The following is a 93,650-nucleotide window of genomic DNA, read 5'->3' as shown; positions in this document are numbered from 1 at the left end:
TAGCCGGGCTGCTGCTGGTAGCCCTGGTCGTACGCGGGCTGCTGGTAGTTCTGCTGGCCGTAGTTCTGGTCGTACGCCGGCTGCTGGTAGCCCTGGTCGTAGCCCTGCTGGCCGTAGCCCTGGTCGTAGCCGGGCTGCTGCTGGTAGCCCTGGTCGTACGCGGGCTGCTGGTAGTTCTGCTGGCCGTAGTTCTGGTCGTACGCCGGCTGCTGGTAGCCCTGGTCGTAGCCCTGCTGGCCGTAGCCCTGGTCGTACGCGGGCTGCTGGTAGTTCTGCTGGCCGTAGTTCTGGTCGTACGCCGGCTGCTGCTGACCGTAGTTCTGGTCGTACCCCGGCTGCTGCTGCGGCTGGTAGCCGCCCTGGTCGTACTGGCCGCCGTGCCGTCCCTGGTCGTATCCGGGGTTCTTGCTCATCGAATCGGCTCCTGATTCTGCAGGTGGTCGCTGGGGTACAAGGATCTGTGGGACTGCATCCGGATCCACGGTGCCGCGGGCCCGGAACTGGCCCGTGTGCAGGCCTGGTGACTGCTCGAAGTGCACGACCACGTCACCATAAGTCTGCCAGCCGTTGTCATGGATGTATTCGTCGAGGTGCTTCGAGAACGCACGGATCGCGAGATCGCGATCCGCCTCGAAGGTCTCCTGATCGGTGGGGGACACGGCGATGACGTACTTGTTCGGTACCAGGTACGCCCCGTCTCCGAGGGTTTGCAGCTGATCCTCAGCCTCGCGTTGGAGAGCGGCCTCCACTTCCTGGGGGACCACCTTGCCGCCGAAGACGCGGGCGAAGCCGTCGCCCACGGCGCCCTCGAGCTTGCGCTCGAACCGCTGCAGGATTCCCATAGAACTGACTTCCCCCTTCCTCAGCGTGTCGTGATGCATGTTCTGACCAATGATGATAGCCGCCAATCGGGGCTCAGCGAAGCCAGCGTAACCCCATTGGTCCCAACTGTACCTTTGGTAGCACGAACGACCAGGGCCCGGCAAGGGAGGAGCCCCAGGTCGCGAGACGATTTCGCGGCCCGCGTCGTCTCGTGTTAATCTTCTCCGGTCGCTCGGGCGAGTGGCGGAATGGCAGACGCGCTGGCTTCAGGTGCCAGTGTCCTTCGGGACGTGGGGGTTCAAGTCCCCCTTCGCCCACAACGAGCAGTTCCACGAACTGCTCTACCCGAGGTCACGAACTCGAAAGAGTCTGTGACCTCGGGTTTTCTCATTTTCGGACCCGGTTGTTGTCGCCGCCCGCCGGATCGGTCGCTGTTGTGACGAGTGGTGGCCGCTGTGGCGACCCTTGCGCGCACAGGGGCTCAATCGGTGTGCGCCGATTGCCTGCGTAGATTGAGTCGGGGGATTGCGGTCCATCTGGAGTCGGCTCGGAAGCATGACACCGATCTTCACGCCTTCGTCGGACTACGTCCGGAGCAAACTTGCGGCCTCGTAGGATTCACACCGGCAGCCGACCCGGAGTAGCACTGGCCGGCGTGAGAGGTTCACGTTCGTGAAGGAGGTCTGTCGTGGTGAGACTCAATCTGAAGGCTGTCGAGGAGCGAGTCGCTCCTCTCGGTGGGCGCGAGTCGTACGACCGCGAACTTATCTTTGACCTGCTGCTCGCCTACGGGAAGCCGCGGGGCAATGTCACGCGCCTGCGGAACGGCTCGCTCAATGTCGCCGACGACAAGACCACCGAAGTCGCCCAGAAGAACGTCGTCTACTTCAAGGAGACGACCGGCGTCCCGCTCGCCGTCATCGACGAGCTGAAGACCTCGCCGTCGGTCGTCCGGTACCGCACACGATTCGTGGTGGTCACCGACTACACCGAGCTCCTCGCCGTCGATACGAAAACCGGTGAGAACCTGATGATTCCAATACGAGAGATCGATCAGCACTTCACCTTCTTCCTGCCGTGGGCCGGGATGGAGAAGGCACAGTACGTCGCAGAGGCCCACGCGGACGTCAAGGCCGCCGAACGCATGGGCAAGCTGTTCGACGAGCTGCTCGCGGCCAACCCCGGGTTGATCGACGCAGCTCAAAGCCGTCACGGCTTGAACGTGTTCTTCGCCCGACTGCTGTTCTGCTTCTTCGCCGAGGACACAGGGATCTTTGCCGACGGCCAATTCACCATCGCGGTCAGCTCGCACACGCAGCCCGACGGATCGGGCGTAAGCGAGTTCCTGGCCGCGCTGTTTAGCGCCTTGGATACCGAGGACGCATGCGAGAAGCCCACGTACTTGGCAGCGTTCCCGTACGTCAACGGTCGGCTCTTCACCATGGATGGGGCGCAGGTGGTGCCGACGTTCACCAAGACTGCCCGGCGACTGCTGATCGACGTGGGTAACCTCAACTGGAGCGAGATCAACCCCGACATCTTCGGCTCGATGTTCCAAGCGGTCGTGAACCCGCATGAGCGCAGTAACCTCGGGCAGCATTACACCTCGGTCCCGAACATTCTCAAGACGATCGAGCCGCTCTTTCTTGACGGCCTCCGCGAGCAGCTCGATTCGGGTTTCGATTCGGTGCGCAAGCTCGAGGCGCTCCTGGAGCGGATCAGCGCGATCAAGGTCTTCGACCCAGCTTGCGGCTCGGGTAATTTCCTCGTCATCGCCTACAAGGAACTGCGCAAGCTCGAGCACGCGGTTCTTGAGCGGCTTGCTGAATTGGATGCCAAGCACCAAGTGCTCTTCGCCGAGTCGAAGATCAGCATCGAGAACTTCTACGGCATCGAGCTCGCGGACTTCGCGACGGAGGTCGCGATTTTGTCCCTCTGGATCGCCAAGCACCAGATGAACACTGAGTTCAAAGAGAAATTCAACCTCTCGATTCCGCTGATCCCGCTCAATGAAACCGGCAAGATTTATAAAGGAAACGCTGCCCGCGTTGACTGGAACACTGTGTGCCCCAATGACGCCGGAGAGATTTATCTGATTGGCAATCCGCCGTATGCAGGTTCAAGCATGCAGTCGGCGGACCAAAAGGGCGACTTTCCATACGCGCTCGGCGGAAGGGAATATTCGAAAAAGCTGAACTACATAGCACTGTGGTTTATTAAGGGAGCCGCCTACCTAGCGAACTCGCAGGCCGAGCTTGCATTTGTGACAACAAAAACTGTTGCGCAAGGCGAGCATGTCAACTTGATGTTTCCAACAATATTCGACATGGGCGTAGAGATTGGGTTTGCCAACACAGGTTTCCAATGGGACAACAACGCCAAGGCAAACGCCGACGTCACCGTTGCGGTCATCTCACTTAGGGCAATCGTAGGTGAGCCAAAGTATCTCTATTCGAACGACCTCCGGATAGCCGCAAACAATATCAATGGCTATCTTGCAGACGGTGACAACATATTCGTGACAGCCCGGTCGAAGCCGCTTAGTCCTCAACTCCCACCTATGGTCTACGGTTCGAAACTTACGGACGGCGGAAATCTCACGATGGGAGCGGATGAGTGCGACCGTCTCATATCGGATTCACCTGGAGTCGCGCGATACATCAGACGATTGCTCGGATCAGAAGAGTTCATCAGAGGTACTGACCGATACTGCATCTGGGTGCCGCTCGATGAGCTCGAATCCGCGTCAGAATATGAGGGGCTTCGTGAGCGGTTCGAGCGCACGGCCGCTATGAGACTTGCAAGCTCGAAGGTACCGACCCAGATATTGGCTGGCACCTCGGCGTGCGCCCGACGCAGGTCATCCGGCATCAGATCCGGGTCGTACAGCTCGGCGAGCGTCTGCTCGCAGTGAGCGGGTCTTCGCCAAGCGCGACGCCCAGCACCTGCTGGTGAAGGCCCCGCCGGCTTCGGGCAAGTCGCGCGCGTTGATGTTCGTGGGGCTCGACAAGCTCTACAACCAGGGTCGCAAGAAGGTCATCGTCGCCGTGCCGGAGCGGTCGATCGGGGCGTCGTTCGCGTCGACCAAACTGAGCGCGCACGGCTTCTTCGCCGACTGGGAGGTCAAGCCCGAGCACAACCTCTGTGACCCCGGCTCGTCGCAGGGCAAGGTCGGGGCGTTCATCGACTTCTTGAAGGGGCCCGACGCGGTCCTGGTCTGCACCCACGCGACGCTGCGGTTCGCGTTCGAGAAGCTCTCTCCGGACGCGTTCGATGGGACAGTCCTGGCGATCGACGAGTTCCACCACGTGTCCGCCGATACCGAGGCAAGCAGGCTCGGGGCGCTGCTGCGCGACGTGATGAACGGTTCGGATGTGCACATCGTTGCGATGACGGGCTCGTACTTCCGTGGCGACTCGGTGCCGGTGCTCTCGGCCGATGACGAGGCGAAGTTCACCCCGGTCACGTTCAACTACTACGACCAGCTCAACGGCTACCAGTACCTGCGCTCGCTCGGTATCGGGCACCACTTCTACCAGGGCCGATATACAGAAGCCATCGGCGAGGTCTTCGACCTGGATAAGAAGACGATTATCCACATTCCGAACGTGAACTCGGGCGAGTCCACCAAAGACAAGATCGAGGAGGTCGGCTTCATCATCGACTCGATCGGGCACGTCGAGGAAGTCGATCCCGACACCGGGATCATCAGCGTCCGCCGTTCCGACACTGGGGCGATTGTGCGGGTGGCCGACTTGGTCGACGACACCGATCAGAAGAAGCGCGCGGACACCCTGCACTACCTCACGACGGTCGCGTCGAAGGACCGCGACGCGGTGGACGTCATCATCGCGCTCGGGATGGCTAAGGAAGGGTTCGACTGGCCCTTCGCTGAACACGCACTTACGGTCGCCTACCGCGCGTCGCTCACTGAGGTCATCCAGATCATCGGTCGCGTCACCCGGGACTCTCCGGGCAAGGACCATGCCCAGTTCACCAATCTGATCGCTGAGCCGGACGCGTCACAGGGCGAGGTGAAGGTGTCCGTGAATAACATGCTTAAGGCGATCACCGCCTCTCTGTTGATGGAGCAGGTGCTGGCGCAGAACTTCACCTTCAAGACCAAGCGGCCAGGTGAGGGCGGGGCTCCGCCGCCGGGGACCATCACGATCTCGGGCTTCAAGGAGCCCTCGACCGACAGGGTGAAGCAGATCGTCGAGACCGACCTCAACGATCTCAAGGCGACCATCCTGCAGGACGATACGTTCGCGAAGGCTGCGGCCGGCTCAGTGGATCCCGAGACCACGAACAAGGTTCTGATCCCGAAGATCATCCGGGAGCGCTACCCCGATCTGGACGAGTCCCAGGTCGAGGAGCTGCGTCAGCAGGTCGTCGTGGACTCGGTGATCAAGAACGGAGAGGTTCGCGACGTCGGAGACAAGCGGTTCATCAAGATGTCCGAGAAGTTCGTCAACATCGAGCACATCAACATCAACCTCATCGACTCGGTCAACCCCTTCCAGCGCGCGTTCGAGGTGATGTCCAAGTCCGTCACGCCATCCGTGCTCCGGATCATCTCCGACGCCATCACCGCGACACGCGTCGAGATCACTGAAGAAGAGGCGCTGGCCGCATGGCCGAAGATCCAACAGTGGGTCAAGGTCAGCGGCCGCAAACCCAACGTCCGTTCCGAGGAGCCGACCGAGAAGCGCTACGCCGAGGTGCTGCTGTTCCTGCAGCGCAAGAAGCAGCAACGCGATGCCGCTGCCCGGGAAGCGCAGGCTGAGCAGTCATGACCGCCGACGACAGCACCAACGCAGTTGATGTCACGCTCCCCTCGAGCTTCGACGCCATCTTCGACTCCGATGTCGAAGGGCTACTGAACGCTCCCGAGAAGCCAGCGAAGATCACGTCCGCTGACCGTTTAGAACGTGCGTTTCTCGAGGTCGTGGAGTTCCGGCGGACCTATAACCGAATTCCGAGCTCGACCACGCGGGAGATCGCCGAACGCAAGTTAGGGGCGCGGCTCGACGGAATCCTCGCTGACGACGACAAGATCGCGGCACTCAAAGCCCTCGACGAGTTCGGCCTGTTGGACACGCCCGATGCCCCAGCCTCGATCGACGACCTCCTGGGATCCGACGACATCGACCTCCTCGCCGACGAGTCCGGACTGCTGGACGTCTCGGACCTGCCAGTGCGGCGACAGGTGTATGAAGGCGGAAACGTCGCGCGGCGTGAAAAGGCCCAGGACTTCGACCAGTTCGAGCCGCTGTTCAAGCAGAAGCACGCCGAACTCCAGGCCGGCACCAGCACCCTTCGGAATTACCCCGGCATGGCCAACATCGTTGAGGGCGCGTTCTTCGTCCTCAACGGCATCATGCTGTTCGTCGCCGAAGTCGGCGAGACCGAGTACAAGAAGTCAACCGTCCGGGAGAACAAGCGGGAGCGACTGCGGTGCGTGTTCGAGAACGGCACGGAGTCGTCGATGTACCGCCAGTCGCTCGCAATCAGGCTCAGCGACGAAGACGGCCAGATCGTCGTGCCCACCGACGTGCCGGACATTCTCAGCGACGACGAGGTGAGCGGGTACATCTACGTCCTTCGGTCCCTCAGTAACGATCCGCAGATCGCCGGCATCAAGGACTTGCACAAGGTCGGCTTCACGCGAGGGTCGGTCGAGAAGCGCATCAAGAACGCTGCGAAGTCGCCGACCTACCTGATGGCCCCGGTGGAAGTGGTCGCCAGTTACCGCACCTACAACCTCCGGACGTCAGCGCTGGAGAACCTGCTGCACCGACTTTTCGCCGAGGTTCGGCTGAACCTCACCCAGACGGATCAGAAGGGGCGCGATTACGACCCGGCGGAGTGGTTCGTTGTCCCGCGCGATGTGATCGACCGGGCAATCGACCTGATTCAGTCCGGCGACATCGTCGGCTGGGTCTACGACGCCGAGGCTCAGAGGCTCACCGAACGTGGACGATAGGCGCGGTTTCCACGCGCCGCATGAGCGCAGCCGGAGGTCACCGGCCCCGTAGCCAATCGATGAGACGACGCCACGCTGATACCGGCGCGACAGGTGGCGGTTCGACGGGACGATGCAGAACCGGAACTCTTGGTGGCGCACCATGAGGTGCTGGCGGGACTGAGACGGACGGCTCTGCTGGTCGTTCTGGCTGCGGCGGCCGGGGAATCTCGGCGACGGAGCGGGCCCGTTGCTCGTGCAGTTGTCGTTGAGCTTGTCGGCGAGCTTCGAGCGCCGCTTCTCTGGCGGCGGCAGCGCGCTCCCGCCGAGCCTGCACCCACGCCCGCCGCACCTCGAGATCGCTGTCCCGAGCCCAGCTCGCGAACTTGTAGACCGTCCGGTCGTTGACCCACCTTCGCTCGCCCGACCACACTTCGCGGAGGAATGTACGCAGCGGCATCTCGCCGGTTTCGAAGAAGTCTCGCGGAGAGTTGGGGTTTTCGGTGCGGCGAAGGACTGTGGCGAAGACACGGATCTCGAACGCCGCATCGGGGTCGTCCCAGGGATGAACCGGACGCCGACCCGCGCCGAAAATACTGACTCGGACACAGGGGTTAGTGAACAGATATGTGTTCATGTCCTTGTTGTTACGTGAGGTTTCACGTAGCAACCACAGGACGTCGGCGTCTCGCTCGGTGCGAGCAGGTATGTCGGTGCGCACACGCTGCACCTCGACGCGCCGGCGCGATACCGCGTCGTCGATCCACACGTCAGCCACAAGACCGGACTTCAACGGTCTCTCCAATTCGGCCTCATATCCCAGTTCACGTGCTGCTTCCAGCACGTACCGCTTGAGCCATCGATGCTCTGCAGTCTCTCTGCCGCCGATGAGTACCGCGTCTGCCACCGCGTGTTGGCAGCGGTCGTTCGCGGCGGTGTTCTTGGTGAAACGGAACGAGCGCAGATGTCCACCGTCGGCGCGGACCCGGTTCTCAACCGCCACCAGCTGATTGGCGCAGCCAGCGGACGACTCGGGGCAGTGCAAGATTGGGCGGTCCGGATCTCCGGGGCGGTGCACGTATGCCCAGTCCTCATCGTTCTCGGCATATACCAACCGACGGGTCTCGGCGAGCCGTGCAGTGATCTTCGTTGGTCTTCTCGTCATGGTTCGACTGAATATCAAACGTGTCTGACAGGTTGTCCGCTATTGGGCAGTGCGGCCACCTGTCAGCGATGAGGTGATGTATCCGGGATGCATCACCTGAACCGCCGCTTACGGGTGCGAGCTGTGGGCGGTTGCCCTGTGAGGATCAGCGGTGCGGGAGAGGAGTTGGCGAAGTGCGTCGCATCATCAGACTCCACCGCTGGCGGGCCCGAAACACGAAGGTCTCCGGACTCGCTACGGTGATTCGCATCACCGAGACTGAGATCGAGACCATCTCGAAGCACAACCCAATACCGCGCTGCTCAGTGGCGTAGGTGTCGAACAGCTCGAGTCTTCGTTCATCGCGGCCCGGCCGGGAGGGATTCAATCCGCCGAAGGCGGTCACGCGGCGGGCGAGTCGGGCTCTAACTAAGTCCTGGCGCTGTGCAAGTCCACGATGAATGTGCCTTCCTCCAGGTGGCGCGATCGGGACGAGGTAAGCGTTCACTCTACGTCGAGTAGACGGTGTATCCGCAGTTCAGCCGGAGTACTGTGAGGATCAACACTGGGCTCGGCTGTCCATTCGGGGGGTAGCCGAGTGGCTACGTGCTGGTGATCAGGTCTGCGATCGTGAGTGCTTCTGGCAGGGTCCACGTGGCACCTTCCTCGCGGAGAAGCGCTGCCCATGAGGGGCTGCCGGTAGCTTCGCGGTCGAGGGCATCTGATCTGACTTGCAGAGCGAGTCTTCCGATTCGCATGAGAACTGGCACATTCAGGTGGCGGACGGCGAGCGCTGTTTCACTCGTGACCGCGGTGACGGCAGTCTTGGAGACGCTCACCGCGCCGGCGGCTGCGTGGGCTGCGAGGAGCATCTCGTTCCGCTTGGCCTTGTTGGCGGGGGCTAGGCGCGGATCGCCGGTGGCGAGGTATGCGTCTAGGTGAGTGTGCGTTCGTATGAACACTTCGGTGGCAAGCATTCCTAGGCCTGGAGTCAGTAGTCCGGTGCGGAGGTTGAGGCCGTCTCCAGTGTTGGTGCCGGCGTAGGCCTTGTGCGCGAAGGTCCGCAGTTGTCGGTTGGGTATGTCACGGAGGTGCGTCCATCCTGGCAGGGGCAGGCTCATCGTGGTCACGACATCTGTTGCGAGGTGCTTCATGAGTAGCGCGATCGCGGTGTAGGGGTCGTCCGCGCGCGCGAACGGTATTCCCGAACGGGGCTCGGACAGCGACATGGTGTATCGAACCCCGTTCTCCCAGTAGGTTCCGCTGAAGGTTCCGCTGCGGATTTGGTTGAGCGCGCTGAATAGTCGCCCGATGTCGTGTCCCGGGGACAGCCCTCGGTGCGCGGGGCCACCGAACTTGAAGCCGGTGTGGTCGATGGGAAGGCGCGCGGTGTCCTTTTTCCATTGGCGAATGAGAGGAGTCTTCTCCAACTGCGACAGACCCTTCAGGACGGTTGCGTCCAACTGAGTGTCGAAGAGGCTGGCCAGTGCCCCGAACAGTCCTGCGAACCCGACGACTATCAGGTCGCTACGGTCCCAGGGAATGCGTTGTGCTGACCGCCATTGGTCGAGTTGCTCAAGCGCGGCTGCGTCCAGTAGGTCGGTGAGGTCTGGTGCGCCCCAACCTTCGCCCTCGCGCCGTTGCTGGTTGTATTCAGTGAGCTCAAGGTAGGAAAGGCCGGTCGGGGTATCGGCGAGTCGACCGCGCACTGTCGGATCGCTCGGTTCGTCGTTGAGCGTTGCGGCAGCGAGGGCTTCGATGTCGTCGAGGTCCCGGCCGAGGGCATCGAGGTTGCTGAGCAGGTCGGCATCGAGAGCTTTCCGGCGATCGCCGTCTTGGGCGGTCACGCGACGGCCTCGAGGTCGTCGGCGAGGCTTGCGACTCCATCGGCGACTGCTCGGGTCGCCTTCCGCTCGTCGGCGAGAAGGCTGAGCTGGTTCGAGAGGGTCTCGAGCTCGGCTTCGTCTGGGCCTGAGATGCGCTCCTTCACCTTTTCGCTGAGGGATTCGAACCACGCGAGTTTCGACTCCGCCTCGAGCCGACGTGCGCGCTCGTCCTCGACTTCCTGCTGCTTGGCGGCGAGCTGTGCTCGTAGCGCGTCGTACCGTTCGGTCAGTGTCGCGAAAGCAACCGTGAGATTGGCGACGCGTTCACGCATGCTGACGATGACTGCCTTAGCGGCTTCTTCGTCACCCTCGATGTCACGAAGCACGAGTTGGGTGACCACGTGCAGGCGGATAGCGTCTGCAGCGACGCGCGGTGCAGTGAAACCTCTGAGCTTGCCGCCGAGAGCTGCAGCGCCGGCGACTGCCGGCACTGCAAGAGCGCCGAGAGCGACCCCCGCTCCCGCGAGCAGCGCGTACTTCTTCCAAGAGCCTGGCCCGGCAAGTTTCTTGAAGGCATCGGTGTAGGCGGCCGCTACGGCATGGAGGTCTTCGGGTCGCAGCGGCGCCATCGCCTGATGTGCTTCGGAAAGGGTGGCTGTGCGAGCGTCTTTGTCCCATCTGGTCTCGCCCCATGGCTCGAACCCGTAGAGATCGATCATCACGAGCAGCGCACGGGATCGCCGTGCAATCGTCGAGGTGACCGCTGGTCCGGCCTCTTCAAGGACTTCGAAGTTCGGGGCCGTGCTCATGGGGTCGAGTCGGCGCACCTCGTGTGCGATCTCGGCACCGTACTGCTCGGGCCCACGCTGACCGAGAACCTCGACGGTGGCATTGCGGAACTCGTCGCGGACAGCACGTTTGGACGGCAGGTGCTTGCCCTTGGCTGCGGCGATGTCGCGTTGCAGCATCCGATACTGCCAGGCGGTGAGGACGAAATCCTCATCGGCAGACATCTGCAGCCTCGCCTGTACTTGCTCTACGTCCATGCCCAGACGCTATCGCGTTCCACCGACATATGACACGCGATCACGCACGCGTTATGCACGCCCAGGTCTTTTGAGCAACAGTTTTCAGGCTGAGGGACATTCCCTTTGCGTCACTTAGGAACATGTTCATGTCGCCACCTCACAGGGCCCTTAGGCTGAAGGTGAGGGCGGCGCCGGACGCGAGTGCAGCGGCGTCGTGACCTGCGCTCCCGGACGGGACACCGGCCGCTCAGTAGTCGGTCGGGCTGGTCGCGCTGGCACACGCCGGTTGTGCGGGCCTGGTTCATAAACACCGAATTCTCGTACAATCACCGCTGGCACCTCAACTACATAGACATCGTCGAGAGCAAATGAATCGGGCTGCCAAAGATCACCAAATCCAGCGCGTAGCGCTACCTTCTGGCTCACCAAATAGTATCGACCGAAGGCGTGACTCGTCGAGTTCTGTACGATCAACGCCTGGCTTTCATGGTCTAACCACAAAGGCTGCATCATTGTTTCGTCGGCGATCGGCGTGAATCGCTCATCAACTTCCGTCAAAATGTCCTCGAGTGCGGGTGTGTCCCAATCGGTGGCGTCGGTTCGATCGATGACGTAAGCCGATGGAAATCCTATGAACTCCGCCAGCGCGGCCCCGACGTTCGGGTCGTTGAAGCACTGAGAATTCGAGATAAACTTGTCCATAAGTAGCAAGGTGAATGCCAGTTCAGCGCGGACAAATAGGTGTCGTGGCATTACCGAGACGCCAACTTGAATGAATGGCCGTCCGTCACCGATGTATCCGCGCTCACCGCGGAAAGTCATGCTCGGGTCGGCGTCGTAGGCGGCCACCTCGAGGTGCCAATCGCCCCGAAGAAGAGGGGCCAGGAGCGCGGTCGGCCTGTCATCCACCGAATCCAGGAAATCGCGGGTCTCGTCGTCCAGCATGAGACTGATCTACCGTATACCGGGCGTGAGGTCAACAGGTCTGACGTCGTGGGGTCTCTTTCCGGATTGGCGGGGGGTCATGGCGGTCATGGCAGTCATGGCTACCTCCACTCAACGTCGTCCATGTGGTAGCCGACCCACCGTGCCGCTGGGGAGATTAGCCGGCGTGCCTCGTCATCGAGTGAATGATCGATACGTTCGGGTCCGCGAATCCACATCGCGTCGAGGACGCGCGTCAATGCTTGCGCTTCATCGGAGGTGAGGCGGACGCCCTTCAGTCGTGTGGCGATGACGTTGAGGGTGTCCGCGGTGGTATGGATGGGGAACAATGCGTCCTGCAGTCCGTAAGGGTCGCCGGTGGCCTTATACAGCTCGGATGCTGAGCAATGCTTGTCGTTGAGAATATGTATCGTGACGTGATGGCGGTGCCAGTAATTGAGAACTTGGGGGATCACGTGTTGCAGATGGCCGTGCTCATGTCCGCGATTCTTCGAACGTTTACTGAAGTAGTAAACTGGGTCGGGCGCCTCAATCGCGGCCAGGTCGTTCGTCGTGAACGTTTTCTGGTCGAGGACGTGGCGATACGGATTTAGCGTCGACTGGTAGTTCGCGAGGTTGCGTATTGCTTGGCCAGCTCGTTCGTCGTAGAAGGCAGCGGTTGACGCTCTCGACCATTGCGCGGGCGCATGCATGGGTTTGTGCTCGCACGCTGCGACAACTTGACCGTTCTCCAGGTGGTCGAAGATGAGCCAATCGGCATCGTCGCCGCGCTCTTTGATCCACAGTTCGTCCGTTGGCCATTCGTCGACGTCTGTCGTGGGGACGATCGCGGCGACGATCGCACGCCGGAGGTATGGGTTGGAGGACCGGCCCAGTGCAGCAAGACTGCTGTTGACCTGCGCCTCGTGTGGACGTGCGCTGACACCAGTGACCGAAGTCCATCCTCCCTGCACTGGGGTGTCGTATGGAGCGGGTACATGTTGTTTACCGTGGAGATGGAAGTCGTTGTCTGAGAGCATCGTTGGCCCTTCTGTCGGCGTCGTGCAGCTAGGCTACAGCCTATATGACAGAACCGTCAAGAGTGTCATGATGGTAAAAGATGCTAGAGTGATGATGGAGGTGCTAGGTGGACTTCGATGAACTGGTCGATCAGCCCGATGTGTTGCACACGATCCCTGAGGTCGCGAGTGTCCTCGGCATGTCGAGGCCGAGCGCGGCGTTGCTTGCGGTCTCGGGAGCTGGTGGGCCGGTGTTCCGAAAGGGCGCGCGGACAGACATCAACTCTGTCCTAGTACCAGACTCCACCTTGGGCAGCCTTCGTATGCGCCCGTTTGTGGCCGACCATCCCGAAGCTCTGGTGGTTCGGGTGCGCCCAGCTCGCGTGGACCCGAACGATCCGGATCGGGAGTTCATGGGGTGGCGCCCTGACGCCGCAGCGGCCGACCTAGCGGCAGCCATTGGACGGTGGTGGAGGATCGCGGACCCGTCGTACTGGCACGGAAAGACGTTTGTCGCAACGATAGTTGGGTTCGTTGTCCATATCGCGACAGTCGAATCGCACTCCACTCATCCTGCCGGACTTGTGGCGTTCACGCTCACCGTACCCACGCCGGAAGCGCTCGATTCGTTCGAGGGCAAGCGCTTGGAGATCACACAGGGCGGAGTCACGGTGCACCTGAAAAACACCCGGGAGCGGTAGCTCAGCTCAGGTATGGAATCGGGACGTAGGCGACGCAGGTCGAGGAGTCGCAGTCTTGGTCCCGCCGCGAGTACGACGTTGGGGCGAACCTTCACGGGACTTCCTCGACTCGCGCAGCACCGCCGTTACCGGCAGTCGCTTGTGCTGAGATCACGGTGCTATCGACTGCATCATCGTCCGGTGCCTCCAGACCTGGATGCAGTCGGAGGCGGCGGTGGTGTTGACCTCATCGCCGCGTCAGGGCTGGGTGCCGACGTGCCCGAGCGAGCGTTCACGTAGCTAGTCCCGTCGGTCAGCGTCACCCCGAGGGGCCACAGTCTGATCGTGCCGCCGAGTGTCGACAGCTGGCGTGCCCGTCGTGGGAGCGTCCCACATCGCTGCGACACGCCCGGGGGGGCGATACCGGATGTGTGAAAGACATAGTCAGCGCGGATAACAGACGGCAATCGTCGGGCGCCCGGGTTCATCAGCCGAGGTCAGGCAGGTCGCGGCGGCTATGCATAGCTCAACTTCCCGGTGGTGATAAATCATATTGTTACGCAAGGTGTTTCAAGCGCCATTTCCGGCGATCTTTTGGCAGTGACCGTGTTGCAGTCGCGCTAGGGTGCTGTCTACCGGCCGATGCCGGTCGATCCCGACGTCAGAAGGAGCAGTGATGAGCGCGCGGCCTCAACTTCCACGAGTGAGGCGCGTACGTGTCGAACTGCGACTTGACGAGGATCTCGCTGAGCGTCTCTACAAGCTTGCCGGCGAGCAGCGATCGCACCTGTCTGTTGTCAGGAACCGCGTGATCGAGGCAGGACTGAACATCCTCGACTCGGATGGGAGCGCCTAGCTAATCACGAATAGCAGAATAGCACTTGGGCGGACGTCATTCAGGCGACGGTGCACGAGTTCCGCGTAGAGCAGGTGGTGCGGGCCGTGCCAGATCGATTAGCCGCACGATGACCTGGTAGGGCGTGGTACCCCCAACGGCGCCGACGTCACCAATCTGTCGGTGGCCGGTGGCACCATCTGGTTCATGATGAAGAAGTCGCCAGCGAAGCGGGTGAGGGACCGCTGGGTCGTCGACCGGAGCTGCTTCGAGGGCTCAGTGGTGATGCGGCCGACGGGACCCAGTAAGGCCTCTCGGCCGGCGGTCACTGAGGTCCATTTCCCGGACATGACGAGTCCGTGCATTGTGGTTCTTCCACTGCCCGTTCGGTACCGGCGCCGCCGCACGGTAGAAGGTAACGTCGTGTTCGGCGCGGATAACTGGTGGTCGGTGCTCGGGTCCTCGTTCGCGTTCGCCAAGTATTCAGGCAATGCGAACGCGCAGTGGTTCGGCATCAAGTTTCTGAAAAACTACTACGACTGGTGGGACGGCGTCACTACAGATTTCGACCGCCTCGAGAGCCGTGATATCGCCACGGAGATTGAGGCCTGGCTCGAGTTGACGTACCCCGACGCGACTGGCCCGATCCTGGCGATCGACCAACGACCGGAGCCTGGCCGGTAAGCGCTCAGTGGATACGCACCCCGCATTCGACGGATTCAGGGTTGCCTAGTCCCCGATCGACGAGGAAATCGACGCTGCCGTCCTCGTCGAGGAACGGAGTCCGTCTTGCAGCGATCGACGACGAGATCGCCGAATAGACGCTCGCACGTTGGACATCGCTACCGCGCTGTAGCTGTGCGTACCAGGCCACCACCGCTCGGCCAGGTCCCCAGCAAGCCTGGCGTCGATGTAGTGGTCCGATCGGGCACGGGTGGCTGACGCCTGGCCTGCGCTGGCTGGAGACATCGGTGCGTCCATCGCGACACGCCGAGCCTGTTTCCAATGCGCTCAATCTTAGCTACCAGGCGTCACGGACCGCGGCTTGTCTGAGTTCGGTCCGTCGCCGCAGGTCGGAGGGTATGCATTCTCTTGCCTTCCCATGGTAGTGAGTCTTGTTGTTACGCGCGATTGATTTGAAAAATGGCGACAGGATTCATCGTGATCGCACACCGTAGTCGCTTCGTCAACGCGTACTTACGCCATCACGTCCCCGCCGGCGCTGTTGACACCGCGGTCCTCACGCGCATCGTTGGCGCACGCGGTCAAGGAAGGCGGAGCACGCTGCGCGGACCGATCTCGACTACGTTCGCAGGCCCTCGAGACTGGGCGCCTCCCACCGTCCGCTGGTGAGGTTTCCGTAGCATTCGGAATGCGCGTTCGTCGACGCGACGGCCAGGACGACACGCCGGACCGCAGGGCTAGATATGTGATGTGCATCACGTTTTCATGTCGTGGTCTGAAAGGGCATCTTGCGTCGGGGTGCGACCCCCTCTACCTCGGGTTTGGTAAAGGAGTGGCTGGATTATTCCCACCCATGGGAACTATTCGCCCGATACTTATCTCAGCTGCCAACAATCGGTATGTGGGAGCGCCGATCTGCTGGCAAACGGGCGGCGCTAGTTCCAGTTCGGGGCCTTATGGTGAATCGTGCCGGTGGCCGCCGGTGAGAACCAAAGGAGAGCCTCGTGTCAGATCAGTCTGATCGACGTGCGACGAAGGTTCGTCTCGAGTTGAGGCTGGATCCGCCTGTGGCAGAGCAGCTACAGGAACTTGCTGCTGAGGAACAGCGGACGGTGTCCGCGGTCGCGCAGCGATTGCTTGTCGGAGGCATGACTGCAGAAGTGAAGGAGGAACAGCAGAGCTAGCAGGAGCAATGAGACGGCGGCTTCGGTTGTCGCGATTCATGCTGCGCGTAGCGCGCTAAACGTCGAAAGCCCCGGGCGGCAACCCAGGGCTTTCGGAGCGGACCTGATCCGCAGTTTTGAATTTGAGTGGTCCCTTTGAAGGAGGACTGTGTCTATTTCAACGTACCCATGTGCGGGTGTCAAGTGTGTCTTTCGGCGTGTCGGCGAGGTGGTGGCCTGATGGTTCGCTACGGCCGCCAGCTCTCGGCACAGATCTCGCCGCAGCTGCCGTTGCCGATTCCGGAACTGGAGCCAGCGGATGAAGCCGAGGTTTCAGCTTCCGTCGTGGGACCTCGCTTGCTTGGCAGGTTCGTTGGCGATCCTCGGGGCTGGGTGCCCGCCGGTGAGGAGGAGCGGTTCGAGCGCTTGTGTCAGCGCACGACGACCATGGGCCGACCGGAGCTGCGGGAGCCGGCCGCGCGGATCGGTGCGGCGCTCCAGTGTCAGATTCCTGGGCGCTCTGAACACACGGACCGCAGTGCGGTAGGGCATGTGATGCGGCTGATTGCGGGCTTCCTGGAGCCGGCGTTGCCGATCGATGTGTCCGAGGTGTTCCGGAGGTCAGTGGTCGACGGGTACATCAATCACCTCGCCGCGACGGGACGTGGGGATGGTGCCCGTCAGACACGTGTGGTGCTGTACGCGTTGGGCCGGCTCGTGCATCCTCGGGAATATCCGATCTCCCGGGCAGCCGACAGTCTGCCCCAGAAGAGGGCGAAGAAGCCGGCCACGGACGCGATCATCGCCGACTGGTACAGCACCGCGGCCTCCCTGCCCGGAGAGCCCGGCCGCCGCGCGTACGTCAGCCTCGACCTCGCCCTCGGAGCAGGGATCCGGCAGGGTGAGTTGCTGCGCGTGCGTGGAACATCCGTGGCAGCAACGAAATACCAGGGCCGCGAGTACGCCGTGGTCACGCTGCCGAACCGTGCAGGCGGTGTACGCCACGTCCCGGTCGCCGATATCGATAGGTCTCGCCGGATCTTGCAGCGGGCCAATGAGGTCGGCGACGCAAGCATGCTCGAGCCCGGATGCGCGACCCCAGAACGCAACATGGGCAATCGCCTCAACGAGATGCTCAAGATGAGAGGGCAGCGACCGATCGACATCCTGGCCGCCCGGGAACGATGGATCTTCGACCTGGCATTGACGGTGCCAGCGTGTCTGCTGGTTCAACTCTCGGACATCAAGGACTTCGACGCGATACGCCACTATCGAAAGCAGTTTCCTACCTACGGGATCCGGGCAACGATGGCGGCGCTCGAGCCTGAGGGGCGTGCAAGTTGATCTCAACGATCAGGCCCACGCTGACAGTGTCGAGCGACCTGTTCGACGAAGCGGTCGGCGTGATCAACCGCTCGGGCGCCGACGTGCTCCTTGAGGGCATCTACCACAATTGGGCGGGCGTTGGTGGGCGCCGTGCAAGCGGCATCCGATACTCAGTCCGAGGATTCTTCACCGCTGCACTGCTGTGCGTGAGTCTCAAACGCCCGCCGACACTCGCCGGGATCCTCCAGATGCTCGCCGACTTCACTGTCGACCAACTGGCCGCAGTCGGCATGGATGGACAGGACTTGTCCGCGGTACGGACACACTCGACGGCCGAGTACAAGAAGTTCCACGCGTGGGTCAGCCGCCGTCTTGAGCCAATTGATCCCGATCGCGATCTGCCTGCCCGCAGGATCACCAACGCTGAGAATCAGCGCATCATCGACAAGCGCAGCGAAGCCGACCGGGAGGCGTCTCAGCGATCTCGCGACTTGCTGAGCGAGGTGATCAACCGTCTCGTCATGGGATCGGTCTGGGAGCAAGCCCCGACAGGATGCGTCGGAGACCTCGTCGTGGACGAATCCATCTACGACCTCGCCCGACACACCTACGGCTTGGGAGTAGCACCGGATCGTCAGCGCGGAGCGGCACCAGGAAGCCGCACGTATGGGCGCGACCACAAGCACAACCTCGGAACCGGCGACGGCAAGAAGTCACTTCGCAAGAGCGGCATCGGAATTGGCCTGACCGCACTGACCAGAGTCGGCGAACCCCACCGACTGACCGCGGTAGCACCGGTCATCATCGGTATCGATGTCCATGCCCCGACATCCGGCGATCCCGGCGCCGTGCTGCGCGCATTGGGACGCGCTCGCGAGAACAATCTCACGGCGCGCAGTGCGACTCCCCGAGCGCGATGGCCCTATCTCACAGTCGACATGGGGTACAACTCGAAGAAGGGCTTCGCCGACGCGATGATCCGGCAACGGTACGCCTACGTCGGCCGATACCCCCAGAAGTGGGGCACCGTTCACGCGTCCGCACCGACGAAGCTCGGCGAGCAACAGCCAGGCCCGGTAATGGTCGCAGGAGATCTGTACTGCCCAGCGGTTACGAAGATCGCGTCGACTATCACCGTCCCACCAGCCCGCGAGCTTCTGAACGCCAGTCCCGCAGGCTTCGCCGATCACGATCGTAGGTTGCAGCGGATTCTTCCGCTGTTGATGGGGCGGAACTCAAGGCCAGTGCACGGTAGCGTGCAACGTGGGCCAAAAGACCCGGAGCGCCCATCAGACCCCGACACGGTGAAGGTCCGTGTGGTGTGTCCTGCGGCTTTTGAAAGGGTTCGGTGCCCGCTCAGGCCGACCACGATGTCACTGTCAGGGGACCTTCCGACACTCGAGCCGACATGGACCCCGCAGCAGTACGCGTGCTGCGAAAAGGGCACGATCACAGTCGGTCTGACGCCAGATCAGGTGCGCATGGGTCAGTTCGGATTCACCCCGGGGTCGTGGGAGCACATGCTCTACTACGAAGCGGCGCGGTCACTGACGGAGCGGCAGTTCAGCGTCCTCAAATCCAGGACCGTGACAGGTCTCGCGGACTTGACGGTCGGACCACGACGGCAGCCCATGATCGCGATCAGTTTGGCGATGGCCGTCGCGGTCACAAATCTAGCCACGCAACGGGCGCATGAGGAACGCCGACCGCGGGGCGGATCGATCCGCCGACGCGTGAGGCTCCTCGAAGCAGACCTCGGTTACCCACCGACGATGACCCCCGCTCGAACGTAAGCAGTCACGAATCGTGGCCGGCCCAGCATCCTGGGCCGGCCACTTTTCGTATCCCGGCCCACCCATTTCTGTGGAAAATCGCATGTCCAAACCGCGCCCACATAGCGCCGAGGCTGAGACGCTCACCAACACTGCACCCCTCACTCGTTTGCATCTCGACGCCGAGGGTCCGTCCTCGAGGCGCCCAAACCCAGCGTGCCGCCGCCCAGCGCGCGTCGAGCACGCGGTGGATTCTGTGGAGAATCACGAACAATTCTGTGGAGACCGCGACCATGGACGACCGGTGACATGCGATCGCGAACCGCTCACAACGAGCAGTTCTATGAACTGTCGAACCCCAGGTCACGAACTCGAGAAGTCGTTTGACCTGGGGTTCTTGTTTCTGGAACGGCTATTTCCAATGCAGTGAGCGCACGATCGCGGCGATGTTCGCCCTCGTGGGGACCACGGTCCGGCTCGCGCTCAGGTCGCACGGTGCCCGAATCACCCACCCCGTAGCGTGGTGCCGGTGAATCCACTCGCATCGCTCCTCGCTGCTGACGGACTGGCTGCGGGAGCACTCGGATGATCGGCGTTCGGTGCGATGAGTGCGTGGGCGCCGCGGCTTCGTCGCGGTGGGCCGACGATCACCTATCGGCGCAGCCGCCGCATCCTCATGTCGTCTCCGAGGTCGCCGAGGGCCTGGCCGCTCCGGGCTACGCGGAGCCGCTGTGGTTGGCTGCAACCTCCTTGGCTGCCTCGATCCACCGCGTCACTTCGGCGCCGGTTGCATTGAGTGGAAGCCGCGCCAGACGGAGGGTTAACGTTGTGGCGTCGGAATGGTCACGCATCGGGACGACGATGGACGCAACGTTGTACGTGCCGTCGGCCTCGACGGCTTTCGGCGTGTAGTCGATCCCGGCGCTGGTGATCGCTTCCCTGACCCGCCGCTCGTGGGCGGGCGTGACGTTCGGCGAATCATATCTGCGGGTAGCAGCATTCACGGCCTCGTACGCTTGTGCGGCATCTACCGCACCGTCGGGCAGGAAGGCGAGGACCCATCCGTGTTCCCGGAGGAAGTCGAGCCGCGCTCGGCAGCGGTCCACGACCTCGTGGTCCACCTTTCCCAGGCGGCGCAACCACCGGTCCTGGGCGTCGGCGCCGCGATCGAAGACGACGGAGTCGCCGAGTGGCGGGACCAAGGGAATTCGGTTGGCGAGGTTGGTGCTGTGGCTCTCTCCCGGCGCAGCCGCGGAGATGACGGCCGCCATCTCGTCCTGACCCACTTCCGTGAAGACGGTTACTTCACAGCCGATCTCGTGTGCAAGGCGTTCGACGTCCGGCCGCAGGCCCGCGAGTGCCTCCGCGATCGGCGCCATGGAGTGGTCCAGGCGTGCCACAAGAGAACTGCAGACGAACGTCCCTTATCCGCCCTGGAGAAAGATCAGTGGCGGGACGGGATCGTTGACCTCCACCTCGTGGACCTCGCACAGGACGATCCAGTGGTCGCCAGCCTCGATGATCTGGGACATCGATGCTTCCAGCCAGGCGATTGAGGCGTCGAGAACGGGTGCCCCGGACGGCGCCGGCTTCCATCCGATGCCGTCCAGCTTGTTCTCCCAGCGCCGAGCGATCGTCGCGACGACTTCCTCCTCACCGCCACCCATGACGTTGATGCACAGCGTCTCGCACTCTCGAAGTCGGTCGAAGGTGCGTGACGTGCGCATCGGCATGAAGGACACGAGCGGCGGATCGAGGGAGACGGAACTGAAGGTCCCGACAACCATGGCGAGGATCTCTCCGTCAGCTGTGAGCCCGGTGACGACCACGACCCCGGTCGGATAGTGCCCCATCACCTCCCGCAGCCGGAGACCGTCGAGAACGTCGGCCGCGCAGGTGTTTTCACGTGTCGAGTCGATGGCCATGCGTCACTCCTTCGTTTCGGTCCTGGGTTCGGTGAGCGCCTGCAGTTTCGCCCCGAACCGTTCGGGCCGGAGGAAGGCGATGCAGAGCGCTCCGCCGAGGATGAGTAGAACGCCGGTGAGAGTGAATGCCTGGTTCACTCCCGTGGCCATCGCCTCCGCCATTGCGGACGACGGTGCGCTGCCCTTGGGAGGCGCGGTGTATCCGGCTCGGTCCATGAGCCAGCCGACCAAAGTCGGCGAGATGACCGCGCCCACCGAGGCGATTCCTCCCAGGGTCGCCAGGACCAACGGCCGCTGCCGCGCGCCAACGGCGTAGGCCAGTGCCGAGGCGACCATCGGGTAGACGATGCTGCACCCGGCTGCGGCCGAGAGGAACGCCACAGCGACGGGACCCGCGGTCGCGGGGACGAGGAGGAACGCCGTGCCGGCGAAGAGTGCTGCGATCCCGAATGGCACCGCGATGGCGGTGTGTGCGGTGGCGCCGCGCGCCATCAGGCGCTGCCCGAGGGCACCGAGGCCCACCAACAGCGCCGCGCCGACGACCCACGGGGCGACGGTGACGATGCCGACGGCCTCGGTGCTGAGTCCGATCACGGTGCCGAGGTACTGCGGCAGCCAGGTGGTGAGGAAACCCTGCACGAAGAAGTTCGAGCCGCCGCCGATGACCGCCGCTAGAAATGTCAGGCTCAGGAAGATGCGGAGCGTGGGTACTGGTCGCTGAGTGTCGATCGTGTCCCCGCCGCCGGCTTCGGAGGAAGGCGCAGCAGCGCCGGCGACATCGGCTTCGCTTCCGTGTCGCGGCGCGCGCTTCTGCCCGAAGGGGCCGTCGCCGCCGAGCAGGAACCAGCCGATGGTCCACACCAGGCCCACGATGCCGAGGACGCCGAACGCCCAGCGCCATCCCCAGGCCACGATGACCACTGTCAGGAGTGGTGCCGCTATGACGGGTCCCAGCGCGGAGCCGGCAGCCACCAGGTTCGACGGGAGCGCGCGGCGGTTCGGGGCGAACCACGAGTGGGCCGAGGTCAGTGACATCGCGGTGGCCGGCCCTTCGGCGCCGCCGAGCACGATGCGCGTCACGAGCAGAACGGCGGCGCCGCCGCCGAGCAGCATGGGGAACTGCAGGACGGCCCAGATCAGTCCGAGTGTCAGGAGTACCCAGCTCACGGCAACACGTGTCGCGATCATGCCGGTGAGGATCGACACGATCGAGTAGAGAAAGAAGAATGCGCTCCCGATGAAACCGAACTCGACGGAGGTGATTCCGAGGTCCGGGATGGCGCGCGACGCCACGAGTCCGAGGACTGCCTTGTCCGCGAAGGCGATGACCTGAAACAACACCAGCATCGCGACCACGACCCAGGCGGACCGGGTACCGGTTGTCGGCGACAATCTCGAGAATGCGGGTGTGGACGTGACGGATTGACTCATGATTTCTGCGGGCCTTCCGGGTGGAAACGGCGCCGCTGGGCTGGAGCTGCGCCGATCGTCTCTGTGGAGAGCCGATGGCACCAAAATATGACCGGGATCACTTAACGAGATAGGAGGGAAACCCTTACTGGTAATCCATGTCACATCGGGTAAGACTTGGAGGGGTGACCAGTCCGCAGCCCAACCCCATCGCGCGACCCGTGCACAGCCGCTCGGTCCGGGCGCAGGTCAACGCCGTCCGCTCACGCATCGTTTCGGCCCAGGATTCGGCGGGCGCCGTGCGCACCCTGATCGAGGACAGGGAGGTGGAACTCCGTGCGTGGGTAGGGTTTTCGCCCGCGATCGAGACTGATGCGCGCGAAGTCGACCGCCGTATTTCCGACGCTGGCGACTCTTTGCCGCTCGCCGGGCTCTCGGTGGGCGTCAAGGACCTGATCGACGTCGCCGGGATGCCAACGCGTGCGGGATCAGACATCACATCGGACGAGCCGGCCGCCCTTGATGCCCCGTGCGTCGATCGCCTGCGCACTCTCGGTGCGGTGATCCAAGGGAAGACGGTGACCACCGAGTTCGGCTACTTCCGCCCGGGGGCCACCCGCAACCCCCACGCCGTCGACCACACCCCGGGTGGGTCGTCGAGCGGCTCGGCGGCCGCGGTCGGTTCGGGCACCCTTCCCTTCGCGCTGGGGACGCAGACCGCGGGGTCGTTGACGCGCCCGGCGTCGTTCTGCGGTGCGGCGGCAATGGTTCTGGCCCACGGGAGCACGGATACCTCAGGGATCACCGGCTTGAGCCCTTCGCTGGACTCCCTCGGACTCCTGACGAGAACGATCACCGACCTTCAGTACGTGTACGAAGCCTTCACGGGCAAGCCGCTCGCCGTCCCCGCCGTCGCGGGCGTGGAGGTACGTCTCTGGTCCGGAAGTTCGCTCGACACCTTGTCGGCCCACATGCGTCATCTGCTCGACACGCTGCCTGTGGTGCTCGGTGAGGTGGGAGTCACCACCACGGCTCTGCAGCGGGACGACCACATCCGAACCCTGACGGACGATCAGGTGGCCGTGATGGCCTACGAGGCATCCCGGACGCGCGCCGCGGAGGCCCGGGATCACGCGGATCGGTTGAGCACATCTCTGCTGGAACTGCTCCGCACCGGAGCGGGGGTGTCGACGGACTCGTATCGAGCGGCTCTGGTCCGGCGGGACCGGTCGCGGACGATGGTCGCGGACTCGCTCGGCGACCACGCGGTGATAGTCGGCCCCGCGGCGCTTGGGCCCGCACCGAAGGGGCTCGGGGCCACGGGTTCCCCCGTGTTGAGCCGCGCCTGGCAACTCCTCGGATGCCCAGTGATCACCGTGCCCGGGGCGCGCACAGACGACGGTATGCCGCTCGGATTGCAGGTGATCGGGGTCGGGGGCGGCGAGGGCGCGATCTTCGCCGTTGCCCGGGCCCTCGAGCAGCGACTCGGATCGACCGTCGTCTGACGGATTCCCGCAGGCCCACCGGACTCACCGCGAAAGGATCGCCATCATGTTGCTCACACCGCGACCGATCGAACATCATCGCATGTTCCTCACCTGCTACGAGGACACGTTCAACTACGGATGGCACCATGTTGATCTCTTCGTTCACGACCGTCACGGCCGCGAAGTGAACTGGGTCCATTGGACCGTCGAGGCCGATGGGCCGGATGCGGCGGACGAGTCGGTTCGCCGGGAGGAGCCGCAATTGCGGCGGCTATCGGATTGGACTCATTGCGTGAGCGCGGCCGGCCAGGATTACTGGACGGCCGACGCGGGGTGGGAAGACGCGTCGGCGACAGGCGCGCGATGATCCCCTCCGAACCTGCGAACGCCACGGACGTCACGGTCTACGTCGTGGACGACGACCCCGCGCTGTGCGATTCGGTCGACTGGCTCCTCGGCAGCATCGGCATCCGGCCCGTCATCTGCCACAGCGCCGACGAGTTGTTGGAGCAGTACGACGGCACGACCCCGGCTTGCATTGTGCTGGACGTGCGGATGCCGAAGACGAGCGGGACGCGGCTGCAGGAGACTCTCAACGACATCGCCCCGCACGCGGCAATCATCTTCGTCTCCGCGCACGGCGATATCCGGATGTCGGTATCCGTCCTGCAGGCGGGCGCTATCGACTTCCTCGAGAAGCCGTACGACCCGCAGCGGTTATTGGATACGGTCCAGTCCGGAATGCAGAAGGCCGCGGAGAGTTTCACGGAGTTCTCCAGCCAGCGGGCGGTACAGCGGCGGGTCGCGCTGCTGACGCGCCGCGAGCGGGAGATCCTCGCGCTGGTCGTCGAAGGGCTGCCGAGCCAGAACATCGCACGGCGTCTCGAGATGAGTGTCAAGACGGTCGATGTGCACCGCGCGCGGATCAAGGCGAAGACGGAAGCGGAGTCCATCAGCACGTTGGTCCGGGATATCCTTCGATTCGACGTCGTGATACCCGGCGATAACGTCGAAGAGTAGGCGATCGAGTCGGCACCGGGCGCGAATCACCGCGCTGCCGGTCATCGGTAGCGGTCGGCTGTGCGATCTCCGAGACCTCAGTAGTAGTCGAGAACGATTCGGTCGGACTTGGTCCGCGACACGCACACCGCGATGGTCTCACCGGCGTCCTTCTCGGACGCTGTGAGAACGTTGTCGCGGTGCTCCGGTGTTCCGGAGAGGACCTGCATGATGCAGGTTCCGCAGATGCCCTCCTGGCAGGAGGTGTCGACGTCGCAGCCGTTCTCCTGCAGCACCTCCACAATGCTGCGATCGGCCGGCACGGTGTATACCTCGCCCTCGAGCTCGACCTCGAACTCGCGGTTGTCGGAGTCGTCGACCTCGGCAGCATGGAACCGTTCGGAGTGGATCGCGGTCGCGGGAAACCACTTCTCCGCCGCGGCCATGACCTTGTCCATGAAGCCATCGGGGCCGCACATGTAGATGTGCGAGCCTCTCGGGGCTGCCGCTACGAGGGCGGCGAGCGCGGTGTCCTGCGCGTCTCGGCTGATCCCCAGGTTCGCGTGCAGCTTCTCCGGGCACCGCTCCTGCAGCAAGGGCAGGAAGGCCGCCTGCTCTGCCGTGCGGGCGAAATAGTGAAGTTCGAACGGGATGTCGTGCACGTCCATGTACCGGGCCATGCTCAGCATCGGGGTGATCCCGATCCCCGCCGCGATGAGAATGTGGTACGCGGCGTCGTCCTCGATGCGGAGAACGTTACGCGGCTCACTGATCTGGAGCCTGTCACCCACCCTCAGCTCGTGCAGAGCGGAGGAGCCGCCCCGCGAATCGTCCTCACGTTTGACGGCCACCGTGAAGGAATCCGGCGCCTCGGGGGTGCTGCACAGCGAGTACTGACGCGTGATCGACGTCGGCCCGACCACGTCGATGTGGGCGCCCGGGATGTAGGACCCCAGCGGAGTCCCGTCGGATCGCACCAGTCGGAAGGACTTGATCGTCGGGGTCTCTTCAACGATCTCGGCGACGGTGACGTCGATCAAAGTCATGGCGTACTCCTGGAGCTGAGGGTTGGATATTTGCGTTCGATCCGCTCGCCCCCCGGAGGACTCGGGAGCGGGCGGTGCGCGCTGTCACCGCGCGTACAAGCCCCCGTTGACGTCCCAACAGGCGCCGGTCACGAAGCCCGCGTCGGGGGCTGCCAGCAACTCGACCATCTTCGCGACGAAGCCCGGATCCCCCAGCTGTGCGACGGGGATCCCCGCGATCACGTCGTCCAGCTTCTCCGCCGGGACTGTTCGATGCACGATCGGAAGATCGTGCGGGCCGGGCGATATCGCGTTCACAGTGACCCCGCGGGCGGCGAGTTCACGGGCGAAGATCTTGGTCACCGTCAAGATCGCGCCCTTGGAGGCGGCGTAGTGGCCGCCGGTCGCAGTGCCGCCGTTCTGGCCTGCGAGGGAGGCCATGTTCACAATCCGCCCGTAGCCCTTGTCCGCCATTGCGCCGCCGATCACCTGGCACCCGAAGAAGACGCTGTTCACGTTCGTGGTGAGCACCCGCTCGAAGGCATCCTGCGGAAGGGTCATCAGATCGGCGGCCTGGGTGACCGCGGCATTGTTGACCAGCACAGTGGGGGTGCCCCAGTGCCGTCGAGTCTCCGCGAGCGCGTTCTCGAACCCGGCCCTCTCGGACACGTCGAGTCGGAACCCGCGGGCCGTTGCGCCAGATGGGTCGAGCTCCGCAGCCAGACCTTCCGCGGCGGCCTGGTCGATGTCCGTCACCAGGACCCGGTGGTTGCCGGCGTGCAGCCGTCGAACGATGCGCTCTCCCATGCCGCCGGCGGCACCGGTGACCACGGCGATCCCCGAGACGGTGTTCTCGTCAGTCATCGTCTCCCCTACACCAGATACCCGGAGGCGCGCGTCGCGTCCTCGCTGTCGAGCAGGCGGACCACCTTGCGTTCGATCCGGTCACCATGGGAGCGCAGGGCGATGATGTATTCCACGTCCGCGCCGATCGTGATGAACTCGTTCCGCTTGAAGGCGCTGAGGAGCTGTGCTCCGCGGAGCACCACCCGATGGTCGTCCACGGACGTGACAGAGAACCGGGAGACGATGCGCGCGGTCCGCGCAGCGGCCACCGCGGCCGGTGAGTATCCCTGGATCATCCGCTGGACACGCAGCGCGCGCATCCGCTTGTCGTCGTAGATCATGTTCAACGTTCCGGCGAAGTCATCCGTCTCGGGATCGATCGGGACGATGTAGAGCCCCTCATCGGTGAATAGCTCCTGCCACGCCTCGTAGTTCTTGTCGTCGAGGAGTTTCGCCTCGTGCCAGGCCAGCTCGATCGCCCGGAGCACTCGCGGGTCTGCGAACATCAGGTCGCTCATCGCTTCTCGCCTCCGTCCGCAGCCGGCAGCGGCTGTTCCATCATTCGCTTCCACATCGCGTACGACTCGCGCATCCCGGTCTCGTCGGTGACGTGCGACGTGGGCCAGCCCTCGTCCGAAGGCTTCTCGCGTCCTTCGCCGCGGTTGACCAGGATCGGCATTCGCGGATCGCCGCCGGCACCGATCTGGACGCGGTCCCAGCCCTCGGCGTCGTCGGGGCTGCCGAATCCGAACGGACCCTGGAAGTGCTCGTGGATCCGCAGGCGCTCCTGGTTGATCGACTCGGGGCCACCGTCCATGCCGATCGCCATGTGCCAGACCTCGGTTACGTTCACGTCGATCGGGATCAACACCCGGAAGAACGAGGACGACATGGCGATGTTCGGGAACATGTTGAGGTTGAAGCCACTACCGTGCATGGACCGCATGTATCGCCGGATCCGAGCGGGCTCCTCTCCGGCGGCCTCCAGCTCGTCCACGAGATGCTGGAATCGCGGCTGTACCTCCTCTTCGCCGTCGTCCACATCGAGGTCGGCGTGGGCCGCCGCCATGATGGCGACGCTGTGCCCGTTGCCGAGGGCGTGGGTCACGGCCTCGGGATCGTCCATGAACGACATCATGTTCGCCGTCTCCGCGTCGACCGAGGTCATCCACGACTTGTGCACCATTGGGAAGTGGTAGCCGTCGGTGGTGTTCTCGAGCTGGATCTTCCAGTTGCCGTTGAACCGGAACTTGTGAGTCCCGATCACCTTGGTCGGGAAGCCGTTGGACTGCTTGAGGAAACGTTCCATCCAGATCTTCGCATCGCCGAGAAAGTCGGTGAGGGGCTCGGCGTCGTGATTGAACGTCGCCCAGATCATCCCCAGGAAGCTCTCGGTCCGCAGCGACTTGAGCGGGTAGTCCTTCTTGTCCACCACGCCCTCGTAGCCGTCGGGGTACGGAATGCCGCGCAGCCGGCCGTCGAGTGCGTACGACCAGTTGTGGTACGGGCAAGTGAACCCGTTCGCCTTGCCGCTGCGCTGGTCGCACACGGTGGCGCCGCGGTGCCGACAGCGGTTGAGCAGCGTGTGGAACTGCCCTTTGCGGTCCCTGCTCACGATGACCGGCTGGTCACCGACCCACGTCGTCTTGAACGAGCCCGACTCGGGGATCTCGCTCTCGTGCGCCACCCACACCCAGGTGCGGTCGAAGATCCGGCGCAACTCCTCGGCGTAGATCTCGGGATCGGTGTACAGCTGTCCTGCGACGCGGTCCTCCTGGACCAGGTCGGCGTACGCCGAAGCCTCGCGCTTCTCGGTGCTGGTCATTGGCCTACTCTCCTTACGCTTCTCGATCCTCAGACTTCGACGTCGTCACGGATGGTGAGCTCGCGCCCCATCCGCGCCTCCACCTTGAGGTAGCGCCACAAGGCGTATTCTCCGATCATGGTGGTGCGCAGAAGATTACATACATCGCGCACAGTCTCCTGGTCGCGGACGTCCGCGAGCACGTAGCAGGTCCAGGGCCAGCCGTCGGAGGGGCCGACCATGTGCGCGTCGTCGTCGAAGGTGCCGATCACCTCGACCCCGTCCATGTTCTTGAGGTTCGTGAGCATCGTCGAGACACCGACCCACACGGGGCCGATATCGGCTTTCGGCAGGTCGAAGAAGTTCTGGTTGTTTCCGAAACAGAACAGGGTTCGAAGTGGTGACACGGGATCTCTCTCTCGTCGGTACGGAAGGGCTGAGGCTCAGGGGAAGCTGGGGATCCCGGCTGGCATGCCGAGAAGGACGGCGCCGGCCGCCTCGTACGTCGCGGTGGCGAGCATGGCGTGCTGGGCGGGAACGATTCCGTCCTGCAGGAACCGCTGCATGGGGTGTTTCACGTAGATCGCGCCGGTGCCGGCGAGGTCGAAGGCGTCCATGATCACTCGACGGCCGACGTGTGCCGCCGTGGTCGCGCCCAGTCGCAGCAGGGTCCTATGCCGCTCCGTGATCTCCTCGTCGCGGACCGCGAGGTCCCAGACCTCGTCGGTGATCTCGTAAAAGAACGCGCGGGCCGAGCGCAGCGACGCCTCGGCCCGTGCGAAGCCGATCTGATAGGTCGGTCGCGCACCCTTGCCCCCGCCACCGGTGATGGAGGTCTTGGCTGCTCCTGCCTTCTCCGCGTATTGCAGCGCACCACGGGCAGCACCGAGGGTGACGACGGCGAGGACCTGAGCCGCGTAGGCGAGCATCGGGTATCGCGTCAGCGGCTCCGAGATTGTCGGCGTGCCGCCTCGGACGAAGGTCATCTCCGCGGGGATGAAGACGCGCTCGGCCCGAACGATGTGCGAGCCGGTGGCGCGCATCCCTGCCACGTCCCAGTTCTCCACGATCTCCACGTCGTCGGGGGACACCAAGGCGGTCAGCGGCTTTCCCTCGGTCTCGGGGCCGCCGGCGAGGCCCATGCCGAGCAGGTCCGCCCCCTTGCAACCGCTGGCGAACTGCCACTCACCCGACACCAGGTAACCACCCGGGACGGACTCCGCCGTCTGCATCGGGAACATCCCGGCCGCGAACGCGACGTCTGGGCCGTCGGCGTAGACCCGCTCCTGCGACTCCACGGGCAGGGCCGAGAAGTAGCTCGTGGCGGAGCCGAAGCTGGCGACCCACCCCGTCGCGGGGTCCACCTCCGACACCCGCTCGACGAGGCGCATGAAGGCGGAGGGCGACAGGGGCTCACCGCCGAATCGCTGCGGCGTCGCCGCCCGGAACAGGCCCGTGCGCTTGAGCAGATCGATGTAGTCGCCGGGTACGTAGTGCTGGGCTGCGAACTCGTCGCGCCGCTCGGCCAGCACCTCCAGGGCGTACTCGAACGCGCGGTCGCGTTCGGCGCCGGCAGGGGCGGCGCTGACGCGGACCCGGGCCTGGTTGGTAGCCATGGGCATCTCCGATTCCTGTGTGGACTGTCCGCGGGGCTGGACGTGATGTGGACCACGTTAAGGACGCCGGCAGGGGAGCGGTATCCGCATTTCCTGCGGGCGGACTAAGGCAATCACCTATCGTCGCGGCAGGATCTCCGTGATTACGGTGGTCCGCGCCCGTCTTTGCACGGTCGGGATCCGGAGGAGAGACGATGTTTCCCACGCAGCACGATGCCCTCGAAATGGTCGTGCGGACGTCCACCGGGATCCTCATCCACGATGCGGCGACCAAGGAGATCCTCTGGGCGAACCCCGCTGCGCAGCGGATGTTCGGCTTCACGCTGGAGGAACTGACGCCGCTCAAGGCCCACCACATGAGCAGCCAGGAGCGGCAGTTCCGCCGTTAGGTCGGCGTGGGCTGGCTGCACGACGCCGTGCTCCACGGGACGAGCCGCCGGCAGTGGAAGTACCGCACCAAGTCGGGCCAGGATTTCCTCACCGATGCGAGTGCCACCCTGGTCCGGTTCGAGGCGCGGCCAGTGATCATGGTCGAGTTCCGCCTTGCAGCGGCGATGGAGCTGCAGCAGGAGCTCGACCGCGTCTCCGACTCTCTCCAGCGCCTGATGACCTACACGGCCGCGGGCATCGTCGTCCTCGATACCAACGGTGTGATCGAGGACATCTCGCCCGCTGCCGCGAGGCTCTTCGGCCGCTCCGCCGACGAACTCATGGGCGTGGGCATCGAGGAACTCGGCGACTGCGAACCGCGCCCCTCATCACCCACCGTCACCGCCCGGCTGGTCGCTGGCACCGGGTCGGTGAACGTCACACAACGTGTGGTCTCGCCGTCCGGCGCGATCACCTGGCTGGCGGGCGAACTCGAACGCGTCGCGCACGACGGGATCACGTCGCTGGTCCTCACCGTGCGCAACGTCACTGACCGCGTCGAGCTGGAGCGCTCGCACGCCTACCAGCAAGCGAACCTGCAATACCTGAGCCGGTACAACGCCATGGGAGACATGGCGATGATCCTGGCGCACGAACTGGGACAGCCGCTGGCGGCCGGAATGAACTTCCTCCGCGGCCTGCAGGCCCGGACCGTCGACGGCGCCCTGCCACCCGATGCCCTGTCGTACGGCCTGGACGCCATCGCCAAGCAGCTGTCGCGGGCGGGCGAGATCGTCGCGTCTGTCAAACGCTACGTCCGCCGGATCGAGAGCACGAAAGCGACCATCGACCTCAGGACGACCGTCGACGAGAGCCTCTACTTCGTCCGCCTCCGGGCGGCAGAGCGGGGAGTCGAACTGGAGGTGCAATCCCACCCCGACGAGTTGCCCATCGAGGGCGAGAGCGTACTGATCGGCCAGGTAATCATCAACCTCTGCTTCAACGCCATCGACGAGATCGTTCAGCCGTCGGTGGCTGACAAGAGACTGACCGTTCGAGTGTTCGCCGAGGATCGGACCGCGTGCGTGTCCGTGATCGACCGCGGCAGCGGCATGCCGGGCGCCGTGGCCGCCTCCGAAGGGGACCGTCTCGCGACCGGCGCTTTCGGCACCAAACGCGACGGTGCCGGCATCGGGCTGATCCTTTCCGAGCACATCGTCGAGCGGCACAGCGGGGAGCTGCGCTACGAGCAGAACTCGCCGACGGGGACCGTCGCGACGATCCGGTTACCCCTGCTCGACCCCGATCAGGGGCGAAGCAGCACGGACGCAGACGGGTAGTCGCTCGCGAATCGGTCGGGCAGGGGAGCGATGAACACATTCTCGGTCCGCGTCCGCGAGATGTACCAGCGTCCGTCGATCCGCCGGAAGGCGTTGTTGAGTCGGCTCGAGCGCAGAAGCCCCGTGCCGTCGGAGAACAACCACGGCTGCATGTGTATCCACTGCCCGTCCGCTTCGTCGTCGCGCACGTGGATCTGCTCAGAGGTCAGGTAGTGCGCGTTGAGCACGAGAGTGGGGTCGCTCTTCTCGCCCCAGAACCGCTCGAAGTGTCGCCGGATCGCGCCGGCACCCTCGGCCCGGCCGAACTGCCCGTCGTAGTACTCCCCGACGCCCTCCCACACGGCGTCGGGCGTGTACAGCGCCAGGATCGCGTCGATCCGGGCCGCGTCATCGGTGATGCCGAACTCGGGGCACGGCGTGTCGCAAAGGAACATGTAGCGCGCCTGGAGCCGGCGGATCTCCGCCTCCGATTCCAGCCGCTCCACGCGCCGTCGTAGTTCTTCGATGGCCTCCGCGTCGCTCACGGGCCCTCCTCGTCGTAGGCGGATGTCGGCGGCCGACGACCGCCGCGCCTCCACGCTACGTCCGTGGTGACCCGAATCGACCCCTTCCAGATTATTGCCTGTTGACACTCAATCCAGACCAAATAGGTCCTGGTGCATCTCAATCCGTCGCTCTACTGTGTGAAGTGAGATACGGATCACACTGAGGAGGGCGCCATGGAGCTGCGGCATCTACGGCAGTTCCTCGCTGTCGCGGAGACCGAGCATTTCGGCCGGGCGGCGGATGGGCTGCACATCGCGGGTCCGGCCCTGTCGCGCACGGTCCGCCAGCTCGAGGATCACATCGGCACTCCGCTGTTCGAGCGAACCACCCGGCAGGTGCAGCTCACGGAGGCCGGGCGCGTGTTCGCCGGTGAGGTGCGAAGTCTGCTCGCCGAGCTCGAAGACGCGGTCGGCCGCGCTCGGCTCATCGGCGAGGGCGCGAGCGGGGTGCTTCGGGTGGGTGTCACCGGCTCGGCCTCGTACGGAGTGCTGCCCCGCGTGGTGCGGCGGCTGAAGGCAGAGCTGCCCGACGTAGAGCTCGCGATCGAGACGGAGCTCCTCACCCCGATCCAGGCGGCGGCACTCACCGACGGCCGGCTCGACCTGGCGCTGCTGCGTACCCCGGTCGCGGTCGCCGGCATCGACCACCGGGTGTTGTTCAGCGAGCCACTGATTCTCGCCCTCCCGGACGGACACCGGTTCATCGGCGACCGAAACGTCACCGTGGCCGATCTACACGACGAGTCCTTCGTCACCTACCCGGCCGACACCGGATCCGTGGTCGACGGGGCGGTGGTTCGCACCTGCGCCGCGGCGGGGTTCACGCCGCGTCGGACGCATCAGGTCGCTCAGACGTCGACTCTGCTCGCTCTCGTCGCGGCCGGCCTCGGCATCGCGCTCGTCCCGCGCAGCGCGAGCTCGGTGCGGCTGACCGGTGTCCGCTTCGAATCCGTGCCTGACACCGAGCGGGTGGAGCTCGCGATCGCGTGGCGGGCCGGCGACGACTCTCCGCTCCTGGCCCGAGTCCTGCAGGCCCTTGGGTCCGCCGATCTCACCGAAGAAGAGGCAGCGGCATGAGCCCCGGCGCGACCGACCTGCAGATCACTGCGATCGAGGCGATCCCTTACCGGATCCCCTACGTCAAGCCACTGAAGTTCGCTTCCGGCCAGGTGACTCATGCGGACCACGTGCTCGTGCGCGTACAGACCGCCGGTGGGCTCGTCGGCTACGCGGATGCTCCTCCGCGCCCGTTCACCTACGGTGAGACCCAGGCCGGGATCGTCGCCGTCATCGACGGGGTCTTCGCGCCCGCACTCGTAGGGCTCGACGCCGGTGAACGCGAGATCGCGAAGCAGCGGATGCATCGGACCGTTGGCAACCCCGCGGCGAAGTCCGCGATCGACATGGCGGTCTGGGACGTGCTCGGACAGGCCTGGGGCGTCTCGGTGAGCCGCGCGCTGGGCGGTTTCACCGACCGGATGCGCGTCTGCCACATGCTGGGCTTCGATGAACCCGCCGCGATGGCTCGCGAGGCACGCGAGATCACCGACCGGTACGGCATCAGCACGTTCAAGGTCAAAGTCGGCCGCCGCCCCGTCGAACTGGATGTCGAGGTGGTGCGCGCGCTACGGAAAACACTGGGCGACAAGGCAGAACTGTATATGGACGGGAACCGGGGGTGGACCGCGTCGGAAGCGCAGTATGCGCTCGACCTGCTCAGCGATACGGGCCTCACCCTGGCTGAGGAGCTGTGTCCGGCCGACGATGTGCTGGGACGGCGCCGGCTGGTCGCGAACTGTCGCATGCCGTTCGTCGGTGACGAGTCCGTAACCACCCCCGCGGAGGTGACCCGTGAGCTCCTCGGTGGCAGCGCGACCGCGATCTCCATCAAGACCGCGCGCAGCGGCTTCACCAGCTCCCAGGAGATCCTGCACCTCGCCACCGGTCTCGGTGTCGAGGTCGTCATGGGCAACCAGATCGACGGGCAGCTCGGCACGGCCTGCACCCTGGCGTTCGGTGCGGCCCACGAGGCGACCAGCGCCCGCGCCGGGGAACTGTCCAACTTCCTCGACATGGCCGACGACCTGCTCACCGAGCCGCTGCGCATCGTTGACGGTGAGCTCGCCGTGCCCGCCGGAACCGGGCTCGGCGTCTCGGTTGACCCCGACAAACTGGCGCACTACCGGCTCGCCTGACGGCGGCCCACCCACCCTTCATTCAGGAAACATCAGCCCGCAGAGCAAGGAGAACATCATGACCACTTCCGAATTCGACGCGAAGGCCGCCGAGTCCGGCGCCGGTGCCACTGCCGCCTTCCTAAGCAAGCAGGCTCCCGTGGCGGATACGCCGCCGGAGCGTGTCTCGCAGCTCGCGACCGAGGTGATCACCGCGGTGCACGATGTGGTCCGCCGTCACAAGCTGACCTACGAGGAGTACGACGCCCTCAAGGCGTGGCTGATCAATGTGGGCCAGGACGGTGAATGGCCGTTGTTCCTGGACGTCTGGGTCGAGCACGTGGTCGAAGAGGTCAACAACGCGCACCACAAGGGCAACAAGGGCACTATCGAGGGCCCGTACTACGTGCCCGGCGCGCCCGACCTGGGCTCGCGCGGAACCCTTCCCATGCGCGCCGACGAGGCCGGCACCCCGCTGGTGTTCTCCGGTCGGGTCAGCGACCTCGACGGGAATGCGCTTCCCGGTGCGAAGGTGGAGATCTGGCACGCCGACGCCCACGGCTTCTACTCCCAGTATGCTCCCGGGCTGCCCGAGTGGAACCTGCGCGGCGTCGTGACAGCGGACGACAACGGCGATTTCGAGATCACCACGGTGCGGCCCGCCCCGTACCAAATCCCCACCGACGGCGCATGCGGCAAGTTGATCGCGGCTGCCGGCTGGCACGCGTGGCGCCCAGCGCACCTGCACCTCAAAGTCTCTGCTCCCGGCAAGGACCTCCTCACGGCGCAACTGTATTTCCCCGGCGACCCACACATCGGGGACGACATCGCCTCGGCGGTCAAGCCCGAGCTGATGCTCGACCCGAAGCCCGCCGAGGACGGCGTGGGGGAGACCGTGGTGTACGACTTCGCCCTGGACCCGGAGACCGTCTGATGCCTTTGTACGCCGTCCGGATGGACGTCGCGATCCCGGATGACATCGATCCCGAGCTGCGAGCGGAGACGATCGCGCGGGAGAAGGCGTACAGCCAAGAGCTGCAACGCGGCGGCGAGTGGCCGTACATCTGGCGGATCGTCGGCCAGTACTCGAACATTTCGGTCTTCGACGTGGCCGACAACGAACGTCTGCACGAGATCCTCTGGGGCCTACCTCTGTTCCAGTGGATGACCGTGGAGGTGACGCCGCTGGCGACGCACCCCTCGGATGTTGCGCTCGCCGACGGCGGCGAGTCGTGACCAGCCGGATCGTGGGCACCCCGGCGGAGGCCGTCGCGGGGGTGGCCGACGGCGCCACGATTCTGGTGGGCGGTTTCGGTCTCGCGGGCATGCCCTTCGACCTGATCGAGGCGTTGATCGACAACGGAGCGACCGACCTCACGGTGGTGAGCAACAACGCCGGCAACGGCGACCAGGGGCTGGCGGCGCTGCTCGCGGCACGGCGCGTGCGCAAGATGATCTGCTCGTTTCCCCGGCAGTCCGATTCGTGGGTCTTCGACGGCTTGTACGCGGCGGGCGAGATCGAGCTCGAGGTGGTGCCGCAGGGCACCCTCGCCGAACGGATCCGCGCCGCTGGCGCGGGCATCGGGGGCTTCTACTGTCCCACGGCAGTCGGAACGCCGCTCGCCGCGGGGAAGGAGGTGCGTGAGCTCGATGGGCGCACCTACGTCCTCGAGCTCCCCATCCGTGCCGACCTCGCGCTCATCGCCGCGCATCGGGCAGATCAGGCGGGGAACCTGGTGTACCGCAAAACGGCTCGGAACTTCGGTCCTGTAATGGCAACGGCAGCCGAGCTTGTCGCGGTCCAGGTCGAGGAGATCGTCGAGGTAGGCGGTCTGGATCCCGAGAGTGTCATCACTCCGGGCATCTACCCCGACCGGATCGTCGCGGTGCCCGCACGCCGCCTGGCCGTGGCGGGCGCACGATGACCGCCGCGGTGGCCGACGATGTCATCGAGCACACCGATCCGATGGGTAAGGCTGCGTTGGCGGCGCGGGTCGCCGCAGACATTCCCGCCGGCTCTTTCGTCAATCTGGGCATCGGGCAGCCCACCACGGTCGCGGACCACCTCGACCCCGCGCGTGGTGTGGTGTTGCACACGGAGAACGGCATGCTCGGCATGGGGCCCGCGGCCGAAGGCGACGATATCGACCTGGACCTCACCAACGCGGGCAAGGTGCCCGTGACTGAGCTCCCCGGTGCCGCGTACTTCCACCACGCCGATTCGTTCGCAATGATGCGCGGAGGTCATCTGGACTACGCGGTAATGGGCGCATTCCAGGTCTCGTACGGCGGCGATCTCGCCAACTGGAGCACCGGCGCACCCGGCTCCATCCCTGCTGTTGGCGGCGCCATGGATCTGGCCACCGGCGCCCGGCAAGTCCTGGTGATGATGACGTTGTTCGCGAAGGATGGCAGCCCCAAGCTGGTCCCGTCCTGCACCTACCCGCTCACCGGCGTCGGCTGTGTGAACCGGGTGTACACGCCGGAGGCGATCATCGAGTGCGGCCCTGCGGGGGCCGTGATCGCCGAGACCTTCGGCGTGCCGGCCCGGGAACTGCTCGCGAGGCTCACGCGTGGCTGATCCGATCGTCGCCACCCGGCACGGTCCCGTCGGTGCCTCCACGGCTTCCGACGGCGATCAGGCGCCCACGGTCGTGTTGCTGCACGGGTTCCTGTTCTCCCGGCGGATGTGGGAGCCGCAGCTGCGCTCGCTCGCCGCTGCGGGATACCGCGCCGTGGCGGTCGACCTCCTGGGGTTCGGCGACACTGCACCGGTGGGCCGCACGATCCCCCTCGAGCACCACGCGCAGGCCGCTCTGGACGTTCTCGACGCGCTCGGCGCGCGCACCTTCGCCGCGGTCGGTTACTCGATGGGCGGACAGGTCGCCCTCGAGCTCGCCGACGTGGCCGGGCCCCGGCTGACCCGCATGCTGCTCAGTGACACGTTCGCCTGGCTCGACACTGACGAGGTTCGGAAGGGGCGGCATGCCCTCGCCGACCGGCTGGAGGCCGAGGGCACCGCCGCGTACGGCGAGGAGTTCCTCCCCGTCGTCCTCGGGCCGACCTCCGTCGCTTCGCGCCCCGAGGCGTGTGCGTCGGCGCGCGCCATGATCGCCGCGGCGCCCGCCGCGGGTGCCGCCGCGGCTCTCCGGGGGCGCGCGGACCGCCGGGATCTGACCGTCGTCGCGGAGCGTTTCACCCGCCCCGCCGCGGTCGTTGTGGGCGCGGAGGACGCCTTCGATCGGGGCGTCCTGGGGGTCGGCCTGGCCGAGGCCCTGGGCGCTGGCGATCCGCACGTGATCGGCGGCGCCGGCCACACGCCGAGCCTCGAGACGCCGGACCGATTCGACGCGGTCCTGCTCCCCTTCCTCTCTCCCGAAAGGTCCTGAACGCACCATGACCGACATCGTCCTCTGCGCGGTGCTCCGCACCCCCGTCGCGCGGTTCACCGGCGCGCTCCGCGAGGTCCCGCCGGAGACCCTGGCTGCCGGCGTGATCCGCGAGCTGATTTCGCGGACGAGTGTCGATCCCGAGGTGATCGACGACGTCGTACTCGGGCAGGCCGGTCCCAACGGCGAGGCGCCCGCGATCGGCCGCATTGCGGCGCTCGACGCGGGTCTCGGCATCGGCGTCCCGGGGCAGCAGGTTGACCGCCGGTGCGGGTCCGGCCTCCAGGCCGTGATCGCGGCGTCCGGCCAGATCGCCACGGGCGGAGCGGAGATCGCGATCGCCGGCGGCGTCGAATCAATGAGCAGGTCCGAGTTCTACACCCTCACGCCCCGTTGGGAGAAGGATGCACCGCCCGGCGAATCTCTCGACCGCCTCGCCCGCGCGCGCGTCACAGCCGGCGGGCACCGGCACCGCGTGCCGGGTGGGATGATCGAGACCGCCGAGAATCTGCGGCGCCGCTACGGGATCTCCCGCGAGGCGCAGGACGACCTGGCCTTCGCCTCGCACCGCAAGGCTGTGGCGGCCCAACGAGAGGGTCGGTTCTCCGCCGAGATCGTCCCCGTCGCCACCGGCGGCGGGCTGGTGGACACCGACGAGCATCCACGGCCGAACGTCGACCGCGCGAAGCTCGGCACCCTGACACCGCTGCGACGGGCCGTCGATCCCGAGGCCACCGTCACCGCCGGGAACGCGAGCGGGCAGAACGACGGCGCGGCTGCGGCGCTCGTCGCCTCGACTAGCGCGGCGCAGCGCCGCGGCCTGCGGCCTGTCGCCCGCCTCGTCTCTTGGGCTGTCGCCGGCGTCGCACCCGAGGAGATGGGCATCGGACCCGTTCCTGCGACCGCCAGTGCGCTCGCGCGGGCCGGTCTGACCCTGACCGACATGGACGTGATCGAACTCAATGAGGCCTTTGCCGCCCAGACGCTGGCCGTTCTCGCGGAATGGGGCCTGCCGGTTGATGATCCGCGGCTCAACCCCAACGGCTCCGGGATCTCCCTCGGACACCCCGTGGGCGCCACCGGTGCTCGTATCCTTGCCACTGGTGTGTGTGAGCTGCAGCGCCGGGAAGGCCGCTACCTCCTAGAGACTATGTGCATCGGTGGCGGGCAGGGCATCGCCGCGATCTTCGAACGGCTCGACTGAACACGCAGTCCGGGTGCGCCGGTCCCCCCTCCGGACGGACCGGCGCACCCGGACCGTGGCGCCCAGCGGCGACGGACCAGGCCGCTCGATCCGGCTGCGTGTCCTATTCCGTTGGCCAGCTCCGCCCGCGCTGGGGGCGGAGCTCGGTGAGCAGGATCCGCGCGGTTGAGATCCCGGACTCGATAGCACCGTCGACCACGACGCCGTTCCAGCCCTTCGCGTAGTCGGCTCCCGCGAAACGCAGCCGGGTGTCAGTGGTGTGAAATCTGCTCCAGCCGTTGAAGAACTGGCCCGAACGCAATGTCGCCCAGGTCTGGCCGGACCACTTATCGGCAACCCAGTCGTGGCCGCCGCAGTCGAGCACGGTCAGGTCCGCGTCCCAGACGTCCAGCGCACGCTGCGCCGAGGCGATGTCGTCGAGCACGATGGCCTCGTGATTCGATCCGAAGCCCACCATGATGGTGGCGTCCTCGTCGCTCAGCATCTTCTCGCTGCGAAGTAGCGAGATCGGGTTGTCACCGGGGGCGCCGGCGATCACGGACCGATGCCCCGCCACCTTGATCCAGATCTTGAAGCCGGTTGAGTTGGTGCCATCCGAGATCACCTCCTGCTGCTCCTCCGGCAGCGGCGGATGGAACTCGATGTGCTGCAAGGCCCCGATCGGCGCAGTCACGATGACCGCATCCGCCCGCTCGACGGTGCCGTCCACGAGCGTGACCTCCGCACCGTCGGCAGTGTGCACGATCCGCTGCACTGGCGTGTTCAGCGAGATGTCGGCGCGCACGTCGTCGGCGATCGCCTGGTACAGCCCGCGCATTCCGTTGGTGAGCTTGAACCGTAGGGTCTGCTCGTCCATGAGCGAGCTGCGGTGGTCGCTGAGTGCGCCCCAGTGTTTGGCCATCAGCGGCGAGGCTGTGGCGGTGTTGCCCTGGTAGCCGGCGGACCAGTAGGAGTCGGCGAGATCGATGTCCTCGTCGCTGTATTCGCCGTTGCGCAGGCAGTCGAGGACGCTACCTTCGTCCGCCGCCAGAAAGCGGGCGACCAGGTCGGGATCGGTGACCGGGTCATTGAGGATGGCCATAGGATCGTGCGGGAAAGGGAAGAACTCGCGGGAGTCCTCGAGAATCTTCGCCTGCAGCCGGCTCAGGGCGGTGTCGAGATCATGTTCGGTACCCCGATGCACCGTACCGCGGCTGTACCAGTAGGCGTCGTCGATGTCGGGACTCGGGAAGATGCCCTGGTTGTACCGCGTGATCTCGGTCCAGACGAAGGGTTGCATCCAGTGCACCCAGGTGGCGCCCATCTCGAGAGTGTGTCCGCCCAAGCATTCGGCGGTCCATGCCCGGCCGCCGATGCGGTCGCGGGCCTCGAAGATCCGCACGTCCACACCGATGCCTTCGAGCTCCCGGGCAGCGGTCAGGCCGGCGAAGCCGGCCCCGACGACGATGACGGAGGGGTGAGAAGTGTTATCGGGCATGAGTTGTCCTAACGATCTGAGGTGAGGCGTCCGTACGCGATTGCCGCCAGGAAGGTGGTCGCGATCAGGGTGAGGAGGATTCCCGCCAGTGTGGGCGAGCCATCGATCAGGGTGGTGAAGTTGCTGATCACCAGGGCTGTGATGCCGAGCAGGCCGAGAGTACCCAGCACCGGGGCGATGCGGGTCTGCCAGAGCCGGGTATCGGAGCCGTCGCGGCGGAAGTAGACGATGATCGCCACCGACGTCAGCACCATCAGCAGCAGGATCGACACGATGGACACTCCGGCCATCCAGGTGAACAGCTGGAGCACCGGGTCGCTGCCGGCGAGGGCGAACGCCCCCACCAACACCGCCGCCCCTGCGGTCTGGACCAATGAGCCGACGTGTGGCGAGCTGTGCCGCGGATGCACGGTCGCCAGGGCCGCAGGGGCGTGCCCGGACCGCGACAGCGCGAACAGATAGCGGACGATGGCATTGTGAAAGGCAAGAAGTGCCGCGAAGAGGCTGGTCACCAGCATCACAAGCATCACGTCCGCGGCCACCGGGCCGAGGAAGCGGGTGGCCGCGGTGATGGTGAGGCCGGCTGCGTCCTGGCGTGCCGTGTCGGCCACCCGGTCGCTGCCGAAGGCGAGGACCACGGCCCAGCTGGCCAGCGCGTACAGGACGCCGACTGTGATCACTGAGACGTAGGTGGCCCTCGGGACGGTGCGCCGCGGGTCACGCGACTCCTCGCCGTAGAGGGCGGTGGCCTCGAAGCCGACGAACGAGCCGATGGCGAACATCAGAGCGATCCCGGGAGATCCGGAGAAGAAGGCCGAGGGCGTGAACGAGACCGTGTCCACGCCGTGCGCTCCACCCCGGAACAGCACGGCGGCCGAGAGCGCCACGATCAGGGCGATCTCGGCGGCCAACAGCACGCCGAGGACCTTGACCCCCAGGTCGATGCTGCGATAGCCGAGCACGCCGACCAGCGCCATCAGCACGAACGCCCACAACCACCAGGGCAGGTCAGGCCCGCCGAACTTCGCCACCACGTCGCGCAGCGTGCTCGCCGCGAGGCCGTAGATCGCCGCCTGGATGGTGGTGTAGGCCAGTAGCGCCACCCCTGCGGCGCCGAGCCCCGGGTCGCGCCCCAGCCCCTTGGTGACGTAGGCGTAGAAGGCGCCGGCGTCGGTGACCGCACCGCTCATGGTGGCGTAGCCGACGCTGAACACCAGCAGGACCACGGCGGCGCAGATGTACGCGAGCGGGGCGCCCGCCCCGTTCCCCGTGGCGATCATCACCGGGAGCGAGCCGGCCACCGCGGTCAACGGCGCGGCCCCGGCGATCACCAGGAAGACGATCCCGCCGACTCCGATGGAGCCGCGTAGTGCGGTGGATCCCCCGGTGGGCTCTGTGGTGCGGGTTCCCTTGCCGAACCGGCCCTCCTCCGTCATCTGCACACCTACAGAACTACGGTGACGGTCTTGGGTTCGGTGTACGAGAGGATTCCCTCGTACCCCAGCTCGCGGCCGACGCCGCTGGCCTTGACGCCGCCCCAGGGCAGCTGCGGCGCCAGCGGCGACCAGCCGTTGACCCCGATCGCGCCGGCGTGCACGCGGGCCGCGATGCGGTGCGCGCGAGACAGGTCGGTGGTCCAGACCGTGGCAGACAGGCCGTACTGGTTGTCGTTGGCCAGCGACACGGCGTCGTCGTCGGAGTCGAACGGCGTGACCAGGCCTACCGGTCCGAAGATCTCCTCGCGAGCGACCACCATGTCGTTGGTGCCGGCCAGTACGGTGGGCTCGACGTAGAATCCAGGGCGGTCCGGGGCCGTGCCGCCGGCCACCACGTCGGCGCCCTCGGCCCGGCCCTGCTGGACCAGGCCGATCACCTTGTCGCGCTGCGCGGCGTTGACCAGCGGCCCCATGGTGGATTCGGGGTCGAAGGGGTCGCCGAGCACCTGCCCGCGGGCCGCACCTGAGAGGCCGTCGAGCACCGCGTCGTACACCGAGCGATGCGCGAGGATCCGGGTGCCGGCGGCGCATACCTGCCCCTGGTTGAAGAACATGCCCATGGCGCAACCTTCGATCGCGGCGTCGAGATCGGCGTCACCGAAGACGATCTGCGGAGCCTTTCCGCCGAGCTCGAGCGCAGTGCGCTTGAAGTTGGTCGCGGAGTTCTGCAGGATCGTGCGGCCGACGGCGGTGGATCCGGTGAACGAGATCTTCGCGATGCCGGGGTGCAGTGCGAGCGCCTCACCGGCCACCTTCCCGATGCCGGGGAGCACGTTGACGGTGCCGGGTGGGAAGCCGGCCTCCGTGATCAGTTCGCCGAGTCGCAGGATGGAGAGCGAGGCGTCCTCGGCGGGCTTGATGATGATGGCGTTGCCACAGGCCAACGCCGGGGCCAGTTTCCACCCCAGGATCATCAGTGGAGCGTTCCACGGCACGATCGCCGCGATCACTCCCATCGCCTCGCGGCGGGTATAGGCGTGCTGTGGCACGGCTGCGCCGAGGTATCCGTCTGTGGCGATCGCCTCACCGTTGATCTTGTCGGCCCACCCTGCGTAGTAACGCAGTGTTGCAATGAAATTCGGAAGCATGAGTGCTGAGCTCATGCCGAGGGGACGACCCATGTCCAGCGACTCGAGCCTCGCGAGCTGCTCGCTGTCGCGCTCGACCAGATCGGCCAGTCGGTGGAGCAGTATCCCTCGCTGCGAAGGGGCGGTGGCGCCCCAGTCGCCCTGGAAGGCGGCGGTCGCGGCGTCCACGGCGTCGTCGACGTCGGATGTCGACGCCGCCGACAGCGTGATGAGCTCCTCGCCGGTCGCCGGATTGGGGGTGCTGAACCGGTCCTGTGCCGGTCGCCACTCGCCCCCGACGAGAAGGTCAGTGGGAAGGTTCGAGACGTCGATCACGAGGACTCCTAGCGGATGATGGTCGGGGCGGTGGCGATGATCGGTGAGCCTGGCCGTGGATGCTGGCGCCGGCTCGCATCGCCAGTGTGACCAAGTTAACTTCGCGGAGCGTGCCGCGGTACTTGGGTGTTGCCTACCGTCTGCTGCGGGAACCTTTACTCGTGAATCTTCATCAATCCCGATCCGCAGCTCACCACCTGATCTGACCAGGTTGACTCGTGCCCCAGGTCGTCAGATGACCTGCTCCGGCCGAGGGATCACGGCAGTCCGTTTCGTCCGATCCCATCCGGATCGACTTCTGCGTCGAATACTTCGTGTCTAGGTAATTCGACGAGGGAGTTGAAATGATTGACACGAAGTTCCGTAGGGGTTCGGCAGCGATCGCAGCGGCGGGTCTGGTCGTCGGTCTCGTCGCCGGGTGTAGCAGCGACAGCAGCGGCGATAGCGCTTCGGCCACGACCGGCATGACGTCCGCGACGTCGACCCAGCCCATGTCGGGCGCGATGTCCAGCCCGATGACGAGCGCGCCTGCGGCGGGTGCCTCGGCGCTGTTCGGCGCCGGCTGCGCGGACTACGCCGCGCAGAACCCCTCCGGCCCCGGTTCGGTCGCAGGGATGGGAGCAGCTCCGGTGGCGACTGCGGCCTCGAACAATCCGCTGTTGACCACCCTCACCTCGGCGATCTCGGGCAAGCTCAATCCCAAGGTGAACCTGGTCGACACTCTCAACGGCGGGCAGTTCACGGTGTTCGCGCCCACGGACGCGGCGTTCGCCAAGATCCCGGCGGAGACCATCGAGAAGCTCAAGGTCGACGATGCGCTGCTGACGAAGATCCTGACGTACCACGTCGTTCCGGGTCAGCTTGCTCCTGAGCAGGTGGCGGGCACGCACAAGACCGTCGAGGGCGGCGAGGTCACCGTGACCGGCACTCCGCAGTCCACCGTGAAGGTCGGCGACGCGACGGTGGTGTGTGGCGGCGTCAAGACCGCGAACGCGACGGTCTACCTCATCGACACCGTCTTGATGCCCAACTAGATCAGCGCCTACGAGCGTTGGACGCCGGGGCGGCCGCATCCGCGGCCGCCCCGGCCCTGCGGTAGACCCGAGTGAGAAGAGAGAAGGGCCTCGAGAATGAGTCTGTTGGATTCGGCGCTGGATCGGTCGATCGCGTTCGGCTACTCGAACATCGGCTTCGCACTGCGAAGGATGCGGTGGGACGGTGGCGATCCGCGTCCCGAATCGCTGGCCGGGCGCACCGTCGTCGTCACCGGCGCCACGTCGGGCATCGGAGCCGCCATCGCCGAGCAGGTCGTGGCCCTGGGTGCGACGGTCGTCATCGTCGGGCGCGACAGTGCGCGCGCCACCGAGGTGCGGGGCGGGATCCTCCGTCGCCATCCGGACGCCACCGTCCTCGTCGAGCTCGGTGACGTCTCCGACCTCGAGGGGCTCCCCGGCCTGGCCGCCCGCCTCGCGCCGCACGGCGTGGACGTGATCGTGCACAACGCCGGTGTGATGCCGCCGGAGTGGACGGCCGCCGGCAACGGCCACGAACTGTCGCTCGCGACGCACGTGCTGGGGCCGGTGCTCCTGACCGACCTGCTCCTGCCGCAGTTGGCCGCCAGTGCCGACGCCCGCGTGATCTTCATGTCGTCGGGCGGTATGTACACCGCGGAGCTCCCCGTCGACGATCTCGACTACCGCACCGGTGAGTACAAGGCAGCCACCGCGTACGCACGGAGCAAGCGCGTCCAAGTGGCGATGGTGCCCCTCCTGGCGCGGCGGTGGGAGTCGGCGGAGGTGACCGTGGCGGGGATGCACCCCGGGTGGGTGTCCACCCCCGGTATCGCCGACTCGCTGCCCGGCTTCACGAAACTGGCGGGCGCTCTGCTGCGGAACGCCGACCAGGGCGCGGATACGGCGGTGTGGCTGGCGGCGACGAAGCCGAAGCCGAGCAACGGCAGATTCTGGCATGACCGTGCCGAGCGACCCGAGCACTACCTGCGCCGCACCGAGTTCAGCGACGACGATCGCCGCGCCGTGTGGCGCCAGGTGTGCTCCTTCGCCGGCATCACCCCCTGATCCGCGCCTCGCTCGACCCGATCCGTCTCGCACACCTCTGGAAGGACAGCTCATGATCACCAAGCAGCAGACCGTGCACACCTCGGCACCCGCGGACGCCGTCTTCGCGTACCTGGCCGACTTCACCCACGCGCAGCAGTGGGATCCCAATGCGATCGCGGTCACGCGCCTCGCCGGCGACGGCGGGGTGGGCTCGGTCTACCGGGTGACGAGCAGGTTCGCCGGCGCCCGCACCGACCTCGACTACGAACTCACCGATCTCGAGCCCACCTCGCTGATCCGGCTCCGCGGGCACAAGAGCTCGTTGACCGCGGTCGACACCATCACCATCGCCCCCGAGGGGGCGGGGAGCGCCGTCACCTACGCGGTGGAGTTCACCTTCCACGGCGCGTTCCGCTTCCTCGAGCCCGTCTTCACCCTCGCCGTGAACAAGCTGTTCACCGACGGGGCCAAGGGGCTCTCGGCGCACTTGGACGCGCTCGGCTGAGGCCCGCGGGGGAGCCGATCGAAGGGCCCGTCCCATCCGCGGCGACCTCGGCTTCGAATAGAGGAGAGCAGGTATTCCCGACAGGAGGCGCCGCACCGTATGGATACGACGATCCGCCAAGGCAGACCACCCCGGATGAGCAGGGACAAGATCGTCGCGACGGCGACCGAGATCATGGCGGAGGAGGGATACGCCGGGCTGTCGATGCGCCGGCTCGCCGACCGGCTGGGTACGAGCCCCATGGGGATCTACTACTACTTCGCGTCGAAGAGCGAGCTGCTCGGCTACCTGTTCAGTAGGCACGACGGTGTCGCCGACTACCGGCGCGATCGACTGCCGGAGGATCCGTGCGAGCGCGTCGTTCAGGCGTCGGAGGCGGTGGTGCGGTTCCTCGAGGCGCAGCCCTGGGCGCTCGCCGGCATCCTGGACGGCTACATCGGGTTCGAGGAGTTCACGCGGAACCATCTGTCGGACCTGACCGACGGCGTCCGCGACCTCGGGCTCGACGGCGAGGAGGCCGCCGCGACGGTCCGCGGGATCTGGAGCATCGTGATCGGCGAGGCGGTGCTCCGCTCGTCCGCGCCCCGGCCCCGTTCGGCCCCGCGGCCGTCCGCCTCGTGCACGGCGACGATGGAGAGCTACCTGGCCGGACGTCTGAACCGGGTGCACTCCCACGCGGAGGCGCAGTGATAGGAACCTTTGCTTGACATATCATCCGAGGCGTACCAGACTTCGGAATCAGTTCCTACACCACTGTACGAATGGATCCGACCAGGGCTGGAGTCGAGCATGGTGTCCCTCAGCAGCAAGGCCGAGACCGAGGTCTGCGCCGCGGAACCCGTCGGCGTGGAGATCCACGCCCGCAACGTCGAGTTCGACTGGGACGCCGTTCCGTTGGAGTGGATCCCGGGCGAGCCTGTAGCCAGCGACATCGTCAGTAGCGTCCTGCACGCCATCCTCCCCGAGGGCGAGCGCTGGTTCTGCGAGGTGTACGTCGAGGCTCTCCCGTACGTGAAGGACGAGGACCTCGCCCGCACCATGCGCGGCTTCATCGGGCAGGAGGCGATGCACGCCGAATCGCACGACCGGGCCCTCGCCGAGTACCTGGAGCGCTGCGGCATCGACACTGCTCCGCTCGCGCGGCAGGCCGAGTACATCTTCCGCAAGATCCTCGCGCCGCGTCGCTACCGGTCGGACCGTGCCCGGTACAACGACATGGTGCAGCGACTCTGGCTGATCGCCGGCATCGAGCACTACACCGCGATCCTCGGCGTCTTCGCGCTCAACAACGCGTGGGACGACTACGACGTGAACCCCGTGATGGCGGACATCTGCCGTTGGCACGGCGCCGAGGAGGTCGAGCACCGGTCCGTCGCGCACGACGTGGCGACGTACTTCGACCCCAGCTACCTGCACCGCGTGCGGGCGATGCTGACGATCGTCTTCTTCCTCGGGCTGACCCTGCACCGCACAACCGGCTACATGCTCCGCACGAACCCGAACTTCAGCTACTCCTATCCGCGACTGTGGTGGGAGTACCTCAAGGCCTCGCATAAGAACCTGCTGCCGAAGATCCGCTCCGTCATCAAGTTCACGCTCATCTACTTCAAGCCGAACTTCGACCCGGCGTCGATCGGCTCCACCGCGCAGGCCGTCGCGTACCTCGCCACGTCGCCCGCGGCCCGCGCCGCGGAGGCCTGACCGCTCCCGGGCTCCGACCCGCCGCCGTGTGACGAGCTATCGCGTGGTCACCGGCGCGGGAGTGGAGGCCTCGGATTCCCGGCGCAAGCTGTACACGACGCCCGCGAGTGCCACGAAGAGCCAGGTCAAGTACCAGATCTGGATGAAGCCGGCAGTATCGAGGATCAGGGAGATGACCAGCATCGCGGCGATGCAGCCCGCGATCCCTCCGCCGAGCTCCGCGATGGCCTGATCCTTCGCCGCCGACGCGCGGCACGCCAACACGAGGGCGATGACCAGCGCGGCGACGAACGTCGCGAGCCCGATGACGCCCGCCTCCATGAGGCGGGAGATGTACTGGTTGTCGAGCACGGGCTGCTTGAGCGCCGGGTACGCGCCGACGCCCTGCCCGAGCCAGGGATGCTCCCAGAAGTTCTCCCGCGCGTAGTCGATTCCGCGCTGGCGGGAATGGAGCGAGTCGTCACCGAGGGCCCCGGCGAACACCGTGACCATCGACGAGACGAATTTCATCTGGAACAGCAGGCCCAGGCCGAACGCGGCCCCGCCGGCCACCAATCCGACGGCGACGCGGGTGATCGGCCAGCGCCAGCACATGACGATGAGGGCTGCCACCGTGCCGACGACCGCGGACCGGGACAGCGTCACCAGCGCCCCGCCCGCGAGGATCGCCGCACAGCTGATCCAGATCCAGAAGGTCGCGGTCTGTCGTGCGCGGGCGTCGAAGGCCAGCGCGAGCGCCAGCGGTGTGATGACCGTGAGCACGGCGCTGAGCTCGAGGGGATGGCCGGCACTCCCCTGGGGACGGGCCACACCCTCGCGCATGAGATTCGTGACGATCTGGTAATCGCTGAAGTTGAGTCCGGGCAGCGTGAAATAGACCGCGAGGTCGATGCCGGTCCCCACCTTGACCAGGCCGAACCAGGCGGACAGGGTCGCGCCGAGAACGAGCCCGCCGAGCACGATGCGGAGGCCACCCACGGATCGGATCACGGTGAGCAGGAACAGCACGGTGCCGAGGATGTACAGGTCGCCCAGCACGTAGCGGTCGAGCGCGATCTGGGCGACGTGCGGCACGCCGCGCATCATGCTGGCACCGAAGGACAGGAACGAGGTGGTCACGTACAGCAGCACCGTGACGAGGGTGATGCGCTCGCGGATCGGGCCCGAGAACCCCGTGATGTTCAAGCACACCCACGTGATGCCGGCGGCGGCGAACATCGCCTGCCCCACGCTCAGCCCGAACGTCCCGGGCACGGTGAAGGTCTGCTGCATCCCGAGGAGGAAGAAGCAGGCGGTGCCGACGAAGAGTGCGAACGCGAGGTCGGGCGGCCTGTCCTGCGTTCCTTCGGTGTTCCGCACCGCCTGCCGGGTCTCCGTCGCCGACAGCGCACCGCGGTCGGTGACGAGCGTCATCGCGCGCTCTGCGCCCGCGGGAGCTCGAGGTCGTCCGCGGTCTCGTCGGCCCGCGCCGTCCCGCCCGGCGGCGCGTCGGCGGCGGTTCCCGGCGCACCCGTGGCCGGCTGATCCGCGACCTCGCTGGTCGTGGCGCCCGGCGCCGGGGGAGCGGTTTCGTCGAGTTCGGGCAGGGGGATCTCGTCGGCCTCCGGGACCTCCTCGACGCGGTCGCGCCACCGGGTCATGGCGCGCCGGGCCGCATCGCCGGGGGGCCGGATCGGGATCGCTGCGGGCACCGTGCGCGACGGTGCGTCCTCCGCCGCCGGGACGACCCCTGACAGCGCGGGCGACTCCGCCGCCGGAGCCGCGGCGACGACGGGGAACTGCTCCGTCGGTGCATCGGCGGCCGGGGTGCTGGCGGCGGCCGTGCTGCGCCGCCGCTTGAGTGCCTCCATCGCGGCTGCGGCGACGAGGCACAGCGCCAGCATCGCGAGGGCGGCGCCCATCGCGAGCCCCAGGGCCGCCCGCATCGCGTTGCCGCCCACCTCGGTGCCGGGGGTGGGCGCGACGGGGACGCGCAGGTCGGCGAAGGTGTTGCCGACGACGCCCGCATCGACCTGCATCCGCCGGAACTCGGCGCGCCAGAAGTCGATGAGCGCCTTCGCGCCGGCCTCGGCCTGTTGAGGCTGGGGCGCGGACACGGTGTAGGTGATGAGCGGGGAGATCTGCTTCGGGTTGCCCTCACCCACCGAGGCGACCATGACGACGTCGGGCGATGCGCCTGCCGCCGCGAGTGCTGCGCGGCCACGGGGGCCCTGCGCGACGACGGTGAGCACCTGCGCGATCTGGGCCGAGCCGTAGTCGAGGTCGGTGAAGGGGTTGTCCTTGGCGTTGGTGCTGCCGGCGCCGGGGGGAATCACGAGGACCGCGGCGGTGCTCTCGAAGTGGGACGTGGTCGACTTCCACCCGATCGCGCCGCCGGCGAGCCCGGCGGCGATCACCAGAACGATGATCAGGGGTTTGGTCAGCACCCAGCGCAGGAAGCCGGCGACGTTCATTGCGGAGTATCCCCTAGCGCAGTTGCAATTGCATCGTACGAGCGTTGACTCTACTACGCGGATTCACAAAAGTGCACATCGCGGGGGTGGTTCGCCTCACACCTCGTCGGCACCGCCGCCGCGTGCCGCGCCCATCAGGGCGCGCAATCGGATCGGGCCGACGAGCGCGCTGGTGGTCACGTACGCGACGGCGGACGCGACGAGGGGGATCAGCACGAATTCGTGACGGAGGACGATCGCGACGCCGGCGGCGACGGCGAGCGGAACGGACAGGCGCAGCAGGTAGCCCCACGGGGGCTGGAAGGGCGCGCGTGTCCGCAGGCGCCAGCCGGCGACGACCATCCCGATGACCTCGCTCACGATCAGGGCCGAGGCCGCCCCGACCGCGCCGAACTGCGGGATCAGGATCACATTCAGGACGATGTTGCCGATCAGGTTCAGCACGTTCAGGCGCAGGAGGAAGACCTGGTCGTGCGCGGCGAAGAGGGCCTGACTCAGGACCGCGGTGATGAAGGTGATGGCGAGGGCGATGAACAGGAGCGCGAGGGTCGGGCCGCCCACGGCGACGAACTCCTGGGTCGCGAGCAGCCCGATCAGACTGGGAGAGAGCACGAGACCCACCACCGCGACGGGCGCGCCCACGAAGATCAGGATCTCCGCACTGCGTTGGACGAACCGGGCGAACCGCGCCCGATCCGTGGCGAACAGGTTTGTCATCGTGGATAGCGATGAGGCCAGGAAGACGGCGGAGATCACAGTGGCGTTGGAGGTGATCTGGTAGGCCAGCCCGTAGGCGCCGGTCTGCGCGGGGGTGCTGAGCACGCTGAGCAGGAAGGCGTCGGCGCGCCAGTACAGTGCCGCCACGATGAGGACGCCGGTCTGGGGGAGGCTTTCACGGACCAGGTCCCAGCTCTCCCTGGCGGAGAAGACCGGGCGGACGCCCACCGCGCGGTGCGCCACGACCCCCTGAATCAGCAGCATCACCAGCGGCGGGATCAGCTGCACGGCCGCGAACCACACTACGTCGGCGTCGATCCGCACCAGCACGATGGTGCCGATCAGCGAGAGCGCGCGACCGGCGACGTCGGACGCCGCGACCGCGCCGAACCGCACGTTCGTCATGAACAGAGGTTGGAAACACGAGGCCAGCGTGGTCAGCGCGAGACTCCCGGCGATGATCGCGATCATCACCGGGACCTCGGCGGTGTCCCGGTAGATGAGCCATCCGGTCACCACCGCCGCCCCCGACAGCGGCACGCAGTACGCGAGCGACAAACCGACGTTGACGCGGATGAGGTGCCGCAGGTCCCCCGTGCCGGAGGTGACGCGGCGCACGATGACGGCGCCGATACCGAGCTCGGTGAGGCTGGTCCACAGGCCGATGAAGACGATCGCCGCGGTCAGGTGTCCGTAGGAGTCCAGGCCGAGGTGGTTCGTGGTGATCGCCATCGTCGCGAGCGAGGCGACGAGACCGACCACGCGGGCCACCAGTTGCAAGCTGAACGCCTTGGCGATCCGTGCCGGTGTCGCGCGCCCGCGGTGAACATCCGTCTGGGACTCGATACCCTCATCCTCGGACGGTGCCGGGGCGTGGGTCCCCGGGGATGAGGGAGCCGTCGGTTCGAAGGGGTGATTCGGTGCGGGTGACGGTGCCTCTTGCCGGGGGATTGACGGCTCCGGCGTGGGCGCGCCGGTATGCGGCGGGCGAGGTTCCCGATCGCTCACCGTACGGACTCCATCGCCTCGAGAATCACGGCGTGCGCGTCGAATTCGCCTCGGCGCAGCCCGCCGGCGGCGTTCGGGGGAGGATCGAGCAGCGCGTCGCGCAGTCGGTGCGCCACCGCACCGGCGGCTACGAGTTCATCGAGCGGGCCCTCGGTGCCGGTGCGCGTGGGGGCGACGCGATCCTCTCCTACGACGAACGCACCGGCGTCCCCGCGTTGCTGACGGGGCGGACGCCGGTCGCCGCGGGAATCGGCTGGTTGACCACTCGGGCGGGGTCCAGCCGCGTGCACCGCGAGCTGGCCGCGCGGGCTTTGCCGCGCGCCGCCGCGGTGTGGGCGCAGTGCTCGGCCGTGCTCCCGGTGCTCCAGCGGGAGTGGGGACTGGCCGCTTCCCGTATGCACTTCATCCCCCTGGGAATCGATACCGAATTCTATGTCGAGCAACCTGTTCCGGAAACCACGGGCCTCGTCGTGAGCGCCGGTGAGGACCGCTTCCGCGACCACGCGACGTTGATCCGCGCGATGCAGCGGGTTCGTGCCACGCGGCCCGGGGCTCACCTCGAACTGGCGTCCGGACTGCCCTTCGAAGCCCCGGAGGGCCTGGTCACGGTGCACGCCGAACGATTGGACGGACGGATCCGTGATCTTTACGCCCGAGCGGACCTGGTTGCGATTGCACTTCATCGTACAGTCACCGGATCCGGGCTGACGGTCGTGCTGGAGGCGATGGCCAGTGGCCGCCCGGTCGTGGTCACGAACAATCCGGGAGTGGACGACTACGTGGAGCACGGCGTGACCGGCCTGCTCGTGCCGCCGGAGGACCCCGACGCGATGGCCGCGGCCATCTCCCAATTGCTCGTCGACGATGGGGCGCGAGTCGCCATGGGCCGTGCCGCCGCGTCCCGCGCGCGGGAACGATTCAGGAGCGACGCCATGGCCGCGCACCTTGCCGGGATGCTGACGGCGATGTGACGCGCCCCGGACCGGCGCGGCCCGTCGAGCCCTCCTCCGCTGCGCCGCCGGGGGCCGATCATCGTCGTCACGGTCCATCCCTTCATCGTCGTGCCGCGGCCGATTCCGCTGTGCAATGTCGAATCGTGCCACTCTGCCGTTACGTATAGTATGTCGAAGCTGACAGCCCAGACGACAGAGGAGAAGTTCGTGCCGAGCGAGCTCGACCGTGCCTACCTCCCCGGCGGCCTCCGCGCCGCCCCGCCGCCCCTCGCGTCGCGCATGCACCCACTCGCGGTGCTCATCGTTGCGTATCGCAATCCGGAAGACCTGCGGGCGTGTCTCGTTTCCGTGGCGGAGCACCTTTCCGATACACGGACGTTGATCTGGGACAATTCGGGAATCGACTGGCCGGGAATGGCGGAGGTGCGGGCGGAGTTCCCTGACGTCGCCTGGTACGGCGACGGCGTCAACGCGGGTTTCGCAGCGGCGGTGAACCGCCTTGCCGCGAAGGCGCCGGATGCCGATCTACTGCTCCTCAATCCCGACGCGGTGGTACGTGGTGACCTGGCGGTCACGCGGTCCGCGCTGCGCACCCCGGGGGTCGCCGCAGCGGCGCCGAGAGTTCACGATCCTGCACTTCAGGGCTCGCACGAGCGGGACTGGGACGTCGCGCATCGCCGCCGCGGCCCGATCCGCGCCCTGGTCTCCTACGCCGGATACGCGCCGCGGTTGCGCCGCACTCCGCTCTCGGACCTGTACGCGGAAGCCCCGACCGCCGTCGAGGGCTACCTGACCGGCGCATGCCTGGCGATACAGCGCGATGCCTGGGACGCGGTCGGACCGTTCGACGAGGAGTTCTTCCTCTACGGGGAGGAGGCGGACTGGCAGGAACGGGCTCGGCGCGCGGGCTGGCGGCTGGTCCTCACCGACGAGGAGGGGATCACCCACACCAGCGGCGGCACCGTCGCCGACGACGCGCGGGCCAGCCGACGTTCGGGAGACCTGCTGCGCGCCAACATCGCGCTCAACCTCGAGCACAACGGCCGGGCGGCCGGCGGGGACCTGTACCTCGCGGGAACGTCGATCCTCGACCGGCTGCAGCGGTCCACCCGCCGTGCGCACGCCCGCGCGGCGCGGCCCACGGATCGTCCGGCGATCGTCATCACCACGAATCGCCTGGTCTACGGGGGCGCCGAGCGCCAGCACGTGCTGCTGGCGGGCGAACTCGACCGGCGCGGCTACCCCGTCACCATCGCCTGCATGCAGCGGCTGGGGCCGATGGTCGCCGAGGTCCCGCACTCGGTGCGCGTCGTCCGGCAGCCCTGGTTCGCGCCGGTGCTCGATCCCGTCGCGGGCCCGCAGATCCTCATCAGCGCGACCACGAACACCGAGACCGGATTCGCCACGCTGTGGCGTGCCGGTGGTCGTGACCGCAGGTGGTTGGTCGCGGCGCACTCGTGGTTCGACGCGGAAGAGCCGACCTTCTCCGCACCCCTCGCCCGGGCGATGCGCCGCGCCGACGGCTTCATCGGCCTCGCGGACGGCCACTGGGACGTCGGCCCGCAGTTCCAGGACCTGGACGCACCCGTCTTCACCGCGCCCAACGGCATCGACCGCGTGGCCTCCCGGGGCGACGTGCCGCCGCGGCCGCCGCTCGGCCGCCCGCGACGCCTCGTGATGCTCGCCCGCGCCGTCGAGTTCAAGAACCCGCACCTCCTCGCGGCCGCGCTCGCCGGCGTCCCCGATCCCGACTGGGAGCTCTCCATCTACGGCGACGGTCCCGATCGGGAGCGGCTCGAGGCCATGACGCCGGACGCCGTCCGGGACCGCGTGCACTGGCGCGGGTGGGCGCCCGGGCCCGAGGCGGCCCTCGCCGACGCCGACCTGCTCTGCGTGCCGAGCCGGGACGAGGCCTTCCCCCTCGTGATCCTCGAGGCGATGGCCCGGCGATTGCCGGTGATCGCCTCCGCCGTCGGCGCGATCCCGGAGATCCTCGCCCACGGTCAGGCGGGACGCCTCGTCGAGGACGTCACCGTCGACGGCTGGCGCACGGCCCTGACGGACATGTTCGCGGACCCGCAGGTGTGGCCCGCCCTGGGCGACCGCGGTTTCGAGCGGATGCGGGCGAACTACTCCGTCGAGGCCATGGCCGACGCCTACGAGGCGGCCTTCGCCGGCGTCCTGCCATGACGGGCAAGGTGCTCTGGCTCTCGCCGTGGATGCGACCGCTCGCCCGGGTGTACTGCGAGCAGCTCATCGACGCGGGCTGGGACGTAGTGCTGGTGACCACCGATCAACATCCGGAGTCCGACGGCGTGCGGCCCTACGAGTGGGTGCTCGACGCTCGCCCGCGTACCGCGTCGACCTGGCCCGGTTTCGCGCGCGCCCTCCGCGCGGCGCGGGCCTACGCGGCCGACGTGGTCGTCACCGAGCTGGTGCGGGATCCCCGGTGGATGCTGCTGGCGGGTGGCGCGCCCCGGGTGAACCTCATCCACGACGACCGCCCGCACGGCGCCGCCGAGGTCTTCCCCGCCTGGGAGCGGGCGCTGTTCGGGCGATGGGGGCGGAACGCGGCCGCGACGGTCGGCTTCAGCGAGTACGTCGGCAGCCGGGTCGGAGCCACGGCGGTGGCGCCGCTGACGAGCGACCTCGAGGAGCGGCTCGTGCCGGCGGCGGTGCCCGCCGCGGACCGGCGGGACTTCGTGGCCGTCGGACGGCTCGAGGAGTACAAGAATCTGGCGGTGACACTCGCGGCCTGGGAGAAGCACGTCGCCGGTCCGGGCTGGCGCGGCGACGAACTCGTCCTGATCGGCGACGGTGAGCTCCCACCCGGCCGGTTCCCGGCGGTGCGGTGGCACCGGGGACGGTACTCGTACGCGGACGTGCTGGAGCCGATGGCCCGCGCGAAGGGTTCGGTGGTGCACTACCGCCGCGCGACGCAGAGCGGAGTCCAGGTGCTGGCGATGCAGTTGGGGGTGACGCCGATCGTCTCCCCCGAAGGAGCGCTCCCCGAGTTCCAGCCCCCCGGTGAGGAGCCGATCGGCGTCGACGACGTCGTGGGTCTGGCCCGGGCATTCGACGCGCTGGCCGAGCCCGCCGCCGCGGAACGCCGGGGCGCCGCTGCCCGCCGCCACTACGACCGCGGGTACGCGGCCCCCGCGTCGGCGGCCGCGCTCGGAGCCGAGCTGCGGCGGGTCGTGCGCCGATCGGGCCGGGACGCCGGCCGGACCTGACGGCGCGCCCGTGCCGGGCGGTCGGAGCGCAGTTCGGCGGAGCGGGCGCGAATCGACCGGACCAGGAAGGCGGGATTGCCCAGGAGGTACCGTCGTGCCTTGTGCGGCTCGCGCAGCAGGATGTCCACCCACTCCACGCCCATGCGGCGGGCGATGCCCGGTGCGCGGGTGCGGGTTCCGGCCCAGAATCCGAACAGCCCGCCCACTGCCGCGGTGAGCGGTACCGACAGGGCGGTGCGATGGCGCGCGATCCACTCCTCCTGCAGGGGATTGCCGAAGCCTACGAGGAGCACGTCGGGGGATGCGGCCGCGATGGCGGCCAGGACGTCCGGGCAGTCGTCATGGTCGAAGAAGCCGTGGTGACGGCCCACGACCTCGACGGGGAAGCGTTGCGCGACGGCGCTGGCGGCAGCCGCGTTCACCTCCTCGGTGGAGCCGAGCAGATACACCCGAAGTCCGGGCGTCGCCTCCAGAAGATCGGGGACGACGTCGGTGCCGTTGAGATTCGCGCGGAGCCGCACCCCGCGCATCCGCGCCCCCCAGCGCACTCCCGTGCCGTCCCCGAAGACGAACGTCGACGCGTTCAGCACCTCCCGGTAGGACGGGGATTCGGAGGCCAGGTTGAGCGTCGCGGCGTTCGGGAAGACGACAGTGCGCGGCTGGTTCCCGCGCGCGGCGTCCCGCAGGCGGGCCACCGCGGTGTCGAAGGAGAGATCGTCGAATCGGACCCCGAGGATGTGGACGTCGTGCAGCACGGGTCCAGGATACCGGCAATTGTTGCAATTGCAGTAGGCTGCGAGTCGCTGAGTCCCGGCTGCGCCGTGGACCGTCGATGACCGCTGCGGGGGTGCAATGACTTCGATCCGGCGCGGAGCGCTGATCGCACTGCTCGTCGTCGCTCTCGCCCTCACCTCGATCGCGGTCGTCCGGCCACCGGAGCCGACGAGATCGTGGATGCGCGGCATCAACGTGGCCACGTTGCTCACGCAGGCGGTCACGATCTACGACCACCCCGACGACACCCGAACGGGCGAGCCCCCGTCGTCGTACGAACGACTCCGGCAACGGGGGCACAGGCTGATCAGGCTGCCCGTGGACTGGAGCTTCCTCCAACCGGGCCTCGGCTCGGGCGACGAGAGCTTCCATCCGGCGTACTGGTCCGCGATCCGGGCGGAGGTCGGCAAGATCAAGGCGGCGGGCATGAGCGTCGTACTCGGGCTGCACAACGGTTGCGAGTGGCGCGCGCCGAGGGCGCAGACGGAGCCGCTGGTGTGCGGTGCCGGACTCACCGTCGAGCAGACCAACCAGGTGTGGCGCCGGATCTCCGAGGGCTTCCGCGATGAACCCGCCGTGGTCGCCTACGACCTGTTCAACGAGCCGACCCGGTTCAGCCACCCCACCCGGGCCGACCTGCAGTCCCCGGACAAGCCCGGCTACGCGGTGTACCAGCGCCACGTCAATGAGGTCGTGCGCACCCTACGAGCCGCCGGCGATCGCACGGTGGTGTGGGTGGAGTCGCTGTGCTGCTCGAGGTTCTCGGACTTCGCGTACACGGATCCGACCGGCGGTTGGGTCGAGGATCCCCTGCGCCGGATCGTCTACTCCCAGCACATGTACCCGGTCCGCAACAGTGGCGAGGGCGAGGTCTTCGATCCGGCCAAGCTCGACGACGGTTACGTCCGGGATGCGGGGCGGTCGTGGGTGGACCTCGGGTACGAGCGGGGCTTCCTCGGCAGGCTGCGGACCTTCGGCGACTGGTGCGTCCGCAGCGGGGTGGAATGCTCCGTCGGCGAGGTCGGCTGGTACGGGCCGGGCCAATCCGCGGAGAGCGCGGAGCAGTGGAATCGCCTGGGCGACCGGTGGTACGCGCTCGCCAACAGGTACGGCATGGCCGTCACCTACTTCGGGACGTCGTCCGCGTTCCACAGCCCCCTGTGGGCGTACGACGCCCCCGGTCCCGACGTGTGGTTCCCGGCGGCGGGTCTGTCGCAGGCGCAGTCCCAGGCCGCGGTCATCGAGAAGCCCGAGCACCTCTCCCGGGGCTGACCCGCGGCCCGCCGCGGCCGCGTGCCCAAGGAGCTCAGCCCGCGAGCTCCCTCCACAATGCGGCCAGGCGCGCGTGCCAGGGCTCGATGGCGAAGTCCCGCGCGCGGCGCCGGGCGCCGGCGGCGATGCGCTCGCGCAGGTCCCGGTCGTCGACCAGCCGGGCGAGCGCGGCGCTGAGCGCGGGAACGTCGCCGGGTGGCACCAGGAGCCCGTCCGCGCCGTCCGTGATCGCCTCGGGAATCGCGCCGACGGGCGTCGTCAGCGGCGCCAGCCCCGAGGCCATCGCCTCCAGCAGCGCCATCGGCAGCCCCTCGTCGTAGCTGGGAAGGGCGAAGACCTGCGCGGTGGCGAGCAGCGCGTCGCGCCCGGCCGGGTCCACCCAGCCGCGGACCGACACCGACTCCTCCACGCCGGCCGCGGCAGCCGCGGCGCGCACCTCATCGACCTCGCCGTCGCCCGCCAGCGTCAGGTGCAGCCGTGCGCGAATCTCCGGCGGGAGGAGCGCGACCGCCGCGATCAGGTCGTAGCTTCCCTTCCGGACCCCGAGCCGGCCGAGCGCGACCGCGTGGACCACGTCGCCCGTCGTGGCGAGACCGGCCGGAACCGGGACCTCGGGCACGGGGTTGTAGAGCACTTCGACCGTGCTCGGTGCGAGGTGCAAGGCCGCCGCGTACTGGGCGGCGAGCCCCGTCCCGAGCACCAGCCACCGGTCCGCGGGGAGGGCGGCGCGGACGAGCGGTCGCGCGGGGGCGGGCAGCCCGGCCACCCAGCCGCCGAAGTCGAAACTGTGGCCGTGGATCACCGCGGGGACGCCGCGCAGGCGCGCCGCCCAGAGCACCGGTGACTTCCGCACGACGCTGCCGCCGTGCGAGAGGTGCACGTGCACCACGTCGACGTCGCCGCGCAGCACGCTCAGGGTGCCGCGTGCCATGCCGCCGAGGCCGGCCCGGAGGCGCTGTCCGACGGTGCCGTCGACGTAGGTCGTCCGGAGTTGCACGTCGATCGACGGATCCGGTTGCGCCGCCATGTGACCGACCACGGTGGCCATGCCACCCCGGCTCGTCGGACCGGGCGGCGCGGGACCCACGACGAGCACGCGGACGGGCGCGGTCACGACGCCGCCCCGCCGTCGAGGCGCCGCGGCGCCGCGGTCCGGCGCAGGGCGGGAGCCACCGGGCGGCCCGCCAGGAGGCCGTCGACGGTGCCCGCCTCGAGCGCCCGCCGGTAGACCACCAACGCCTGGGACACCGCGTCGATCGTGTGGTCCACGTCGGCATCGGTGTGTGCGGCGGAGATGACGAAGGACTGCCCGAGCACCTTCCGTCGCAGCAGCTCCTGCAGGAACAGGGTCCGGAAGGCCTGCGAGGGTGCGCCGTCGGCGTCGCGGGTGGTGAAGACCAGACACGACGGCCGACCGATCGCGCGGACGGCGTCGCCGACTCCGGCTGCGTCGGCGGCCGCGTTCACCCCGTCGGCGAGGCGGCGTCCGGCCCGCTCCATGGCACCCACGGGGTCCCCGTCGCGGTAGGCACGGGCCACGGCGCGGAACGCGGTGAGCGAGACCGATTCCGGCCCGTGGGTGGTGGACAGCAGGAAGACCCGGTCGGCGTCGGTGTTGAGGCCGCCGAGCTCCATGAACTCGCGTTTCCCGGCGAGCGCGGCCAGGGGGAAGCCGTTACCCATGGCCTTGCCCCAGCACGAGAGGTCCGGCGTGACGCCGTAGACGGCCTGCGCTCCGTGCGGCGACCAGCGGAAGCCGGTGATCATCTCGTCGAAGATCAGCAGCGCGCCGTGTTCGTCGCACAGGGCGCGCACGGTCTCCAGGAAGCCGGGCGCGGGCTCGGCGAGCGCGGTCGCCGCCTCGAGGAAGACGGCGGCGATGCGCCCGGGGTGCTCGGCGAAGCGGGCTCGCAGCGTGTCCGCGTCGTTGTAGGCGAAGCGCACGGTGAGATCGCTGGTGACCGTGGGGATCCCGGCCGCCATGTCGGTGGTGCCGATGAACCAGTCGTCCACGGAGAAGAAGGGCTGGTCGCACACCGCCACCAGGTCGCGGCCCGTGGCGGCGCGCGCGAGGCGCAGGGCGGCGGTGGTGGCATCGGAGCCGTTCTTGCCGAACTTGACCATGTCGGCGGTCGACACCAGGTCGAGGAAGTCCTCGGCGGCGGCGAGTTCTGTCGTCGTCGGGCGGCTGAAGCTGAGGCCGTCGTCGAGGCAGGCGCGCACGGCCTCCACCACCGGCGGGTAGGCATGGCCCAGCGTGACCGAGCGCAGCCCCATGCCGTACTCGACGTACTCGTTGCCGTCCGCGTCCCAGACTCGAGCGCCGCGGCCGCGGGTGAGCACGGGGGGCATGAACTCGGGGTACTGGTCCGCGCCGCGGGCGTAGGTGTGCGCGCCGCCGGGCACCAGGCGGTGGAGGCGGTCCTGCAGCGCGCGGGAGCGGCGGAGGTCGGGTTCGGTCATGGCTGGTTCACCAGTCTTCCGCGGAGGGCGGGCCAGGCCTCGAGCACCTCGTCGTACAGGTCGGGCAGGGTCAGGAGGACGGGACCGTCGAAGGCGAGGAGGCGCTCCGGCGCGACGATCGGGATGTCGGTACCGGGCATGCGGCGCCCCTGCTTCGACGGTGACGCGTCTGCCACGCAGGAGACGAGGCCGGTGTCGAGCCCGGCGAGCGCGAACAGGGCGACGGCCCGCGAGGCGGCGCCGTAGGCGGCGACGGTGCGCCCGGCGGCCGCGTGCTCCTGCGCCCAGGCCCGGAGGTCCCTCGCCTGATCACCCGGGGCCGCGCTGAGAGCCCGCAGGCCCGCGGGGGTGGCGAGCCCGGCGCCCGCCTCGGTGGCCAGGATCCGCCGGATCGTGGGATCGGCGGCGCCCGCGCCGGGGACCACGTCGGCCGCGCCGCGGTGCCGGACGGCGAGCAGCACCGTGCCGCCGTAGAGGTCGAACTCGAAGGCGCGCACCGGTTCCAGGCCGGCCGCGGCGAGCAGAGGCAGCAACGCGGTGAGCGTGTAGTAGCCGAAGTGCCCGTGCCGCAGGGCGGTCCACTGCAACTGGTCGACGATGCCCCCCAGCGGCTGGTACTGCAGGAGCAGTACGCCGCCGGGCGCGACGGCAGCGGCCCGCGCCGCGAAGGCCGTGCGCTGGTCCGGTTCGTGCATGATCCCGAAGCTGTCGAGGACGACGTCGGCCGGACCGTCGGCCTCGTGGAATCCCCGCTCGGCGAGGAGCGGCAGCCACGTGCCGCCGTGCGGGCTGCCGAACTCGCGCACCGTCGTGCCGCGCAGGAGGCCGGCGCCGGCGACCCGGGCCACCGCGTCCGCGGCCTGCTCGCGCAGGGCACGGGGTTCTACTCCGCGGGGTTCGTCCGCGATGGTGTCGTCATCGGCGAGCTGCGCGAGGCCGCACGCCGCGCACAGGTCCATCGCGAGCGGATGGGCGGACTCGCCCGGGTCCACCGGGGACTCGGAGGGCGGGAAGCGATCCGCCGCGGGGACGCGGCCCAGGTCCAGCACCCGGGTGAGCTTGACGGAGCCGCAGCCGCGGCACGCACGTGCGTGTCTCATGGCAGCATGTCCCCATGCGCATCGAGCAGACCGATCTGGCGGACGTCCTGCTGCTGGTTCCCACCCCGCACGCGGACGACCGGGGCCTGTTCACCCGGACCTTCGACGCGGAGATCTTCGACGATCACCTCGGGGAGCCCGGCGCCGCAGCGCGATTCGTGCAGGATTCGCAGTCCCGTTCGGCGCGGGGCGTGCTCCGCGGCATGCACGGCCGTTCCGGCCGCGGGGAGGCGAAGCTGGTGCGCTGCGCCCACGGCGCGGTGCACGACGTGCTCGTGGACGCACGGCCGTACTCGTCCACCTTCGGCCGGAGCCAGGCCTTCCGCCTGGACGACGAGGCATTCCGCACGCTGTACGTGCCGCCGGGCTTCCTGCACGGCTTCCAGGCGCTGACCGAGGTGGCGGACGTCTGCTACCGGATCGATCGTCCGCACGACCCGTCGGAGGATCTCGCAGTGCACCACGCCGATCCGGAGCTGGCGCTGCAGTGGCCGCTGGCCGCGTCGATCGTCTCGCCGCGGGACAGCGCGGCCGGCTCCTGGGCCGATCTGCGTGCCCGCCTGGGCTGAGCCGGTCATGGCCGGCGCATCGAGGCGTCGATGGCGCCCCCGGCCTGCAGCTGCTTGAGCACGGCGAGCCGGGTGAAGTCGTCGTGGAAGGAGCGCTCGGTGAGCCCGTACTCGGTGTAGGACCGGTGCAGCTCCGCCGCGCCGTCCGCGACGGTCCACTGCGCCTCGAAGCCCAGTTCGTCGCGGGCACGGGAGAAGTCGACCCGGTAGGACCGCGGATCGTTCCCGGCTTCCCCGGTGATCCGGACGGCGGCGCCGGGCACCACGTCGACCACGGCCTGCGCGATCTCGGCGACGGTCACGTTGTTGCGCTCGGTGCCGATGTTGTAGGCGCGCGCCGAGACCGTCTCCTTCGGCGCGGTCAGGCAGGTCGCGAAGGCCCGCGCGATGTCCTGCGCGTGCACCAGCGGTCGCCACGGCGTCCCGTCGGAGAGCACCAGCACCTCGCCCGTCAGGACGGCGTACCCCATCAGGTTGTTCAGCACGATGTCCGCCCGCAGGCGCGGAGAGAAGCCGAAGGCCGTGGCGTTGCGCAGGAAGACGGGCGTGAAGTCGGCGTCCGCGAGCGCCGCGGCGTCGTCCTCCACCCGCACCTTGCTGATCGCGTAGGGCGTGATGGGGTTGAGCGGCGCCGCCTCGTCGACGAGGCCGTCGCCCGCCGCGCCGTACACGGAGCACGTCGAGGCGTACAGGAACCGGGAGACCCCGGCCTCCTTCGCCAGGCGCGCGAGCCGGCTCGACGCGGCGTGGTTGATGTCGTAGGTGATCTGGGGTGCCAGCGAGCCCAGGGGATCGTTGGACAGTGCCGCGAGGTGGATCACCGCGTCGAAGCCCTGCAGTTCCTCGACCGTCACGTCACGCAGGTCGGTGGTGAGCGTGGGCGGGTCGGACACCGCCGGCCCGAGCACGCGGTCGGCGAAGAGGCCGGAATCGAGACCGGTGACCTCGTGGCCGGCCGCGCGGAGGACCGGCGTCATCACCGTTCCGAGGTATCCCTGGCTGCCTGTGAGCAGGACCTTCATCGATTGCCTCCGAGATCTACGATCGCCTTTTCCAGCATGAAACCCTCGGCGTACGCTGAGCGGCACTGGATGCCGCGCAGCCGCGCCAGGCCGAGGAAGGACTCGTCGTCGAACCAGTCGTGGCCGACCTGCGAGGGGTAGTGCTCCGTGAGCAGCCGCGCCTTCGTCATGGCGGCGTACGCCGACAGCGGGTTGAAGACGGTGGGCCGCGGGGTGTCGGCCTCCCACTTGAGGATCTCGTAGCCGAGGATCAGGTGGTCCCGGAACTCCTGTGGCACGAGTTCCGCGAGCTGACGGTGGTCCTGGTGGGCATCGCCGCGGTGCGGCGCGAAGACGATGTCGGGCGAGGCCGACCGCCGGAACTCGGCCACCAGGGACTTCTCGCGCAGCCAGTGCGCGGGGGTCCGCCCGTCGGGTAGGTCCAGCACCGTGATGTCCAGCTCCGCCTCGGGGGCGAAGGCGGCGAGCGCCGCCCGCTCCTCGGCCTCCCGCGGGGTGTCCGCGCCGGTGGCCACGAAGGCCCGCACTCGCAGGCCGGGATTGGCCTCCGCCAGCTGCAGCAGGGTTCCGCCCATGCCGATCGCGATGTCGTCGCAGTGCGCGCCGAGGACCGCGATCTCGGAGATCCGGCCGGCGGAGAGGCCGATCATCCGACCGGTTCCTTCCACACCATCCAGGGGCGGTCGCCGCGGGCGTAGCCGGCGTCCAACTCGGCCCGCTCCTTGAACGTGTCGGCGGGCTTCCAGAAGCCACGGTGCTTGTAGCCCAGCAGCCTCCCCTCCTTCGCCAGCGCGGTGCACGAGTCCGCCACCAGGTCGCCGCCGGGAGGCAGGTGGTCGAAGACCTCCTGGGTGAGCACGAAGTAGCCGCCGTTCTCCCAGATCGGGAACTCGGAGACCGGCGTGATGTCGGTGACCTTGTCGTCGCCGTTCACGTCCACGCAGTGGAAGGACGACTGCGGCGGTACCAGGAGCATCGAGGCGGCGGAGCCGGTCTCCTTGACCCGGTCGACGATGCTGTTCATCGGGGCGTCGCTGAGGACGTCGGCGTAGTTGGCGAGGAAGTACTCGTCGCCGTCGAGGTGCGGCCGCGCGCGCCGGAGGCGCTCGCCGATGGCCGATTCGAGGCCCGTGTCGACGAAGCTGATCGTCCAGTCGCGCATGTCGGCGCCGAGCAGCTCCACCTCGCCGCCGCGGATCACGAAGTCGTTCGACTCCGTCTCGCGGTAGTTGAGGAAGTAGTTCTTGATGTGCTGAGCGCCGTAGCCCAGGCACAGGATGAACTCCGTGTGCCCGAAATGCGCGTAGTAGCGCATCACGTGCCAGATCAGTGGCCGCGGGCCGACGAGCTGCATGGGCTTGGGCACCATGTCGTCGGCAGCGTTGCGCATGCGCATGCCGTAGCCGCCGCAGAACAGGACAACCTTCATCGCTCAGACCTCCGTGGTAGCGGCGACCGGCCGCGCGGTGTGCAATCGGGGCATGGGGTAGACCACCTCGGTGCCCTGGTCGATCAGGGGGCGCAGTTGCTCGGTGATCTCGGTCTCGAGGTTCCACGGCAGCACGACGACCACGTCCGGCCGGTCGGCGTCGAGGCGCTCGGGCGCGTGGATCGGGATGCGTGTCCCGGGGGTGAACCGGCCGTGCTTGTACGGATTGCGGTCCACCGTGTATTCGAGCAGGTCGGGCCGGATGCCGCAGTAATTGAGCAGCGTATTGCCCTTACCCGGTGCGCCGTAGCCGGCCACCCGCTTGCCGGCGGCGCGGCAGTCGAGCAGGAAGCGCAGCAGGTCCTGCCGGGCGCGGTCGGCCAGCGCCTGCATGCCGGCGTAGCCGGCGAGGGCGTGCAGCCCGGCCTCCTCCTCGATCAGCAAGACCTCCCGCACGCGGTCCGACGGTGCCTGCGCGGCCCCGTCGGGCCGGGCCCAGAGTCGGATGGAGCCGCCGTGGGTGGGGACGAGTTCGACGTCGACCACGGTGAGCCCGGCGGTCGCGAGGGCCCGCTGGGCGCTGAGCACCGTGTAGTACTGGAAGTGCTCGTGGTAGATCGTGTCGAACTGGCCCTCGGCGACGAGGGCGAGCGCGTGATGCACCTCGATGCTCAGCCAGCCGTCGTCCGCGAGCAGGTAGCGCAGGCCCCGGGTGAATCCCAGGAGGTCGGGGATGTGCGCGTAAACGTTGTTGGCCACCACGAGATCCGCCGGGCCGTGCTCAGCGCGGACCTGCGAGGCAGTCTCCGGGCCGAGGAAGGCGGTCACCGTCGGGACTCCGCGATCGCGGGCGGCCTGCCCGACGTTGATCGAGGGCTCGATGCCGAGGCAGGGGACGCCGGCGGCGACGGCGTGCTGCAACAGGTACCCGTCGTTGCTGGCCACCTCGACGATCAGGCTGTCGCCGTCGAGCTCGAGCCGGCTGATCGACTCGTCCACGAAGCGGCGCGCGTGGTCGACCCAACTCGCCGAGAACGAGGAGAAGTAGGCGTACTCGGAGAAGGTCTCCTCCGGGAGGATCAGCGCGGGGATCTGCAGCAGCAGGCACTCCTCGCAGATCCGCAGGTGCAGGGGATACGTCGGCTCGGGCCGGTCCAGTTCCTCGGCCGTGAGAAACATCTCACAGGGTGGGGTGGCACCGAGATCGACCACGCTCCGGAGCTGTGACGAGCCGCACAGACGGCAGTGCATGATGGTTTCCGTAACTCTTGTCGGACGTTTCGGTGATTGAGCATAACCCTCACAACTTTCCTGATTGCAAACTGTCAATGATCTTGCGATTGCAACGTCAGGCAGCTACCGTGACAACGGTCGCCACGGGCGGCCGCTGCGCCTCGCCGTCGCCACGACGGGGAAGTCGGCGCGCGGGAATCGGGCACGGACCGCGAGGTTCGTGCCCGTGAACTGTGCAAACAGTAGCTCCGGCGAAGGCTCGACCTCCAGCCGGAGGCGGCTGTGAGCGGCGTCACGTCACGCTGACGTGAGGTGAGGGGCCTCGGGAACGACAAACATGTGAGACGAAGCTCACGGTATTAGATATTCGCAACTGCAATATGCTGACTGTCGATTCTTACCGGTGGGCACGTCGCATTCGATTCCCAGGCGCCGGACAAATATGAGGAGCAGGACTTGTCGATCGACACCTGGGCGGCGCCGCCGGTCGCGCCCGCGCAGCCGCAGCAGGTCATCGTGCTGCCGCCGGCGCCCGCGCCCGGGCCGGACTCCGCGCCCCGGCCGGAGCCCGTCGGGCCGCAGACGCAGTCGGCGCGCGCGATCGCGGAGCAGCATCGCGCTCGCGCGGCTCGCCGGATCGCCGTGGCGGATGCCCTGGTCGCGATCGCGGCCGCCGCGGCGGGCCTGATCGTCGGGTACGCCGAGGGCGACAGCGTTCCCGAGCTCGCGGCCCTCGTCATCGGAGCGAACCTGTTCTGGTTCCTTCGCCTGTGGCGCTCCCGCCCGATGGACGTTCCCCTGCTCCGGCTCGGCACGCCCGAAGTGCGCCGCGTGCTGGTGACCGCCCAGCTCGTCTACGGCCCGCTGATCCTGATCGCGCTGCTCTTCCCCGAGATGTTGCCCCGCGCGCTGTTCTTCGCATCGGCGCCCGTCGCCGTCGCGGGTGCGCTCCTCGTGCGGTGGGTGCTCCGGCGCCGCGTGTCCGCCGCGCCCGCGGTGCCGACCCTGGTGGTGGGCGGTTTCGCCTCGGCCACGGCCTCGATCCGGAGTCTCCTCCAGTCGAAGGCGGCGGGCGCGCAGGTCGTGGGCGTCTGCCTGCCCGCCAACGACGCCGTGGTCGTCGACGCGCTCGAGATCGCCGGCGCCCGGGTCCCCGTCGTCGGGACGGACCGCACGGTGCTCGAAGCCGCGCGCGAGAGCGGGGTCGGCATCGTGGTGCTCACCGCCACGGACTCCCTGGGCCCGGACGACCTGCGCGAGCTGATGTGGCAGCTCGCGGCGGAGGGCATCGAGCTCGTGGTGACCGCGGGGCTCCCCGAGGTCGCGGCCTCCCGGGTGGTCAGCGGTTCGGTCGGCCGGACGCCGATGGCCGCCGTCGCCGCGCCCCGCCCGTCCCGCTCCTTCGGGCTCGGCAAGCGCGCGCTCGATCTGGCCGTCGCCGGCGCGGGTGTGCTCGTGACCGCACCCGTGATGATCGCCATCGCCATCGCCGTCAAGGTGGACAGCCGGGGCCCCGTCTTCTACCGCGCCCAGCGCGTCGGTGCGGGCGGCGAGTTCTTCGACATGATCAAGTTCCGCAGCATGTACGTCGACGCCGATGCCCGCCGCGCGGTGCTGGCCGACGAGAACATGGGCGCCGGCCCGCTGTTCAAAGTGAAGAACGATCCGCGCGTCACGCGGGTGGGCCGTTTCATCCGCCGGTACAGCCTCGACGAGCTGCCCCAGTTCTTCAACGTCCTCGGCGGATCGATGTCCGTGGTCGGGCCGCGCCCGTCGCTCGCGCACGAGGTCGAGCAGTACCCGCCGGTCATGCTCCGCCGCATGCTGGTCAAGCCCGGTGTCACGGGGGCCTGGCAGGTCAGCGGGAGGTCGGATCTGAGCTGGGACGAGTCGATCCGGCTCGACGTGGGCTACGTCGAGAACTGGTCGCTCGGCGCGGACGTCGCGATCATCGCGCGGACGGTGCGAACCGTGCTCGACTCCAACGGCGCGTACTGAGGGGCCGTATCGTCAACGTCGTGCAGGACAGGCCCCCCGACCGACCGGTGCCCAACGGTCCGCGGCTGCCCACGGACCGCCGCACGCTCGCCTGCGTCGCCCTCGGCGGCGCCCTGGCCGCCGTCGCCGCGACCCGGCTCTCGTCCGCGACCGCATGGCGGGCGCTGGAGTTCGACGTCCGGGTCGGCGGCCTCTTCGTCCTCTCGCTCCTCACCGGCGCGCTCTTCGCGGTGCGCGACGTGGTCGGCGCGCGGTGGTTCGGATTCCTCGCCTTCGGCGTGCTCGCGGGCTTCGGCTCGGTGGGTGTCTACGGCCTGGTGTCGCTGCTCGGGATGCCCCCGTCCGCGGGCGTCCGGTTCCTGTTCGCGGCCCCCGCCGTCGCCGCGGCGGGCATGGCCGCGGGATGGGCGATCGTGCGGCAGATCCGATGATGACGCTGCTCATCGCGCTGGCCGGGGCCGTCGGCTCGGTCCTCGGCTACCGGTTGCTCGCGGGCGGTCCCCGCTGGACCCGCATGCTGTGTGTCACGATGTGCGTTTCGGCCGTGCTCGGCGGCGTCGCGCGCATGGTGCGGATCACGGGCGAGTCCGGGTTGTCCGCGGTCCCCGTCGCGCTGCTCGGGCCGATCGTCACGTTCATGGGGATCGGCTGGTGGCTCACCGAGGCGCCGCGGCGCGACGCCTGGCGCGCCGTCCTGGTGGTGGGCGGCGGCGTCGCGGCCGCGATCCTCGGCTACCTGTCGATCGACCTGCTCGGCCTCGCGTACATCAAATTCCCGCGGTTCGGCTGAGCTCCTCCGCGACCAGCGCCGCGAACGCGCGGACGTCGTCCTCCGTGGTGTCCCAGGCGCACATCCATCGGACCTCGCTGCGGGTCTCGTCCCAGAAGTAGAACGGCACGCGCTCCATCAGCGCCTCCGCTGCGTCGCGCGGGAGCGTGGCGAAGACCGCGTTCGCCTGCACCGGCTGCGTGATGGCGACCCCGTCGATCCCGCCGACGCGGTCGGCGAGCAGCCGTGCCATCGCGTTCGCGTGGCCGGCGACCCGGAGGTACCGGTCGTCGTCGAACAGGGCGAGGAACTGCGCTGCGAGGAAGCGCTGCTTGGACGCGAGCTGCATCGACAGCTTGCGCACGTACTCGATCCCCGGCGCCGTGGCCGCGTCGAGGACCACCACCAGCTCGGCACCCAGCAGGCCGCTCTTGGTGCCGCCCACGCTCACGACGTCGGCGCCGACGTCCGTGGTGATCGCCCGCAAGCCGGTGCCCAGGCTCGCTGCGGCGTTGCCGAGGCGCGAGCCGTCGAGGTGCAGCAGCCAGCCGCGCTCGTGCGCGTAGTCCGCGAGGGCCCGCAGCTCGTCCGGGGTGTACACCGTGCCGAGCTCGGTGGACTGCGCCACCGAGAGCACCCGCGGCTGCGGCCAGTGCACATCGCCGGCCCGGTCGGGCACCGCGGCGGTGATGGCCTCGGGGGTCAGCTTGCCCTCGGTCGTCGGCACTACGAACAGCTTGAGGCCCGCGAGCTTCTCGGGAGCGCCGCCTTCGTCGACGTGGATGTGGCCGGTGTCGGCGCAGACCACCGCGGACCAGCGGTCCGACACCGCGGACAGCGCGACGACGTTGGCGCCGGTGCCGTTGAAGACGGGGAACGCCCGCGCCCCGGCGCCGAAGAGGTCGGTGATCCGCTCCCCGAGGGCGGCGGTGTAGTCGTCGGTGCCGTAGGCACCCTGGTGCCCGAGGTTGGCCTCGGCGATCGCCTCGAGAACCTCCGGCAGCACGCCGGCGTAGTTGTCGCTCGCGAAGCCGCGCTTCGCGGGGTCGTGCAGGCGGGTCATGCGGTCACCTCCGGTAACAGGGTTTCGACGGTGCCGTTGACCTCGCCCGCGGGTGCGTCCCACAGTGCGACGAGGCGATCGGCCACATCGCCGATGGGCGTGTAGCGCGGGAACTTCCGCTCGGGGGCCTCGGCCCGCATCTGCGGCGTGAGCAGGGCCATCACCCGTAGGACCGTCGCGGCGGCACCGGTGCCGGTGAAGCCCTCGGCCAGGGCCAGGGTCCACGCCTCGGCCGCCGCCTTCGCGGAGGCGTACATGGCGTTCTTCGCGGTCGGCTTCGCGACCGACACCGACGAGATGACCGCGACCCGCGCGTCCTCGCTCGCGAGGAGCGCCGGGAACAGGGGCTGGGAGACGTTCTGCAGGCTGCGGATCAGGCCGGCCTCGAGGAAGTCCCAGTCCGCGGGGTCGGCCGCGTCGATCGGGGTGCCGCCGCGCCAGCCGCCCACCAGATGCAGCAGGCCGTCCGCGCCGCCGTGCTCGGCGACGATGCGGCGCACCGCCTCCGCGGTGGCCTCCCGGTCGGCCAGGTCGGCGCGGTAGGCGCTGACGCCGTCGAGGTCCGCGATCTCGGGTGCGGGGGCACTACGGGTGATGATCGCTGCCTGCGCCCCGGCGGTGACGAGCCGCCGCACCACCTCCTGGCCCAATGGCCCGTTGGCGCCCGTCACCACGACGAGGCGCCCCGCCACTGCGCTCACGCCGGGACCTCCGTCGTCGCCGCGGTGATGCCCTTCGCGCTCTCGATCACGGGAGCCATTCTGCGCCGGAGCGCCTCGTAGAACATGTTGAGGGGGAACTCGTCCGGCAGGACGAGGTTCACCAGGCCCTGGGGCGGACCGTCGAGGGGGAGCGCCGACGGGCCCTTCGCCCACGTCGACCCGGGGCCGGGTGCGACGTAGGAGGCGACGAACGCGTAGGTCGCGAGCCACTGGCCCACCTTGGACCGGTCGATGCCCGTGCGGTAGAGCTCCTCGATCTCCTCCGTGAGCCGGATCACCTGGAGCGGCAGTTCCTTCCAGTCGAAGGAGAGCCGGTTGTCGCGCCAGCGCAGCGCGCCGTGCCGGTGCAAGTAGGCGAAGAGCAGCTGGCCGCCGAGGCCGTCGTAGTTGCGTACCCGGTCGCCGGTGATGGGGAAGCGGAAGAGCCGGTCGCAGAGGATGGCCAGCTGCACGGGCAGGCCGTACGGGTGGCCCTCCTGCTGGAGCCGATACGCCTCGCGGAAGGTGGTGAGGTCGCAGCGCAGCTCCTCGAGCGCGTACTGCCAGTAGGGCATCCGCTGCTTGATCATGAAGGGGTCGAAGGGGAGGTCGCCCCGGCTGTGGGTGCGGTCGTGGATCAGGTCCCACAGCGCGAAGGTGGATTGCGCGAGGGCCTGGGAGGCCACGAGCCGGTCACCGTCGGGCGGGAGCCGCAGCGAGAGGATCTCGGCCGCCGCGCCGGTCACCCGGCGGAAGCGGGCCGCTTCGCGGTCGCAGAAGATGGCACCCCAGTGGAACTCGGGGGTCTGCGCGACGGTCACCGTCTCGGGGAAGAGCACCGCGGAGTGGGTGTCGTAGCCGGGGGTGAAGTCCTCGAAGGCGACCGCCAGGAACTGCCGGTTGTCGAAGGTGCGCTCGGTCTCGGCGAGCCACGCCGGCCAGACGACGCGCAGCAGCACAGCCTCGAAGACCTTGCCGGCGTTGCCGTTCTGCGTGTACATCGGGAAGACGACCAGATGCTCGGCGCCCTCGACCCGCGCGAGGTCGGGGCGGAAGGCGGCCAGCGATTCGTCGAACTCGGGCCGTCCGAAGCCGCCGTCGGCCCACCGACGGAAGTCGCGCGGCAGGGCCTCGAGGTAGGCCGCGTCGTGCGGGAAGCGCGGCGCGAGCGCGGCGATCCGCGCGACGATCTCGTCCACGAGCGTCGCGGCACGCGCGTGCTCGCCGGGCTCCGCCACCGCGCCGTCCTCGGCCTGGATCCCGCGGAGGTCCTCCACCGCGCCCTTGAGGGCGATCCAGTCGGCGCTGCCCGCGGCACCGGTCACGGCCTCCGCGGGGGCGTCTTCGTGGCTGCCGGCCGCCCATGTCACCGCGTTGGTCCAGAGGGTGCGCTGGTCGAGGTCGTCGATCGAGTCGTCGCCGAAGAGGTCCGAATCGGCGAAGACCACGACCCGGCCGCGGTCGACGCGCAGGGCCGCGGCCAGGGCGCGGTCCGCGGGCGAGGCGGTGTCGCTGGTGCGGGCGAGGACCGTCGCGTCCGCGGCGGCGGACACATCGAGGACGCCGGTGCGGTAGAAGCACGCGCCGTCGACCGCAGCGACGATGCCCTGGCCGTCGAGCTCGGGCGCGATCACCGAGCGGATCCAGGTCGCGTTGCCGCCGTGCCGTCTCTCGCCCGCGGCCTCCTGCACCACCACCGACTCGACGTGGACGCCGAACCGGCCGAGCAGCTCGTCGAGGTTGTTGCCGGAGGTCGCGGTGTCGCACTCGGCGAGCACGACGAGCCCGCCGCCGCCGCGGACGTACCGCTCGATCGCGTCGAGCTCGTCCGGCGCGAACACGGGCGGCAGGTCGCCGGTGACGCGCTCGACACCGGGCCGCGCGAGGTGCGGGATCACGTAGACATCGGCCGCGGCCAGCTCGTCCGGCCCCAGGTGCTGGGCCAGCGCGTCGGTCACCGTCATCCCGCGGCGCCGCAACGCGTCGACCGCCTCGGACAGGCTCGCGTCGGCCGGGTTCGGCGGCACCATCGTGCGCGCGCGCTCCAGCGTGGTCGCCCAGGCGCAGCTGCGGGCCTGCTCGATCTGGACGCGCGCGAACACCGCATCGTCTGACATACCCGTACCGGCCTTTCACCTCTTACGTTCGTCTTGACGCAATCTTAACGCCCCGACCCGGACGGGGAAAGCGGAACGCCGGCCTCAGCCGCAGGTGCCCTGGACCAGTGCTTTCGCCGTGCCGACGAACTGGTAGAGGTAGATCAGTTCCCAGTCGGCGGGTCCGTAGTCGTAGGCGCGGGGCACCGCCCGCATGACCGTCTCGCCGGAGTAGCAGTTGCCGAAGATGTACTGCGATCGGGTGAGGTGATAGCTCCAGCTGATCACGATCACCGAGGTCCAGCCGTTGCGCTTCGACAGCCGCTCGGTGAACATCGCCTCCCCGCGGGTCGTGCTCGGGTCCGGTACCTCGCAGGTGACGCTGATGTCGTCGATCCGGGTGCCGCACAGTTCCTGCATCGTGCGGTCGGAATGGTCGTACGGATTGGAGAGGACGACGTTCTTCGACCATCCCTCCTGGGCGAGGCGGATGCCGTACTGCTCGCGGCCGTCGTGCTCGCCGCCGAGCACGATGATCGCGTCCACCTTGCGCAGCGGGTCCTGGCGATCGACGCCGAACAGGACGTAGCCGACGGCGCCGACCGCGGCGAGCACGAGGACCACGACGAGCGTCGCGATCCAGAGAAGTCGTTGCCATCGCAGCACGTGGTCACCCTACCGGCGGGCCGTGCGCGCGCCGCCGGAGTGAGGGGGCCGTCACCCCGGCGGGAGCGCGATGTACTTCGTGTTCAGGTACTCCTCGATGCCCTCGCTGCCGCCCTCGGAACCGAGGCCCGACTGCTTGATCCCGCCGAACGGGGCGGCGGGGTCCGAGATCACGCCGCGGTTCACGCCGACCATGCCGGCCTGCAGGCGCCGCGCGAGGCGCTGCGCCCGCCCGACGTTCTCCGTGAAGAAGTACGCCGCGAGGCCGTACTCGGTGTCGTTGGCCAGCGCAACGGCCTCCTCCTCGGTGTCGAAACCGACGATCGCGGCGACGGGGCCGAAGATCTCCTCGCGGCGGATGCGGGCCCCGTCGGGCAGGCCGTCGATGACGGTGGGCTCGTAGAAGAAGCCGGCACCGTCGACCTGCGAGCCGCCGGTGCGCACGGTGGCGCCGGCGGCGACGGCCTCGTCGACGAGCGCGGCGATGGAGCCGCGCTGCCGGGCGTTGATGATCGGGCCGATCGCCGATTCGGCCTCCCACCCCGGCCCGACTCGCATCGCCGCAACGCGCTCGGTGAGCCTCGCGGTGAAGGCCTCCCGGACGCCGTTCTGCACCAGGATGCGGTTGGCCGCGGTGCAGGCTTCGCCGCCGTTGCGCATCTTGGCGAGCATGGCCCCGTCGACGGCCTTGTCGAGATCGGCATCGTCGAAGACGAGGAACGGGGCGCTCCCGCCGAGCTCCATCGACGTGCGCAGGACATTGTTCGCCGCCCGGGCCAGGAGGATCTTGCCGACGCCGGTGGAACCGGTGAAGGAGACCTTACGGAGGCGGGCGTCGTCCATGAGCCGCCCGACGACGGTGGGCGCGTCGAGGGTCGGGAGCACGGACAGGACGCCGGGCGGCAGGCCCACGTCGGCGAAGACCCGCGCGAGCAGCAGCATCGTGAGCGGGGTGTCCTCGGCGGGCTTGACGATCATGGTGCAGCCGGCGGCCAGCGCGGGCCCGATCTTGCGCGTACCCATGGCCAGCGGGAAGTTCCACGGCGTGATCGCCAGGCACGGCCCGACGGGCTCCTTGACGACGGCGATCTCGCCGGTGCCCGCGGGCGCGGTCGCGGTGCGGCCGCCGATGCGCACGGCCTCCTCGGAGAACCAGCGCAGGAACTCGGCGCCGTACGCCACCTCGCCGCGGCTCTCGGGCAGGATCTTGCCCATTTCGAGCGTCATGAGCAGGGCGAAGTCGTCGGCGCGGGCGGTGACGGCGTCGAACGCCGCGCGCAGGATCTCGGCCCGCACCCGGGGTGCGGTGGCGGCCCACTCCTCGGCGACGGCGCTCGCCGCGTCCAGGGCGGCCGTCGCATCGGCGGGGGTCGCGTTCGCCACCGGCATGAGGGTCTCGCCGGTGGCGGGGTTGATCACGTCGAAGGTGCGGCCGGACTCGCTGGGAGCGGACGCGCCGTGCAGCCACAGGCCGGTGGGGACGGAGTTCAGCAGGTCGGTGACGTTCATGTCGGTGCGAGTCCGGGGTTACGCCGCGGCGTCGCGGACCGCGGTCTCGAGGACGGTGAGCGCGTCGTCGAGCAGCGCGTCGCCGATCACCAGCGGGGGCAGGAGGCGGACGACATTGCCGTAGGTGCCGCACGTGAGGATCACGACGCCGGCCGCGAGGGCCTTCGCGGCGATCGCCTTCGTCAGGTCGGCGTCGGGCTCCGTTGTGCCCGGGCGGACCAGCTCGATCGCGATCATCGCGCCGCGCCCGCGGACGTCGCCGATCACCGGCAGCTCGTCGGCGAGGGCCCGCAGGCGGGTCACGGCTCGCTCGCCGATCGCGCGGGCGCGGGCCGGCAGGTCGAGCTCGGTCATCGTGTCCAGCGCGGCGAGGGCGGCGGCGCAGGCAACGGGGTTACCGCCGTAGGTGCCGCCGAGGCCGCCGGGATGCACGGCGTCGAGCAGCTCGGCGCGGCCGGTGATCGCCGAGAGCGGCAGCCCGCCCGCGATGCCCTTGGCCATCGTGATGATGTCGGGCACCACGCCCTCCTCCTCGCACGCGAACCAGGCGCCGGTGCGGGCGAAGCCGGTCTGCACCTCGTCGGCGATGAAGACGACGCCGTTCTCCTTCGCCCACGACGCGAGGGCGGGCAGGAAGCCGGGCGCGGGCACGATGAAGCCGCCCTCGCCCTGGATGGGCTCGATGATGACGGCGGCCACGGCGTCGCCGCCGATCTGCTTCTCGATCTGGGAGATCGCGCGGGCCGCGGCGGCCTCGCCGTCCGCGTCGAGGCCCGCGGCGGCGTCGCGGTACGGGTAGGACATCGGCAGCCGGTAGACCTCGGGCGCGAACGGGCCGAAGTCCTTCTTGTAGGGCATCGTCTTCGCCGTCAGCGCCATCGTCAGGTTGGTGCGGCCGTGGTAGGCGTGGTCGAAGGCGACCACGGCGTCGCGGCCGGTGGCCAGGCGCGCGACCTTGATCGCGTTCTCCACCGCCTCGGCGCCCGAGTTGAACAGCACCGTGCGCTTGTCGTGGTCGCCGGGCGTGAGCGCGTTGAGGCGCTCGGCCACGGCGACGTAGCCCTCGTAGGGCGTCACCATGAAGCAGGTGTGCGTGAAGTGCGCCGCCTGGGCCGCTATGGCTTCCGCCACGCGCGGATCCGAGGCGCCGACGCTGGTCACGGCGATGCCGGACCCCAGGTCGATGAGCGAATTGCCGTCCACATCCACGATGACACCGCCGTCGGCGTCCGCGGCGTACACGGGCACCGAGGAGCCGACGCCGCCGGCGACCGCGGACCGTCGGCGCTCGGCCAGGCGGGCGGACTCCGGGCCCGGGAGGGCGGTGACAAGGGTGCGGACCTGCGGCAGGCGGTAGGTGAGCGAGGGGTTCGTCGCGGTCATGGCTGGGTCTCCTTGTCGACGCCGACGTCGACGGGCGAGGGTGGGACGGGGAACGCCTCCTACTGTGCGTCGGGTCACCCGTCCGCGCATCTGCCAGAATGGCGAATCATGGCGTATCGACTCGACGGAATGGAGCGGCATGGCGGTCACCGTGCACTGGCTCCTCGGGCAGCGCGACCTCGGCCTCGCGCTCCGCGCGGGGGTGCCGGCCACCGACGTTCCGATCACGTTCGTGACCACCACCGAGCTGGCCGACCCCACGCCCTGGCTCACCGGCGGCGAGATGCTGCTGACTACCGGTATCGGCATTCCGCCCGGCGACGAGGGCTGCCGCGACTACGTGCGGCGGCTGACCCAGCGCGGAGTCTCCGGGCTGGGGTTCGGCGTCGGAGTCTCCCGCACCAGCGCGCCGCCGGCCCTGGTCGCGGCGGCCGACAAGTTCGGCCTCGCGCTGGTCGAGGTGCCCCTGCCGACGCCCTTCGTGGCCGTCGCGCGCACCGTCATCGACGAGATCGGGCGGCGCGCGAACGCGGCGCAGGCCGCGGCCGGACGGGCCCAACAGCGCATGACCCGCGCCGCGGTCGGCGGCGGACCGTCGGCAACGCTGCGCGAGCTGGCGCTGGGCTGCGGCGGCGCGGCGCTGCTCCTCGACCGCGCAGGGCGGGTGGTGCAGGAGCATCCGGCCGAGCTCGATCCGGCGGTCGCGCACGCGGTCGGCGAGCAGGCGCGGGCGCATCCCACGGCCTCCGCGGTAGGACCCGTGACCGGGCTCGCGGCCGATCCCGCCTCCCGGCCGGACACCATGGTCACCCAGCCGATTCGCGTGGGCGATCGCGGGCACGGTCACCTCGGTGTCGTCCTGCCGCACGAGCCGTCGGCGACGGACCACGTGCTCATCGGCCACGCCAATTCGCTGCTGGCGCTCGACTTCGAGCGTCCGCTGCGGCTGCGGCTCGCGCAGTGGCGGATGAACGCCGCGGCGCTGCGCCTGGTGCTCTCGGCGGGTGGGGATCTCGACGAGGCCGCGCTGCTCGTCGCGGAGGCGGCCGATCCGTCCGGGGTGCGCGCGCTCATGATTCGCGGCGGAGACCCGGACGCGGTGGCCGGCGCGGTGCGCACGGCGTTGCACGACGCGGGCCGCCCGGTGTTCGTCTCCGAGGCGGGCCCGGCGAGCGGCGTGATCGCGCTCCTGGGCGGCGACGACGGGCCGGACTTCGCCGACGCGCTGGTCGCGGGACTGCCGCCGGGTGAGCGCGGCGGGCTGCGGCTCGGGCTCGGGGCACCGCACGCGCCGCACGCCGTGGCCGAGGCGGTCGCCGCGGCCGAGCTGGCGGCCCGCGCGGCCGGACCGGGCGGCGGCACCGTCGACGCCTCGGCGCTCGCCGGGCGCACGCTGTTCACCGAGCCGGGCACCCGGGAGGCCCTCGCCCGGCTCGACCGGGCGCTCCTGGAGCCGCTGCGCGCACACGACGGTCTCACCGAGGCGCTTCGCGCATACCTGGAGAACCACGGCCGGTGGGAGGGCACCGCCGCGGCGCTGCGGGTGCACCGGCATACCGCGCGGGCCCGGGTGGCCCGGGCGGAGGAGTTGCTCGGGGTGGATCTCAGCTCCGCGCGGGTGCGCGCCGAGCTGCTACTGGCGCTGTTGCTCGGCGACGAATAGCGCGGGGCGCGATCCGGGCCCGCACGTCGTCCTCGGCGACCGTGTGTCTCGATCGATCAGAACCACCACGGAATCTCATCGTGCCCGAAGTCGTGGAAGTCGCCGAACCGGCCGGCATTGAACACCAGGCCGCTGCCGTCCCGATAGCGGAGGTTCTCGACCTGGCCGAAGAACACCTGATGATCGCCCACGTGCGGATCCTGCACTACCGAACACTCCGCCTGGACGAGGGCGTTCGTGATCATGGGCAGTCCGTAGTCGCCGACGTCGTACTCGATCGACTCGAATCTGGACCCGCCGCGGGTGGCGAAATGGCGCGCTACCGCTTCCTGCCGCGCATTGAGGATCGAGACGGTGAAACGCCGCGTCGACGCCACCATGTCAGTGGTCCGCGAGCCGTGGTTCAGCGAGATCATCAGGATCGCGGGGTCCAGGCTGATCGACGTCAGTGAGCTGATCGTCATGCCGCAGATGTCTTCGGGCGTGCCGGTGCTGACGATTGCGACGCCGGTCATGAATCTTCCCATGGCGTTTCGCATCTCGAGAGGCGAGGCCGGGCTGAAAGCCGGGAGTGCCATGCGCGTGTTACCTCGAGTAGTAGCGCGACTCGAAGGTGAGCACGCCCTCGTCGCTCCTCCACGGCCCGTGCGGCATGCCGGGCGGGCGGATCGCGAAGTCGCCCGCCCGGAAGGTCTGGTTCAGAGTGAGATCGACGAACGAGCCCTCGATGATGTAGACCTCCTCCCAGAAGTCGTGTGTCAGCTGCCCCATGGGCGACGAGTCGGCGCCCGGCTCGTACCGCAGAATGCGCGTGGCCACGCCGGTTTCCTCGTCCTTGGCGAGGATTCGCTCCTTGATCAGGGGGTTTCCGCCGGGACAGACGGTGTACTCGATATCGGTGATGGGGTGGAATTCGTGTTCGGGCTTGGCCATGATGAAAGCTCCTCCTCGAGGATCGGTAATGGTTACTGGCTGTCGGCTACGGAGTAGCTGTCCAGGAATTCCTGGACGTCGGCGACGGCACCGTCGTAGTCGTAGTTGCGGAAGGTGTAGGCGCCCTTCACCACGAAGGGCGCTCCGGCGTAAAACATCTCGTACTGCTGGTGACGACCCGCGAACTCGGATCCGACGATGTCCCACGCGAGCTTGAACAGTTTCACTCGCTCCTCACTGGGTACGCCGGGTGACTGGACGTATCGTGCGATGTCGTCCCGCGAGACCTCGCTGACGAGATCCTTGACGCTGGAGGGTAGCTGCAGTACTCCACCGCCGACGAGATCGCGGAGGATCGCGAGAACGCGCGGATAGGTCTCGGACTGCAGGCCCATCGAGCCGTAGAGCGCATCGCGACCGGGCAGCCACTGCCCGTTGGCGTCGGGCTTGGCGGTGTACTCGGCGGCGAGCACTGCTGACCGCACACCGGTGACCAGCGCCGCGAGCTCGCCGAGCTTCTCCTGCACTGAGGGGATCTTGTCGACACCGTTGACCTGGGTGACGCGGCGCGCGACGCCGGCGATGAAGCGGAGCTTCGCGGCGAAGCGGATCTGGGCCTGCCAGTTGCCCAGCACGTGGGCGCCCGTGTCGAAGAATTGACGTCGGACCGCCGCGGTGTCGCGGTCGACGAAGACGCGGTCCCAGGGGACGAGAACGTCGTCGAAGACGAGGAGCGAATCGGACTCGTCGTAGCGCGTCGTGAGCGGATAGTCGAAGGGGCTCGTGGCGCCGGTGATGTACGGGCGGCGGCAGTACTGCTTGAGGCCCTGTGTGTTCGCGGGAACGACGAAGCCGATCGCGAAGTCCTTGTCGTCCGGGCCGAGGGGCTTGATGCAGGAGACGAAGATCTCGTCGGCGACGGCGCCGCCGGTGGCGAGCATCTGCGAGCCGCGCACGACGAGGCCTTCTTCCGTCTCGCGCACGACGCCGACCTGCAGGAACTCGCCCTCCCAGCCCGACGCGGTGGTCGCGCGAGAGACCTGTGGCGGGATGATCGCGTACGAGACGTAGAGGTTCTCGTTGAGGAGTCGCTCGTAGAACCGTCGCACGTTCCCGGTGAAATCGTGTTTCGCGCCGTCGATCTCGAAGACCTGCGCGTTGGCGGCGAAGGATGCGAGGAAGGTGCCCACATGATCGGGGCTGCGACCCACCCAGCCGTGGGTGTGGCCGGCCCAGGTCTCGATCGCCTCGCGGCGCGCCTGGAGGTCGTCGCGCGAACGCGGGATGGAGAAGGCGCGGTTCGCGGCGGCGCCGGTCTCCGGTGCGGTGTACTGCATGACGTCCGGCCGTTCGACCGCGATGTCCATGAGATCGGCGATGGTTCTCGCCATCGGCGCGAACGCGGGGTGTTCGGCCACGTTGGTCACGACCTCTCCGTCGACGATGACGGTGCGGCCGTCATCGAGCGAGGCCAGGTACTCGGATCCTGTACGCATATCAGATGTCCTTCGTGATGGTGATGGAGTAGGAGTGGGTCAGGAGCCGGCCGTCGGGCAGTGCGATGCGAAGCTCCCAGTCGTGGCCGGGGACGAACGCCCCGTCGATCAGCGGGAGTGTTCCCGCGAAGCAGACGACGTCTTCGTCGTCGGCGAGGTCCAGGCGCTCGGCGACGATGTCCCAGAGCTCCTCGGGCCTGCGGAGTCCGGCCAGTGAGCCGTCCTGGTAGACGACGCCGTCGACCGTGCTGCGCACCAGGCAGTGGTCCCAGTCGAACGCGGTCCAGTTCTCGATCGGAACGACGGTCTCCCCGATCGGTTTCGGGCACACCGCTTTCGACTCGGCGATGTCGGCGGTCTCGAGCGTGCGATCAGTGTGGTCGGAGCCCACGCCGAGGTAGAAGCGGCCGGCGTGCCGGATGAGCACGGGCTCCACCTCACCGGAGGTGTTGTCGCCGTTGACCGTGAGCTCGGCGGCGGACGTGACGGCACCGTCGGGCATCGGATAGATCATCGGCACCTGCGGCGGCGGAGCGACGCCGATCGCGGCGAGCTCGTCGATGTGGTGCTGGACCTGCGCGGCGTCGCGGCCGGTGTACCCGGCGACGACGGCGCGGAAAGGGCCCAGCTCGATGGACTCGTCAGTGTCCGCGACCTGGAGCACGAGGGTGGCGACGGGGGCGTTCATGCGGGGACCTTCTTCGGTGTGAGGGAGTCGTAGTCGGTGCGCCGGTCCCGCAGGACCGGAAATTCGGTGCGGGTCTCGGCGACCACGGAAGGGTCGATCTCGGCGACGGTGATCCCCTCCTCCGCTCCGGCCTCGGCGATCACCTCTCCCCAGGGGTCGACGATGCGGCTGTGCCCCCCGAACGTGACGCCGGCATGGGTGCCGACGGCGTTGACGGCGATGACGAACATCTGGTTGTCGACCGCGCGAGCACTGGTGAGCAGGCGCCAGTGCTCGAGCCGACGGGCGGGCCACGCCGCCGGCACCACCATGAGCTCGGCGCCGGCCTCGCCGAACCGCTCCCACAGCGGAGGGAATCGCAGGTCGTAGCACGTGGCGGCGGCGAAGCGGCCGAACTCGGTGTCGGTAGCGTGGACCTGACGGCCGTGCGTGAGGATCTCCGGTTCGGCGGAGCGGCACCCGAACAGGTGCACCTTGTCGTAGTGATGGATGATCTGGCCGGTCCGGTCGAGCAACAGGGAGGTGTTGAACAGCTCGTCGGCGTTGCGGCGGACGATCGATCCGGCGTGCAGGAGGACTCCGCGGTCTGCGGCGATCTTCGCGAGGGTCTGCACCGTGGGGCCGTGCATGGACTCGGCACACTCGGCATAGCGGTCGAAGTGGCCGAAGCCGACCTTCCACAGTTCGGGGAGGGCGATGAGGTCGACGTCCCCGGGGACCTCGGCGAGGAGCCTGGAGGCGCGGTCGAGTCGGTGCGCGGCGGTCTCCTCGTCGGGGCTCGCGATCTGTACCAGGGCGATGCGCATCAGTGGTTCCTTGGATTGAATGGGTGGGCGATGGAGCGGAGGGTGGCCTCCAAGTGCAGGCGAACCGCATCGTGGGCCTGCTCCGGGTCCTTCGCGAGGAGGGCTTCGACGATCGCGCGGTGCTCGGCGATCACCTGCGTACGCCGCTGCTCGAGGACCATGACTGCGCGGATCCCCATGCGGATCTGCCGGTCCCGGATCGAGCGGTAGAAGTCGAGCAACACGGTGTTACCCGCGGCCTCGAGGATCGCCGTGTGGAACGCGAGATCGAGCTCGATGAACTTCACCGGGTCCGTCTCGTCGACCTGCTTGGCGATCAGGGTGTCGAGCCCGAGATCGCCGGCGATGCCGGCAGCGCAGACGCGGCCGACGGCGTGCTCCTCGACGACGAGCCGGGCGTCCATGACGTCGGCGACTTCGCGGTCGGTCATCGCCGGGATGTACGCGCCCTTGTGCGGGATTCGCTTGATGAATCCTTCCGATTCCAGGCGCAGCAGCGCCTCGCGGACGGGGGTTCGCGAAAGCCCCGAGCCCTCCGCGATCTCGGTCTCCGTCAGGAACAACTCTTGCTCTCGGGGAGTGGTCAGGATCGTCTGGTGCAGCCAGCGGTAGGCGCGATCGGGTGCGAGGGTCCGCTGGTCGTCGCGGGATGACGTCATGATTCCTCCGGATGGATGCGGGTGCTGCGGGTCAGGGGGTCTTCGTGAGCGTATTGCCGGAAGGCGAGGCAGCGCGTTCGGTGCCGACCGCCGCGAGATCGACTGTCCGCGTCTCCCGCGCGATGGTCGCGGCGATCAAGGAGATCAGGCCCATGACGGCGAGATATGCGGCAATGGCGTATCCCGATCCGAACCACCGGTAGAGAGCGACCGCCAGTAGCGGCGCCACCGAGCCCGCGACCACCGACGCCAGGTTGTAGGCGAGCGAGACTGCCGAGTAACGGATCTCGGTGGGGAAGAGCTCCGAGAAGAAGGCGCCGATCACTGCGCTGTACGCGGCGAAGATCAGCATGCCGCCGCAGACCGCGATGATCACGTTCGTCGGGTTCTTCGTATCGAGCAGGAAGAAGAAGACGAAGGCCCAGACGATGGTCGCGGCGGAAGCGGCGAGGTAGATGGGTCGGCGCCCGATCCGGTCCGCCAGGATCGCGATCGCCGGGATGGTCACGATCGCGATCACCATGCCGAACATGACGGCGTTGAGAGCCACGGACTTGTCCACGCCCAGCATGTCCGGATTGCTCACGTAGGTGATCACGAACAGCGCGAAGAGGTAGAACCCGGCGTTCTCGCCGAACCGCGTAGCAGCGGCCAGCAGGATGGTGCGCCAATGGCCGGTGATCGCCTCCTTGAGAGGCGCGCGCCGTGCGCCGTGCGCCTCACCGGAGGCTTCTTGCGCCTGCTTGTAGAGCGGGGTCTCGGTGACGAACAGCCGCAGGACCAGGCCGATGATGACCAAGACGGCGGACAGTGCGAACGCGATCCGCCAGCCCCACGAGAGGAAGGCGTCCTCGCTCATGGTCGCGCCGAGTACGGCCATGACCGCAGCGGCCATGAGATTGCCCAGCGGCGGGCCGAGGTTCGGCCACGCGGACCAGAACGCCCGGTTCTCGACGCCGCCGTGCTCCGAGACCAGGAGCACCGCTCCGCCCCATTCGCCGCCGAGGGCGAATCCCTGCACCAGCCGGAGCAGCACCAGAGCGATGGGCGCCAGGATGCCGATCGAGCCGTAGCTGGGGATCAGTGCGATGAGGAAGGTCGAGACGCCCATGAGCATGAGGCTCGCGATCAGCGTGGAGCGACGCCCCTTGACGTCGCCGAGGTGCCCGAGCACGGCCGCGCCCAGCGGTCGAGCGAGGAAGCCGACGGCGTACGTGGCGAAGGCCAGCATGACGCCGACGAGCGGATCGCTGTTGGGGAAGAAGACCTTGTCGAAGACAAGGCCCGCTGCGGTGCCGTAGAGGAAGAAGTCGTACCACTCCACAGCGGTTCCGGCGAGGCTCGAGCCGGCGACGACGGGCAGGCTCTCACCCGCCTTACGTTTGCTACCGTTTTCTACGGCATTCGCCATTGTTCGGCTCCCAGGTCGAGGTGATGGTGGTGCTGTTTCGCCGGCCGGGACGGTTGTTGCCGCAACTGTTCCGGCCGGACCTCGAAGGTGTGATGCAGGGCACCTGTCGGGGTGTACCAGTTGTATACAACCTGCGTACAAAGCGCAAGGGCTAGAGTGTTCTCGCAGGTGAGGCGTGAGAACTAGGGGGGCGGATGACGGTGCTGACGCTCGCGGCAATGGTGTTCATCGGGTTCGCCGCCGGACTGATCGGCTACATCACCGGATTGGCGTCACTCGTCTCCTACCCGGCGTTGCTGGCGATGGGGCTGTCCCCGGTATCCGCAAACGTCACGAACACTGTCGCCATGGTCGCTGTGGGCGGTGGCTCGATCGCCTCGTCGGCGTCGGAACTGCGGAAGAACCCCGCCCAGATGCGTTCCCTGGCCGTCCTCGCGATCGCAGGCGGGCTGGTCGGCTCGGCCCTGCTTCTGCTGGCGCCGGGCAGCACGTTCGAGAACGTCGTCCCCGTCCTGATCGCCGTCGCGGCGGTCGCCATCCTGCTGCAGCCACGCCTCCGGGAGCTGCCCGACGTGGCACGGCTCGCGAGGTTCTACCCTGCGGGCGTCTTCTTGGTCGCGGTGTACGGCGGCTACTTCGGGGCGGGCGCGGGCGTGATGATCCTGGCGCTCACGTTGCTGGCCACATCGGAGCCGCTGTGGCGCGCCGCGATGCTCAAGAGTTATGTCCTGGGCCTCGCCAACCTGGTGGCCGCCGTGGGGTTCGCGGTATTCGGCCCAGTGCACTGGCCGGCGGCGATCGCGATGGCGATCGGCGGCTTCGCCGGCGGCTGGTGCGGCCCGCCGGTCGTGGCGCGGATCGACGCCGGGAAGCTCCGGGCGGTGGTGGCGATCTGCGGCCTCGGCCTCGCGGCGTGGCTCGCCCGCGTGTGGTTCTGACGTTCGGCCTCGGGCCGCCGGGACCGTCAGGTGGCGTCGGCGGACCGTCGGACGTGGAAGTCCGCGTCGTCGGGTGTCGCGAGCATGCGCACCATGGTCCTGCGGTCGAAGGGCCACAGGTCGATCGATCCGCCCTCGGTGACGTACCAGGAGCTGCAGCCCGTGTTCCACACCGTCGGCCCCATCGCCTCGGCCACCTGTCGGTTGAAGTCCGCGGTGGCCTCCTCGGTGACCTCCACCTCTGCGATCTCGCCGCGGCGGAACCGGTCGAGCCACTGCGCGATGTACTTCGCCGTGAGCTCGGCGGAGAACTGGAGAGAGATCGAGCCCGTCGGGGAGTTCGGGCCGAGGACGGTGAACAGGTTGGGGAAGCCGGGGATCGCCGTCATGCGGTAGGCGCGCGGCCCGTCGGCCCAGGCGTGGTCGAGCGTGATCCCGTTGCGGCCCGTCACCCTCATGGGCCGCATGTAGTCGTGCGCGCGAAAGCCGGTGGCCAGCACCAGGAGATCGGCCTCGTGCAGCGTGCCGTCGGCGGTCCGCACCCCCGTCGGCTCGATCCGCTCGATGCCGCTGGTGACCAGGGAGGCGTTGCGCGCCTTGAGTGCCGTGTAGTAGGTGCCGGAGATGACCTGCCGCTTGCACAGCGGCTCGTCGTCGGGCGTGAGATCCTCCCGCATCGGCGACCGGACCTGGGCGCGGAGCGACAGCCGGGCGTAGGCCTGCACAGCACGCCGCCGCCAGGTCGGCTTCGTCACGACGTCGGCGAGGATGCCCGAGGCCCGGAGCAGGAGCCGATGAACCAGGTCGAGGAGCCCCGGCACGCGTTCGAACAAGGCTGTGACGGCGCGGAATTGGGGGATCCGCATGGGCGCCCACAGGACCCACTGCGGCGAGCGGACGAAGTGGGTGAGGTGCTCCGCGGTCGGCTGCAGCGCCGAGACCACCTGCACGCCGGTCGATCCGGTGCCGATGACCGCGATCTTCCTCCCGTCCGTGCGCAGGGAGTCGTCCCAGCGGGCCGTATGGACGACGTCGCCGTCGAAGTCGGCGAGGCCTTCGATGTCGGGGATCGCGGGGTTGTGCAGGACACCGGTGGCGCAGACGATGACGTCGGCGGTCATCGCCTCGCCGGTGCTCAGGGTGAGGGTCCAGGTGGCGGAGGCGTCGTCGAACTCGGCGGCGAGGACCTCGGTGTTGCAGCGGATCCGGTCCCGCAGTCCGAGCTGCTCGACGACGTCGCGGTGGTACCGCTGGATCTGGGGGCCGGTCGCCCAGACCTTCTCCCAGTCGGCTTTGGGGGCGAAAGCGAACTGGTAGATCTGCGAGGGAACGTCGCAGGTGAGGCCGGGGTAGTGGTTCCAGAACCAGACGCCACCCACGTCGGCGCCCTTCTCCAGGACCACCCAGTCGGTGTAACCCCGCTCCTGCAGGACGTGCGCGGTCGAGATGCCGGCGACGCCGGCACCGATGACGACGACGCGCGGCTCGGTCATCGCGCCTCCTCGAGCCCGCGTCGGACGGCGAGTGGGGCGGTGCGTTGCGCGGCCGCGAAGGCCTCCGCGCGCTGGCCCCGGGCCATGAAGTTCGCGCCCAGGCCGGCGAGGTCGGCATCGTCGGGCGCGACGACAGTCACTTTCTGGCCCCGGGCCCGCGCGACGGCGACCTCGTTCCAGAAGACCCGGGACATGGGCCGGCGCAGCGCGGCGTACTCGAGCAGGCCGCCCAGGCCGGGACCGCGGACGCCGGGTGCGGAGGCCATGGAGACCACGGCGACGATCTCGTCGGCGTCCTTCGGGCCGACGAGGTCGAGCGAGGCGGTCGACGCGGCACCGCCGTCGACGTAGGTGCGGCCGTCGATCTCGACGGGCGGCATCCACGCGGGGATCGCCCATGAGGCGCGGAGCGCTTCTCCGGCAGTGGCTTTCGGCGCCCCGAGTGCGCCGAACGCGACGCGTTCGCCGGTGGCGGTCTCATAGGCGACGAGGCGGGCCTTGGGCGGTACCGGCGCTCCGGGGCCGACGGCGGCGTCAGCCAGTTCCTGCAGCCAGGTCGCGTCGCCGCGGCCGCGCGGGGCGACACCGGTGAGTGGGGCGTGCCCGCCGCGGCGGGTCCACAGGGTCGACGGGTCCGTCGGCAGCGAGAACGGGATCCGCGGAAGCGGCGCCGGTGTCGCGGCCAGGTGATGCCGCAGGACCGGCGACTCCGCGCGGCCCTCCTGCATGGCGACGAGGTCGGCGACGGAGAACGATTGAAGGGCGGTGATGATCTCCGAGCCGGCGGAGGTGCCCTGGAGCACGTCGAAGTCGCGGACATCGGTGCCGAGCTGCTCCTCGAGCGCTGCCAGCGCGGCGATGGTCCAGGCGCCGCCGATGGTGCCGCCGCAGCCGAGGACGAGTGCGCGGGTCACCGGGCGGCCTCCGCGCGCATACCGTTGAGGCCGTAGAGGGGCATGGTGGATCCTTCCGATCTACTGCGACGGACAGTATCCGAATACTCGAGCGCTTCTGTGCTCTGTGCCGCGAGGTGCTGGAGGTCAGCCGGCTCAGAGGACGACGAGGGCCTCGCGGTCCACCGCGACGGCGCGGCCGTCGTCGAGCTTGACCGAGACGGCCTCCTCGTCGGCGCTGAGCACGGTGCCGAAGCCGAGCACCTCGTTGCGCAGTTGCACGCGGTCGCCAGGGGTCACGACATACACCTCAATCCGTTATTAAGCGAACTGAAGAGTAGCGGTTGCGGTGGCCGGGGAGGTCGGATTCACGGGATGTTCACCCGGTGTGCGCGCAGTGAGGGGGAACCGCCCGCGAGCCCGGCGACACCGCCGCGATCCATCGTATTCGTAACGGTGCGACTGTTAAGTTACGGCTATGACTCCCGGGACGTGCGCTGGGTGCGGTGGCCCACTGCGAAACATCACACGGTCCGACCGCCGCTACCACGACGCTGCCTGCAGGATGCGTGCGATGAGGGCGCGCCAGCGGGAGGCGCGGCCCCCGGAACGCCGCAAACCCATCAGCCAGGAGATCACCAACACCGAGCGGGAACTGCGGCGTGCCGTCGACAAGCTCGAAGCTCTCGCAGCCGACGACCGGTTCGCCCGCGCCGCGGGTTCGGACGGCGCGATCACCCGCCTGGCTGAGCTGAGCCGGCGACTGTCGGCGGTCACGCGCGGGGGCGCGTGAGGGTGTAGATCCTGCCCGAAGCCCGTGAGCATCCACCGGACAAAATCTTCAGATCTGTCCCAACTGTGTGTACAGTCGCTGCGAACGCCCGATCAGGAGGACGCGACATGACGGCTGTGCAGAACCGCACGGAGCTCGCCGAGCAGTGGCCCGCACCCGCGGAGCCGCAGATGGTGGGTATCGACCCGTTCTTCGACGCCCCGTCGGGCTTCGAGGACGCTCCCGAGGGCACGGTGCTGCGGTACCGCGACGTGAGTGTCGGCTTCCTCGGCCGGGTGAAGCAGAAGGTGCGCGCGATCCAGCTGCTGTACCGCACCGTCAACATGCACGGGGTCCCCGAGGTCACCGTCACCACCGTGATCAGCCCGCTGCGCGGCGCGAAGCCCGGTGCGCCGCTGGTCTCCTACCAGTGCGCGATCGACTCGCTACACCCCAAGACCTTCCCCTCGTACGTGCTACAGCACGGCGTCAAGTGCGACGACGCCTCGTTCCCGCAGATCGAATACCTCTTCATCGCCGCGGCCGTGGCCAAGGGCTGGACCGTCTCGGTGCCCGACCACGGCGGGCAGAGCGGTCGCTGGGGCATTCCCCGCGAGCCCGGCTACATGGTGCTCGACGGGCTCCGGGCAGCGCTCGCGCACGAGCCGCTCGGCCTCGCCGCGGACACGCGCCTCGGCGTCTGGGGCTACTCGGGCGGCGGCCTCGCCACGTCCTGGGCGGCCGAGATCGCCCCTTCGTACGCCCCCGAACTGAACCTGATCGCCGGGGCCGTGGGCGCGCCCGTCTCAGACCCGGGCAATGTCTTCGTCCACCTCAACAACACCCTGTTCACGGGCCTGCCGACGCTGGTGATCGCGGCGCTGGCCCGCGAGTACCCGACGCTGCGCGAAGTCCTCGCCGAGCATGTCGACGATAAGGGACGCAAGCTCTTCTACGAGGACGCCCTCGATTGGTCGCCCGAGCGGGCCATCCGCAAGATGGCGCACAAGGACTTCGGCTACTACTGCTCCGATCTGCCTTTCGACGAGGTAGCCCGCCTACCGAAGTTGCTGGAGATCTTCGACGACATCCGTCCCGGCCAGTCCGCGCCCACGGTGCCCATGCTGGTTGTGCAGTCCACCAAGGACCAGATCTCTCCGGTCTCCGACGCGGAGGCCCATGTCGGGCGGTACGTCTCCGGCGGCACGCACGTCGAGTACCTCACCGACCAGTGGAGCGATCACTTCTCGATGCACTTCCTCTCCGCGCCGCTGCTGCTCGGCTGGCTCGCCGACCGGCTCGAGGGCAAGCCCGTCGCCGCCGCCGGCCACCGGCACAAGCGCACCATCATGGCCTCGCCGCGACAGGTCGGGCGCACCTTGCGGCTCGTCGGCACCCTCGCTCGCGTGGGGACCGCCCGCCGGATCTAGCTCAGCTCGTCACGCCGCCTGTCCTGGAGCTGTGGATCGGTGGTGGTGTCCGCTCGGTGTTCGGGTGTCGACGGTGTGCCGTCCGCTCGGGTCGTCGATGACTGCGCTGTGCCAGCCGGTGGCTTCCTTGGCGTAGTTGCACGCCGCGCACAGGCCCTGCCCGTTCGCGAACTCTGTCTGTCCGCCGTGCGCGTGTGGGGTGATGTGATCGGTGTGCGCGATGGGTGCGTCGCAGTACGGGGTGCGGCAGTACCGGTCCCGTGCTCGGATCATCTCCGCCAGCCCGGGCGGGAAGCACCGCTGCCGCGAGTCCATCGCACCCGATTCGGGTGCTGTGTAGAGGCGTTTGATCCACGCGACGCCTGCAGCGGTGGCCTTCCCGATGAGGTTGCGGGCGATCTCCGCCGGCACCGTCCCGCCGCCGTCGAGGTGCGCGGTGCCGGGCCGGTCACCGAGGAGGACTGTCGCGGGGATTGTCAGGTTCACCAGCACCGGCTGGCCTTGGGCAGCGGTCCTGCCGGTGAGGCGGGCGAAGGCGGTGTCGGCCATGACCTGGCCGCGGGTGCGCAGGTCTCCGGCGACTCCGATCAGGGTGTCGGCGTGCCTGCGCAGTGCCGCGTAGACGCCGACGCCCTGCGCGACCGGCAGCAGCAGCGACACCCGCGCCATGCCCTCGGGCAGCGGGCGGATGGTCACGGTGCGGTCCTTCTCCGCGGAGGCGTCCCGATCGACGGTGCCCCGCCCGTCCAGCGCGTACGCCACCTGCTTCACCCGCGCGGCGAGCTGCTTGAGCCCCATCCCCGCCAACGTCGCCGGGTCGGAGCACAACTGCTCATCCGCGCGGTGTCGGTCCGGCACGTCCAGATGCGACAGGCCGGAGACGATCACCGGAACAGCCTCCGGGGAGAGGTCACCCTCGCGCAGCCGGGTAAGGTTGTGCGGCAGGTTCTTCTCCAACTCCACCGCCCGCGCCAGGAATTTCGCGCCCGTGTGCGGTGGCAGGTGCAACGCCAGCCCGACCTCCGCGGCGACGCCCTGCTGCCACCGGTCCTGCGGCAACCCGGCGGCGATCCGCTCGCACACCCGCTCCCGCAGCAACGCCACCGCCAGCCGGTACTGCTCGAACACCGTCCGGCACCGCCGCTGTTCCATCGAACGCAACTGCTCGGCGACGTCACCATCGGGTGGCCGATCATCGTTTACGACAACCTGTTCGTTCATAGCCCAAGGCTACGTCGACCCACTGACAAGTTTTCGAGAATGCAACTGTTACTCGAGATCAGAACCAGGGCTGCTGACCCGCGCGAGGATGTGGTCGAGGGACGTGTGAAGGGATGCCCGGCTCCGGGCATCGAACCACAGCTCCCGGAAACGCTCGTTGATTCCGCCGGCCGTCTCGTGCGCGCCGACGAGGGTGGCGAGGTCCGCGCCCTCCGCGGCCACGGCGTCGCCGACCCCGGAGTAGACGCCGCGCACGTACTCTTCGGCGGCCCGGCGCTCCCATCCGTGCTGTGCCAGCCAATCCGTGATGGCACGCAGGTAGGCGAAGTGGGTCGAGATCGTCGCCGTGACTGCGGAGAGCGCGCTGAACCGGGCTTCGGTGTCCGCCACGGTCACCTGCCCCAGCGGAGCGAAGAGTCGCTCGACGGCGTCCGACGCGGGAAACACGGACGTGACCCCAGCCAGCCGACGCACAGCGGGCAGCGGAATGACCCGAACTATCTCGGCCGCCGGCACGAGTGTGCGGAGCTCGTCGTGGCGGAGCCCCGCGACAGCGCTGATGACCAACCGGTCCCTGGGTATGTGGAGGTCATCGAGAACGGTTCGCGCCGCAGCGGGCGGGACGGCCAGGAGGACCGTTTCGACCGCATCGACGACGTGCTGATTGTCGTGCGCGACTACAACGTTGGAGAACCGTTCCGCGAGGCGCCGAGACGCCGCCCGGCTGCGCGGTGACAGGTGGATCTCCGGGGGGTGTGGCGCGGTGGAGAGGCCCGTGACGATCGCTTCGCCCAGTTCGCCGACTCCGATGAGGCCGACGCGCGTGATCATCGGACGCCGGCTGTCGTGCCAATATGGACGTGGCGGTTCGCGCCGGTGATGATCGTGGCGAGGCGCTCGCCCCGCACCCGACCGGATGCGATGGCGGCGATGCCAGCCGCGCCCGCCGGCTCGACGTTCTGTGCCAGCCGTTCCGCGACCAGGTTCATCGCACCCCGAATCTCGTCGTCGGTGACGAGGACGATGTCGTCGACGAGCCGGAGAATCCTCGCCAGAGCGGCCTTGTGCGGCTTCGGAATCGCGATGCCCTCGGCGAAGGTCGTTCCGAGCGGGACCTCGACCGGTTCCCCCTGGAGCCGGCTCCTGTACATCGCCGGAGCCCCGGCGGGGTTGATGCCGATGACCTTCGTCTCCGGGGAATGGGCGCGCATCCAGACAGCGATGCCGCTGATCAGGCTACCGTCACCCACCGGAACGATCACAGCGTCGAACGGGCCGCTCCGGTCCAGCTCCATCGCGATGGTGCCTGCGCCCTCGGCGATCGCCGGATCGACTCCGTCCACGATGAGCCTCGCGCCGTCGCGCTCCAGTGCTTCCCTGGCCCGTCGCCGCGCGCTGGAGAGGCCGCCGTCGACCTCGACAACCTCGCCGCCGAACGCTCGAATCCTCGCGAGCTTCACCGGATTCAGACCACGCGGAGCGAACACTGTGGCTCGTGCTCGGGACGATTCTGCTGCGTACGCCACTGCTTGTCCGAAGTTTCCGCTCGATGCGCATACCACGTGATCGCCCGCTGTCAGGTCGCGGAGAGCGAAGCTGACGCCGCGGCCTTTGAACGAGCGGAGCGGGTTCATCGTCTCGATTTTGACGGTGACGCGCTGGCCGAGATCGCGATTGAGCAGACGTTCTTCGTACTGCGGGGAGTTCCGGAACTCTTGGGGGATATGGCGGATCGCCTCGTCTGTGTGGGCGACGGACAGATCAAGGCCGGCTGGGAGCTCGGCGTTCGCGGGTTCGATGGGCATGGCTCGACCGTAGGCGGCGCGACGGTCATCGCGATTGCGACTTTTGCGCCTACGCGCAAAAATATTGCGTGCCCACCACATCGCTACGCCTCGATGAGATCGACGTCCGACTCATCGACGCTCTCCAGATCGACGCCGACAGGACCCTGCGCGACCTCGGCGAGGAGGTGGGCCTGTCACCGAGTGCGGTCCAGCGCCGTGTCCAGAAGTACAAGCGGGACGGCTTGATCCGCACGGTGGCGCAGATCGTTCCCGAGCGCGCCCCGGCACTGACCCAGGCGCTCGTCTTCCTCGCGCTGACGACCGAGACGCCGGAGACGCACCGTCGACTAACGGACGCCCTGCGCGCCCACCCGCTGATCCGGGAGTGCCTGCTCCTCGCGGGCGAGTGGGACTACGTGGTCGTGGTCTCCGCCGCAAGCGTGCAGGAGCTCCGTGACGTCTGCACCGCTCTGTTCAAGGCGGACGGGAACATTCGCCGGTACGACACGATGTTCATCCTCGACACCGTCGTCGCCGGAGCGCGGATACCCGCCGAGTACCTGACGTAGCGACGACGGTCAGCGCGCCGCCGTCGTGGTGGTTGTCGTCGCCGCGGGCTTGGACGTGGTCGTGCGTTTCTTCGTAGTCGTCGTGGTCGTCTTCGGCGCGGTCGTCGTGGTCTTCGTCGCCGACCGTGTCGTCGTCTTCGCCGTGGTCGTCGCCGTGGTCGGTTCCGTCGTCGTGCGCTTCGTGCTCGACGGCTTCTCCGAGGTCGTCGTGGTCGTCGTGCGGTCGGTGGTCCGCGTCGTGGTCGCGGCCCCGGTCCCGTCGGAGTCGGTGGTCTTCGTCGTCGAGGTGGCGTCCGCGCTCTTGTCGGTCGTGGTCGTCTTCTTCGCCGTGGTGGTCGTGGTGGTGGTCGCCGCCGCGCGGGTGCGGCTCGTCGCGACGCGCACGTCGACGTCCTCGCCCAACGCACGCACCACATCGGCGCGGGTGCCGTTGTAGACGCTGGCGCCGGCGATGGCCCGGGCGGAGGGGACGAGCACCGTCCTATCCCGATTGGGACTCCACTCGCCGTCCCCACCC

General features: G+C 68.2%; 88 protein-coding genes, 1 tRNA gene and 1 pseudogene (1 of these 90 cut by a window edge). 39 read left to right on the top strand and 51 right to left on the bottom strand.

Going from position 1 to position 93,650, the window contains the following annotated elements:
* Positions 1 to 842 (bottom strand): DUF3662 domain-containing protein (locus tag FK529_RS03105; protein WP_146559445.1); only part of this gene is annotated, 842 nt, incomplete at its 3' end.
* A gap of 214 nt (positions 843 to 1,056) precedes the next feature.
* Here FK529_RS03105 and FK529_RS03100 point away from each other — a divergent pair.
* From FK529_RS03100 to FK529_RS03085, 4 genes are all read left to right on the top strand, one after another.
* Positions 1,057 to 1,139, top strand: a tRNA-Leu gene (locus FK529_RS03100).
* Positions 1,140 to 1,510: 371 nt separating this feature from the next.
* The gene (locus FK529_RS03095; RefSeq protein ID WP_193559654.1) at positions 1,511 to 3,736 is read left to right on the top strand and encodes a DNA methyltransferase; all 2,226 of its coding nucleotides are present in this window, start codon (positions 1,511 to 1,513) and stop codon (positions 3,734 to 3,736) included.
* A gap of 37 nt (positions 3,737 to 3,773) precedes the next feature.
* Positions 3,774 to 5,618: a DEAD/DEAH box helicase gene (locus FK529_RS03090; protein WP_438947166.1), complete on the top strand. Its 1,845-nt coding sequence runs from the start codon at positions 3,774 to 3,776 to the stop codon at positions 5,616 to 5,618.
* Positions 5,615 to 6,808 carry a GIY-YIG nuclease family protein gene (locus FK529_RS03085; RefSeq protein ID WP_146559443.1) on the top strand — a complete coding sequence of 398 codons (1,194 nt, stop codon included), beginning with the start codon at positions 5,615 to 5,617 and terminating at the stop codon, positions 6,806 to 6,808. Before FK529_RS03090 ends, FK529_RS03085 begins: the two co-directional genes overlap by 4 nt.
* 37 nt (positions 6,809 to 6,845) lie before the next feature.
* Here the strand turns inward: FK529_RS03085 and FK529_RS03080 are convergent, their stop codons facing one another.
* From FK529_RS03080 to FK529_RS03060, 5 genes are all read right to left on the bottom strand, one after another.
* Positions 6,846 to 7,790 (bottom strand): hypothetical protein, encoded by a 945-nt coding sequence (locus FK529_RS03080; RefSeq protein ID WP_146559441.1) that lies wholly within the window; start codon positions 7,788 to 7,790, stop codon positions 6,846 to 6,848.
* 743 nt (positions 7,791 to 8,533) lie between these two features.
* A complete protein-coding gene (locus FK529_RS03075; protein WP_146559439.1) occupies positions 8,534 to 9,778 on the bottom strand; it encodes a hypothetical protein in 1,245 nt (414 codons plus the stop codon).
* Positions 9,775 to 10,803 carry a hypothetical protein gene (locus tag FK529_RS03070; protein ID WP_146559436.1) on the bottom strand — a complete coding sequence of 343 codons (1,029 nt, stop codon included), beginning with the start codon at positions 10,801 to 10,803 and terminating at the stop codon, positions 9,775 to 9,777. Before FK529_RS03070 ends, FK529_RS03075 begins: the two co-directional genes overlap by 4 nt.
* 150 nt (positions 10,804 to 10,953) lie before the next feature.
* On the bottom strand, positions 10,954 to 11,730 hold the full coding sequence (locus FK529_RS03065) for a hypothetical protein (protein ID WP_146559434.1): 777 nt from the start codon (positions 11,728 to 11,730) through the stop codon (positions 10,954 to 10,956).
* Positions 11,731 to 11,831: 101 nt separating this feature from the next.
* Positions 11,832 to 12,749, bottom strand: coding sequence for a hypothetical protein (locus tag FK529_RS03060; RefSeq protein WP_146559432.1), 918 nt, complete (start codon positions 12,747 to 12,749; stop codon positions 11,832 to 11,834).
* A 107-nt stretch (positions 12,750 to 12,856) separates the two neighbouring features.
* On the opposite strand from FK529_RS03060, the gene FK529_RS03055 reads away from it, so the two are divergent.
* From FK529_RS03055 to FK529_RS03035, 4 genes are all read left to right on the top strand, one after another.
* Complete coding sequence (locus tag FK529_RS03055) at positions 12,857 to 13,429, top strand: hypothetical protein (RefSeq protein ID WP_146559431.1); 573 nt, start codon at positions 12,857 to 12,859, stop codon at positions 13,427 to 13,429.
* Between the two features lie 1,021 nt (positions 13,430 to 14,450).
* Positions 14,451 to 14,927 carry a hypothetical protein gene (locus tag FK529_RS03050; RefSeq protein ID WP_146559429.1) on the top strand — a complete coding sequence of 159 codons (477 nt, stop codon included), beginning with the start codon at positions 14,451 to 14,453 and terminating at the stop codon, positions 14,925 to 14,927.
* Between the two features lie 1,403 nt (positions 14,928 to 16,330).
* Positions 16,331 to 17,434: a site-specific integrase gene (locus FK529_RS03040; protein WP_146559426.1), complete on the top strand. Its 1,104-nt coding sequence runs from the start codon at positions 16,331 to 16,333 to the stop codon at positions 17,432 to 17,434.
* On the top strand, positions 17,431 to 19,209 hold the full coding sequence (locus tag FK529_RS03035; protein ID WP_146559424.1) for a hypothetical protein: 1,779 nt from the start codon (positions 17,431 to 17,433) through the stop codon (positions 19,207 to 19,209). Before FK529_RS03040 ends, FK529_RS03035 begins: the two co-directional genes overlap by 4 nt.
* Before the next feature lie 695 nt (positions 19,210 to 19,904).
* On the opposite strand, the gene FK529_RS20465 is transcribed toward FK529_RS03035, so the two are convergent.
* The 3 genes from FK529_RS20465 to FK529_RS03025 are packed head-to-tail and all read right to left on the bottom strand — an operon-like array spanning position 19,905 to position 22,544.
* Positions 19,905 to 20,588: a hypothetical protein gene (locus tag FK529_RS20465; RefSeq protein WP_231702892.1), complete on the bottom strand. Its 684-nt coding sequence runs from the start codon at positions 20,586 to 20,588 to the stop codon at positions 19,905 to 19,907.
* Between the two features lie 24 nt (positions 20,589 to 20,612).
* Positions 20,613 to 21,113 carry a flavin reductase family protein gene (locus FK529_RS20460; protein ID WP_231702891.1) on the bottom strand — a complete coding sequence of 167 codons (501 nt, stop codon included), beginning with the start codon at positions 21,111 to 21,113 and terminating at the stop codon, positions 20,613 to 20,615.
* A 3-nt stretch (positions 21,114 to 21,116) separates the two neighbouring features.
* A complete protein-coding gene (locus FK529_RS03025) occupies positions 21,117 to 22,544 on the bottom strand; it encodes an MFS transporter (RefSeq protein WP_146559422.1) in 1,428 nt (475 codons plus the stop codon).
* 164 nt (positions 22,545 to 22,708) lie between these two features.
* On the opposite strand from FK529_RS03025, the gene FK529_RS03020 reads away from it, so the two are divergent.
* Genes FK529_RS03020 through FK529_RS03010 form a run of 3 tightly spaced genes read left to right on the top strand, consistent with a single transcriptional unit; the run spans position 22,709 to position 25,030 of the window.
* Positions 22,709 to 24,028, top strand: a complete 1,320-nt coding sequence (locus tag FK529_RS03020) for an amidase (RefSeq protein ID WP_231702890.1) — start codon at positions 22,709 to 22,711, stop codon at positions 24,026 to 24,028.
* Positions 24,029 to 24,074: 46 nt separating this feature from the next.
* On the top strand, positions 24,075 to 24,377 hold the full coding sequence (locus FK529_RS03015; protein ID WP_146559418.1) for a hypothetical protein: 303 nt from the start codon (positions 24,075 to 24,077) through the stop codon (positions 24,375 to 24,377).
* The gene (locus FK529_RS03010; protein WP_146559416.1) at positions 24,374 to 25,030 is read left to right on the top strand and encodes a response regulator transcription factor; all 657 of its coding nucleotides are present in this window, start codon (positions 24,374 to 24,376) and stop codon (positions 25,028 to 25,030) included. Before FK529_RS03015 ends, FK529_RS03010 begins: the two co-directional genes overlap by 4 nt.
* A 77-nt stretch (positions 25,031 to 25,107) precedes the next feature.
* On the opposite strand, the gene FK529_RS03005 is transcribed toward FK529_RS03010, so the two are convergent.
* The 6 genes from FK529_RS03005 to FK529_RS02980 form a co-directional block, all read right to left on the bottom strand.
* On the bottom strand, positions 25,108 to 26,055 hold the full coding sequence (locus FK529_RS03005) for a PDR/VanB family oxidoreductase (RefSeq protein ID WP_146559414.1): 948 nt from the start codon (positions 26,053 to 26,055) through the stop codon (positions 25,108 to 25,110).
* Between the two features lie 84 nt (positions 26,056 to 26,139).
* The gene (locus FK529_RS03000) at positions 26,140 to 26,898 is read right to left on the bottom strand and encodes an SDR family NAD(P)-dependent oxidoreductase (protein WP_146559412.1); all 759 of its coding nucleotides are present in this window, start codon (positions 26,896 to 26,898) and stop codon (positions 26,140 to 26,142) included.
* A gap of 8 nt (positions 26,899 to 26,906) precedes the next feature.
* The gene (locus FK529_RS02995) at positions 26,907 to 27,398 is read right to left on the bottom strand and encodes an aromatic-ring-hydroxylating dioxygenase subunit beta (RefSeq protein WP_146559410.1); all 492 of its coding nucleotides are present in this window, start codon (positions 27,396 to 27,398) and stop codon (positions 26,907 to 26,909) included.
* Positions 27,395 to 28,705, bottom strand: a complete 1,311-nt coding sequence (locus FK529_RS02990) for an aromatic ring-hydroxylating oxygenase subunit alpha (RefSeq protein ID WP_146559409.1) — start codon at positions 28,703 to 28,705, stop codon at positions 27,395 to 27,397. The genes FK529_RS02995 and FK529_RS02990 overlap by 4 nt, the downstream gene beginning before the upstream one ends.
* 29 nt (positions 28,706 to 28,734) lie before the next feature.
* The gene (locus FK529_RS02985) at positions 28,735 to 29,091 is read right to left on the bottom strand and encodes a hypothetical protein (protein WP_146559407.1); all 357 of its coding nucleotides are present in this window, start codon (positions 29,089 to 29,091) and stop codon (positions 28,735 to 28,737) included.
* 36 nt (positions 29,092 to 29,127) lie between these two features.
* Complete coding sequence (locus FK529_RS02980; RefSeq protein WP_146559405.1) at positions 29,128 to 30,300, bottom strand: acyl-CoA dehydrogenase family protein; 1,173 nt, start codon at positions 30,298 to 30,300, stop codon at positions 29,128 to 29,130.
* A 194-nt stretch (positions 30,301 to 30,494) separates the two neighbouring features.
* Between FK529_RS02980 and FK529_RS21035 the strand changes: the two genes are divergently transcribed.
* Positions 30,495 to 30,689 (top strand): PAS domain-containing protein, encoded by a 195-nt coding sequence (locus tag FK529_RS21035; RefSeq protein WP_438947165.1) that lies wholly within the window; start codon positions 30,495 to 30,497, stop codon positions 30,687 to 30,689.
* Positions 30,690 to 30,695: 6 nt separating this feature from the next.
* Positions 30,696 to 32,009 (top strand): sensor histidine kinase, encoded by a 1,314-nt coding sequence (locus FK529_RS02975; protein ID WP_438947164.1) that lies wholly within the window; start codon positions 30,696 to 30,698, stop codon positions 32,007 to 32,009.
* Here the strand turns inward: FK529_RS02975 and FK529_RS02970 are convergent.
* Complete coding sequence (locus FK529_RS02970) at positions 31,976 to 32,533, bottom strand: nuclear transport factor 2 family protein (protein WP_146559403.1); 558 nt, start codon at positions 32,531 to 32,533, stop codon at positions 31,976 to 31,978. The genes FK529_RS02975 and FK529_RS02970 overlap by 34 nt on opposite strands.
* Positions 32,534 to 32,728: 195 nt before the next feature.
* On the opposite strand from FK529_RS02970, the gene FK529_RS02965 reads away from it, so the two are divergent.
* The 8 genes from FK529_RS02965 to FK529_RS02930 are packed head-to-tail and all read left to right on the top strand — an operon-like array spanning position 32,729 to position 39,321.
* Complete coding sequence (locus FK529_RS02965) at positions 32,729 to 33,631, top strand: LysR family transcriptional regulator (RefSeq protein WP_146559401.1); 903 nt, start codon at positions 32,729 to 32,731, stop codon at positions 33,629 to 33,631.
* A gap of 17 nt (positions 33,632 to 33,648) precedes the next feature.
* Positions 33,649 to 34,749 (top strand): mandelate racemase/muconate lactonizing enzyme family protein, encoded by a 1,101-nt coding sequence (locus FK529_RS02960; RefSeq protein ID WP_146559560.1) that lies wholly within the window; start codon positions 33,649 to 33,651, stop codon positions 34,747 to 34,749.
* A gap of 58 nt (positions 34,750 to 34,807) precedes the next feature.
* A complete protein-coding gene (gene catA, locus FK529_RS02955; protein WP_146559399.1) occupies positions 34,808 to 35,662 on the top strand; it encodes a catechol 1,2-dioxygenase in 855 nt (284 codons plus the stop codon).
* The gene (gene catC / locus FK529_RS02950; RefSeq protein ID WP_146559397.1) at positions 35,662 to 35,964 is read left to right on the top strand and encodes a muconolactone Delta-isomerase; all 303 of its coding nucleotides are present in this window, start codon (positions 35,662 to 35,664) and stop codon (positions 35,962 to 35,964) included. The genes catA and catC overlap by 1 nt, the downstream gene beginning before the upstream one ends.
* Positions 35,961 to 36,653 carry a 3-oxoacid CoA-transferase subunit A gene (locus FK529_RS02945; protein WP_146559395.1) on the top strand — a complete coding sequence of 231 codons (693 nt, stop codon included), beginning with the start codon at positions 35,961 to 35,963 and terminating at the stop codon, positions 36,651 to 36,653. The genes catC and FK529_RS02945 overlap by 4 nt, the downstream gene beginning before the upstream one ends.
* 41 nt (positions 36,654 to 36,694) lie before the next feature.
* A complete protein-coding gene (locus tag FK529_RS02940) occupies positions 36,695 to 37,309 on the top strand; it encodes a 3-oxoacid CoA-transferase subunit B (RefSeq protein WP_438947169.1) in 615 nt (204 codons plus the stop codon).
* Positions 37,302 to 38,117 (top strand): alpha/beta fold hydrolase, encoded by an 816-nt coding sequence (locus FK529_RS02935; RefSeq protein WP_231702889.1) that lies wholly within the window; start codon positions 37,302 to 37,304, stop codon positions 38,115 to 38,117. Before FK529_RS02940 ends, FK529_RS02935 begins: the two co-directional genes overlap by 8 nt.
* Before the next feature lie 7 nt (positions 38,118 to 38,124).
* Positions 38,125 to 39,321, top strand: coding sequence for an acetyl-CoA C-acetyltransferase (locus FK529_RS02930; RefSeq protein ID WP_146559390.1), 1,197 nt, complete (start codon positions 38,125 to 38,127; stop codon positions 39,319 to 39,321).
* 103 nt (positions 39,322 to 39,424) lie between these two features.
* Here FK529_RS02930 and FK529_RS02925 read toward each other — a convergent pair whose 3' ends face one another.
* Genes FK529_RS02925 through FK529_RS02915 form a run of 3 tightly spaced genes read right to left on the bottom strand, consistent with a single transcriptional unit; the run spans position 39,425 to position 43,697 of the window.
* On the bottom strand, positions 39,425 to 40,798 hold the full coding sequence (locus FK529_RS02925) for a flavin monoamine oxidase family protein (RefSeq protein WP_146559388.1): 1,374 nt from the start codon (positions 40,796 to 40,798) through the stop codon (positions 39,425 to 39,427).
* An 8-nt stretch (positions 40,799 to 40,806) separates the two neighbouring features.
* Entirely contained in the window at positions 40,807 to 42,234 is a 1,428-nt protein-coding gene (locus FK529_RS02920; protein ID WP_146559386.1) for an APC family permease, read from the bottom strand.
* 8 nt (positions 42,235 to 42,242) lie between these two features.
* On the bottom strand, positions 42,243 to 43,697 hold the full coding sequence (locus FK529_RS02915; protein WP_146559384.1) for an aldehyde dehydrogenase family protein: 1,455 nt from the start codon (positions 43,695 to 43,697) through the stop codon (positions 42,243 to 42,245).
* 344 nt (positions 43,698 to 44,041) lie between these two features.
* Between FK529_RS02915 and FK529_RS02910 the strand changes: the two genes are divergently transcribed.
* The 5 genes from FK529_RS02910 (at position 44,042) to FK529_RS02890 (ending at position 47,963) form a co-directional block, all read left to right on the top strand.
* Positions 44,042 to 44,731 carry a fasciclin domain-containing protein gene (locus FK529_RS02910; protein WP_146559382.1) on the top strand — a complete coding sequence of 230 codons (690 nt, stop codon included), beginning with the start codon at positions 44,042 to 44,044 and terminating at the stop codon, positions 44,729 to 44,731.
* Positions 44,732 to 44,827: 96 nt separating this feature from the next.
* A complete protein-coding gene (locus tag FK529_RS02905; protein ID WP_146559380.1) occupies positions 44,828 to 45,775 on the top strand; it encodes an SDR family NAD(P)-dependent oxidoreductase in 948 nt (315 codons plus the stop codon).
* Positions 45,776 to 45,827: 52 nt separating this feature from the next.
* Positions 45,828 to 46,262 carry an SRPBCC family protein gene (locus FK529_RS02900; RefSeq protein WP_146559378.1) on the top strand — a complete coding sequence of 145 codons (435 nt, stop codon included), beginning with the start codon at positions 45,828 to 45,830 and terminating at the stop codon, positions 46,260 to 46,262.
* A gap of 135 nt (positions 46,263 to 46,397) precedes the next feature.
* Positions 46,398 to 46,952: a TetR/AcrR family transcriptional regulator gene (locus FK529_RS02895; RefSeq protein WP_158635032.1), complete on the top strand. Its 555-nt coding sequence runs from the start codon at positions 46,398 to 46,400 to the stop codon at positions 46,950 to 46,952.
* A 99-nt stretch (positions 46,953 to 47,051) separates the two neighbouring features.
* Entirely contained in the window at positions 47,052 to 47,963 is a 912-nt protein-coding gene (locus tag FK529_RS02890; protein WP_146559374.1) for a metal-dependent hydrolase, read from the top strand.
* Between the two features lie 36 nt (positions 47,964 to 47,999).
* Here FK529_RS02890 and FK529_RS02885 read toward each other — a convergent pair whose 3' ends face one another.
* The 3 genes from FK529_RS02885 to FK529_RS02875 all read right to left on the bottom strand — a co-directional run bounded on the left by FK529_RS02885 (position 48,000) and on the right by FK529_RS02875 (position 51,904).
* Positions 48,000 to 49,376, bottom strand: coding sequence for an O-antigen ligase family protein (locus tag FK529_RS02885; protein ID WP_146559372.1), 1,377 nt, complete (start codon positions 49,374 to 49,376; stop codon positions 48,000 to 48,002).
* On the bottom strand, positions 49,373 to 50,416 hold the full coding sequence (locus tag FK529_RS02880) for a hypothetical protein (RefSeq protein ID WP_146559370.1): 1,044 nt from the start codon (positions 50,414 to 50,416) through the stop codon (positions 49,373 to 49,375). Before FK529_RS02880 ends, FK529_RS02885 begins: the two co-directional genes overlap by 4 nt.
* 96 nt (positions 50,417 to 50,512) lie before the next feature.
* Positions 50,513 to 51,904: an oligosaccharide flippase family protein gene (locus tag FK529_RS02875; protein ID WP_231702888.1), complete on the bottom strand. Its 1,392-nt coding sequence runs from the start codon at positions 51,902 to 51,904 to the stop codon at positions 50,513 to 50,515.
* Positions 51,905 to 52,053: 149 nt separating this feature from the next.
* Here FK529_RS02875 and FK529_RS02870 point away from each other — a divergent pair, with 149 nt between their 5' ends.
* From FK529_RS02870 to FK529_RS02860, 3 genes are all read left to right on the top strand, one after another.
* Complete coding sequence (locus FK529_RS02870; protein ID WP_146559368.1) at positions 52,054 to 53,112, top strand: glycosyltransferase family 4 protein; 1,059 nt, start codon at positions 52,054 to 52,056, stop codon at positions 53,110 to 53,112.
* A gap of 189 nt (positions 53,113 to 53,301) precedes the next feature.
* Positions 53,302 to 55,284, top strand: coding sequence for a glycosyltransferase (locus FK529_RS02865; protein WP_146559553.1), 1,983 nt, complete (start codon positions 53,302 to 53,304; stop codon positions 55,282 to 55,284).
* A gap of 8 nt (positions 55,285 to 55,292) precedes the next feature.
* Positions 55,293 to 56,327 carry a glycosyltransferase gene (locus FK529_RS02860; protein ID WP_438947168.1) on the top strand — a complete coding sequence of 345 codons (1,035 nt, stop codon included), beginning with the start codon at positions 55,293 to 55,295 and terminating at the stop codon, positions 56,325 to 56,327.
* Here FK529_RS02860 and FK529_RS02855 read toward each other — a convergent pair.
* Positions 56,228 to 57,082 carry a WecB/TagA/CpsF family glycosyltransferase gene (locus FK529_RS02855; protein ID WP_158635031.1) on the bottom strand — a complete coding sequence of 285 codons (855 nt, stop codon included), beginning with the start codon at positions 57,080 to 57,082 and terminating at the stop codon, positions 56,228 to 56,230. The two genes, FK529_RS02860 and FK529_RS02855, sit on opposite strands and share 100 nt — an antisense overlap.
* 97 nt (positions 57,083 to 57,179) lie before the next feature.
* Here FK529_RS02855 and FK529_RS02850 point away from each other — a divergent pair, with 97 nt between their 5' ends.
* A complete protein-coding gene (locus FK529_RS02850; RefSeq protein WP_146559363.1) occupies positions 57,180 to 58,373 on the top strand; it encodes a glycoside hydrolase family 5 protein in 1,194 nt (397 codons plus the stop codon).
* A 34-nt stretch (positions 58,374 to 58,407) separates the two neighbouring features.
* On the opposite strand, the gene FK529_RS02845 is transcribed toward FK529_RS02850, so the two are convergent.
* The 3 genes from FK529_RS02845 to FK529_RS02835 are packed head-to-tail and all read right to left on the bottom strand — an operon-like array spanning position 58,408 to position 61,936.
* Positions 58,408 to 59,487, bottom strand: a complete 1,080-nt coding sequence (locus FK529_RS02845) for a glycosyltransferase family 4 protein (RefSeq protein ID WP_231702887.1) — start codon at positions 59,485 to 59,487, stop codon at positions 58,408 to 58,410.
* Positions 59,484 to 60,836, bottom strand: a complete 1,353-nt coding sequence (locus tag FK529_RS02840; protein ID WP_146559361.1) for a glutamate-1-semialdehyde 2,1-aminomutase — start codon at positions 60,834 to 60,836, stop codon at positions 59,484 to 59,486. Before FK529_RS02840 ends, FK529_RS02845 begins: the two co-directional genes overlap by 4 nt.
* The gene (locus tag FK529_RS02835) at positions 60,833 to 61,936 is read right to left on the bottom strand and encodes a class I SAM-dependent methyltransferase (protein WP_146559359.1); all 1,104 of its coding nucleotides are present in this window, start codon (positions 61,934 to 61,936) and stop codon (positions 60,833 to 60,835) included. Before FK529_RS02835 ends, FK529_RS02840 begins: the two co-directional genes overlap by 4 nt.
* A 14-nt stretch (positions 61,937 to 61,950) precedes the next feature.
* Between FK529_RS02835 and FK529_RS02830 the strand changes: the two genes are divergently transcribed.
* Entirely contained in the window at positions 61,951 to 62,505 is a 555-nt protein-coding gene (locus tag FK529_RS02830) for a dTDP-4-dehydrorhamnose 3,5-epimerase family protein (protein ID WP_146559357.1), read from the top strand.
* Between the two features lie 5 nt (positions 62,506 to 62,510).
* On the opposite strand, the gene FK529_RS02825 is transcribed toward FK529_RS02830, so the two are convergent.
* Genes FK529_RS02825 through FK529_RS02810 form a run of 4 tightly spaced genes read right to left on the bottom strand, consistent with a single transcriptional unit; the run spans position 62,511 to position 66,207 of the window.
* Complete coding sequence (locus tag FK529_RS02825; RefSeq protein ID WP_146559355.1) at positions 62,511 to 63,527, bottom strand: NAD-dependent epimerase/dehydratase family protein; 1,017 nt, start codon at positions 63,525 to 63,527, stop codon at positions 62,511 to 62,513.
* The gene (locus FK529_RS02820; protein WP_146559353.1) at positions 63,524 to 64,177 is read right to left on the bottom strand and encodes a PIG-L deacetylase family protein; all 654 of its coding nucleotides are present in this window, start codon (positions 64,175 to 64,177) and stop codon (positions 63,524 to 63,526) included. The genes FK529_RS02825 and FK529_RS02820 overlap by 4 nt, the downstream gene beginning before the upstream one ends.
* A complete protein-coding gene (locus tag FK529_RS02815) occupies positions 64,174 to 64,956 on the bottom strand; it encodes a glycosyltransferase family protein (protein WP_146559351.1) in 783 nt (260 codons plus the stop codon). The genes FK529_RS02820 and FK529_RS02815 overlap by 4 nt, the downstream gene beginning before the upstream one ends.
* 3 nt (positions 64,957 to 64,959) lie before the next feature.
* A complete protein-coding gene (locus tag FK529_RS02810; protein WP_146559348.1) occupies positions 64,960 to 66,207 on the bottom strand; it encodes a class I SAM-dependent methyltransferase in 1,248 nt (415 codons plus the stop codon).
* A gap of 438 nt (positions 66,208 to 66,645) precedes the next feature.
* On the opposite strand from FK529_RS02810, the gene FK529_RS02805 reads away from it, so the two are divergent.
* Genes FK529_RS02805 through FK529_RS02795 form a run of 3 tightly spaced genes read left to right on the top strand, consistent with a single transcriptional unit; the run spans position 66,646 to position 68,977 of the window.
* Positions 66,646 to 68,187 (top strand): sugar transferase, encoded by a 1,542-nt coding sequence (locus FK529_RS02805; protein WP_146559346.1) that lies wholly within the window; start codon positions 66,646 to 66,648, stop codon positions 68,185 to 68,187.
* Positions 68,188 to 68,207: 20 nt separating this feature from the next.
* Entirely contained in the window at positions 68,208 to 68,618 is a 411-nt protein-coding gene (locus tag FK529_RS02800; protein ID WP_146559344.1) for a hypothetical protein, read from the top strand.
* Entirely contained in the window at positions 68,618 to 68,977 is a 360-nt protein-coding gene (locus FK529_RS02795) for a hypothetical protein (protein WP_146559342.1), read from the top strand. The genes FK529_RS02800 and FK529_RS02795 overlap by 1 nt, the downstream gene beginning before the upstream one ends.
* On the opposite strand, the gene FK529_RS02790 is transcribed toward FK529_RS02795, so the two are convergent.
* The 6 genes from FK529_RS02790 to gabT form a co-directional block, all read right to left on the bottom strand.
* Complete coding sequence (locus tag FK529_RS02790) at positions 68,955 to 70,019, bottom strand: threonine aldolase family protein (protein WP_146559340.1); 1,065 nt, start codon at positions 70,017 to 70,019, stop codon at positions 68,955 to 68,957. The two genes, FK529_RS02795 and FK529_RS02790, sit on opposite strands and share 23 nt — an antisense overlap.
* On the bottom strand, positions 70,016 to 70,720 hold the full coding sequence (locus FK529_RS02785; protein WP_146559338.1) for an SDR family NAD(P)-dependent oxidoreductase: 705 nt from the start codon (positions 70,718 to 70,720) through the stop codon (positions 70,016 to 70,018). Before FK529_RS02785 ends, FK529_RS02790 begins: the two co-directional genes overlap by 4 nt.
* Positions 70,717 to 72,837 carry a DUF6421 family protein gene (locus FK529_RS02780; protein ID WP_146559336.1) on the bottom strand — a complete coding sequence of 707 codons (2,121 nt, stop codon included), beginning with the start codon at positions 72,835 to 72,837 and terminating at the stop codon, positions 70,717 to 70,719. The genes FK529_RS02785 and FK529_RS02780 overlap by 4 nt, the downstream gene beginning before the upstream one ends.
* 84 nt (positions 72,838 to 72,921) lie before the next feature.
* Positions 72,922 to 73,482: a YdcF family protein gene (locus FK529_RS02775; RefSeq protein WP_166436359.1), complete on the bottom strand. Its 561-nt coding sequence runs from the start codon at positions 73,480 to 73,482 to the stop codon at positions 72,922 to 72,924.
* 51 nt (positions 73,483 to 73,533) lie between these two features.
* Positions 73,534 to 74,991 (bottom strand): NAD-dependent succinate-semialdehyde dehydrogenase, encoded by a 1,458-nt coding sequence (locus FK529_RS02770; RefSeq protein WP_146559334.1) that lies wholly within the window; start codon positions 74,989 to 74,991, stop codon positions 73,534 to 73,536.
* 18 nt (positions 74,992 to 75,009) lie between these two features.
* Positions 75,010 to 76,374 carry a 4-aminobutyrate--2-oxoglutarate transaminase gene (gabT, locus tag FK529_RS02765; protein WP_146559332.1) on the bottom strand — a complete coding sequence of 455 codons (1,365 nt, stop codon included), beginning with the start codon at positions 76,372 to 76,374 and terminating at the stop codon, positions 75,010 to 75,012.
* Between the two features lie 139 nt (positions 76,375 to 76,513).
* Between gabT and FK529_RS02760 the strand changes: the two genes are divergently transcribed.
* Positions 76,514 to 78,037, top strand: a complete 1,524-nt coding sequence (locus FK529_RS02760; RefSeq protein WP_158635030.1) for a PucR family transcriptional regulator — start codon at positions 76,514 to 76,516, stop codon at positions 78,035 to 78,037.
* Positions 78,038 to 78,093: 56 nt separating this feature from the next.
* Here FK529_RS02760 and FK529_RS02755 read toward each other — a convergent pair whose 3' ends face one another.
* Genes FK529_RS02755 through FK529_RS02725 form a run of 7 tightly spaced genes read right to left on the bottom strand, consistent with a single transcriptional unit; the run spans position 78,094 to position 84,030 of the window.
* Positions 78,094 to 78,615, bottom strand: coding sequence for a flavin reductase family protein (locus FK529_RS02755; RefSeq protein WP_146559328.1), 522 nt, complete (start codon positions 78,613 to 78,615; stop codon positions 78,094 to 78,096).
* Positions 78,616 to 78,622: 7 nt separating this feature from the next.
* A complete protein-coding gene (locus tag FK529_RS02750; RefSeq protein WP_146559326.1) occupies positions 78,623 to 78,970 on the bottom strand; it encodes a cupin domain-containing protein in 348 nt (115 codons plus the stop codon).
* Positions 78,971 to 79,002: 32 nt separating this feature from the next.
* A complete protein-coding gene (locus FK529_RS02745) occupies positions 79,003 to 80,466 on the bottom strand; it encodes a 4-hydroxyphenylacetate 3-hydroxylase family protein (protein WP_146559324.1) in 1,464 nt (487 codons plus the stop codon).
* A gap of 1 nt (position 80,467) precedes the next feature.
* Positions 80,468 to 81,154: a DUF2848 family protein gene (locus FK529_RS02740; RefSeq protein WP_146559322.1), complete on the bottom strand. Its 687-nt coding sequence runs from the start codon at positions 81,152 to 81,154 to the stop codon at positions 80,468 to 80,470.
* Positions 81,151 to 81,960 (bottom strand): carbon-nitrogen family hydrolase, encoded by an 810-nt coding sequence (locus tag FK529_RS02735; RefSeq protein ID WP_146559320.1) that lies wholly within the window; start codon positions 81,958 to 81,960, stop codon positions 81,151 to 81,153. Before FK529_RS02735 ends, FK529_RS02740 begins: the two co-directional genes overlap by 4 nt.
* The gene (locus FK529_RS02730) at positions 81,960 to 82,619 is read right to left on the bottom strand and encodes a GntR family transcriptional regulator (RefSeq protein ID WP_146559319.1); all 660 of its coding nucleotides are present in this window, start codon (positions 82,617 to 82,619) and stop codon (positions 81,960 to 81,962) included. Before FK529_RS02730 ends, FK529_RS02735 begins: the two co-directional genes overlap by 1 nt.
* A gap of 31 nt (positions 82,620 to 82,650) precedes the next feature.
* Positions 82,651 to 84,030 carry an MFS transporter gene (locus FK529_RS02725; protein WP_146559317.1) on the bottom strand — a complete coding sequence of 460 codons (1,380 nt, stop codon included), beginning with the start codon at positions 84,028 to 84,030 and terminating at the stop codon, positions 82,651 to 82,653.
* A gap of 194 nt (positions 84,031 to 84,224) precedes the next feature.
* On the opposite strand from FK529_RS02725, the gene FK529_RS02720 reads away from it, so the two are divergent.
* Complete coding sequence (locus FK529_RS02720; protein ID WP_146559315.1) at positions 84,225 to 84,968, top strand: sulfite exporter TauE/SafE family protein; 744 nt, start codon at positions 84,225 to 84,227, stop codon at positions 84,966 to 84,968.
* Between the two features lie 26 nt (positions 84,969 to 84,994).
* Here FK529_RS02720 and FK529_RS02715 read toward each other — a convergent pair whose 3' ends face one another.
* The 3 genes from FK529_RS02715 to FK529_RS19945 all read right to left on the bottom strand — a co-directional run bounded on the left by FK529_RS02715 (position 84,995) and on the right by FK529_RS19945 (position 87,654).
* Complete coding sequence (locus FK529_RS02715) at positions 84,995 to 86,461, bottom strand: flavin-containing monooxygenase (RefSeq protein ID WP_146559312.1); 1,467 nt, start codon at positions 86,459 to 86,461, stop codon at positions 84,995 to 84,997.
* Positions 86,458 to 87,375, bottom strand: a complete 918-nt coding sequence (locus FK529_RS02710; RefSeq protein ID WP_146559310.1) for a patatin-like phospholipase family protein — start codon at positions 87,373 to 87,375, stop codon at positions 86,458 to 86,460. The genes FK529_RS02715 and FK529_RS02710 overlap by 4 nt, the downstream gene beginning before the upstream one ends.
* A gap of 135 nt (positions 87,376 to 87,510) precedes the next feature.
* Positions 87,511 to 87,654, bottom strand: coding sequence for a hypothetical protein (locus tag FK529_RS19945; protein ID WP_158635029.1), 144 nt, complete (start codon positions 87,652 to 87,654; stop codon positions 87,511 to 87,513).
* Between the two features lie 274 nt (positions 87,655 to 87,928).
* Here FK529_RS19945 and FK529_RS02705 point away from each other — a divergent pair, with 274 nt between their 5' ends.
* The gene (locus FK529_RS02705; protein ID WP_146559308.1) at positions 87,929 to 88,147 is read left to right on the top strand and encodes a hypothetical protein; all 219 of its coding nucleotides are present in this window, start codon (positions 87,929 to 87,931) and stop codon (positions 88,145 to 88,147) included.
* A gap of 107 nt (positions 88,148 to 88,254) precedes the next feature.
* Positions 88,255 to 89,556 carry a lipase family protein gene (locus FK529_RS02700; RefSeq protein ID WP_146559307.1) on the top strand — a complete coding sequence of 434 codons (1,302 nt, stop codon included), beginning with the start codon at positions 88,255 to 88,257 and terminating at the stop codon, positions 89,554 to 89,556.
* A gap of 9 nt (positions 89,557 to 89,565) precedes the next feature.
* On the opposite strand, the gene FK529_RS02695 is transcribed toward FK529_RS02700, so the two are convergent.
* The 4 genes and pseudogenes from FK529_RS02695 to FK529_RS02685 form a co-directional block, all read right to left on the bottom strand.
* Entirely contained in the window at positions 89,566 to 90,777 is a 1,212-nt protein-coding gene (locus tag FK529_RS02695) for an HNH endonuclease (RefSeq protein WP_146559305.1), read from the bottom strand.
* A gap of 48 nt (positions 90,778 to 90,825) precedes the next feature.
* Positions 90,826 to 91,224: a hypothetical protein gene (locus FK529_RS20455; protein WP_231702886.1), complete on the bottom strand. Its 399-nt coding sequence runs from the start codon at positions 91,222 to 91,224 to the stop codon at positions 90,826 to 90,828.
* Between the two features lie 156 nt (positions 91,225 to 91,380).
* Positions 91,381 to 91,608 (bottom strand): annotated as a pseudogene (locus FK529_RS20790) (NAD(P)-binding domain-containing protein); the annotation flags it as partial.
* Positions 91,605 to 92,582: a threonine ammonia-lyase gene (locus FK529_RS02685; RefSeq protein ID WP_146559303.1), complete on the bottom strand. Its 978-nt coding sequence runs from the start codon at positions 92,580 to 92,582 to the stop codon at positions 91,605 to 91,607. The gene FK529_RS02685 and the pseudogene FK529_RS20790, both read right to left, overlap by 4 nt.
* Positions 92,583 to 92,650: 68 nt before the next feature.
* On the opposite strand from FK529_RS02685, the gene FK529_RS02680 reads away from it, so the two are divergent.
* Positions 92,651 to 93,133 carry an Lrp/AsnC family transcriptional regulator gene (locus FK529_RS02680; RefSeq protein WP_146559301.1) on the top strand — a complete coding sequence of 161 codons (483 nt, stop codon included), beginning with the start codon at positions 92,651 to 92,653 and terminating at the stop codon, positions 93,131 to 93,133.
* Between the two features lie 9 nt (positions 93,134 to 93,142).
* Here FK529_RS02680 and FK529_RS02675 read toward each other — a convergent pair whose 3' ends face one another.
* Positions 93,143 to 93,650: the final stretch of a hypothetical protein gene (locus tag FK529_RS02675; RefSeq protein ID WP_146559299.1), read on the bottom strand. It continues 917 nt past the right edge of the window; 508 of the gene's 1,425 nt are visible here — the last part of the coding sequence; its start codon lies off the right edge, out of view; its stop codon occupies positions 93,143 to 93,145.

Origin of the sequence: Tsukamurella asaccharolytica (assembly GCF_007858435.1) — a bacterium.
Classification (GTDB): domain Bacteria; phylum Actinomycetota; class Actinomycetes; order Mycobacteriales; family Mycobacteriaceae; genus Tsukamurella; species Tsukamurella asaccharolytica.
The sequence above is the reverse complement of the archived record's forward strand: the minus strand, read 5'-3'. Positions and strand labels throughout refer to the sequence as shown.

Excerpts from the sequence above, each read along its gene's own strand:
- FK529_RS03085 (WP_146559443.1), top strand. The coding sequence starts at position 5,615 with ATGACCGCCGACGACAGCACCAACGCAGTTGATGTCACGCTCCCCTCG.
- FK529_RS03070 (WP_146559436.1), bottom strand. The coding sequence starts at position 10,803 with ATGGACGTAGAGCAAGTACAGGCGAGGCTGCAGATGTCTGCCGATGAG.
- FK529_RS03065 (WP_146559434.1), bottom strand. The coding sequence starts at position 11,730 with ATGCTGGACGACGAGACCCGCGATTTCCTGGATTCGGTGGATGACAGG.
- FK529_RS03060 (WP_146559432.1), bottom strand. The coding sequence starts at position 12,749 with ATGCTCTCAGACAACGACTTCCATCTCCACGGTAAACAACATGTACCC.
- FK529_RS03050 (WP_146559429.1), top strand. The coding sequence starts at position 14,451 with ATGATGAAGAAGTCGCCAGCGAAGCGGGTGAGGGACCGCTGGGTCGTC.
- FK529_RS03040 (WP_146559426.1), top strand. The coding sequence starts at position 16,331 with ATGGTTCGCTACGGCCGCCAGCTCTCGGCACAGATCTCGCCGCAGCTG.
- FK529_RS20460 (WP_231702891.1), bottom strand. The coding sequence starts at position 21,113 with ATGGCCATCGACTCGACACGTGAAAACACCTGCGCGGCCGACGTTCTC.
- FK529_RS03025 (WP_146559422.1), bottom strand. The coding sequence starts at position 22,544 with ATGAGTCAATCCGTCACGTCCACACCCGCATTCTCGAGATTGTCGCCG.
- FK529_RS03015 (WP_146559418.1), top strand. The coding sequence starts at position 24,075 with ATGTTGCTCACACCGCGACCGATCGAACATCATCGCATGTTCCTCACC.
- FK529_RS03010 (WP_146559416.1), top strand. The coding sequence starts at position 24,374 with ATGATCCCCTCCGAACCTGCGAACGCCACGGACGTCACGGTCTACGTC.
- FK529_RS03005 (WP_146559414.1), bottom strand. The coding sequence starts at position 26,055 with ATGACTTTGATCGACGTCACCGTCGCCGAGATCGTTGAAGAGACCCCG.
- FK529_RS03000 (WP_146559412.1), bottom strand. The coding sequence starts at position 26,898 with ATGACTGACGAGAACACCGTCTCGGGGATCGCCGTGGTCACCGGTGCC.
- FK529_RS02995 (WP_146559410.1), bottom strand. The coding sequence starts at position 27,398 with ATGAGCGACCTGATGTTCGCAGACCCGCGAGTGCTCCGGGCGATCGAG.
- FK529_RS02990 (WP_146559409.1), bottom strand. The coding sequence starts at position 28,705 with ATGACCAGCACCGAGAAGCGCGAGGCTTCGGCGTACGCCGACCTGGTC.
- FK529_RS02980 (WP_146559405.1), bottom strand. The coding sequence starts at position 30,300 with ATGGCTACCAACCAGGCCCGGGTCCGCGTCAGCGCCGCCCCTGCCGGC.
- FK529_RS21035 (WP_438947165.1), top strand. The coding sequence starts at position 30,495 with ATGTTTCCCACGCAGCACGATGCCCTCGAAATGGTCGTGCGGACGTCC.
- FK529_RS02965 (WP_146559401.1), top strand. The coding sequence starts at position 32,729 with ATGGAGCTGCGGCATCTACGGCAGTTCCTCGCTGTCGCGGAGACCGAG.
- catA (WP_146559399.1), top strand. The coding sequence starts at position 34,808 with ATGACCACTTCCGAATTCGACGCGAAGGCCGCCGAGTCCGGCGCCGGT.
- catC (WP_146559397.1), top strand. The coding sequence starts at position 35,662 with ATGCCTTTGTACGCCGTCCGGATGGACGTCGCGATCCCGGATGACATC.
- FK529_RS02940 (WP_438947169.1), top strand. The coding sequence starts at position 36,695 with ATGGGTAAGGCTGCGTTGGCGGCGCGGGTCGCCGCAGACATTCCCGCC.
- FK529_RS02930 (WP_146559390.1), top strand. The coding sequence starts at position 38,125 with ATGACCGACATCGTCCTCTGCGCGGTGCTCCGCACCCCCGTCGCGCGG.
- FK529_RS02925 (WP_146559388.1), bottom strand. The coding sequence starts at position 40,798 with ATGCCCGATAACACTTCTCACCCCTCCGTCATCGTCGTCGGGGCCGGC.
- FK529_RS02920 (WP_146559386.1), bottom strand. The coding sequence starts at position 42,234 with ATGACGGAGGAGGGCCGGTTCGGCAAGGGAACCCGCACCACAGAGCCC.
- FK529_RS02910 (WP_146559382.1), top strand. The coding sequence starts at position 44,042 with ATGATTGACACGAAGTTCCGTAGGGGTTCGGCAGCGATCGCAGCGGCG.
- FK529_RS02905 (WP_146559380.1), top strand. The coding sequence starts at position 44,828 with ATGAGTCTGTTGGATTCGGCGCTGGATCGGTCGATCGCGTTCGGCTAC.
- FK529_RS02900 (WP_146559378.1), top strand. The coding sequence starts at position 45,828 with ATGATCACCAAGCAGCAGACCGTGCACACCTCGGCACCCGCGGACGCC.
- FK529_RS02895 (WP_158635032.1), top strand. The coding sequence starts at position 46,398 with ATGAGCAGGGACAAGATCGTCGCGACGGCGACCGAGATCATGGCGGAG.
- FK529_RS02890 (WP_146559374.1), top strand. The coding sequence starts at position 47,052 with ATGGTGTCCCTCAGCAGCAAGGCCGAGACCGAGGTCTGCGCCGCGGAA.
- FK529_RS02885 (WP_146559372.1), bottom strand. The coding sequence starts at position 49,376 with ATGACGCTCGTCACCGACCGCGGTGCGCTGTCGGCGACGGAGACCCGG.
- FK529_RS02880 (WP_146559370.1), bottom strand. The coding sequence starts at position 50,416 with ATGAACGTCGCCGGCTTCCTGCGCTGGGTGCTGACCAAACCCCTGATC.
- FK529_RS02850 (WP_146559363.1), top strand. The coding sequence starts at position 57,180 with ATGACTTCGATCCGGCGCGGAGCGCTGATCGCACTGCTCGTCGTCGCT.
- FK529_RS02840 (WP_146559361.1), bottom strand. The coding sequence starts at position 60,836 with ATGACCGAACCCGACCTCCGCCGCTCCCGCGCGCTGCAGGACCGCCTC.
- FK529_RS02835 (WP_146559359.1), bottom strand. The coding sequence starts at position 61,936 with ATGAGACACGCACGTGCGTGCCGCGGCTGCGGCTCCGTCAAGCTCACC.
- FK529_RS02830 (WP_146559357.1), top strand. The coding sequence starts at position 61,951 with ATGCGCATCGAGCAGACCGATCTGGCGGACGTCCTGCTGCTGGTTCCC.
- FK529_RS02825 (WP_146559355.1), bottom strand. The coding sequence starts at position 63,527 with ATGAAGGTCCTGCTCACAGGCAGCCAGGGATACCTCGGAACGGTGATG.
- FK529_RS02820 (WP_146559353.1), bottom strand. The coding sequence starts at position 64,177 with ATGATCGGCCTCTCCGCCGGCCGGATCTCCGAGATCGCGGTCCTCGGC.
- FK529_RS02815 (WP_146559351.1), bottom strand. The coding sequence starts at position 64,956 with ATGAAGGTTGTCCTGTTCTGCGGCGGCTACGGCATGCGCATGCGCAAC.
- FK529_RS02810 (WP_146559348.1), bottom strand. The coding sequence starts at position 66,207 with ATGCACTGCCGTCTGTGCGGCTCGTCACAGCTCCGGAGCGTGGTCGAT.
- FK529_RS02795 (WP_146559342.1), top strand. The coding sequence starts at position 68,618 with ATGACGCTGCTCATCGCGCTGGCCGGGGCCGTCGGCTCGGTCCTCGGC.
- FK529_RS02790 (WP_146559340.1), bottom strand. The coding sequence starts at position 70,019 with ATGACCCGCCTGCACGACCCCGCGAAGCGCGGCTTCGCGAGCGACAAC.
- FK529_RS02780 (WP_146559336.1), bottom strand. The coding sequence starts at position 72,837 with ATGTCAGACGATGCGGTGTTCGCGCGCGTCCAGATCGAGCAGGCCCGC.
- FK529_RS02770 (WP_146559334.1), bottom strand. The coding sequence starts at position 74,991 with ATGAACGTCACCGACCTGCTGAACTCCGTCCCCACCGGCCTGTGGCTG.
- gabT (WP_146559332.1), bottom strand. The coding sequence starts at position 76,374 with ATGACCGCGACGAACCCCTCGCTCACCTACCGCCTGCCGCAGGTCCGC.
- FK529_RS02760 (WP_158635030.1), top strand. The coding sequence starts at position 76,514 with ATGGCGGTCACCGTGCACTGGCTCCTCGGGCAGCGCGACCTCGGCCTC.
- FK529_RS02755 (WP_146559328.1), bottom strand. The coding sequence starts at position 78,615 with ATGGCACTCCCGGCTTTCAGCCCGGCCTCGCCTCTCGAGATGCGAAAC.
- FK529_RS02750 (WP_146559326.1), bottom strand. The coding sequence starts at position 78,970 with ATGGCCAAGCCCGAACACGAATTCCACCCCATCACCGATATCGAGTAC.
- FK529_RS02745 (WP_146559324.1), bottom strand. The coding sequence starts at position 80,466 with ATGCGTACAGGATCCGAGTACCTGGCCTCGCTCGATGACGGCCGCACC.
- FK529_RS02740 (WP_146559322.1), bottom strand. The coding sequence starts at position 81,154 with ATGAACGCCCCCGTCGCCACCCTCGTGCTCCAGGTCGCGGACACTGAC.
- FK529_RS02735 (WP_146559320.1), bottom strand. The coding sequence starts at position 81,960 with ATGCGCATCGCCCTGGTACAGATCGCGAGCCCCGACGAGGAGACCGCC.
- FK529_RS02730 (WP_146559319.1), bottom strand. The coding sequence starts at position 82,619 with ATGACGTCATCCCGCGACGACCAGCGGACCCTCGCACCCGATCGCGCC.
- FK529_RS02725 (WP_146559317.1), bottom strand. The coding sequence starts at position 84,030 with ATGGCGAATGCCGTAGAAAACGGTAGCAAACGTAAGGCGGGTGAGAGC.
- FK529_RS02720 (WP_146559315.1), top strand. The coding sequence starts at position 84,225 with ATGACGGTGCTGACGCTCGCGGCAATGGTGTTCATCGGGTTCGCCGCC.
- FK529_RS02715 (WP_146559312.1), bottom strand. The coding sequence starts at position 86,461 with ATGACCGAGCCGCGCGTCGTCGTCATCGGTGCCGGCGTCGCCGGCATC.
- FK529_RS02705 (WP_146559308.1), top strand. The coding sequence starts at position 87,929 with ATGAGGGCGCGCCAGCGGGAGGCGCGGCCCCCGGAACGCCGCAAACCC.
- FK529_RS02700 (WP_146559307.1), top strand. The coding sequence starts at position 88,255 with ATGACGGCTGTGCAGAACCGCACGGAGCTCGCCGAGCAGTGGCCCGCA.
- FK529_RS02695 (WP_146559305.1), bottom strand. The coding sequence starts at position 90,777 with ATGAACGAACAGGTTGTCGTAAACGATGATCGGCCACCCGATGGTGAC.
- FK529_RS02685 (WP_146559303.1), bottom strand. The coding sequence starts at position 92,582 with ATGCCCATCGAACCCGCGAACGCCGAGCTCCCAGCCGGCCTTGATCTG.